Below are 113,404 nucleotides of genomic sequence, written 5' to 3'. Positions count from 1 at the left end.
AGCAACGGCGTGCTGGTGTGCTGCATGCCCGGTTCGCCGGGGGCCTGTCGTACTGCCTGGGACCAGATCCTGGTTGGCCAGTTGGACAGCCGCACCGGCCCGTGCAATTTTGCGCCGCACCTCAAGCCGCAACTCGATCAGATACTCGCTGCTTGTGAGGCACGCTCATGAGTCCCTGCGACAGCGGCGACCTGCTGCCCGTGGAAGAGGCCATCGAGCAGTTGCTGGCCCAGGCACCGCCGCCACCGTCCACCGAAATGCTTGCGTTGGCCGATGCCCTGGGGCGGGTGACCGCCGAAGAGGTGTTCTCGCCCCGTGACCTGCCGGGCTGGGACAACAGCGCCATGGACGGCTACGCCCTGCGCGCGTTTGACGTGCCGGAGCAGGGCGGTTACCTGGAAGTGGTCGGGCGGATCGCCGCCGGGCACAGCACGGATGTGCCGTTGCAGCCCGGGCAAGCCGTGCGCATCTTCACCGGCGCGCCGCTGCCGCCGGGTGCCGACAGCGTGGTGCCGCAGGAGCGCTGCCGGGTGTATGGCCAGCGCATCTGGTGCCCGCCGTTGCGCCTGGGCGAACACGTTCGCAAGCGCGGCGAAGAGCTGCAACGCGGGCAACGGGTACTGAGCGCCGGCAAACGCCTGCGCGCCCAGGAACTCGGCCTGTTGGCGGCGGCGGGCATTCCCCGGGTCAAGGTCTACCGGCCACTGCGCGTGTGCCTGCTCAGCAGTGGCGATGAACTGCGTGAGCCGGGTGAGTCGCTGGCGCCGGGGCAGATCTACAACAGCAATCGCTACCTCGTAGCGGCGTTGCTGCGTGGCTGGGGCGTAGAGGTGCACGACTACGGCGTGATGGCCGACGCCCTGGCGGCCAGCCGCGATGCGTTGGTGCTGGCCTCGTCCGAGTGCGACCTGCTGCTGACCACCGGTGGCGTGTCGGTGGGTGAAGAGGACCATCTCAAACAAGCGATCCAGGCACTCGGCAAGGTCGAGTTCTGGCGCCTGGCGATCCAGCCCGGCAAACCCCTGGCGTTCGGCCAAGTGGCCGGCAAACCCTGGATCGGCCTGCCGGGCAACCCCACCGCCGCGCTGGTCACCATGCTGATCGTGGTGCGCCCGTTCCTGCTGCGCGCCCAAGGCGTGGAGCGGGTGTTGCCGGTGCCTGTCAGCGTGCCGGCGGCCTTCGAGTGGCTCAAACCCAACAAGCGCCGCCAGTACCTGCGTGCGCGCTTGAGCCCCGACAGCGATGGGCAGCTGCGCGCGATCCTGCACCCCCAGCAAAGCTCGGCGATGCTCGCCGCCGCCTGCTGGGCCGATGGGCTGGTGATCGTCGAGCGCGAGCAGCAGGTGCTCAAGGGCGCCGCCGTGCCGTTCCTGCCGTTTGCCGATTTTCAATAAGGAGCCACCATGCAACTGGTCTGCCCGGCAGGCAACCTGCCTGCGCTGAAAGCCGCCGTACGCCAAGGCGCCGACGCGGTGTACGTGGGTTTTCGCGATGACACCAATGCCCGGCATTTCGCCGGGCTGAACATGGACGACAAGCAGTTCGACGCCGCCGTCGCCCATATCCGCCAGCACCAGCGCAAGCTCTACGTGGCGGTCAACACCTACCCGCAGCCGAAGATCTGGTCGCGTTGGCAGCGCGCCGTGGACCGCGCCGCCGACCATGGCGTCGACGCGCTGATCGCTGGTGACCCCGGTGTGCTTGGCTATGCCGCGCACCATCATCCACAGCTGGCGTTGCACCTGTCGGTGCAGGGCTCGGCCACCCATGCGGCGGCGTTGAAATTCTATGTGGAGCGCTACGGTATCCGGCGCGCCGTGCTGCCACGGGTGTTGTCGTTGGCGCAGGTCAAGCAGGTGGCGGCCAGCGGCACGGTGCCCATCGAGGTGTTCGGTTTTGGCAGCCTGTGCATCATGGCCGAAGGGCGTTGCCATCTGTCCTCCTACATCACCGGCGAATCCCCCAACCTGTGCGGCGTGTGTTCGCCGGCCAAGGCGGTGCGCTGGAGCGAGGATGCCGATGGCCTCAGCGCACGCCTGAGCGAAGTGCTGATCGACCGCTACACCCCGGACGAACCCGCCGGCTACCCGACCCTGTGCAAGGGCCGTTTCCTGGTGGGCGGCAAGCGCTTCCATGCGCTGGAAGAACCCACCAGCCTCGACACCCTGGACCTGCTGCCCGAACTCAGTGCGATCGGCGTGGAAGCGGTGAAGATCGAAGGCCGGCAACGCAGCCCGGCCTATGTGGAGCAAGTCACCCGCGTGTGGCGCGCCGCCCTCGACGCGCACCGCAGCAGCCCGGCCCATTTCGTGGTCAAGGACCAATGGCGCCAGGTGCTTGCCGGGCTTTCCGAAGGCAGCCAGACCACCCTGGGGGCTTACCATCGTGCATGGCAATGAGGGCACATCGATGAAACTCAGCCTGGGACCGGTGCTGTTTTATTGGGACAAGCAAGAGTTGGGGCGCTTCTACGCCGACATGGCCGCCTTGCCCCTGGACGTGATTTACCTGGGGGAAACCGTGTGCGCCAAACGCCGCGCGCTGAACCTGGATCAATGGCTGGGCCTGGGCCGTGAGTTGCAGGCGTGCAGCCCGGCGCAGATCGTGCTGTCGAGCCTCACCCTGATCGAAGCCGCGTCCGAACTCTCCAGCCTGCGCCGCCTGTGCGACAACGGCGAGTTGCTGGTGGAGGCCAACGACATGGGCGCCGTGCAGTTGCTGATCGAGCGCAAAGTGCCCTTTGTCGGTGGCCCGGCGCTCAACCTCTACAACGGCCACGCGCTGGTGCAGCTGCTCGACGCGGGCATGCAGCGCTGGGTGCCGCCGGTGGAATGCTCCCACGGCTTGATCGCCGATGTGCTGGAGCAGGTCCGCGAACTGGGACGGCCGTTGCCCGAGGTGGAGATCTTCGCCTACGGCCATCTGCCCCTGGCGTATTCGGCGCGCTGTTTCACCGCCCGTGCGGAAAACCGGCCCAAGGACGACTGCCAGTTTTGCTGCATCAACTACCCGGATGGCATGGCGTTGACCAGCCAGGAGGGGCAGGCGCTGTTTACCTTGAATGGGATTCAGACGATGTCCGCTGAGGTGACCAACTTGCTGGCGGACTATCCCGGCTTGGTCGCCTGTGGCGCCGACCTGTTGCGCCTGAGCCCACGGGCCGAGGGCATGGCCGAGGTGGTGCGTGCCTTCGACGAGGTGCGCCAGGGTGCCACGCCGCCGTTGGTGGTGAGTGGGTGCAACGGTTACTGGCATGGGCAGGCGGGCATGTTGCGGGTCGAGGAGGTGGGGTTGTGTTGAATCGCAAGCAATGGTTGCTCAAGGGCGCTGACCGGGTGTTGCCGCTGATTCGGCGGGTGCCTTTCGCGGTGCAGCGCCTGGCGTTGCAACAGGGGCTCAACCGCTGCCTGGCCGAGCCGCTGCGCGACGACGGTTTTGACCTGCTGCGCGGACGCTGGATGTGCCTGCGCATTCCGGACCTGGGCTTGTGCTGGTACCTGACGTTGACGCGGGATGGGTTGCGGATTGCGCAGAAGGCGCAGGCCCAAGTGACCATCAGCGGCAATTGGCGCGAGTTCTTGTTGCTGGCCAGTCGGCAGGAAGACCCGGATACGTTGTTCTTCCGGCGGCGCCTGGTGATCGAAGGGGATACGGAGCTGGGGTTGGGCTTGAAGAACCTGATCGACAGCCTCGACCCGGATGTCTTACCGCCCTGGTTGTGGCGCAATCTGGAGCGGGCGGGGCGGGGGCTTGCGACCTGACGCTATCTGCGGCGCCGGGGTTTGGGATATGACTCGTTGGGGGGGGGCTCGGTGGGCATATCCATTTCTTCGGTAACGGCCACCTATGGTTCCGCCCTTACGGCGGCTCACTTTTGAAGAGCGCAAAAGTAAGCAAAACGCTCTTGCCCCAACACTCGGCACCTCGCCTAGGCTCGGTGTTCCCTCACTCCGGCTTGAATCCGTGGGCCGCCGTCATGGGCCATCCTTGGCCCAGGACGGCTAACCCGGCGTCCTGCCGGGTTACCCACGGATTCAAGCCTGCGTTCGGCCAGCGTGTTTGACGGGGCGCCCCAGATCAAGATCAAGAGCGCGGCGGCCTTAGAGCCGACCGGATTGAATGGCCGGTACTCGGTCAAAGTGTGGGAGGGGGCTTGCCCCCGATGGCAGTGGGTCAGTCACTGATGAGTTGGCTGACACACCGCCATCGGGGGCAAGCCCCCTCCCACAGTTTGATCTTCATGTATCAGTTGAAGGGTGGTTTGCTCTGGCTCTGGCTCTGGCTCTGGCTCTGGCTCTGGCTCTGGCTCTGGCTCTGGCTCTGGCTCTGGCTCTGGCTGTGGCTGTTGCTCTGGCTTTAGATCTGCTTTTGATTTTGATCTTAGGCGGCCCCCCAAATCACTGTCGAATTACGGGCACACCGAGCCTAGGCGAGGTGCCGAGTGTTGGGGCAAGAGCCCTTTGCTTACTTTGGGCTGGGCCGGCATTCCGGCTTTTCCAAAGTGAGCCGCCGTAAGGGCGGAACCCATATCAGCCATCACCTAAATAATGGATATACACCCGGTCAAAAGCTCACCCCACCTGCCGGAGGTGCTCCATCGCCCAAACCGCCGCCTCCACCCGCGACCTCAACCCCAGCTTATGCAGCAAATTCTTCACATGCACCTTCACCGTCCCCTCGGTAATCCCCAACTTATGCCCGATCACCTTGTTGCTGTAGCCACTGGCAATCGTCTTCAACACCTGCCGCTCCCGATCAGTCAATTCCACCGCCGCATGGGGCTGCGGCGAGCGCAACGCCTGGGCCAAGACCCTGGTCAAGCCTGGGCTGATCACCAACGCGCCATGCAACGCATCACGGATAAACTCGACCACCAATTCCGGTTCCATGTCCTTGAGCAGATACCCATTGGCATCCAGGCGCAGGGCATCGCGAATATCGTCTTCAGCGTCGGACACGGTAAACAGCAACACCTTGCCCGCGTAGTCCATGGCCCGCAGGCGGCGCAGGGTTTCCAGGCCGTTCATGTGCGGCATGTTGTTGTCCAGCAGTACCAGGTCCGGTTGCAGGCAGGCGATCTGGTCGAGGGCTTCCTGACCGTTGCCGGCCTCGCCGACCACGTGCAGGTCGTCTTCCAGTTCGAGGATCTGGCGCATGCCGTGGCGCATCATCGGGTGGTCGTCGACCAACAGGATCCGGTGGCGAAGAGGGACGTTCATGAGGTGCTGCCTTGTAGGGTGTGGCCGAGGAATTCCGGCTGGAAACGTAATTGCACGCGGGTGCCCTGGGGCTCGCGTGGGCTGATCTCAAGCTGGCCGTGCAGGCTGCGGGCGCGTTCGTCCATGATGGTCAGGCCGTGGTGTTCGCGCTGGTCGACGGCGCCGCAGAAACCCCGGCCATCGTCTTCGATGCTCAAGCTCACGGTCTCGCCGACCTGGCGCAGTTGCAGCCAGGCATTCTGTGCATGGGCGTGGCGCAGGCAGTTGGACAGCGCTTCGCGGGTGATCTGCAACATGTGAATCTGCTCGCTGGCCGACAGCTGGAAGGCCAGGGCGTCCACGTGCAAGTGCACCTGGAATTCGCCGCGCCGGGAGAATTCTTCGGCGGTGTCCTGCAGCTCCTGCACCAGCCCGGCATCGTGGATCTGCAGGCGGAAGGTGGTGAGCAATTCGCGCAGTTGCCGGTAGGCGTTGTTGAGGCCATCGCGCAGTTCGCTGGTGACGGTGGCCAGGGTTTCGACTGGCTCGCCACGGCGGATCAGGGTTTGCATGCGGCTCACTTGCAGCTTCATGTAGGACAGCGCCTGGGCCAGGGAATCGTGCAGTTCGCGGGCGATGATGGTGCGCTCGTCCAGCAGCAACAGGCGGTGGTCCTGCTCGCGCTGGCGCTTGAGCGACAGTGAGGTGCCGATCAGGTTGGCCAGGGCCTGGATCAGTTGTTTTTCCCAGTCCTGGGGCGGGTGGCCATCGACGAAGTGCGCCTTGAGTTCGCCCAGTTCCGTGCCCTGGTTGCTGATGCTGAACACCTGCGGCGGTGCGGCCTTGTGCTTCTGGCAGGTGGCACAGTCGCCGATGGCGCACACGTTGCGGCTGTTCTCGCCGTGCAGGGCCAGCATCTGCTGGGCGGGGGCGAGGAAGTGACCTTGCAGGCACAGCGACAGGCGCAGGCCCGGCAGGCGTTTCTGGAAGCGCCGGATCAGTTCATCCAGGCCCTCGGCATTGGCCAGGCGCGTGGCCAGGCTGCGACTGCTCTGGTAGAGCAATTCGAGGGCGGCGTTGGCTTGTTGCAGGTTGAGGGTCTTGAGTTGCACCTGGGTTTCCAGGGTGCGGTGGGAGGCCTCGATGGTCTCGGCCATGGCGTTGAAGCTCAGCGCCAGTTGGCCCAGTTCGTCCTCGGAACGGTGGTTGACCCGGGTCTTGAAGTCGCCGTCGCGAAAACGCCGGGTGGCGTGCACCAGTTCTTCCAGCGGGTTGACCACGCCGTACTGCAACTCGTACAGGCCGAGCAACAGGATGATCAAGGTGCTGAACAACGCCAGGCCCTGAATGCCTTGCTGCCAGCTCTGTTTCTGCTCGCTCTGTTGCTGCAACAGGCTGACGAACTGGTTCAGTTGCTCGACGAACGCCGGTGCGTGGGCCTGGAACAAGTCGGCATCACCGCGAATCACCGCCGGGCCCAGTTCGCTGTCCCAGCGTTGGCGGATCTGCTGGTAACTCTGCAACAGCGCGCTTTGCGGGCCGTCTTCCAGCGCCGCCCTGAGCGAGGGGCTGTCGAGCCGGCGTTGCAGGCTCTGGCTGACCTCGGCGACCTCATCCGCGCGCGCGCCGGCCGCCAGCTTCCAGCTGAGGTGGTAGGTCTCCATGCGCACCGAGCCTGCGGTGTTGATCGCCGCGGCGTCGCCCTGGCTGAACCAGGCGATCAGCCCGGCACTGAGGGAGCTGGCCAGGGCCAGGATCGCGATGAGGATCACCGCCAGGCCGGCACGGGCGGGCAGGGAACTGCGCAGCCAGTCAAGCATGACGGCGCAGACGGAGTGGATGGCAGAGCAGCATGGTCGCACCTGGAGCGGGAAAGGGGGTTGTCAATGGCCTTCCCTGGCGCACTACCTCTAAAGAATTGCCGGCGAACCCTCCCACGGATAAAACCCGGCACAAGAGAACAATCCATTGATAAATAAAGGCTTTCTCTTGTTTTGCTGACTACCTCCTTGGAGGTAGACGGGGCGAGCATAGCCCCATACCCACCCGGCGGACGTTGACCTGGGTCAAGTTCCACCCAAGTGCCGCCCCTAACCTGCGCCCATGGAATCACTTTCTGGAGCGCATACCGTGACTCAACCCCGTATAAGACAAGGCCTGGTGCTGGGCATGAGCACCCTGGCCTTCACCGTCTGCTTTATGGTGTGGATGATGTTCGCCGTGCTCGGCGTGCCCATCAAGGAGCTGCTGCAACTCAACGAAACCCAGTTCGGCCTGCTGGCCGCCACGCCTGTATTGACCGGCTCCCTGGTACGCCTGCCGCTGGGCCTGCTCACCGACCGTTTCGGCGGGCGCATCGTGTTCTTCCTGCTGATGCTTGCCTGCGTGTTGCCGCTGTACCTGATCACCTACGCCACCGCCTACTGGCAGTTCCTGGTGCTGGGCCTGTTTGTCGGCCTGGCCGGCGGCTCGTTTTCGGTGGGCATCGCCTACGTCGCCAAATGGTTCGACAAGCACAACCAGGGCTTCGCCATGGGCGTGTTCGGTGCTGGCAATGCGGGGGCGGCGGTGACCAAGTTTCTCGCGCCGGGCCTGATCGCCCTTGGTACCTGGCACCTGGTGCCCAAGGTGTTCAGCGCGATCCTGTTTATCACCGCGCTGCTGTTCTGGTTCCTCACCAGCGAAAACAAGGCCCACCGCAGCGCCGGCGGCGCCACTTTGCGCCAACAGTTGCTGTGCCTCAAAGACCCGGCCGTGTGGCGCTACTGCCAGTACTACTCGATTGTGTTCGGCGGCTATGTGGCGCTGGCGCTGTGGGTGACCAAGTACTACGTGCAGGAATACGGTTTCAGCCTGCAAAGCGCCGCGCTGCTGGCCGCGTGTTTCTCGCTGCCGGGTGGTGTGCTGCGCGCCGTGGGCGGCTGGATGTCCGACCGCTGGGGCGCGCAGAGCGTGACCTGGTGGGTGTTGTGGGTGAGCTGGGTGTGCCTGTTCCTGCTCAGCTACCCGCAGACCCAGTTGCAGGTGATGACCGTCAACGGCCCGCTGGATTTCCACATCGGCCTCACCCCTGCGCTGTTCACCGTGCTGCTGTTCGTGATGGGCATCGCCTTCGCGTTCGGCAAGGCCTCGGTGTTCAAGTACATCGCCAATGACTACCCGCAAAACATGGGCGCGGTGTCCGGCATCGTCGGCCTGGCCGGCGGCCTGGGTGGCTTTGTGCTGCCGATTATGTTCGGCGCCCTGGTGGACCTCACCGGCGTGCGCTCTTCCTGCTTCATGTTGATGTACGGCGTGGTCTGGGTGTCCCTGGCCTGGATGTACTTCAGCGAAATCCGCGAACAACCTCTGCTCGGCAAGCCCGCGCTCCAAGGAGAATGATCATGTCCATTGCGCAAAAGCCCACCTCGGGCCCGGTGATCCATGACTGGCGCCCCGAAGACCCGGCGTTCTGGGGCGCCAGCGGTAAGAAGACCGCCACCCGCAACCTGTGGATCTCGATCCCCGCGCTGTTGCTGGCCTTTGCCGTGTGGATGGTGTGGAGCACGGTGATCGTGCGCCTCAACGCCATCGGCTTCAGCTTCACCACCGACCAGCTGTTCTGGCTGGCGGCACTGCCGGGCCTCTCTGGCGCGACGTTGCGGGTGTTCTACTCGTTCATGGTGCCGATCTTCGGCGGGCGCCGCTGGACCGCCCTGAGTACCGCGTCGTTGCTGCTGCCGTCGCTGTGGATGGGCTTCGCGGTGCAGGACCCCGACACGCCCTACAGCGTGTTCGTATTGATCGCGTTGCTCTGCGGTTTCGGCGGCGGCAACTTCGCTTCGAGCATGTCCAACATCAGCTTTTTCTACCCCAAGGCGCAACAGGGCACCGCCCTCGGTTTGAACGCCGGCCTGGGTAACCTGGGCGTGTCGGTGATGCAGTTCTGCGTGCCGCTGGTGATCACCTTCGGGGTGTTCGGCCTGATGGGCGGGCAACCGCAAACCCTGGCGGACGGCAGCCAGCTATGGCTGCAGAACGCCGGTTTCATCTGGGTGCCTTTCATCCTCACCGTCACCGTCGCCGCGTGGTTCGGCATGAATGACCTGTCCAGCGCCCGTGCGTCGTTCAGCGACCAGGCGGTGATCTTCAAACGCAAGCACAACTGGCTGATGTGCTGGTTGTACCTCGCGACCTTCGGTTCATTCATCGGTTTTTCGGCGGCGTTCCCGCTGCTGATCAAGACCTCGTTTCCCGAGGTGGTGGCGCTGAAATTCGCCTTCCTCGGCCCGCTGGTGGGCGCGCTGGTACGCCCGCTCGGCGGCTGGCTGGCGGACAAACTGGGCGGTGCGCGGGTGACCCTGTGGAACTTCGTGCTGATGATCGTGATGGTGTTCGGCGTGCTGCACTTTCTGCCGCAGAACGGGCAGGGCGGCAGCTTCTACGGCTTTCTCGGCCTGTTCATGCTGCTGTTCATTACCACCGGCATCGGCAACGGCTCGACCTTCCGCATGATCCCGGTGATCTTTCGCACCCTTCACGAGAAGGCCAGCGCTGGCAAACCTGCTGCGGTGCGTGAACAGGCCCTGAAGGACGCCGGCAAGGAATCGGCTGCGGTGCTGGGGTTCAGCTCGGCCATGGGCGCGTTCGGCGCGTTCTTCATCCCCAAATCCTTCGGCAGTTCCATGGCCGCCACCGGCAGCCCGGCCATGGCCTTCTACATGTTTGTCGGTTTCTACCTGAGCTGCATCGTCGTGACCTGGTGGTGGTACGCCCGCAAGGGCTGCGCCACACCCTGCTAGTCCGACCTGAATTCGCGGGGCAACGCACCCCACGGCACGCCTGATGAGGAAAGCACCATGAGTCACTTACTGGATCAACTGCGGTTCTTCAACCGCAAGCAAGACGAGTTCTCCGAGGGGCACGGCGAGACCCGCAAGGAGTCCCGCGACTGGGAAAACGTCTACCGTTCGCGCTGGCAGTACGACAAGATCGTGCGCTCCACCCACGGGGTGAACTGCACCGGCTCCTGCTCGTGGAAGATCTACGTGAAGAACGGCCTGATCACCTGGGAAACCCAGCAGACCGACTACCCGCGCACCCGCAACGACCTGCCCAACCACGAACCCCGTGGCTGCCCGCGTGGCGCCAGCTACAGCTGGTACATCTACAGCGCCAACCGGCTCAAGTACCCGAAGATCCGCAAGCCGTTGCTCAAGCTGTGGCGTGAAGCGCGCCTGACCATGGCCCCGGTGGAGGCCTGGGCGAGCATTGTCGAGGACAAGGCCAAGGCCGAGTCGTACAAGAGCAAGCGTGGTATGGGCGGTTTCATCCGCTCCAACTGGGCGGAGGTCAACGAGATCATCGCTGCCTCCAACGTCTACACCATCAAGCAATACGGGCCGGACCGCATCGTCGGCTTCTCGCCGATCCCGGCCATGTCGATGGTTAGCTACGCCGCCGGCTCGCGTTACCTGTCGCTGCTGGGTGGGGTGTGCCTGAGTTTCTACGACTGGTACTGCGACCTGCCACCGGCCTCGCCGATGGTGTGGGGCGAGCAGACCGACGTGCCGGAATCGGCCGACTGGTACAACTCCAATTACATCATTGCCTGGGGTTCCAACGTCCCGCAGACCCGTACGCCGGACGCGCATTTCTTCACCGAGGTGCGCTACAAGGGCACCAAGACCGTGGCCATCACCCCCGACTACTCGGAAGTGGCCAAGCTCACCGACTTGTGGCTCAACCCCAAGCAGGGTACCGACGCCGCGTTGGCCCAGGCCTTCAACCATGTGATCTTCAAGGAATTTCACCTCGACCACCCGAGCGCCTATTTCACCGACTACGCCAAGCGCTTCACCGACCTGCCGGTGCTGGTGATGCTCAAGCCCGTGACCGGGTTTGCCCCCGGCGCTGGCTTCCAGCCTGACCGCTTCCTGCGCGCCTCGGACCTCACCGGCAACCTGGGCCAGGACAACAACCCGGAATGGAAAACCATCGCCCTCGACGAGAGCGGCGAACTGGTGTCGCCACAAGGGTCCATCGGCTACCGCTGGGGCGAGAAGGGCAAGTGGAACATCCTCGCCAAAGAGGGCGGTGAAGGCCGTGAAATTGACCTCAAGCTCAGCCTGATCGGCGCAGACGTGGCCGAAGTCGGCTTCCCGTACTTTGCCGGTGAAGCCCACGAACACTTCCAGCACGTGGCCGGTGACGCCGTACAGTTCCGCCGCGTGCCGGTGCACAGCGTGACGTTGGCCGATGGTAGTATTGCCAAGGTCGCCACGGTGTTCGACCTGTCCGCCGCTAACCTGGCCATCGACCGTGGCCTGGGCGGCAGCAACGTGGCCCGGGACTACGACGACGCCAGCGTGCCGGGTACCCCGGCCTGGCAGGAAGCGATCACCGGCGTCAGCCGCGAGAAAGCCATCCAGATCGCCCGTGAGTTCGCCGACAACGCCGACAAGACCAAGGGCCGCTCGATGATCATCGTCGGCGCGGCGATGAACCACTGGTACCACATGGACATGAACTACCGCGGGCTGATCAACATGCTCATGCTCTGCGGTTGCGTCGGCCAGACCGGCGGCGGTTGGGCCCACTATGTCGGCCAGGAAAAACTGCGCCCGCAATGCGGCTGGCTGCCCCTGGCGTTCGGCCTGGACTGGAGCCGCCCGCCACGCCAGATGAACGGCACCAGCTTCTTCTACGGCCACAGCTCGCAGTGGCGCCACGAAAAAATGAACATGCACGACGTGTTGTCGCCGATGGCGGACAAGTCGCAGTTCCCCACCCATGCACTGGACTACAACATCCGCGCCGAACGCGCCGGCTGGTTACCCAGCGCGCCACAACTGAACACCAACCCGCTGCATATCTGCCGGGACGCGGCGGCCGCCGGCATGGAGCCCAAAGACTACGTGGTCAAGGCCTGGCAGGACGGCACCTTGCGCTTTGCCTGCGAGCAACCGGACAGCCCGGTGAACTTCCCGCGCAACATGTTCATCTGGCGTTCCAACCTGCTTGGTTCGTCGGGCAAGGGCCATGAGTACATGCTCAAGTACCTGCTCGGCACCAAGAACGGCGTGATGAACGAAGACATCGGCTTTGGCGGCGAAAGCAAGCCCACCGAAGCCGAATGGGTCGACGACGGCGCCATCGGCAAGCTCGACCTGGTGACCACCCTGGACTTCCGCATGTCGTCCACCTGCGTGTACTCCGACATCGTCTTGCCGACCGCCACCTGGTACGAAAAAGACGACATGAACACCTCGGACATGCACCCGTTCATCCACCCGTTGTCGGCGGCCATCGACCCGGCGTGGGAGTCGCGTTCCGACTGGGAAATCTACAAGGGCATCGCCAAGGCGTTCTCGGCCATGGCGGTCGGGCACCTGGGCGTCGAGCAGGACCTGGTCACCGTACCGTTGCTGCACGACAGCGTCGGCGAACTGGCCCAGCCGTTCGGCGGCACCGACTGGAAAAGCGCCGGTGTGGCGCCTGTACCCGGCAAGAACGCGCCGAACATGGCGGTGGTGGAGCGTGACTACCCGAACATCTACAAGAAATTTACCTCCCTCGGGCCCTTGCTGGAAAAACTCGGCAACGGCGGCAAGGGCATCAACTGGAACACCGATGACGAGGTGGCCTTCCTCGGCGAGCTGAACCATCACGAAGGCGACGCGGGTATCAGCCATGGGCGGCCGAAGATCGACACGGCCATCGATGCGGCCGAGGTGATCCTGTCCCTGGCCCCGGAAACCAACGGCCATGTGGCGGTCAAGGCCTGGGCGGCGCTGTCGGCCTTCACTGGCATCGACCACAGCCACCTGGCGTTGCCCAAGGCCCACGAAGCGATCCGCTTCCGCGATATCCAGGCGCAGCCGCGCAAGATCATCTCCAGCCCCACCTGGTCGGGCCTGGAAGACGACCATGTGAGCTACAACGCCGGCTACACCAACGTCCATGAAAACATCCCATGGCGCACCATCACCGGTCGCCAGCAGTTCTACCAGGACCACCCGTGGATGCAGGCTTTCGGCGAACAGCTGATGAGCTACCGGCCACCGGTCAACACCCGCACCATCGAAGGCGTGAAGGGCAAGCGCAGCAATGGCGAGACCGAGATCGTGCTGAACTGGATCACCCCGCACCAGAAATGGGGCATCCACAGCACCTACAGCGACAACCTGCTGATGCTCACCCTGAGCCGTGGCGGGCCGATCGTGTGGCTCTCGGAGATCGACGCGAAACGCGCCGGCATTGAGGACAACGACTGGATCGAATGCTTCAACGTCAACGGCGCGCTCACCGCCCGTGCGGTGGTGAGCCAGCGGGTCAAGGAGGGCATGGTGATGATGTACCACGCCCAGGAACGCATCGTGAACGTGCCCGGTTCGGAGACCACCAAGACCCGTGGCGGCCACCACAACTCGGTGACCCGCGTGGTGCTCAAGCCGACCCACATGATTGGCGGCTACGCCCAGCAGGCCTACGGCTTCAACTATTACGGCACGGTCGGTTGCAACCGCGACGAGTTCGTCGTGGTGCGCAAGATGGCCAAGGTCGACTGGCTCGATGGTTCCACCGGCGATGACTTGCCGCGCCCATTGCCGACCGATATCGAGGAGAACTGAGATGAAGATTCGCTCACAGATCGGCATGGTGCTGAACCTGGACAAATGCATCGGCTGCCACACCTGCTCGATCACCTGCAAGAACGTGTGGACCAGCCGCGAAGGCATGGAATACGCCTGGTTCAACAACGTCGAATCCAAGCCCGGCATCGGCTACCCCAAGGAGTGGGAAAACCAGGACAAGTGGAAGGGCGGCTGGGTGCGTAACGCCAACGGCAGCATCAACCCGCGTATCGGCGGCAAGTTCCGCGTGCTGGCGAATATCTTCGCCAACCCGGACCTGCCGAGCCTGGACGACTACTACGAGCCGTTCGACTTCGATTACCAGCACCTGCACACCGCGCCGTTGGGCGAGCACCAACCGACCGCGCGGCCGCGCTCGGTGGTATCGGGCAAGCGCATGCAGAAAATCGAGTGGGGCCCCAACTGGGAGGAAATCCTCGGCACCGAGTTCGCCAAGCGCCGCAAGGACAAGAACTTCGACCAGATCCAGGCGGATATCTACGGCGAGTACGAAAACACTTTCATGATGTACCTGCCGCGCCTGTGCGAGCACTGCCTCAACCCGGCATGCGCGGCGTCGTGCCCCAGCGGTGCGATCTACAAGCGTGAAGAAGACGGCATCGTGCTGATCGACCAGGAAAAATGCCGCGGCTGGCGCATGTGCATCAGCGGTTGCCCGTACAAGAAAATCTACTTCAACTGGAAGAGCGGCAAGTCCGAGAAGTGCATCTTCTGCTACCCGCGCATCGAGGCCGGCATGCCCACCGTGTGTGCCGAAACCTGCGTCGGGCGCATCCGCTACCTCGGCGTGTTGCTCTATGACGCCGACCGCATCAGCGAAGTGGCGAGCACGGCCAGCGAGCACGACCTGTACGAGAAACAACTGGAGATCTTCCTCGACCCGAATGACCCGGCGGTGATCCGCCAGGCCTTGGCCGATGGCGTACCACAGTCGGTGATCGACTCGGCGCAGCGTTCCCCCGTGTACAAGATGGCGGTGGACTGGAAACTCGCACTGCCGCTGCACCCGGAATACCGCACCTTGCCGATGGTCTGGTACGTGCCGCCGCTGTCGCCGATCCAGAACGCCGCCGCGGCCGGCACCGTGGGCATGAACGGGGTGATCCCGGACGTGGACAGCCTGCGCATCCCGCTGCGCTACCTGGCCAACATGCTTACCGCCGGCGATGAAAAACCGGTCAAGCGTGCCCTCAAGCGTCTATTGGCGATGCGTGCGTTCAAGCGTTCCCAGCAGGTCGATGGCGTGCAGGACCTGCAAGTGCTCGAAGACGTGGGCCTGAGCGTGCCGCAGGTGGAAGAGATGTACCGCTACCTGGCGATTGCCAACTACGAAGACCGCTTTGTGGTGCCGAGCGCGCACCGTGAAGACGCCATGAGCGACGCGTTCGCCGAACGTTCCGGCTGTGGTTTCAGCTTCGGCAGCGGCTGCAGCGGCAGTTCCGACACCAATATGTTCGGCGCCAAGAAGGCCAATCGCCGCGACGTCCTGAAAACCGTGCAGATCTGGGAGGACTGAGCCATGCGCATTCTTAAAGTGATTTCGTTGCTGCTGGACTATCCCACCGAGACCCTGGTGAACGGCCGCGATGAATTGGAGCAGGCGATCATCGAGTCGCGGGAAATCAGCCCCAAGCAACGCGGTGCGTTGTTCGAGCTGTTGGAGCTGATCTGCGCCAATGACCTGATGGATGGCCAGGAGCATTACGGCGCGTTGTTCGGCCGTGGTCGCTCGCTGTCGCTGCTGTTGTTTGAACACGTGCACGGCGAGTCCCGGGACCGTGGCCAGGCGATGGTCGACATGATGGCCCAGTACGAGGCCGCCGGGTTTGCCATCGGCGTCAAGGAGCTGCCGGACTATATCCCGCTGTACCTGGAGTTCCTCTCCACCCGCGAAGACATCGAGGCCCGCGAGGGCCTGGCGGATGTGGCGCACCTGCTGGCGTTGCTCGCGGCGCGCCTGGAAGAGCGTGAGAGCGCCTATGCCAGTTGCATGCGCGCGCTGTTGCAGATCGCCGGCACCGAGCCGCACCAGGCCGTGGCCGAGGTGCGCGCCCAGGTGGCGGCCGAGCCGCGCGACGACTCCCTCGAAGCCCTCGACAAAGTATGGGAAGAGGAGGCCGTGGACTTTATGCAGGCCGAGCAGCAGGACCGTTGCAGCGCGATGCCGAGCGCTCCCGGCAAGGCACGGGAAGAAAGCGCCGTGCCGCTGCATTGGGTGGATTTTCAGCAAGCAGCGCCGGCCGCCGTGCCGGCCGGGGAGGTGGGTAATGTCTAAGTGGAATTTGCTGGTATTCGGGGTGTACCCCTATGTGGCCCTGGCGATCTGCCTGTTGGGCAGTTGGGCGCGGTTCGACCTGTCGCAGTACACCTGGAAGGCCGGCTCCAGCCAGATGCTGAACAACCGTGGCATGCGCGTGGCGAGCAACTTCTTCCATATCGGCGTGCTGTTTGTGCTGGCCGGGCATTTCGTCGGTCTGCTCACACCGGCGTCGGTCTATCACCACGTAATCAGCACTGAAAACAAGCAACTGCTGGCGATGGTCTCCGGCGGGTTCTTCGGCCTGCTGTGCCTGGTGGGCTTGCTGATGCTGGTCAACCGCCGCTTGAGCGACCCGCGGGTGCGCGCCACATCGAGTACGTCGGACATCCTGATCCTGCTGGTGCTGCTGGCGCAGTTACTGCTCGGTTTGCTGACCATCGTCGCCTCGACCGGGCACATGGACGGCTCGGTGATGGTGATGCTCGCCGACTGGGCGCAGAACGTGGTGTTGCTGCGACCGGTGCAGGCGGCGGAATCGATTGCGCCGGTGTCGCTGATCTACAAGGCCCACGTGGCATTGGGCTTGACCCTGTTCGTGCTGTTCCCGTTTACCCGCCTGGTGCACATGGTCAGCGCGCCGATCTGGTACCTGGGGCGGCGTTACCAAATCGTGCGGCAGAAGTCGTGAGGAGCGCGTGATGACCCAGCCTGAATTGATTGCCAGCAGTGAACAGGAATGGCCCATCGTCAGCGTCAACGGCGTGTCGATCACGCCTGAGGCGATGGCCCTGGAGTTGCAATACCACCCGGCCGAAAGCCGCGAGGCGGCGGTGTACCTGGCGGCCCGCGCCCTGGTGATTCGCGAGTTGCTGCAACAGCGTATTGCCGAATTGGGCCTGGCGGTGGACATCGCCCCCGGCGAGAACGAAGAGGAAGCGGCCACGCGCTTGCTGCTGGAGCGCGAAATCAGCGTGCCGCAGTGCGACGAAGCGACCTGCCGGCATTACTTTGAGAGCAATCGCGGGCGCTTCCACAGCGCGCCGTTGCTGGCGGTGCGGCACATCCTGCTCGAGTGCGCGCCGGACGATGCCGAGGCACGCCAGATGGCCCATGTGCAGGCGGAAATCCTGTTGCTGAGCCTGGCGCAGACCCCCGGTACTTTCGCCGAGCTGGCCCTCAAGTATTCGGCGTGCCCCTCCAAGGCCCAGGGCGGTTCGCTGGGCCAGATCAGCAAGGGCCAGACCGTGCCGGAACTGGAACGCCAACTGTTCACCCTGGCACCGGGCCTGGCTGACAAACCGCTGGAAAGCCGCTATGGCTGGCACGTGATCAGCATCGACCAGCGCATCGAAGGGCAACCTCTGCCCTATGAAGCCGTGGCCGGGGCGATTCGCACCCAGCTGCAACAAGGCGTATGGCAGAAGGCATTGGTGCAGTACCTGCAAACCCTGATCGGCGCGGCGGACATTCGTGGCCTTGCGCTGCAGGGCGCCGACTCGCCGTTGGTGCAGTGACATGAGCCTGGTGGATGGGCTCGGCCGTAGCATCGACTACCTGCGCTTGTCGGTGACCGACCGCTGTGATTTTCGCTGTGTGTACTGCATGGCGAAGACCATGACCTTCCTGCCGCGCCAGCAGGTGTTGAGCCTGGAAGAACTGGAACGCCTGGCCCGGTTGTTCGTGGACCAGGGCGTGCGCAAGATCCGCCTGACCGGCGGTGAGCCGCTGATCCGGCCCGGGATTGTCGGGCTGTGCCGCAACATCGCGGCGTTGCCGGGCTTGCGTGAACTGGTGATGACCAGCAACGGCTCGCAACTGGCGCGATTGGCGCGGCCCTTAGTGGACGCAGGGGTCAAGCGCATGAACATCAGCCTCGACAGCCTGGACCCCGAGCGGTTTCGGGCGATCACCCGCAACGGTGACTTGCGCCAGGTACTGGACGGTATCGAGGCGGCGCGGGATGCGGGGTTCGAGCGGGTCAAGCTCAATTGCGTGGTGATGAAAGGGCGCAATTTCGATGAGGTGCCGGGGTTGGTGCGGTATGCGATCGAGCAGGGGATCGATATCAGTTTTATCGAGGAAATGCCCTTGGGGGATGTGGGGCGTTCGCGGGGGGAGACGTTCTGTGCCAGTGATGAAGTGCGTGGGGTGATTGCCCGTGAGCATGTGTTGCTCGACAGCACCGAGAACAGCGGTGGGCCGGCCAGGTATGTGCGGCTGGCGGGGCATCCGCGGACGCGGATCGGGTTTATTTCGCCTAATTCGCAGAATTTTTGTGGCAGTTGCAATCGGGTGCGAATGACGGTGGAGGGGCGGTTGTTGTTGTGTCTGGGGCAGGAGGATGCGCTGGACCTGTGTGGGTTGCTCAGGCGCTATCCGCTGGAGGATGGGCCGTTGGTTGAGGCGTTGCATCGGGCGTTGCGGGGGAAGCCGTTGGGGCATGATTTTACGGGGGCGGGGGAGGTGCAGGTGGTGCGGTTTATGAGTGTGAGTGGGGGGTGATGGGGGCTGTTTGGTCGTCGTGTACATATCCGTTTCTTCGGTCACGGCGGCTTATGGTTCCGCCCTTACGGCGGGTCACTTTTTGAAGAGCGCAAAAAGTAACCAAAAACGCTTCGCCCCAACACTCGGCACCTCGCCTAGGCTCGGTGTGCCCTCACTCCGGCTTGAATCCGTGGGCCGCCGCAATGGGCCATCCATGGCCCAGTGCGGCTAACCCGGCGTCCTGCCGGGTTACCCACGGATTCAAGCCTGCGTTCGGCCAGCGTGTTTGACGGGGCGCCCCAGATCAAAAGCAGGAGCGCGGCGGCCTTAGAGCCGACCGGATTGTATGGCCGGTACTCGGTCAAAGTGTGGGATGGGGCTTGCCCCCGATGACAGTGGGTCAGTCACTGATGAGTTGGCTGACACACCGCCATCGGGGGCAAGCCCCCTCCCACAGTTTGATCTTCATGTATCAGTTGAAGGGGTGGTTTGCTCTGGCTCTGGCTCTGGCTCTGGCCGACCGGATTGTATGGGCGGTACTCGGTCAAAGTGTGGGAGGGGGCTTGCCCCCGATGGCAGTGGGTCAGTCACTGATGAGTTGGCTGACACACCGCCATCGGGGGCAAGCCCCCTCCCACAGTTTGATCTTCATGTATCAGTTGAAGGGTGGTTTGCTCTGGCTCTGGCTCTGGCCGACCGGATTGTATGGGCGGTACTCGGTCAAAGTGTGGGAGGGGGCTTGCCCCCGATGGCAGTGGGTCAGTCACTGATGAGCTGGCTGACACACCGCCATCGGGGGCAAGCCCCCTCCCACAGTTTGATCTTCATGTATCAGTTGAAGGGGTGGTTTGCTCTGGCTCTGGCTTTAGATCTGCTTTTGATTTTGATCTTAGGCGGCCCCCCAAATCACTGTCGAATTACGGGCACACCGAGCCTGGGCGAGGTGCCGAGTGTTGGGGCAAGAGCCCTTTGGTTACTTTGGGGCTCTTTTCCAAAGTGACCCGCCGTAAGGGCGGAACCAATATCCGCCGTGACCTAAATAACGGATATGCCCCCGATCATAAAAACCTTGATCCCGATCAAGGGACACTCTCCGAGCTATTCGTAATATCACCGCATATTGTGTTTAAAGACTAAAAAATATCTATATGTAGTGTCTGGAGCCCCCCAATGCAAACCGCGCTCACCCCCCTGACCAGCACCCGCCTACACAAACGCGACGGCACGCTCGTCCCCTTCGACGCCGAAAAAATCCGCCAGGCCCTGATCGCCGCCGGCACCGCCACCGGCGAATACCAGCCCCCCGACGTCGACCTGCTGCTGGGCGCCGTCCTGGCCCGCCTGAGAGGCATCGACCAACTGGACGTCGAACAAATCCAGGACAGCGTCGAACGCGTATTGATGGACGCCGGCTACTTCCTGTCGATGCGCGCCTACATCGTCTACCGCGAACAACACGGCCGCCTGCGCCGCGACCGCAAGACCCTGGTGGAAGTCGCCACCTCCATGAACGAATACCTCGACCGCGAAGACTGGCGCGTGCAGGCCAACGCCAACCAGGGCTATTCCCTCGGCGGGCTGGTGCTGAATGTGGCGGGCAAGGTCACCGCCAATTACTGGCTGGATGAGGTCTACAGCGAGCAGATCGGCCGTGCGCATCGCGAGGCCGACCTGCATATCCATGACCTGGACATGCTCGCCGGTTACTGCGCCGGCTGGTCCCTGCGTTCGTTGTTGCATGAAGGCCTCAATGGCGTACCGGGGCGTGTGGAGGCGGGGCCGCCCAAGCACTTGAGCAGCGCGTTGGGGCAGATGGTCAACTTTCTCGGCACCCTGCAGAACGAGTGGGCCGGCGCGCAGGCGTTCAGTTCCTTTGACACCTACCTGGCGCCCTATGTGCGCAAGGATCAGCTGAGCTATCCGCAAGTGCGCCAGGCGGTGCAGGAGTTCATCTACAACCTCAACGTGCCGTCACGCTGGGGCACCCAGACGCCGTTTACCAACCTGACCTTCGACTGGGTCTGCCCAGAAGACCTGCGTGAACAGGTGCCGGTGATCGGCGGTGAGGAAATGCCGTTTGCCTATGGCGACCTGCAAGCCGAAATGGAGCTGATCAACCGTGCCTACATCGAAGTGATGCAGGCCGGTGACGCCAAGGGCCGGGTGTTCACCTTCCCGATTCCGACCTACAACATCACCCATGATTTCCCCTGGGACAGCGACAACGCCGACCGCCTGTTCGAGATGACCGCACGTTACGGCCTGCCGTACTTCCAGAACTTCCTCAACTCGGACATGCAGCCCAACCAGGTGCGCTCGATGTGCTGTCGCCTGCAACTGGACGTGCGCGAGTTGCTCAAGCGTGGCGGCGGCCTGTTTGGCTCGGCGGAGCAGACCGGCAGCCTGGGGGTGGTGACGATCAACTGTGCGCGCCTGGGCTACCTGTTCAAGGGGGATACCTCGGGCTTGCTGCAACGCCTGGACAGCCTGATGGAGATGGCCATGGAGAGCCTGGAGGTCAAGCGCAAGGTGATCCAGCATCACATGGACGCCGGCCTTTACCCCTACACCAAGCGCTACCTGGGCACGCTGCGCAATCACTTCTCCACCATCGGCCTCAATGGCATGCACGAGATGCTGCGCAATTTCAGCGGTGACGAGCAGGGCATGCACACCGAGCAGGGCCGCGCCTTTGCGCTCAAATTGCTCGACCACGTGCGCGCCACCTTGCTGCGCTTCCAGGAGGACACCGGCCATCTCTACAACCTCGAGGCGACGCCGGCCGAAGGCACTACCTACCGCTTCGCCAAGGAAGACCGCAAGCGCTACCCCGACATCCTGCAAGCGGGCAGCGATGTCGCGCCGTACTACACCAACTCGTCGCAACTGCCGGTGGGCTTTACCCAGGACCCGTTCGAAGCCCTGGAGCTGCAAGACGAACTGCAATGCAAATACACCGGCGGCACCGTGTTGCACCTGTACATGGCCGAGCAGATTTCCTCGACCCAGGCCTGCAAGCAGTTGGTGCGCAAGGCGCTGGGGCGTTTCCGCCTGCCGTACCTCACGGTGACGCCGACGTTTTCGATCTGCCCGGTGCATGGCTATCTGGCCGGTGAACATGAGTTCTGCCCCAAGTGCGATGAAGCCCTGGCAGCCGCCCGTTAAACCAAGCTTTTCAACCCCAAGGAGATTCACCATGCAAGCATCCCAGCCACAACGTCAGCGCTGCGAAGTCTGGACCCGGGTGATGGGTTATCACCGGCCGGTGTCGGCGTTCAACCCCGGCAAGCAATCCGAGCACAAGGAGCGCGTGCACTTCACCGAAACGGCTGCGGCGGCCGGGCGGCAATGAGCCGAGCGCTACGGGTCGGGGGCCTGGTGCCCCTGACCACCCTCGACTACCCCGGCATGCTCGCTTGCGTGCTGTTCTGCCAGGGCTGTGCCTGGCGTTGTCGTTACTGCCACAACCCGGACCTGATCCCGCCGCGCGCCAGCACGCAAGTGGATTGGCGCCGGGTGCTGCTGTTCCTGCAACGGCGCCGGGACTTGCTCGATGCCGTGGTGTTCAGCGGCGGCGAGCCGACCTTGCAGGAAGGCTTGCCGGCGGCGATGGATGAAGTGCGGGCGATGGGTTTTCACATCGGCTTGCACAGCGCCGGGATCAAGCCGGCAGGGTTTGCCAATGCGTTGCGTCATGCCGACTGGGTCGGGTTCGACGTGAAGGCCCTGGCCGAAGACTGCCAGTCGATCACCCAGGTCAAGGGCAGTGGCGCCGCCAATTGGCGCAGCCTCGACACCTTGCTCGCCAGTGGCGTGGACTACGAATGCCGCACCACGGTGCATTGGCACCTGATCGACCCACCGCGCCTGTTGCAGCTGGCCCAGCGTTTGCAAGCCACGGGTGTGCAGCGCTTCGCCGTGCAGATGGTGCGGACCGTCAGCATGCTCGACCCGCATTTGCCGAGTGCACCGGCACAGGCCGCGTTGCCCGAGCTGTGGGGCCGTTTGCGCGAGTTGTTTCCCGCGTTTGTCTTGCGAGGGTGACCCACACCCTCAACCGGTTTTTAAAGATGCTGCCCATGGTGGGCAGGTGTTCATCAAGGAATGTTCAGAATGAAGCAGTTAACCACGGCACAACGCATTGTCATCGGTTTCGCGATTGCGCCGCTGGCCCTGGTCGGCTTGGTGTTCTACGCCTTGCACGACCTGGCGACCCTCAAGCAACAGTCCGCACAGATCGTGCAGCAGGACTGGCCGAAAATCGCGCCGATCATGGCGATCGCCACCGGCGTGCGCGATAACGGCCGCAACACCCGCGACCTACTGATCGACGCAGATAATCAGGCCGCTCAAGCTTCGATCGGCAGCACCCGGCAACGCATCACCGAGGCGTTTGCCACCCTCGAACCGTTGCTCGATACCGCCGAAGGCCAGGCCGCCTATGCGACCCTCAAGGCCCATCGTGAAACCTATGTGGCGGCCTTCACCCAGGTGCAGGCGCTGATCAAACAGGGCGCCCGTGAACAGGGACTGGCCCAGCTCAAGCAACAGGTGATGCCGGCCGAGCTTGCGGTGTTCAAGAGCCTGGATGCGCTGATGGCCATGCAGGGCCGCGTGTTCGCCGAGCGTGAGCAGGCGGCGCAGGTGCTGTACGACGACGCCCGGCGCACCATGCTGGGGCTGCTGCTGTTGTGCGTGGCCCTGGTGGTGACCGCCGCCGTCATCGTCACCCGCAGCGTGATCCGCCCGCTGGGCGGGGAGCCCGACGAAGCCGCACGTGTACTCAGCCATATCGCCCAGGGCGACCTGACCATCGAAGTGCCGCTGGGCAACAGCGCCGAAGGCAGCGTGATGCGCAACCTGCACCAGATGCAGCAGAACCTCAACCAGATGGTCCGGCAGATTGCCGCCTCGGTGGACGGCGTGGCCAGTTCCTCCGAAGAGTTGAGCGCGGTCAGCAGCCAGACCAGCAGCAGCTTGCAGTCCCAGGGCCAGGAGATCGAGCAGGCGGCCACTGCCGTGAATGAGATGACCGCCGCCGTGGACGAGGTGGCGCGCAATGCGGTGAGTACCAGCGAGGCTTCACGCCTGTCGGAACAGACCGCCCAGCGCGGCCGCGCCCAGGTGCAGGAGACCGTGGCGTCGATCAACACCCTGGCCACCGGCGTGGTGGAAACCTCGGAGCGCATCCAGCAACTGGCCGGCCGTGTGCAGGACATCAGCAGCGTGCTCGAAGTGATTCGCAGCATCGCCGACCAGACCAACCTGCTGGCCCTCAACGCCGCTATCGAAGCGGCCCGGGCCGGCGATGCCGGGCGTGGGTTTGCGGTGGTGGCCGATGAGGTGCGCGCGCTGGCCCATCGCACCCAGGCCTCGACCCAGGAGATCGAGCAGATGATCGGCAATATCCGCCAGGACACCGAACACGCGGTGGCGGCCATGCACAGCAGCAGTGAGCGGGTGCAGGCGACCCTCGGCGTGGCGCAGCGTTCGGGGGAGGCGCTGGATGAAATTACCCGGTCTATCTCGCAGATCAACGAGCGCAACATGATGATCGCCAGCGCCACCGAAGAGCAGGCGCTGGTGGCGCGGGAGGTGGATCGCAACCTGATTGGCATCCGCACCCTGTCGCAGCAGGTGTTGCAGGGCGCCTTGCATACGGAGACGGCGGGGCATGACCTGGCGGGGATGGCGGGGGCGCTGCATCAGACCGTGGCGCGCTTCAAGGTCTAGCGAGACGTTGGCAAATGTGGGAGGGGGCAAGCCCCCTCCCACAGTCTCAATGCTTCAGTTGGCCCAGCCCCAGAACTGCAGCCACCAGCCATAGCCGATCAACCCGGTACTCATCAGCATGCACAGCCACGCCCGTCCGCGAGGCAGTCCCTCGAGTCGTTGCCACGCCAACCACAGGCACCAGCCGATCGCCGCCATCAAGATCCCCGCTCGCAGCGGTTGCACCCACGCCAATACCAAGCCTTCATAGCGCAACAGCTTCACCGTGGTCGCCGACAACCCCAGGAACAACCCCGCACCACCCAGGGGCGTCAATGTCAGCGCCAGGGGCCGAAACAGTGCGCGATCGCCCGCCGAGCGCGCAGCCAGTTGCAACCACAGCCAGCATCCGCCGCCCACCACCAGCGAGCTGCCGGCCAGATACAGCACGATGCACCCCCCGTCCAGCCAGCTGAAACTGTCATTGCTTTGCGGGTAATGGGTGAGCAACCACCAGGGGGCGTTGTCGTGCAGCGGCCATAGCCAGTCGCGGCTCACCAGCCACTCGGCCAGGTGTTGCTTGAGGGCGATGAACCAGGGGCTTACCGTCCACTGAAACGCGCCCATGGCCAGGCCGATCACGCCGAACAGCAAGAGGCGCGCGTCCCAGGCCGAGCCGTGTTGCAGGGGTGCCTGGAGAATCTCCTGGTTGCATGAGCGGGCGATCAATTGCACCGCGCCGCGTTGCCCGCTGCAGCGGCCGCAGGCGTGGCATTCGCTGGCGCCTTGCAGGCGACGGATGTCCAGCAGCGGCGCGCAGTTGGGCAAGGGCAGGCGTGGCGCGGCGTTGGCCTTCCAGCGTTGTTCATCCACGGCGAAGTGCACCGGCGCCAGGCGGGCGAGCAGGGCGAAGACGCCGCTGACCGGGCACAGGTAGCGGCACCAGACGCGTTTGCCGCGCACGAACAGCAGGCCGACCACGACCGCCGCGAGGGTCGAACCACCGAGGATCAGCAGCGCGGCCTGGGCGTAGTCGTACACGCTGATCAACTGGCCGTAGAGCGTGGTCAAGCAAAAGCCCAGGGTCGGCCAGCCACCCCAGCGCAGCCAGCGCGGAATGCCCAGGCCGCGCCCGTGCTGGCTGGCCCATTCGCTCAAGGCACCTTCCGGGCAGAGCACGCCGCACCACAGGCGCCCGAACAGCACCATCGACAGCAACACGAACGGCCACCAGAGGCCCCAGAAGATGAATTGCGCAAGCAGCGTGAGGTTGTCGAGCAGGCGCGCCTGGCTGTCCGGCAGGGGCAGCAGCGTCGGCAACACCAGCAGCACGGCGTACACCAGCACCACCGCCCATTGCACGCTTCGGATCAGCCGCCCATGGCGGCGCATGCCATCGCCCAGTTGCTGTAGCCAGCTCATGCGGCTTGCCGTGACCGGCGCAGGCCGTTGCCCACCAGCAGCCAATAGCCGAGCAACACCAGCACCGTGATCAGGCTGGGCGCGGCGCGATAGCCGGCGAAGTCGGCAAGCAACGCGCCCAGGCCGTGGCTGTCACTGAGCAGCAGGCTGCTGTCCCAGCGGCTGTCGCCAAAGGCCGAGTAGACCCAGTCGGGCATGTCCATCGCCAGCAGTTGCCCACTGATGCGGTCCACCGCAGCAACCAATAACGCGCCGCCCAGCAGCAACAGCAAGCCTTCGCTGAGGGCGAAAAAACGCGCCCAGGAAATAACGCGTCGGCTGCTGCGCAACAGCACCACCGTCAGCCCGGCCAGCACCAACCCCAGCACGCCACCGATGGCAAACAGACCCAGGGCTTCGTCGTGCAGACGGGCACCGGCGCCATACAAGAACACCACGGTTTCGCTGCCTTCGCGGCTTACCGCCAGCAGGGCCAGCAGCAACACGCCCCAGCCGCCGTGCCGGGTCAGGCGCTGGTCGGCTTCACTGACCAACCGGTGTTTGAGGGTGGGCGCATGGCGATGCATCCAGAACACCATCTGCACCATCAGGCCGCTGGCGACCAGGGTCAGCGCCGCTTGCAGCCATTCACCCGCGGGGCCGGTCATGGTTTCGCCGGCCCACAGCATCAACCCCGCCAACCCGGCTGAACCGAGCAAGCCCAGCAGCACGCCGGCCCAGAGGTAACGGGCCAGGCGCGAGCGACCTGCCTGGCAGCTGATCCAGGCCTGCAGAATGCCGATCACCAGCAGCGCCTCGACGCTTTCGCGCCACACAATAAACATCGCTGTGTTCATCAACGGCTCCTATTCGGCACGTATGCTGCCTTCGGGCAGTTGGGGGTTGAATTCGTCGAAGAATGGATAAGTGCCTGGCTTGAGGGGGTGGATCACCACAAAGGTGGTCACCCCAGGGGACAAGACTTTCTCCACCCGCAACGGCGTGCTTTCGAATTCGGCCGGGCCTTGGCCGAGGTTCTTGAGCACGATCTTGAAACGTTCGCCGGCCTTGACCGCCAACTGAGGCGGGGTGAAGTGGCCGTCTTGCAGAGTCAATTCATAGGTGGGCAACGGTGCCGCCAAGGCCACACCGTTCAGCACACACCCGCCGAGCAGCAGGGCGCGGCGCATCAATAGCCGCCTTTCTTGCCGATGCCGGCGTAGACGAATTCGTAGTGCACTTCGCAGCGTTCGAACCAAGGCGCTACCCCGGTTTCCTTGTCGGTATGACGGCCCAGGGAATGGTGGCCGAAAGGCGGGGTAACGGTGAAGGTGAGGCTGTATTTTCCCGGCCCTTGCAGCTTGACGTTGTCGCCATAGTGCGGGCCGTCATTGGCGACCATGGCGTGGAAGTCACCGTTGATGGGCGGCGTGTCACCTTGTTTTTTCAGCGAGAAGGACAGGTTCAGGTAAGGCACGAAACTGCCTTCCTGAAAGCCTTGGGCGTTGTCTGCCGTGGCGCGTACGTCGGCTTCCAGGTGCACGTCGGAATCGGCGGTGGCGCGCATCATCCCCGCAGGGGCCATCTCGATCGGTTGCAGGTACACCGCGCCGATTTCCAGCCCCGGGCAGTGTTGCGGTTCGCCGATCGGGTACTCCTTGGCAGACGCCGCGCAGGTGGTCATCAACAGGAGGATGGGCAGCAGGGATGAAGTACGCATGAGGGCTTCCTGACAGGAGAGGGGAGAGAGCCCGAGTCTAGGAAGGTCTGGCGTGAATAATAATGATTCTTGTCAAGTTTGCAGGATATTTCATGATTGCCCGGCTTGATCCGGGTCAAGGCTGGGTTGGGATCGTGGCGTTAGGCTTGACCCACAGTTCGCCGGTAGGAAGCTGCTTCATGGCCAAGCCATTTCCGCTGCATCCCAAACACCCTGAACGCATCTGCTGGGGGTGTGACCGCTATTGCGGTGCCTCCGACCTGGCCTGCGGCAACGGTGCCGACCGCACCATGCACCCGGCCGAGATGCTCGGTGATGACTGGTATGAACACGGCGACTGGGGGCTCACACCCGAGCCACCCGTTGCGGATGAGCCATCGCGAAAATTTTAATGAACCCTCGCGGCCCCTGCTTGACCTAAGGCATATAACCTAGGAGGTGAAGCATGGAAATTCAATATATCTGGATCGGTCTGGCAGTGATTCTGCTGCTGCTGGAATTGTGGGCGATCAATATCGTGTTGCGCAGCACGGGGGGCTGGGAGTCGAAAGGATTATGGCTGGTGGTGCTGATTTTTGTACCGCTGTTTGGGCTGATCGCCTGGGCGATGTTCGGGCCGAAACGGGAAATGCCGGAACATCGTAAAAGCTGAGGCATCAGCCCATAAAAAACAGGCGCCTTCGAGGCGCCTGTTTTCGTTCAGCCCTCGGGTGTCAGCCTGCCAAAGCCTTGGCAATCGCCTCATTGAACGCCGGCAGATCGTCCGGTGTACGCGAGGTAATCAGTGTCCAGCCGTTGGCCTTGCACTCCTTGACGTCCGCATCGACCCAGCCGGCGGCACCGGCGTTTTCCAGGTCGATGCGCACGCTCTTGTAGGAGGTCAGGGTCTTGCCCTTGATTACGCCTGCATCAATCAGCGCCCATGGCCCGTGACAGATCGCGGCCACGGTTTTACCGGCCTGCACGAACGCGTTGATCAGCTTCAACGCGGCCGCATCCTGGCGCAACGTGTCCGCATTGACGGTGCCACCGGGAATGACCAGTGCATCGAAATCAGCAGCGCTGAGCTCGGACAGTTTTGCGTCGGATTCCACCGTCTGGTCTTTCTCGGTGTCGCCGACAAAAGTCTGTGTGGTGCCGCCCTTGCTGGAGGCGTGGGTCACCGTCGCGCCATAACCGCGCAGTGCTTCCAACGGCTTGAGCAGTTCATCGCGCTCAATGCCGGTATTGGAGGTGATGACCAGAATCTTTCTGCCGTTTAGGTGTGAACTCATGATCGAGCGTCTCCTGATGGGGAATGGGATCTGGGAGAGTTGATCCGGCTCGCACGGCAAAGGTTTAAATTAATTTGCGCTTATTTCTCGGACGGTTGGCGCGGGCAATTTCCTTGAACTATCCACACCGGCAAGCCTCTGCTGCTTAAGCGCCCGCCATTTTCACGGGCTTTCAATTGACTGGAGATACACCATGACTGCCGATAAAACCCCTGCACCCATCAGCTCTGAAGAAGCCCAGAGCGGCACGGAAAAACCCGTCAAGGGCCAAACCCTGGACCGCCCGAATCCCAAGACCGAAACCATCGATAAAGTGGTGACGCCCACCTCGATAAAGGACATCGAACGGCAGACCGATGCCATCAACGAACAGGCCGCCAAGGCCGAGCGCAAGCTGGGCCACTGAGCATGGCCCGTGCCATCAGCGCGACGGAGTTGGGCATCGACCTCAAGCCCGGCGATGACCACGCTCTGTTCAAGTGGTTTATCGCCAGCTTCCTGATGGGCAAGCGTATCCAGGCGCCGATTGCCGCGCAGGCCTATAAAGTGATTGTCGAGGAGGCAGGCCGTGACACTGCGCGCAAGCTGCAGCACTGCACATCGCGTGAATTGGTGGCCATGCTTGGACGCGCACATTACGTGCGCTATGACGAAACCACCGCGCAACGCTTGCTCGACCTCAGCGCCAGGTTGAACGCCGAATACGCCGGCAAGATCACCCATATGCGCAGTGTCAGCGAAAGCCGTGAGGCCTTCGAAAAACGCCTTGGGGAATTCGACGGTGTAGGCCCCAAGACCATCGAGATTTTCATGCGCGATGCGGCCGAGGTGCTGTTCTGACTGTGCCTACTCGAGCTCTACCCGCAGCACTTCCAACCCTAGCTGTTCATACGCCTCCACACTCGGCACGTGCCATTCGGTGATCAGCGTGTGAATACGACTGCACGGCGCCACCACAAACGGCTCCACGGCGCCGAGCTTGTCGGCCATGGTCACCGCCACCACGTGGGACGCACTGTCGAGCAGGGCTTGCTTGACCGCCACTTCATCAAAATGCAGCGAACTGATGCCGACTTGCGGATGCAGCGCGCACACGCCGGTAAACAGCAGGTCGGCCTTGACGCTCTGGATCAGCCGCACGGTTTCATGGCCGCTGGTGGACAGCGTGGCCGGGTTGAGTTGGCCGCCGGTAAGGATCACTTTAACGTCGGGATGGTCGGCCAGAGCGATGGCGATCATGGGCGATGTGGTGACTACCGTGAGGCGGATCGAGTGCGGCAATGACTGGGCGATCTGCAGGGTGGTGGAGCCGGAATCGAACAGCACGATCTGGCCGTCCTCGACCCGTTCGGCGGCCAGGCGGGCAAGGTGGCGCTTGGCGTCGTTGGTCTCGCCGACACGGGTGAAGAAGTCCTTGCCGGTGTCCTTGGGCCGGGGCAAGGCACCGCCGTGCACGCGTTGCAGCAGGCCGGCGGCGGCGAGTTCGCCGAGGTCGCGGCGAATGGTGTCCTGGGACACGGCGAAGTGCTCCACCAACTCCGAGGCGGTGACTTTGCCGTCGCGCTCCAGCAGCAACAAAATCTTCTGTTTGCGCAAGGAAGGCAGGTCGATGGCTTGATGCGTGTTGTGCATGGTTTTGCGTCTTTTTGCGGGTTTGTGCGAGATTAATTGCCCTGGGCTATAAACGCAATGGCTGGTTGTGCGCGCGATGGGCGGTTACTCTCAGCGTTCAGTCCAGGGAGAGGTGACCTAGATGTCGTTGATCACAACCATCGAAGATTTACGCAAGCTCGCGCAAAAACGTGTGCCCCGCATGTTCTACGACTACGCCGATTCCGGCTCCTGGACTGAGAGCACCTACCGCGCCAATGAAAGCGACTTTGCCCGCATCAAGTTCCGCCAGCGGGTGGCGCGCAATATCGACGAGCGCTCGATCCGCGCCAGCATGATCGGCCAGGATATGGCCATGCCCGTCGCGCTGGCACCGACCGGTTTGGCCGGCATGCAGCATGCCGATGGCGAGATTCTCACCGCTCGCGCCGCCGCAGCCTTTGGCCTGCGCTATACCTTGTCGACCATGAGCATTTGTTCGCTGGAAGACATCGCCGAGCACGTCGGCCAGCCGTTCTGGTTCCAGCTGTACGTGATGCGCGACCGCGCCTTTATCGAGCAATTGATCGAGCGCGCCAAGGCCGCCGGCGTGGATGCATTAGTGCTGACCCTCGACCTGCAGATCCTCGGGCAACGCCACAAGGACTTGATCAACGGCCTGTCAGCGCCGCCCAAACTGACGTTGCCGAATATTCTCAACATGGCCACCAAACCGCGTTGGGTGATGGGCATGCTGGGCACTAAACGGCGCGGCTTCGGCAATATCGTCGGGCATGTAAAAGGCGTGGCCGACATGAGTTCGCTGTCGTCCTGGACCGCCCAGCAATTCGACCCGCGTCTGAGTTGGGATGATGTGGAGTGGATCAAGAAGTGCTGGGGTGGCAAGCTGATCATCAAGGGCATCCTCGATGTGGAGGATGCACGCCTGGCCGCGAATGCCGGCGCCGATGCGTTGGTGGTGAGCAATCACGGAGGACGGCAATTGGATGGCGCCCCGTCGAGCATCAGCCAGTTGCCGGCGATTGTGGAGGCGGTGGGGGAGCGTATCGAGGTGTGGCTCGACGGCGGCATTCGCTCCGGCCAGGACGTGCTCAAGGCAGTGGCGTTGGGTGCCAAAGGTACGATGATCGGCCGGCCGCATTTGTATGGGCTGGGGGCGATGGGCGAGGCGGGTGTGACCAAGGCGCTCGAGATCATTGCCCGTGAGTTGGACGTGACGATGGCGCTGTGTGGGTATAACGATATACGCGATGTGAATCGCGAGATTTTGTTGCCGGGGACATTCCCGGAAAACCTTTTCTGAGCAAAAAAAAACGTAAAAAAATTAAAAGAGTTGTCCACGAAAACCGTGGGTATCTCTGTGGATAACTTTGCGAAGCCCCGGCAGGGTTGGCGATTTAAGCCAAGATCAATATTTGATCAACTTCGGATTCGGCCCAGCATGGGCTGGGTTTGCGCTTGACAGGCAAGCGCGAACCCAGTGCCGAAAAACGTTTTTACGAGTCGCCGTTGCGGCCTGTGGAGTGCGTGACAACCTGCGCCGGCATCTTCGCTTGCATCAGTTTGTCCAGCGCTTGGCCGTAGCTGCGACCGGCCAGGCTCATGCTGTTGTTGTGGCTGGCACCGGGCACCAGTAACAGCCGTTTGGGCTCCCGGGCGGCTTCAAACAACTGCTGGCTGAAACGCGGTGGTACATAGCGGTCGTCAAGGCCATGCACCACCAGCAGCGGCATATGGATGTCGGCGATCTTGTCGATGGAATCGAACTTCTGCGACAGCAACCAACGCACCGGCAGTGAGGTATTCGCCACAGCGGTGGCTACATCCGCCAGCGACGTAAAGGTGGATTCGATGACCAGGCCACGCACTGGCAACGGTGCCTGTTTGCCCAATTCGGCAGCCAGGTCGATGGCCACCGCGCCCCCCAGCGAGTGCCCGTAGATCAGGCGTTTCTGTGGGTCGGGTTGCAGCACCTGGAAACGCTCCCAGGCGATGCGTGCGTCTTCGTACACGGTGGTTTCCGACGGCAGCTCGCCGTGGCTCTGGCCGAAGCCGCGATAGTCGATGGCCAGTACCGAATAACCCAGGGCGTGCAGTTGCTCGATGCGAAACAGCTGCCCGGTGAGGTTCCAGCGCACGCCGTGCAGGTAGAGGATCGCGGGAGCATCTTTCTTGTCCGCCGGGTACCACCAGCCATGGATATTCTGCCCCGATTTGAAGCTGGCCGGCTTGAGCTCGAATTCCTGCACCGCCTTGGGCAAGCCGCTGTACCAACTGGCGGTGCCCGGCTCGATGCGAAACACCAGTTCGCGTTCCTTGTGTTGCAGCACGGCACAGCCCACCGGCAGGCCGACGATCAACAGCGCCATGCACACCAGGGGAAACCAGCGCAGGCTCAGGCGCGAGAGAAAACGTGAGGACATGAAGGTTCCAGGTAAAAGGTCAAGCAGGGGTTTTACCAGATGGCTTGCCCAGGCAGGTATTAATTCGACAGCCGCCCATGGGTGTTTCTTACAAAGTGTTACTGCATTGAACAATACGTGCAGAGATTGTTAGGGTGGGCCGCCGAACAGGAGAGCAAGCACATGGATTTCACAGGCAAGACTGCAATCGTCACCGGCGGCGCACGCGGGTTGGGGCTCTGTTACGCACGGGCCCTGGCCCAGGGCGGTGCACGGGTGGTGATCAGCGATATCGGCGCCGACAGCGCGGGCGCAGGCAGCGATGCAACGGTCGTCCAGGCGGCGGCAAAGGCGTTGCAGGCCGAAGGCTTGCACGTGATCGGTCACGGCGGCGACTTGTCCACGAACGAGGGCTGCCGGCAGTTGGTTGCGTACACCCTCGAGGTCTTTGGCCAACTCGATATCCTGATTCACAATGCCGGCTGGGTGGGTTACCAGAACATCACCGACCTCGACGCCACGTTCCTGCAGCGTGCCATGGACATCAACCTCTACGCCCCGCTGTGGCTGTGCAAGCACGCCTGGCCGCACCTGCTGCGTTCACCCGCGCCGCGCATCATCCTCACCACCTCCGACCGCGCCATGTACGCGCAGTACGAGCAAACCGGCCTGGTGGCCTACAGCGCCGGCAAGATGGCCCAACTGGGGATCATGAATGCGTTGAGCCATGAGGGGCTGGAGGCGGGCGTCAAAGTCAATGCAATCTCGCCGGTGGCGAAGACGCGCATGTGGGGCGTGACTCACGAGCCGGATGAACTCAAGCCGGAGTGGGTGACGCCAGGGGTGGTGTACCTGGCGTCGGCGCAGTGTGAAGACACCGGCTACATCCTGCGCGCGAGCAACGGCCAATTCACCGCCACGCGGTTTACGGAAAACCCCGGGGTTGAATATCCGCGTAATCTGGCGCGGATCAAGGCCAGCAGCGCAGAAGAAGTCGCCGCTGCCTGGGATCGCATCAAACAGACACATTCCCTTTCTTGAGAAAACGACCATGGCTGATAGCCCCGTGCGCATCACCGCTGAAGAGACCCTTTCGAAAAACTGGTACCTGCTGAAAAAATACAGCTTCGACCTGCGCCGCCGCGACGGCAGCTGGCAAGCCCAAACCCGCGAGGTGTACGACCGGGGCAATGGCGCGACCATCCTGCTGTACAACCGCGTGCAGCGTACGGTGTTGCTGATTCGCCAGTTTCGCATGCCGACGTTCGTCAACGATTACCATGGCTACCTCATCGAAGCGGCGGCCGGGTTGCTGGATAACGCCAGCCCCGAAGAACGCATTCGCCTGGAGGCCGAGGAAGAGACTGGCTATCGCGTCGGCCATGTCGAGAAAATCTACGCAGCGTTCATGAGCCCCGGCTCGGTGACCGAGCGGATTCACTTTTTCATGGGTGAATATCAGCCGGGTGATCGGGTTGGGACTGGCGGTGGCTTGGAAGAGGAGGGCGAAGATATCGAAGTGCTGGAGCTGGGCTTTGAAGAGGCTTTGGCAATGGTTCAGAACGGCGAGATTGTGGATGGGAAGACCATCATGTTGTTGCAGCATTTGGAGTTGCGGATGCTTAAAGAGGGTTGGTGAGACCCCTTTGTTTGGGTGATTCCGCTTGTTGAGGTGAGCAGCCTTGCCCTGCGTTGGGCTGCGAAGCAGCCCCAATACAAGTCTCTTTTCGTCCGGCTATGCTAGGCCACCGTTTGCTGAGGTTGGCCTTTTATTAATTTTTGCTTTTGTACCATTTATGTAGTGGTGAACATCTTCAATGCTGATTTCTTTAAAAAGGCTTCTTATATTTTTTATAATGGCTTTATTCTCAGTGGTGGTTTTATACATGAGCTGAGCAGTGGCATGTGTTTCTGACTCGTAAAATCTGCATAATAAGATATTGGCTTGAGAATTCAAGAAGGTACTGATTTTTTCGGGGGTGATTAGCTTTTCAAATATGGTCATCTTAAACCAGAGCTCCTCTACGCTGGTTTCAGATTTTTGCACTATTAAAAGAGCATTGTGCGACCCCTCAAAAACTAGATTTTGTATTTTTCTAGAAGAATTTGAGTGATTTTTAATTGTGGAATAAATATTGGTATTTTCATTTTTTTTAAGAAGGTCGCCGGCGCCAAGTGTCGCAGTTATATTCTTTTTAAATAGATATTCTTCGGCGTTGGAGTTGAAGCTGATAGTGGTTGTAGATGTCCATTCTTTTTTGATGGGCCATTCTTCTGATAGTAGGTCCATTGTGTCGCACCATGAATTCCACACGCTGCTGAAGTTGCGGGCTAATAGTGTTGTCGTTGTGAACCTCGCGTCATCCGTTGGGTGCATACTTTCCCATGGCCTTACACCGGCTTCATTTATATACATGGTTGTCATTGATTATCTCTTGAAGTATGTATGTGAGTCATCGCCGATCTTCAAAGGAACTTTGATTTCATTTACGGTGCTTTTAGTGTTGAAGTGCGGGCCATGATTTCCTTCTATGTGGCCAAGCGAGTGTTCAAGAATTCTGGTGATGTGATTTTTTTTCAAACTGAAAACGTATACACGCCCCATGATATGACGATCCTGATCACGGATGGGCTCCCGGTAAATCGTTATCGGCTGAGTGTTTTGTGGTATGCCTCCAATCTCTTTCGCCCTTCTAAACGCTCCGTTTCTTGATAGCTTGGTATCGTGTCCTTTAGGGGGCTCTACATCGCCTTCATTGATCTTAGCGCCTTTTTCCGGATCTTCGGCGCGATGTTTCGGTTTACATCCATCAGCACCTGGACACCTACTCAATCCCAGCGGATCAACCCACCCCGTAGGGTTAAGCACGTACTGGAACGTGTTAATCCCACCCGCCAGCTTCACCGGATCAGGCGTCAGGTAGCGACCAACATCCGGATTGTAGTAGCGATGGCGGTTGTAGTGCAGCCCGCTTTCCTGATCGAAATACTGGCCCTGGAAACGCAGCGGGTTGTCGACTTTTCCGATGTCGAGGTGGCTGATTTCTCCGTAGGCACGGTAGTGCGCCGACCAGACGATTTCGCCGTCTTGGGCAGTGAGTTCCTGTGGGGTGCCGAGGTGGTCGAGTTGGTAGTGGTAGGCCTTGGTTTCCTTGGGGCCGAAGCCTTCCAGCAAGGCTAGCGGACGGAAGCTGTCGGGTTCGTAGAGATAGCTGCGATGCCGATCCGCATGGTGTTCGGCAATCAGTTTGTCGCCTTGCCAGAAGAACTCGGTGGTGATGCCGTTGACGGTTTTACTGATACGCCGCCCAAACGGGTCATAGCGATAGCTGGCGGTCTGGTCGTTGGGCGTTTTAACGCCAATCAGACGGTGCTGGCAGTCGTAGCGGTATTCGGTGACGAGTGCGTGGCCCTTGCCGCGGCATTCGCGGATGAGGTTGCCGAAGGCGTCGTAGTCATAGTGGTGGTCGCCCTGGATCATCAGGCGGTTGCCGGCGACGATGTCGGGGCCGGGGCGGTTGTGCATGAGCAGGTTGCCGGCGGGGTCGTGGCCGAAGCGTTCTTGCTCGCCTTGGGTGTGGTCGGCGCGGGTGAGGCGGTTGAGTGGGTCGTAGTGGTAGCGGTGTTCGCCCTTGCGGGTATCGAGCAGGCGGGTGAGGTTGCCGGATTTGTCGTAGTCGTAGTGGCGTCTGTACACCGGGCCTTCGGCGTCATTGATGCTCTGGTTGAATAGGCGGCCCTGGTGGTCGTGTTGGTAGTGGCTGAGCAGTTGGCCTTGTTGGCGTTGCTGTTCGCGGCGAGCATTGAACAGGTGTGAGGTAAGTACAACGCCGTTCAGTTCGACGGTGGCGAGGTGGCCGCCTTTGTCGTGAGTGAAGGTGAGGCGGTTGTTGTCCGGCAGGCGCAGGTTTTGCAATCGGCCGCAGGCGTCGTAGGCGTAGCGCAGCGTGCCCCAGCCTTGGTGTTCGGCGGTGAGGCGGTTTTGGCTGTCGTACTCGTAGGCCAGGGACCAGTGGCCGTCTTCGACGCCTAATAGATTGCCCTGGCGGTCGTAGGTGTAATCAACCTTGCCACCGTCGGGCAGGGTTTTTCTGACGAGGCGTCCGGCGTAATCGCGCTGGTAGCGGGTAACCAACTGACTGCCGTCATCGCCGTGTTCGGTCTTTTCCGAAAGGTTGCCATTAAGGTCGTAAACGTAAGCGGTGCGCTGTCCGTCAAACCCGGTTTCCTGCTGGATCAGGCCGTTGCTGTGGTACTGGAGCCGGTAGGTCTCGCCAACTTCGTTTTCGATTTCAGTCAGCAGTAACCGCGCATTGTCGTATCGGTAGTTGACCTGGCTGCCATCGGCATTGATACGGCGGCTGATCAGGTGCAGGCCGTCGGCGTATTCGTAGCGGGTGACGTGCCCGAGTTCATCGCGCTCGGCGGTGATTTTTCCGTAGGGGTTGTAGCTGTATTCCCTGAACCCGTCGCCTGGCAGCACAACACGAATCAACCGACCCACGCTGTCCCACTGATACCGGGTCAGCGCGCCGTGTTCATCTTCCCGCGCAATCTGCCGCCCCAGGTCGTCATAGCGATAGCGCTTGATCCCGCCATTGGGCAATTGCTCCTCAAGCAACTGCCCACCCTCGTTCCATACCAGCCGCTGACAGCTGTGATCCGGATACCAAACCCCAACCAACTGTCCGTATTTGTTGTAGGTGTAATCGGTAACGTGACCGTCAGGATCGATCTTGCGAATGACATCGCCCTGGTCATTGCGCTCATACTTCCAAACCGCTTTACCACGCCGCACAACCCGTACGAACCCGTTGTCATGCTCGTAGGTCGTCGGCTCATCGTCCCCCGGAAACACCGCCACCAAGCGCCCGGCTTCGTCGTACTGATACGCGGTGATCGCCCCCAGCGGATCCTGCTCAACGGTCAGCCGGCCTTGGTCATCGTAGGATTTGAAATGCTCGGCACCGTCTGGATCGACCCGCTGCACCAGCCGCGCCCGCTGGTCATGCACGTAGACTTCCTGGCTACCATCGGCGTTAAACACCGTGACCTGGCCGTTGTCATCCCAGGCATAGCGCGTGTCCATCTGCGAGAAACTCGCCCAATGCCGCACACACCGCGCCGTCTTGCCCGACCGTTCCCACTCCCAGAAGAAACTCGCCCCACCGGCCAAGCCACGTTCAAGGATGACGTGCTGTTCGTCGTAGCGATAAACCTCGTTTTCGCCGACGGCATTGGTCGCTGAAACCAGTCGTCCAAGCTCGTCATAGGCGTAGGAAACAACCGTCTGTTCCGTCACCCACTCAAACGGCTCAAGGCCTTTAGCCCGATGAACCTGATAGTCCACCGCCACAATCCGGCCCGACGCATAACGCAAGAACAGCGAACGCCCGACCCCGTTATCCACCCGCTCAACACGCCCCAGAAAATCCCGGGAAATGCGCAGGCGGTTGTCATACGCATCGCTGATCGCTGTCAGCACACCGTCGCGGAAGTGGTAGAACCGTGACGTCTGGGCCAGCACCAATTCATCGGGCGCAGCACCCAAATAGATCGCCGCTTCGGCCAGACTGTTGGTGATCGCAGGTCGAGAGGCAGTAGGCAAGGGCAGGGTGGTGGAGCGGTTTTCATGATCGGTCCAAACAACCGAATCAGCCTCAACCACCAGCCGATGCGCCAGCGAGTGACTCCAGCCAAACCCCAGCCCGCAATCCATTTCCACCGCACTGGTGCGGTACAAGCGAGTCCACTCAACCGGCAAGACCCCGTCCAGCGTGCCATCGGTCAGCGTCAGCAACTCCTCGCCGGTGACCATCGACACCGGGCAGCCGTTGGTGGCGGTCTTGTCCGAAGATGCCGCCGCATCCCCATTGGGATTGCGAGCAGAAGCCGGCACATCATCCACATGCTCTTGCTGCTTCAGCACCGCGTTCTGCCGCGCCTTCCAGCGCATCTGCATCGTGCCTTGCTTGAGCCCGCCGACCACCCCGCGAACCGCCACCGCCTTGTAGCGATCCACCGCCTGCATGAACTTGGTCAGAATCGCCAACAGGCCCTTAACAAAACCCACCGCCGCCTCAACAATCCGCGCTCCATACTTGACCAACCGCAAGCTCAAATACGCCACACCCGCCGCCGGCAAGGCGATGGTCAATACGGCGCCAATCACCAGGTCAATCAGCAGCGACACCACAAACCCTGCTGCTACCTCGGCCATCTCACCGGGCGGTAATGCGTCCAGCCAGAGCATCGCCGTACGTACCATCAGGTACAGCGCTGCCTCGTCACTGGCGAGCAACATCGCCTGTTCCATGACCTTCGGCGTGTCGGTGGCGATTTGCGCCAACCTGGCGGCCTGCTCACCCAACTGCTCAACGAACGCCAACGGGTCTTCAAGAATTGCCTGCACCAGCTTGATGCTGTCCCACACGTCGCGAATCGCCGCCCAACTGCCCGCCAATAAACCGCTGCCAATTGCACTGGCGGTCGAGCGCTCCCAATGCGGTTTAAAGCCAGACCACTGCTCCCGAAGCCACTGCTCCAAATCCCTGGTCAAACCGGCGTAAGAGGCAAATAGCGCGTCAACCTGTTCCTCGGACACGCCACCCTGCACCCGCACCTGATAGCGTCCGCCCGCCGCACAGTGGTGCGAGCCCTTACCCTGTTCATCCAGCATGACCACCGTGGAACTGCCGTCATCCAGGCCGATGACCTCCACCGGGATATTGCCGATCGGCACGTCATACACCGACTCGAACGTGCTCTCGATCTTCAACTCACCGCCCATCGCGCAGCGGGTCACGCTCGAAAAGTCAGCGTCGGAAACGCTCACCGACCGTTGCGAATCCCCCACCCGCAACACCCGATCCATCCCCAGCAACGACGGCATGTCCGCAGCATGGCTCACTGAATCCAGCGCGCGCGAATACCAGGCGTTCATCTGCTGGCGATAACTCACCAGGCTCTGATGAAAGCCGTCCAGTTCCATTTCGATCAGGGCAATGTGGGAAGCGTTGGTCATCCGTGACGTCTCGGCAAAGGGCAAGGCGTCGGAGCATGCCCCAGCAAAAAGCGGCTGGATGAACGGTTGGAAAATTCAGAAAGAGCCCACTACGCAGGGGAAAAAACCGCGAAAAGTCAGCCCAAAGTGCTACACGGAAAAGCGATAAACCTGATTGCAGAATTGCCCGCCAAATAAAAATCGCTCCCATCCTTGCCCGATTCCCCGACATGGCCGTCATGGTTAATAGAACCTCCCTTACGCAGGATTTCCCATGTCGCGCCTTGCTCGTCCCTTGCACCCACTGGCCCTGTCAGTGGCGATGGCTTTTGCCGCCGTGCCGTTGCTGACCGTCCAGTCCTCCTATGCCGAAGAGAGCAGCAGCGCGTTGCGCCGTTTCTCGATCCCTGCCGGTGACCTGAGCCAGGCGCTCAACAACCTCGCCGAACAGGCGGGCCTGGTGCTGGCCTTCGATGCAGGCCTGACCCGGGGCAAACGCAGCAAGGGGTTGAGCGGGCAATACGACACTGACGTGGCACTGAGCCAATTGCTCGCCGGCAGCGGCCTGCAAGCCTTGAAGATTTCCGCCGACCGCTACCGCCTCGAAGCCATCCCGGATAACGGTGGGGCCATGGAACTGCAGGCCACCACCATCAGTGGCGCGTATCAGGCCGAAAGCCCGACCGGGCCGGTGGCCGGTTATGTGGCCACGCGCAGTTTGTCGGGGACCAAGACTGACACCGCGCTGATCGAAACCCCGCAGTCGATTTCCATCGTCACCAAAGACCAGATGCGTGCGCAAAACGCCGAGAGCCTCAACCAGATCCTGCGTTACAGCGCCGCCGTCATCCCGGAAACCCGTGGCGCCACTGCGTCGCGCCTTGACCAACTGACTATCCGCGGTTTCTCCCCGGCCACTTACCTCGATGGCCTGCGCATGCCGTCGAGCCGTGACGCGCTGCCGCAGAAAGACGCCTTTGACCTGGAACGCGTGGAAGTGCTGCGCGGCCCGGCGTCGGTGCTGTACGGCCAGGGCACGCCGAGCGGGGTGATCAACATGGTCAGCAAGCGCCCGTTGGATACGCCGTTTCATGAAGTCGGCGTGGAATACGGCACCTTCAACAAGAAGCGCACCACCTTCGACTTGAGCGGCCCGCTGGATGATCAGGGCGTGTATTCCTACCGCGTGGCCGGGCTTTTCGACGATGCCGATGGGCAGGTGGAGCACACCGAGACGCGCCGTCAGTCATTGTCCAGCGCCTTTACCTGGCGCCCGGACGATGCCACTTCGCTGACCCTGCTCGGGCATTTCCAGAAGGACCCCAAGGGTGCGTCCTATGGCTCGGTGCCAGCCTGGGGCTCGGTACTGCACAGCCCGACCGGGCACAGCATCGATGTGGATTTCTACGATGGCGAGAAGAATTTCGAGAAAAGCGACCGCGAGTACTACTCCATCGGCTGGGCGTTCGAGCATCACTTCGATGACGTCTGGACGGTGCGCCAGAATGCGCGTTACCTGCGCAGCGAAGGCCAGTACCGCAGCCTCTACAACAACTACCTGATGGCGGATTACCGCACCATCCGCCGCTCGACCATCGCCAGCGATGTCGACCTGGATGCCTACACCCTCGACAACCAGCTGCAGGCCAAATTCGACACCGGCCCGTTGCAGCACACTTTGTTGATGGGGCTCGACTACCAGAACACCAGCACCGACACCAAGTCCGGCTCAGGTGTGTACACCGCAGGCCCGACCCTGGATATTTTCAACCCGGTCTATGGCGCGGCCGTCCCGGTGCCGGCCTACACCACCGACGGCACTTCGCGCAGCGAACAGACCGGGGTGTACCTGCAAGAGCAGATGAAGTGGGATAAGTGGGTGCTGCTGCTGGGCGGTCGCTATGACTGGGCCAGCACCGATAACAGTACCCAGACCATCAGCACGGGGGCCAAGAGCAAGTCGTCCCTGGACAGCAAGGCGTTTACCGGTCGTATCGGCCTGGTCTACCTCTTCGACAATGGCCTGGCGCCGTATGCCAGCTATGCGGAGTCGTTCAACCCGCAATCGGGTACCGGCTACGGCGGTTCGGTGTTCAAGCCGACCGAAGGCAAGCAGTACGAAATCGGCATCAAGTACCAGCCGCCGGGCAGCAACAGCTTTATCACCGCGGCTATCTTCGACCTGCGCCAGACCAACGTGCTCACCACCGACCCGGACCCCACCCACCTGTGCGGCACCGGGCGCTGCCAGAGCCAGGACGGTGAAGTGCAATCCCGTGGCTTCGAGCTGGAAGGCAAGGCCAGCCTCAACGATAACCTCGACATCACAGCGGCCTACGCGTACCTGGACAACCGCATCAGCAAATCCAACAACACTGTGCGCTATGCGCCCATCAGCGATATCGGCGTAGGCCCGGCCATCGCCGCCGAAGGCACCACCACCTACGGCGTGCCGCGCCACACCGCCTCGGCGTGGGCTGACTACACCTTCCACGACGGCCACCTCAAGGGCTTCGGCGCGGGTGCGGGCGCGCGTTATGTCGGGTCTTCCTGGGGCGATACAGCCAACACCCTCAAGGTGCCGGGCTACACCTTGTTCGATGCGGCGGTGCACTACGACATCCCCAACATTACCAGCCTGAAGGACAACCTGCGCCTGGCGCTCAACGCCACCAACCTGGCGAATAAAGAGTATGTCGCGTCCTGCTACTCCTATTCGTGGTGCTGGTATGGCTCGCAGCGCACGGTGCAGGCGAGTGCAACCTATCAGTGGTGATAAGGCAATTTAATGGCCCCCTTGTAACCAAATCCTCGCCAGAATCGCTTTTATTTTCAGGTGGTTAGGCGAGGATGCAAATGCGCACTGTTGGAATCATGCTGATCGCCTGCTCCCTGGCCGGCGGCGCGGCTGCCGTGCAGGCACGGGAGTTGCGCGAAGGTGACAAGTACATGTGCAGTTGGGGCGCCGGCACGGCCGCCAGGGCTCAGGAGTTGAAACTGTCGGGGGTGTCGCTGTATGCGGCGCGACAGAAGATCCAGAGCATGAAGTTCAACAAATCCTGGATGCGCATGATGGCCATGGGCATCACCGAACAGACCTACGACAGCCGTTCGCGGCTCAAGCCCGAGGCCATTCGCCAGGGTTTCTATCAGGATTGCGTGCGCTACAAGGTCGCACGCAAATGATCGAGCAAGCACCGGCCAGTACAAAATCTGCGTAAGCCTGTCCAACTTTTCCTCGGCGGCCCTGGCCATACTGGCGCCAGGTAAACCCGAGGCACAGGCCATGACTGACTACGTATTCACCCCCGCGCCAACCCCAACCCTCGCAGTCCAAGGCAGTGATGCGCGCTTCCCGCTGCGCCGTGTGTTCTGCGTGGGCCGCAACTACAGTGAGCATGCGCGTGAGATGGGTCACGACCCGGACCGCGAGCCGCCCTTTTTCTTTATGAAACCGGCGGACGCCGTGGTACCCGCCGAAGGGGTGATCGCCTACCCACCGCTGACCGCCGACCTGCACCACGAAGTGGAACTGGTGGTGGCCATCGGCAAGGACGGAGTGGATATCGCCCCGGAACAGGCGTTTTCCCACATCTGGGGGTATGGCGTCGGCGTCGACCTGACCCGCCGCGACCTGCAAGCCCAGGCGAAAAAACTCTCGCGGCCGTGGGAGTGGGCCAAGGCGTTTGATGCGTCTGCGCCGAGCACCGCATTGCGCTCGGTGAGCGCGGTAGGGCATCCGTCCAGCGGAAAAATCTGGCTTGACGTCAATGGCGAACAGCGCCAGGTGGGCGACCTGGCCGACCAGATCTGGTCTGTCAGCGAAGTGATCAGCCATGCCTCAAGGTCTGTCGCGCTGAAGGTTGGCGACCTGATCTTCACCGGCACCCCGGCAGGTGTCGGTGCCTTGCAGCCGGGCGATGTGGTCACGGCGGGCATCGAGGGCATCGGCGAGTTGCAGTTCACCCTCGGCCAGGCTTGAGGCTAAAGTGGTGACCCGGCCACCCGAGAGACCGTTATGCCAGGCACCCGCGTCACCACCTACGGCATGGAACAACGCAGCGACCGCCCCGACTTCTACATCCGTGACAAGCGCGGGCGGGCGCCGCTGACCCGCCCGCATCGGCATGAATACTTCCAGATCCAGATCAACCTTGGCGGCGACACCGTGCAGCACATCGGCGGCGCGGTGCGGCCGTTTCCGCGCAAGGCCCTGGCCTTTATCCTGCCCCATCGCCTGCATGTGATTCCCCATCCCGAAGACGGCGAGTTCATGCTGATCAACTTCAGCCAGGGCTTTTTCCTGCCGCAACTGACCTGCGCCCCCCTGGACCTCGAAGACATTCCCATCGGCCAGGCGCCCGAGCTGTCGCCGTTTCGCTTCCAGGAACACCTGGATTTCATCCTCGATGACGCAGCATTTGAGCAGGTGCAAAGCTGGCTCACTCACATGCGCGAACTGGATGCCCACCGCACCTTCGGCACCCGCGAACGTCTCAAGGGTTACCTGTTTCAACTGATCGGCCTGGTCTGCGAACAATATGCCGAGCCGTTGCAGGCGTTCGCCGCCGATAATGCCACCCGGCGCGGGCGCAAGGATGCGTTGGCGCGGGTGCAGCGCTACATCCGCGAGCATCTGCACGAGCCGACCCTCAACCTTACCGACACGGCAGCGGCGGCGTTCCTGTCACCCAACTACCTCACGCACCTGTTACGCAAGGAGACCGGCAAACCCTTCTCGCAACTGGTGCTCGACCGCCGCTTGCTATTGGCGCGCACCTTGTTGCTCAACAGTGCGCAGATGATCGGCCCCATTGCACACCGCTGCGGGTTTACCGATGAAGCGTACTTTTCCCGTTGCTTCCGCAAGGCCCATGGCCTGGCGCCAGGGCAATTTCGTCGGCAGCAGCATGGCGAGTCCTTTTAGGCGGCGGTTTACAAATCCACGACAATCGCTATGTTTCTATTTGCATACAATTGCGTCCTTCATTGGGAGGCCAGTATGCAAACGCTTATCCGCGCAGCGACGCAGGACGATGTCGACACGCTCTTCACCCTTCGCACCTCGGTGGTGCAAAACCATCTGAGTGTCGAGCAGATGGCCGAGTTGGGCATCACCCCAGAGGTGCTGGCCGACAGCATCCGCGAAGCCCCCTGCGTATGGATCGCCGAAGTGGATGGCCGGCCCGTGGCCTTCAGCATGGTCGACCTGGCGACCGGCGAGGTGTTCGCGATGTTCGTATTGCCGTCCCACGAGAACCTGGGGCTGGGGCGTCGACTCATGGCGGTGGCTGAAGCCGCGCTGTTTGCACACCATGACAGGTTGTTTCTGATCACCGATGGGCGCGACGAAATCCGCGCCAACGGGTTTTACCAACGCCTGGGCTGGACCCTGACGGCGCAGGTCGAGGACGGCGACGTGCGTTATGAGAAGAGCAGGGCGCAGTGAGCCATGAGTCCACCCGAGCCGCCGTCCAACAACTTTCGCTACTTCGTGTTCGCAGTGCTTGGCGCGGCGGTGTTGCTGGGGGTCTATTTTGTGCAGCTCAATGCCCAGGTCGACCGCGAGCGGGATGCGACCAATGAGCGCTTGGCGCTGTGTCGACAGGTGGAAAGTGTGGCGCGCTCGGTGTTGCCCAATAGCCTCGATACACAAGATGCCTGCGAACAGTTGAGCGAGCGTATATCGAAAAGTGTGACGTCGCCTTAACTCATTAACCCTTTTTTATCAGTGGAAATAGTGCCAGTAGTTGCACCAAAAAGTGGCATTTATAGGGTTGGCTACCTTAAAAAACGTGTGGTTATTGAATGACTTACAGCGCTTTTAATCCGACGAAAGGATTAAAATAATCTTGTTACAGCTTTTTACAATCGTTACTATAGCCGGGCGTTCACCTCCCACGGTTTATGCATTTTTAAATCCCAAGTTTCCATCAGCTACTTGGGATTTTTTTTGCTTGGAATTTGACCTTCGCGTCAAGCTTCACCGTCGGCGAACTCCGCGCGCATCCGGCCATTACGCTTGGCCTGGTACAGCAACTTGTCGACCTCTTCGACGAACCCCAGCATCGGCGCATCAGGTTTCACGATACGTGTACCCACGCCCAGGCTCAGGGTCAGCAGGCTCGATACCGCCGAATAACCATGCTCGATCTGTTGCTGGCGGATCAGGTGCAGACAGCGTTGCGCCACCTGCCTGGCCGATTGCGCATCGGTTTCCGGCAGCAACCACACGAACTCCTCGCCACCGATACGTGCAATGAAATCCCGTGGCCGATTGGCTGCCTGGGACAAGGTGTGCGCCACCTGGCGCAGGCACTCATCGCCCTTGATATGGCCGTAGTGGTCGTTGTACTGCTTGAAGAAATCGATATCCAGAATGATCAACGACAGCGGCAACTGGCTGCGCTGGGCGCTGGCCCATTCCCGTTCCAGCACGGTGTCGAACATGCGGCGATTGGCGATACCGGTCAGACCATCTTGGTAGGAATATTCCTCGAGTTGTTTCTGCAAGCGCACCAGGTGCTCTTCGGTCTTCTTGCGCTCGCTGATATCGAACATGAAACCGATCAGCGCCTCGACCTCGCCGTCCTTACGCACCACGTGCACCACATCGCGGATCCACACGTAGTCGCCATTCACGCTCAGCGCCCGGTAGTCTGCCTCGTGATCCACACCGGCGCGGGACTGCGATACGCAGAAATTCACCACGTATTCACGGTCGTCCGGGTGCATGCGCTCGACCCAGTCGTCCACACTGACCCAGCTTTGCGGGGTCCAGCCGAGCAACGTCTCGATCTGCGGGCCGATGTAACTGAAGGTCATGCTCTGCCAATCAATGCGCCAGGGGATGGCCTTGGTCGACTCCAGCAAGGTTTTGTACACATCGCTGTCGGGCTGGCTCGGAGGGTCGATGCTCATGGGGCGGCTGCTCTGGATGATGGCGAAAAGCCAAGAGCGTCTTTCGATCGGGGCGCTTAGTCAAGCCTTCGGCGGCGCAGCAGACGAGAGGTCGCCAAACGGGTTTCTGGCGCCAGCGGGCCGGCGTTTCCACACCGAAATGAGGCATGGCTAACACTTTTGCACGAACCGCTCCATGCCCCGCAGAACCTCGTCTACTCTGGTTCCATCACAACGACCGGGTGAGGCCCAGGGGTGGGGACTTGTCATGATTTCAATCATTGAATTCAACCGCATCATGGCTTCGGGTTTCCTGCCGCTGGCGTGCGATTGCACCTTGAACAGCGACGGCTCGTTGCGAATCACTGTCTTCGAACCGGTGTCCGGCCGGGTCGACCTGCTGCTGACCGGGGTATCCCCCGACGGTTTGGACAGCATCCGTTCCATCTCAAACCTGATTGGTGAGTTGCGTACCGAGATCAAGGCCGGGCGTCGCGGGTTTGCTGCGGTGGGTTAGCCGTTGACGGTGTGGGTGGGAGTATCCAGCGCGCCGTAATAGCGCCAGCAGCAATGGCGATGTTCCGGCACGATCACGCAGCCGCTGAGGCTGACGATCAGCAGTGCGGCAACCAGCATGTAAAGTCGGCGGTACATGGTGTTTCCTCTTGGGTTGATCAGCGTTAATCCTTCAACGCAGTCACCGACATAAATCCGTCGCGAAGCTTTCAAACATTTCATCAAGCCCTGCCACCCCCTGCGCAATACTGCTGAAAAACCTGCGACGGATTTTCCTGCCCCCGCCGTTCAACCCATCAGCACCCGCACTTTCGCGTGTTGCATGAAGGAGTTGCCATGAGATACCTGGCCAAATTGCGCTATGCCTTGCTTGCTCCGCTGGCCCTTGCTGCGTTTGTCAGCACCCCCGTGTTTGCCCAGACCGAAATCATTATCCGCCAGCCACCGCCGCCGGAACGTGTGGAAGTGATCCCTGTGGAACGCCCGGGTTACGCCTGGGACCGCGGCCACTGGCGCTGGGAAGGGCGCGGCTACGCTTGGGTGCCCGGTCACTGGCAGCCGGTGATGCGCAATGCGCGCTGGGAACCGGGCCATTGGGAGGCTCACGGCCCTAATTGGTACTGGCGCGAAGGGCATTGGATCCGCTGACCGAGAATTGCCCGATTGAAAGACACTGATCCGGACGTGGAACTGCTGGCGCGCATCGGTAACAACGAGCCTGCGGCTGTCAACGAAATGGTGACGCGCAAACTGCCGCGTCTGCTGGCGCTCGCCGGCCGGATCCTGGGGGATGCCGACGAGGCCAAGGACGTGGCCCAGGAAAGCTTCCTGCGCATCTGGCGCCATGCGGCCAGTTGGCGCAGTGGCGAGGCGCGCTTCGACACCTGGCTGCACCGGGTGGCGCTCAACCTGTGCCACGACCGTCTGCGCCGGCGCAAGGAGCGCCCGTTGGAGGACGAGGAAGCGTTGGCGCTGACAGACAGCGCACTGACGCCGGATGAACAGCTGGAAGCCGCCGACCGCAGCGCCCGGATGGCTGCCGCCCTGGCGGCGCTGCCCGAGCGTCAGCGCGAAGCGATTGTGTTGCAGTACTACCAGGAGCTGTCGAACATCGACGCCGCGGCCCTGATGAACATCAGCGTCGAGGCACTGGAGAGCCTGCTGTCGCGGGCCCGACGCCAGTTGCGCAGCCAACTTGCCGACACACCCGGGCTTGCCCGCCCAGGAAGGGGAAAACCATGACACCCGAACGCTTTGCTTACCTGGCCGACGCCTATGGCGCCGACCTGCACCGCTGGCCCCGCGCCGAACAGCCCGCAGCCCAGGCTTTGCTGGACAGCGGCAATGTGCTTGCGCATGAGGCCCAGCAACAGGCGCGCTGGCTCGACGGTCAACTGGACAGCCATCAACTGGCCTACGTCGATCCTTCGCTGGCGCGGCAGATTCGGCTGTCGGCCCCGCGCGGCCAGTCATTCTGGTCGCGCTATGCCCGCTGGTTGTCGCCGGCCGGCCTGGTAGGCGTGGGTGTCGCGGGCATCGTCACCGGGATGCTCGTGGCCTCCCTGAGCGTGCCGCTGCCGATGTGGTCGTCCGAGGTGTTGCCCAGCGTCTTCGATCAAGGCGATGCGCAAGTCATCTTTACCGTCAATGCCGAGGACACCGAGCAATGAGCCTGAAGTCCCTCAAACCCTGGCTGCTGGCCTCGGTCTTGCTCAACGTGTTCCTGATCGGCGGCGTCGGCGGTGGCCTCTACCACTGGATGGCCAGTGCCAAGCCCGCTGAGGCGGTGGTCAACCAGCACGGCTTGCGCCAGGCGATGATCAAGCTGCCGCCGGAGCGCCGCCGGGAACTGCGCCAACTGCTGCGGCACAACCGGGCCGACAGCCAGCCGCTGATCATGGCCGGGCGTGAAGCGCGCATGGGTGTGATCAAGCAATTGGAAGCGCCGACCCTGGATCGGGATGTGCTGGTGGCGGAACTGGCCAAGGCCCGTGAAGCCGATATGGCGCTGCGTGCGTTGGTGGACACGACGTTGGCGCAGTTCGCCAGCACCCTGCCTCGGGAGGAGCGGCAGAAGTTAGTGGAGGCGTTGTATCTGCGGGGGCAGGCGGCAGGCCGCAAGCCTCAGTCTTGAACGTGGCGCTTGTAGGTCTGCGCCCGGAGCGCTGAACTACAGGCGACGCAGGAAGGATTTGACAATGTGGCGGGTGGCATCGGTGGTGTCCAGCTCGTCCATGGCGCCATAGGGGTGCCACTGGCAATCGACGATTTCATTGCAAGGTTTCGCATCGGCGACGTTCACCACCGACGCTTCGAACACGTGGTGCACGGTGTCGCGGGCCTTGAGTTCCTGCAAATACAGCAAGCCGTCCACGTTCAATCCGGTTTCTTCTTCCAACTCACGTTCGGCCGCGCCGACCGGGCGCTCGTTGCGTTCGACCTTGCCTCCCGGCAATGCCCATTTTGATCTGGCCTTGCGCACGAAGAGGATATTCCCCTCGTGTTCGCAAATGACCGTTGCACGTATTTTCATCGTCTGTGCCCCCGCAGCGGGATGAGTGTCATAAAAGTGTAATGCAATTGTCATGCTAAGTGCTTATGGCACTGACGTGTGGGGATGTGGATACTGCCCGATTGATCAAAACGCACGAGGAGGGCAGATGGGCAGCGTACGCTGGGGCATGATCGGCTGTGGCAGTGTCACTGAATTGAAGAGTGGGCCGGCTTTCTACAAAGCGCCAGGTTCTGCGCTGGTGGCTGTGATGGGGCGCCGCGAAGCGGCGGTGCGTGATTATGCGGCACGCCATGGCATTGCGCGTTTCTACACCGACGCCCAGGCGCTGATCAACGACCCCGAGGTGGACGCGGTGTACATCGCCACGCCGCCGGACAGCCACCTCGAATACAGTCTGATGGTCGCGGCGGCCGGCAAGCATTGCTGCGTCGAGAAGCCCATGTCGCTCAACGCCGAGCAGAGCGCGTTGATGCAGCGCACCTTCGAACGTGCCGGGCTGCATCTGTTTGTGTCCTATTACCGCCGTTCGCTGCCGCGTTTCCAGCAAGTGCGTGACTGGTTGCGAGATGGGCGCATCGGCGAACTGCGCCACCTGACCTGGACCTTGTGCAAGCCACCGGGTGCCGACGACGCCAGCCCCGCCAACTGGCGCACTGACCCGACCATCGCTGGCGGTGGTTACTTCGCCGACCTGGCCAGCCATGGTTTCGACCTGTTCCAGTACCTGGCCGGGGACATCGTTGAGGTCACAGGCTTTACCGCGCGACAAGCCGGGCGCTATGCGGCCGAGGATGCAGTGACGGCGTGCTGGACGTTCAGTTCGGGCGCACTGGGCATGGGCTGCTGGAATTTTGTCGCGGACCGTCGCGAGGACCGGGTGGAACTGATCGGCAGCCGTGGGCGCATCCGATTCTCGGTCTTCGAAGACCAGTCGCTGCACCTTGAGGGTGAATCGTGCGAAGTGCTGGAAGTGCCGTGCCACGCGCATATCCAGTGGCACCACGTGTTGGCGATGAACGCACATATCCGTGGCGAAGCCGAGCACCCATCGCTGGGCATCGAAGCGTTGAAGACCGATCGGATCCTGGACAAGGTGCTACAACGTAACCCCCATCGTCCTGAGTAGGCGCGTTAGGGTTGTTTTTTTCCAAGGAATAGACAAATGAAATACTGGATGGCGATGTGGCTGGTGCTGGCCACCAGTGCGATGGCGGCTCCGCGCAGCCAAGACACACCGGGGGAGTTTGATTTTTATGTGCTGTCGTTGTCGTGGTCGCCGACCTTTTGCCTGACGCACCCGGACAACGAGCAATGTTCCGGCAAGGGCTACGGTTTTGTCTTGCATGGCCTGTGGCCGCAGTACGCGCGTGGTGGCTGGCCGGCCTCTTGTGCGCCACAGTCGCCGTTGAGTCGTGAAGAAATCGAGAAGGGCGCGGCACTGTTCCCGACCCGCTCACTGCTCAAGCATGAATGGTCCAAGCATGGCACCTGCAGTGGCCTGGAACCCTTGGCCTACCTGGAAAAAACCGACCAGGCGCTGGGGGTGGTGACCATTCCGCAACAACTGCAGCCGTTCAATACGCCGCCATCGTTGCAGGCCAGTGAGATCGAGGCGTTGTTCCGTGAAAGCAACCCGCGCATGGGCAATCATGGGCTGGCAGTCATCTGCAAAGGCAAAGTGCTGTCCGAGGTGCGGGTATGCCTGACCAAGGACCTGGCCTTTGCCGGTTGTCCGCGCAGTGTGAAGAGCCAGTGCCGCGATGGCGACGTCCGGATTCCCGCGCAGCGGTGATAAGCCGCTGGCGGGCATCGGGTTGATCAGTTGTTGAGGTAGACCGGGCTGTCGGTGGACAACGAGGCCTTTACGGCCAGGGTCATGTCGGTGATCAGCACTTCCTCGCGGTCTTCGCTCAGGGCCTTGAGGGTGATGGCGACCACGTCCTGGGGCGTGCTCTTCGGCGCCTGCACGTCTGCCACCATATCGGTGTCGATGTAGGCGGGGTGCACGCCGATCACCAGGGTCTTCTGTTCGCGCAGTTCGCCGCGCAGTCCATTGGTCAGGCCCCACTGGGCGGACTTGGAGGCGCTGTAGCCGCCAGTGCCGGGCGGGCTGAGCCAGCTCAATACCGACAGCACATTGATCAGCGCGCCGCCGCCTTGCCTGGCCAGGATCGGCGCAAACGCACGGCTGACGCGCAGGGTGCCGAAGGTGTTCACGTCAAAGTGCTGTTGCAGGTTTTCGACGCTGTCTTCAGCCAGCAGCGAGCCGTATTTCAGGAACCCCGCGTTGTTGATCACCACGTCTACATCGGTGCACTGCTCGGCGGCGCGCTGCACGCTGGCCTGGTCGGTGATGTCCAGGGCAATCGGCGTGCTGCCGGGGAGGTTCACGCTGCCTGGATCGCGTGCGCCGGCGTAGACCTTGGCCGCGCCGGCTTCCAGCAAGGCAATGACGAATGCTTTACCCAGGCCGCGATTGGCGCCGGTGACCAGTACCACTTTTCCACGAATATCCATGATGCGCTCCAGACAAGGAATTAGGTTTAATAATGAAACCATTTTTATCCTGAGCCTGTTGGTCCTATAATGCAACCTTATTTTGCAACTGCCCGGAGGGCCGACGATGAAGCGCAAATGCCTGGAAGGCGATGGCTGCCCGGTGGCCCGTGCCCTGGATGTGGTGGGTGACTGGTGGACGTTGTTGATCATCCGTGACGCCTTTGCCGGAGTAACGCGTTTCGGTGATTTTCAAAAACACCTGGGCGTGGCGAAAAACATCCTCGCCACACGGCTCAAGGACATGGTCGAGCAAGGCCTGTTGCAGACCAGCGAAGTCGGTGCGCGCAGCGAGTACCAGCTCACTGACAAGGGCCGTGCGCTGATGCCGGTGCTGGTGACGCTGGCGCAGTGGGGCCAGGCCTATACCGAGCCGGAGGATGTCGGCGCGCAAGTGCTGGATGCGCGCTTGCTCAAGCCCCTGCGCAAGGTCGAGATCCTCGCCGAGGATGGCCGGGTGCTGGGCATCGGGGATATCGTCACCCAAATGCCCGGGGCTTGAGGCGGTGCCTATTTGCCGTCGAGGAAGCCCAGCAGTGCCGCATTGAACAACGCCGGGTCTTGCAGGAACGCAAAGTGGCTGGTGTTCGGCAGGATCAGCAGGCCGGCGCCGGGGATGGTCGCGGCCATGTACTCGGTGTGTTCGCGCTTGATCGCTTCGTCATGGTCGCCATCGGCAATCAGGATTGGCGTCTTGATGCTTTGCAATTGTGCGTCAGTCCAGTTCGGTTGGCTGGCCCACATATGGCTGATCTGCTCGACAAACGCGTCGTACTCTTTCGGCGTCGGCGACAGCTTGGCGTACTCCTTGCCGGCGCGCTCGATGAAGGCGGCGAAGGTCGGGTTCTTCTCGACGCCGTCCTTCACGCCTGCGGTCTGGGTGTTGGCGGCGAAGGCGAAGACTTTGCCGAGGCGGTCCGGGTGACGCAGGGCCAGGTCGATGCCGATGATGGTGCCGTCGCTCCAGCCGACGATATCGGCGCGGGGGATTTTCAGGTGGTCGAGTACGGCCACCACGTCATCGGCCATCAGGTCATAACCATAGGGTTTTTCATCCCGCGAACTGCGCCCGTGGCCACGGCTGTCGATACTGATCACCGTATGCCTTGCCGCCAAGGCCTTGACTTGGTTACCCCAATAATCGGAGTTGGACAGGCCGCCGTGCAGCAGCACCACCGGCGAGCCATGGCCGGTACGGGTGTAGTAGACCTTGATGCCGTTGACGGCGGCATAGCCGGTCTGGGCACCGGCCACAGGGGCGGGCGTTGGCGGCAGCGTTTCCCAGCGCTCAGCGGCTTGGGCGGCGGAAAAACATAGCATCAGGCAGGCGGCTGCCAGCAGGCGACGTGACATGGCGGTTCCTTTTTTTGATCAGGAGGGATTGAACTCTAGCATCGCCCCCCGCACGGCAAATACGCATTTTTGCCTATCAAAATCGCCTGTGCGAAAGAAAAAAATGCAGTTATATCAATGGAATAAAAGCGTCTAAGCGAGCGAGGGGCATTTTCTTCAATACCTCGACCGAGTGGCCCCCTTACCGTGGCCCCATCGTCATTCGCTCGAATAACAAGGAACTGCAATGAGTCTGATCATTTCCATGGCTGCCTTCGCACTCGCCACGTCTATCACCCCCGGCCCGGTGAATGTGGTCGCACTGAGTTCGGGAGCGCGTTTCGGTTTTGTCGCCAGCCAGAAACACGTCTTGGGCGCCGCCGTGGGCTTCACGTTGCTGTTGGTGTTGATTGGCCTGGGGTTGCATGAGGTACTGATACGTTGGCCGATACTCACCCAGTTGATCCAGTGGGGCGGGGTGGCTTTTTTGCTGTACATGGCCTGGAAGTTGGCGGTAGACGATGGCCGGCTCGACGCCGATGGCAGTGCCACGGCGCCGTCGATGCTGTATGGCGCGATCATGCAGTGGCTCAACCCCAAGGCCTGGCTGGCGTGTGTGGCGGGGATGGGGTTGTTCGTAGCCGATGGCGATGCACGGCAGGTGTGGTTGTTTGCCGGGCTCTACCTGGTGATCTGCTATCTCTCGGTGGCGTGCTGGGCCTATGCCGGCACGTTTTTGCGGCGCTACCTGGGCAACTCCCAGGGCGTGCGCGTATTCAACCGTTCAATGGCCGCGTTGCTGGTGGCCAGTGTGGGTTATTTGCTGATGGCTTGAGCACGTCGCGGTATTGCCCCGGCGTTGCGGCGAAATGCTGTTTGAACGCGCGCTGGAAATGTGCCTGGTCGGCAAACCCCGCCGCCAGCGCCACATCGGCGATCAGCGCACCCTGGCGCAATTGGGCGCGAGCGAACTGGATGCGTTGGTTGACCAGGTAAGCATGCGGTGTCAGCCCGTAATACTGCTTGAAGGCGCGGATCAGGTAAGACGGCGACAGTTCGGCCGCCAGGCAGATGTCTTCCAGCTTCAACCCTTCGGTGCAGTGCGTGCGGATGTACTCGGCGGCCCGTTCCAGTTTGTGGTTGACCTCGCGCAGCGGGGTGCCGGCAGGGTTGAGGCGCTGTTGTACGTCGCTGAAGTAACTCACCAGCGCGCCCTGTTTCTGCAAGTGCTCGGCCTGTTCATCGACGAGGATGCGGTACAAGTCCAGCAAACCACGGTACAGCACGGCGTCCTGGGTATGGGGCGTATTGAACGGCCGGTAACCCTGGTCGGTGCTGAAGCCCAACTGATGCTGCAACTCCGTCAACCAGGGCGTGTCGATGTACAGCATCTGATAGGACCACGGCTCATTATCGATGGGGTTGCAGGCATGCACATCGCCGGGGTTCATCAACACCACCGTGCCGGCGCTGATCTGGAACGTGTCGGTGCCATAGTGGTAGTAGCTGCGCCCGGTGGTGATCGCGCCGATGGAAAAATGCTCATGGGCATGCCGGCTGTAGGTGACCTTGCGCCCATCAGCGATGGTGCGCGCCTCGATGAAGGCCAGCGCGGGGTCACGCCAGAAACACGGAGCAGTGGCAGCAGTCATGGGCGGGCGCTTCCTCGCAGCAGTTGAACGGGTAGGGCAGCAGCGTCAGCTAAAACCCGCCATTGTTCAAGCCCTGGCGTACCAGTGGTGCATAGCGACCCAGGTAGTCGGCCCATGGGTCGTTGCCGTTCACAGCCTCTGCCAGGGTGATCGGCAGCCGGGCTTTTTCACGTAGCGCCTCACCGTCATGCAGCAGATGCCGCTCGACGATGACACGGGTCAATGCGCGGGTGCGTGGTGAGTCGAAGGTACGCGGGACCCGGCGTCCGAAGAGGTCCGGTGCGGGTATTGCGGCGGGCGCCAGGTTGTCGAGTTGACGAATGACCAGGGCGTTGTCGGCAGTGGTCTGCGCCACCTCGGCCGGTCGGGTTCCTTGCGCATAGGCCGGCCAGTCGAAACGCATCCAGGCACTGCTGGCGCCGTTCTCGGCCGCGTGTGTGACCTGTTCATAGTCAAGGTCTGGACGTGGACGAACCAGCAGGTGCCTGGGAAAGATTTCATAGAACTTGCGGTCGCCGTAGTGCGAGACATACATCAGCACGCCGAATCGGCCGACATCGGCAGCCCGCCGCTGGGCAATACCGAAGAACCCCACCAGACCGTACTCCAGGGCTTCACGACTGGGTAAGGTCAGGTGCGACAACCAATACCGGATGGCAGTCCCATAGGCGTCTTTCAGTTGGCCAAGCTTGCGGTCAAAGGTCTCGAGAAACAGCCGGTTGATCGGGGTCAGCAAATGGAATTGCCGAGCCATTTCACGGTATTTGACCGCTGTGTTTGTGGAGTGCCAGCGTGTCGACGTGACATCGAGGGCGCCAGCACTGTGCAAATCGACGAACGAGTACAGTGGGCCGCTGTACACACCTTCGAAACGGCCTTCCTCGGAAAATGGCGAGTTTTCCGGCAGGTACATCAATACTGGTTGATCCAACAGAGGGGTGTTGGGGTAAACCCTGCGCAGATCTTCCAGGGCGGTCTGGCGCACGGTCACCACGGGCTGCGCAAACGTCTCGAGCGCGGCGGCAAGGCTGGCTCGCTGTTGGTTGAGGCTGTCCAGCGCCGTGTTGATCGCCTGCACATCGTAATGCGGTTGAGGGCCCAGTATGCCGTTGACCACGGCCCACTCCAGCACCGGCGGCGCTGCTTCGCTGCTCTCGATAAAGCGTTTCCAGCTGCCTTGTGGCGCCAGCCCGGCCAGGAACATGATCTGGCTGTAGGTCAATTGACGGGAAGACCCTGGCATGACCTTTTCCATGTACATGACGTATTGACGGTACAACACCCAGGTCTGGGCACTGAGGCAAGGCGTTGCGTCGGGTATGCCGCGTACGAGCAAGTGCGGGCTTTTTTCGCTCAGCAACAGGTGCGCGGCCAGTGCTGCGGTGGCTGCGTCGAGCCCGTTCAGGCTGCTATCGATGTTCTGGCGTACAAACGGCACGTGTTCGCCCCAGAAGTAATCGGAGTGCCAGTCGATCAGGTTGATACGGGTGGGGTATGCATCAGGCTCCGGGTCCAGGCTCAGGATCAGGGCGGCGAGTATCAGCGCGGTGCGGCTGCCTCGCTCCGTACGTTCACCTGCATGGCCGCCATGCCAGTGCAGGGCGTTCGACAAAGCCTCTGCCAGTTGCTGGGCCAAGGGCGTCGCGAGCAGGCGGACCATGAGGAAATCCGCCTCCGCCCTGACATCGGCTATGGACTTGCCGGCGACGATGGGCTGGCCGAGGTACTCGAACAGCGGCACGTCCTGGTCAGCCATGAAGCGCTCGATGATGCGCACAATCTGCGCACGCTCGAGCACCGACAGTTTCCAGGCCGAAGGCTGTGAACCGTACAGCGGCTTGAGCGCTCGCCAGTAGTGCCCCTGACGCGCCGGCAGCGGTTGGCTGACCGCCAATTGCTGCAAGGTCAGGCGTGCCTCATCCAAGGTCTCGGGGCGTTCAAGGTGATACAGGCGCAGCGCCTGAGAAAGCGTGACCTTGAAACGACTGCGCAGGTACCCACCGGTTTTAGCCGCGAGCTGTTTGAGGGGAGGGACCAGGGAGGCAAGCTCGATATTGCTCATCACCGGATCGGTCAGGTTTTTCCAGGTGCCATCCAGGCCATTGGCGCCCACGCTGCCGGTGGCGCTGAGCAGCACATGGCTGTCGGGGTCGATACGTTGCTGGGTGCGGATGGTCAGGAAGTCCGGGTGATCGGTCAGCGTGTTGAGCGCCGCGTAGGCTTTTTTAACGGTCGCCTGGAGGGTGTCCGGGTCGACGTTGCTGCCGATATCGAGCGTGTCGGCATCGCTCAGGTTGCCGCCATCGATCACTGTCGATAACCCAGCGCGCAGCGCGTGGCGATCGTTGAGCAGGCCGACGTACTGCCGATAGCGATACAGTTCGCCGAATGAGCGGGCGCTGTTCAATACCACCGGGGGCGCAGGCGCCGGCCAGTTGCGCAGGCGCTCGCTCAGGAAGCTGACCTCTGTCCTGTTCAGCGGGCGTTCGATGGCGTACGCCTGTAAAACCCCGACAATACTGATGCGCCGGTCGGGATAGAGATGACTGCCCAGTTGTTCGCCCAGCGTTCCAAGCCTGTGCCACCGCGCATCGGGCACATCGGGCGCCAGGGTGTTCATCTCCAGCCCGCTGTCGGGGCTCAGCACGCACAACACTTGCCGCTGGTAATCGTAGTAAGTGGGCCGCGGTGCGTCGTCTGTGGTGCCCAGGTCGTGGTGATCGATGATTGCCCGCAACAGATCGGCGGCCTCTTTAAGGTTTCTGGCCAGCCGCGAGTCCGACTGCAGATACAGCGCAGTGCTGTAGACGTCGAAAGCGTTAAAGCTGTTCTCGTCCCTGACCAGTTGTTGCAGGGCGTCAGCCAGTTGCACGTAGTCGCGCGCCTGCTGGCCCAGTTCGGCGTAGCTCATCGACTTGCTGCGCCCGTTGTCATCAAACCCGGGAAAACCTTGCAAGGCCTCGAGTTCTTCGACAATGGTCTGCGCCTGGAGGCGGTTCGCAGGCATTGGCAAGCCATGGAACGCCAGGGTCAGGTTCAAGGGAAAGCTGCGCACGCCGGCAGGAGGTACAGGTGCGATATACGGCATGCCCAGCTCGGTCGGGTCCAGGAGTTGGCTGATGTAGATGATCGGGTTGGCCAGTGTCCACCAGGCGGACGAGTCGGCCAGGCAATAGACCTTGGGTTGCCCGTGAGCCGTCACGCTGAGCCGACTGTTGTGCACCCGCAGCGTAGCGAGATCAAACCCTTGGGCGTTGGCCCAGTCGATGAAATCTTTCTGGTTGATGGCTTTGCAAAAGGCTTCGCACCACTGGCCCAACTGTGAATGCTCGATCATTGGTACGGGGTGCGTGGGAAGCGGCAACGCTTGGTTCGAGGCGGTGGCCAATAGGCGGGTCAGTTGCGCGATCAAGGGTGGGTCGCCCTCGTTGCGCAGGGTCTGGCGCTCGCTCAGGTAGGCGCTGGAGGGGCTGACACTGAGTGGCAGGGGCGTGTCGCTGGGCAGGTTGTCCCAGGTCAGGGCAAGGGCGTGAATGTCATCCATGAGGGCGGTTCCGGCTGATCAAACCCCGGATGATCCGCCCCAGGGATGGGGCATCTGTAGCAGGCGTTTCCTGCAAGGCCGTGGCTTGCGTCAGCCACGGCGGCAAGGTTCAGGCCGGCGCTCAGAAGTCCCAGCGTGTCGCCAATTGCAGGCTGCGCGGCTCGCCATAGAACCCGGTGCCGAAGTTGCCCAGCCCGGTGTAGTACTTTTTGTCGAACAAGTTCTTCACGTTGAGTGTGGTGCTCAAGTGCTCGTTGAAGCGGTAGCGCGCCATCAGGTCGACCAGGTAGTAGCTGTCCTGGGTGATGCGCGCGTTGTGGCCGAAGTTGACGGTGTCAGTCGGATCGGGCTGGAACACGTTGCCGAAGAACTCACTCTGCCAGTTCACCCCACCGCCGACGGTGACGTTCTCTAGGGCACCGGGCAGGCGATAGGTGCTGAACAGGCGCACCACCTGCTGCGGTGTGGTGGTTTGCAGCACCGAGCTGTAGACGTAGTCGTCCTTGGCATCACGGGTGTGCTGGTAGGTGTAGCCGGCGGAGACGTTCCAGCCGTCCAGCACTTCACCCGACAACTCCGCTTCAAAGCCCTTGGTGGTGGCGCCGGCGATGGGGCGGTACACCGAGTCGGTCTCGAAGCCCGAGACGTATTCGGCCACGTTGTCCTGCTGGATACGGAACGCGGCAAAGCTGGCGTTCAGGCGCCCGTCGTAGAACGCAGCCTTGAGCCCGGCCTCGTAGGTTTCGCCCTCGATCGGGTCGAGCAGTTTGCGGTCGGCGTCCTTGCTGGTTTGCGGACGGTAGATCTGGGTGTAGCTGGTGTACACCGACCAGGTGTCGTTGAGGTCATAGACGATGCCGGCGTAGGGCGTGACCACGCCGCTCTGGTGATAAGTGGTGCGGTTATCGGCCTTGGTCGGGTCGTAGAAATCGGTGGTGTCGGTGCCGCTGAAGGTGCTGACGCGGGTGCCGAGGATCACCGACAAATCATCGGTGGGCTTCAGGCGCGTGGCCAGGTAGGCGCCGGTCTGGCGCTGCACGATATCGTTCTGGCCGCTGCGCGGGATGTCCGGCTTGGCGTACTCGCCGTGCCAGTCGAAGATACTGCCGCCCACCGCTGGGTAGATCGAGCCGTACACCGGCACGTCCTGTTTCGAGCGGGTGGCCATGAAGCCCATGATCAGTTCGTGTTCACGGCCGAGCAGGCTGAACGGCCCGCTGAGGTTGACGTCCAGGGTGTTCTGCACCTGATCGCCCTTGTACTTGCCCATGAACATGTACATGTTCTGGCCGCTGACCGGGTCCGGGTTGCCGCCGCTGGCGGATGCGAGCAGGGTGTCGTGCTGGCTGCGCTTGCGGTCGAGGCTGACTTTGAGTGACCAGTCGTTCGCCAGCTTCTGCTGCACCGAGGCGAACAGCGTCTGGTTCTGGAAGTCGCGGCGGCTCCAGTCGGCGGCCGGGTTGAACGAACGCGAAAAGTTCGTGCGCGAGCCGTCGCTGAAATACATCGGGAATCCGGTCCAGCTGGCACCACGTGAGCGGGTGTCCTGCTGGTCGATGCCGAAGGTCAGCAGGGTGTCGGGTGTGAGGTCGGCTTCAAGGATGCCGTAGGCGATGTCCTTGGTGTTCTGGTAGTGGTCCAGGTACGACTGGCGATCCTGGTACACACCGACAAAACGCCCGCGCACATTGCCCGACGCCGTCAAGGGGCCGGAGATGTCGCCTTCGGTGCGGTAGTTGTCCCAGGAGCCGAAGGTCTGGGTCACCGAAGCCTTGAACGCTGCCGTGGGTTTTTTGCGGATCAGGTTGACCGTGGCCGAGGGGTCGCCGGAACCGCTCAGCAGGCCGGCCGAACCCTTGATGATTTCCAGGTGGTCGTACACCGCCATGTCGGTGCTGGTGGTGCCGTAGTCATACACGCCGTCATAGGTGGAATTGACACCGTCGTACTGGAAATTGGTGATCGGCAGGCCACGGCTGGAAAACTCCCAGCGCTCGCTGTCGTAGTTCTGCACGCTCACGCCGGGGGCACGGCGCAGGGTGTCAGCGATGCTGTTGGTGCCCTGGTCGTCCATTTGCTGGCGGGTGATCACCGTGACCGACTGCGGGGTTTCGCGCATCGACAGCGGCAGGCCGGTGGCCGAGGCCATGGAGCCGGTGGTGTACGAATGGGTGTCTTCCGTGGTGGCGCCCAGGTCCTGGCCCGAAATCGTCGTGGCGGCCAGCTCCAGGGCGCCGGTGTTGGTCGGGATCAGTTCCAGTACGTAGCCGTTGTTGCCTTGGGGCAGGGCCTGCAAACCGCTGCCCTGCAACAGGCGCTGCAAGCCGGCCGCCGGGGTGTAGCTGCCATTCAGGCCGGGGCTGGTTTTGCCGGCGGCCAGGCTGTTGTGGCCCGCGATGAAAATACCCGACTGCTCGGCAAAGCTGTTGAGCACGCTGACCAGCGGGCCGGCAGCGATGTGATAGCTGCGTGAAGCTTCCTGGGTCGAGGGCGATTCGGCGGCTTGCAGCGACGGTGCGCCCAGGCAAAACAGCGAGGTGGCCAGCGCCAGTGGGCGCAGCGCGAAGCGGGCAGGTTGCGACATGGATGTTTCCCTTTGGATCAGATCGATCGGCGAATTGAAAGCGTCTGCAGGGTTAACCGAACGAAGGTGGGAAAAGGGAACTGGTGCTGAGCGTTTTTTTACTTTGGGCCGACAGTGACCCACCACGGCATCGGTTTATCCACGCGAATCGGCAGCGCCGCCTGCAACAAACCCAGGGCGTGGTCGCTGTCTTGCAGCGGGAATGACCCCATCACCGGCAAGTGCGCCACGGCTGGGTCGCAGCCCAGGTGGCCGGGGCGATAGCGATTCAGTTCGGCGATCAATTGGCCGAGCGGCAGGTTATCCGCCAGCAGCACGCCCCGGCTCCAGGCTTCACGGGCCGGGGAGGCGGGCAGGGTCGGGTTGAAACCGTTGGCGGTGAACGACACTTGTTGGCCGGTTTCGATGATGCGCACGTGCTGGTCGAGGGCGGTGACTTGCACCCGCCCTCCGAACACGTTGAGCTGGGTGTGGTGTTCGCCGTGCAGCACACTGAAACGTGTCCCCAACGCCTGCAGGCGGCCGTGTCCGGTGTCCACTAGGAAAGGCCGGAGGGCGTCCTTGGCGGTGTCGATCAGCACTTCGCCAAAGCGCAACTGCAATAACCGCTGCACCGCATCAAAGCGCACGTCCACAGCGCTCAAGGCGTTCAACCACACATGGCTGCCATCGGCCAGCAGGGCGTCGCGCGTCTCACCGCTACCGGTGGCATAGTCCGCGCGCCAACCGCCGACCAACCGGGGCAGGACGGTGTTGCGCCAAGCGCCCCAGGCCAATGTCGACCCCCCACACAGTACCAGCAGCGTCTTGAGGGTTTGCCGGCGCGAGCTGCGCAACGCCCGGCTCGCGCCATGGGGTTGCTCCATCAAGGGCGCAAAGCGCTGGCTGACGCGTTCCACGTACTGCCATGCGGCCAAGTGCTCGGGGTTCTGCGCGACCCAGGTTTGCCAGCGTTGCTGTTCCTGCGTACCCGCCGGGTCCTGCAGGCGCACGTACCACTGCGCGGCCTGTTCCAGGCTGGCGTGGCTGAGCTTGCCGGGCGTGTTCATTGCACCAGCATCCCGTCGAGCTCGGCTTCCAAGATCGCGCAGTGCAGCAGGGCCTGGGCCAGGTATTTCTTGACCATGCGTTCGCACACGCCCAATTGCAGGCCGATCTGTTTGTAGGGCAGGCCGTGCAGTTGAGCGAGCAGGAAGGCCTCGCGGACGTTCCTGGGCAGGCGAGCGAGCATGGCGTCCACTTCGTAGAGGGTTTCGACGATGATTGCCCGTTGCTCCGGGGACGGGTGCGTGTCTTCCGGGCGTTGCGCCAGCGACTCCAACCAGGCTTTTTCCAGTTGGCGACGGCGCCAGTGGTCGATGCACAAGCCACGGGCGATGGTCGCCAGGTACGAGCGCTGGCGCACGTGATCGGTCTCGGCCACCGGGCGGTTGAGGATGCGGATAAAGGTGTCGTGGGCCAGGTCGGCGGCATCCCAGCGGTCGTTCAGGCGCCGGCGCAACAGGCCGAGCAGCCAGCTGTGGTGGGTGCCGTAGAGGTGGGTGAAAGAGGTCGACACAATATCCATCCAACGCAAAAGGATTGGCGTAAATAAGAATTGGTCGCGATTAAAGCAAAGGGAGGGGGCGTGCGCAAATGATATTGGATTGCTATTGGGTGCAATCCCCTCCCAGGTTTGAAGGGTGTCAGGCTGGAACCAGGAACGCCGCCTCCAGCAGTTGCCGGGTGTAGGCATGTTGCGGGTCGGCAAAGATCGCCTTGGCATCCCCTTGTTCCACCACCTGCCCATGCTTGACCACCATCAACTGGTGACTCAACGCCTTCACCACCGCCAGGTCATGGCTGATGAACAGGTAGGTCAGGTTGTACTTGGCCTGCAGGCTGCGCAGCAGTTCCACCACCTGGCGTTGCACCGTGCGGTCGAGGGCCGAGGTGGGCTCGTCGAGCAGGATCAAGCGTGGCTTGAGCACCAGCGCGCGGGCGATGGCGATGCGTTGCCGTTGGCCGCCGGAGAACTCATGGGGGTAGCGATGCCGGGACTCCGGGTCCAGGCCCACTTCCTTGAGCGCCGCGATAATCGCCGCCTCCTGTTCGGCCGGCGTGCCCATCTTGTGGATGCGCAAGCCTTCGCCGACGATCTCACTGACGCACATACGCGGGCTCAGGCTGCCGAACGGGTCCTGGAACACCACCTGCATTTCCCGGCGCAACGGGCGCACCTGCTGCTGGCTGAGCGTGTCCAGTTGCTGGCCTTCAAAACGAATGCCGCCCTTGCTGGCGATCAACCGCAGGATCGCCAGGCCCAGGGTGGACTTGCCCGAGCCGCTTTCACCGACGATGCCCAGGGTCTGCCCCTGAGGCAGGCTGAAGTTGATACCGTCCACCGCCTTGACGTAGTCAACCGTATTGCGCAAAAAACCTTTCTTGATCGGGAACCACACTTTCAGGTCATCGACCTCCAGTAACGGTGGGCCAACCTCGTTGGTCGCCGGGCCGCCGCTGGGTTCGGCCGCTAACAACTCCTGGGTGTACGGGTGCTGGGGCGACTGGAACAGCGTCTCGCACTCCGCCTGCTCGACGATGCAGCCCTTTTGCATCACGCATACGCGGTGGGCAATCCGGCGCACCAGGTTAAGGTCATGGCTGATCAGCAACAGCGCCATGCCCAGGCGTGCCTGCAATTCCTTGAGCAATTCCAGGATCTTCAATTGCACCGTCACGTCGAGTGCAGTGGTCGGTTCATCGGCGATCAGCAACTCCGGCTCATTGGCCAAGGCCATGGCAATCATCACCCGCTGGCGCTGGCCGCCGGACAGTTCATGGGGCAGGGCCTTGAGGCGCCTGTGCGGCTCGGGAATACCCACCAGGTCCAGCAGCTCCAGGGTGCGCTGGGTGGCGACCTTGCCTTGCAGCCCCTTGTGCAGGCCCAGTACTTCGTTGATCTGCTTTTCGATGGTGTGCAGCGGGTTCAAGGAGGTCATCGGCTCCTGGAAGATCATCGCAATGCGGTTGCCGCGTATGTGGCGGATGGTTTTTTCTTTCAGGGTCAGCAGGTCCTGCCCGGCATACTCGATGGTGCCAGAGGGGTGACGTGCCAGCGGGTAGGGCAGCAGGCGCAGGATCGAGTGAGCGGTCACCGATTTGCCCGAGCCGCTTTCACCCACCAGTGCGATGGTTTCACCGCGCTTGATATCGAAGCTGACATTGTTCACCACGCGGTGGTGGTGTTCGCCCGTGACGAACTCGACGGAGAGGTCGCGGATTTCGATCAGATTGTCCTGATTCATCTCATTTCCTCGGGTCGAAGGCATCGCGAGCGGACTCGCCGATAAACACCAGCAAACTCAACATGATCGCCAGCACGGCAAAGGCACTCATGCCCAGCCACGGCGCTTGCAGATTGGATTTGCCCTGGGCCACCAGTTCACCCAGCGACGGCGAACCGGCGGGCAAACCGAAGCCGAGGAAGTCCAGAGCGGTCAGCGTACCGATAGCGCCGGTGAGGATGAACGGCATGAAGGTCATGGTCGACACCATCGCATTGGGCAAAATATGGCGGAACATGATCGCGCCGTTCTGCATGCCCAGGGCCCTGGCGGCGCGCACATATTCCAGGTTGCGCCCGCGCAGGAACTCGGCGCGTACCACGTCCACCAGGCTCATCCACGAGAACAGCAGCATGATCCCCAGCAGCCACCAGAAGTTGGGCTGCACGAAGCTGGCGAGGATGATCAACAGGTACAGCACCGGCAACCCGGACCAGATCTCCAGGAAGCGCTGCCCGGCCAGGTCGACCCAGCCGCCGTAGAAACCCTGCAGCGCCCCGGCGATCACGCCGATGATCGAGCTGAGCACGGTGAGGGTCAGGGCGAACAGCACCGACACGCGGAAGCCGTAGATGACCCGCGCCAGCACATCGCGGCCCTGGTCATCGGTGCCCAGCAGGTTGACACTGGAAGGCGGCGCGGGGGCCGGCACCTTGAGGTCGTAGTTGATGCTCTGGTAGCTGAACGGGATCGGCGCCCACAAGGTCCAGGCGTCCTTGGCCTTGAGCAGCTCCTGGATGTACGGGCTCTTGTAGTTGGCCTCCAGCGGGAATTCGCCGCCGAATGTGGTCTCCGGGTAGCGCTTGAGCGCCGGGAAGTACCAGCCACCGTCGTAATGCACGACCAGGGGTTTGTCGTTGGCGATCAGCTCGGCGCCCAGGCTCAGCACGAACAGGATCAGGAACAGCCACAGCGACCACCAGCCACGCTTGTTGGCCTTGAAACGTTCGAACCGACGGCGATTGAGGGGGGACAGGTTCATCTCAATGCTCCCGGCTGGCAAAGTCGATACGCGGATCGACCAGGGTGTAGGTGAGGTCGCCGATCAGTTTCACGATCAGCCCCAGCAGGGTGAAGATGAACAGCGTGCCGAACACCACCGGGTAGTCGCGGTTGATCGCCGCTTCAAAGCTCATCAGGCCCAGGCCGTCGAGGGAGAAGATCACCTCCACCAGCAACGAACCGGTGAAGAAGATCCCGATGAAGGCCGAGGGGAAACCGGCGATCACCAGCAGCATCGCGTTGCGGAACACATGGCCGTAGAGCACACGGTGGTTGGTCAGGCCCTTGGCTTTTGCGGTGACCACATACTGTTTGTTGATCTCGTCAAGGAAGCTGTTCTTGGTCAGCAGGGTCATGGTGGCGAAGTTGCCGATCACCAGGGCCGTGATGGGCAGCGCGAGGTGCCAGAAGTAATCGAGGATCTTGCCGCCCCAGCTCAGCTCATCGAAGTTGTTAGAGGTGAGCCCACGCAACGGGAACCAGTCCAGGTAACTGCCGCCGGCAAACACCACGATCAGCAGGATCGCAAACAGGAACGCCGGGATCGCGTAGCCGACGATGATCGCCGAGCTGGTCCACACGTCGAAATGGCTGCCATGCCGCGTGGCCTTGGCAATCCCCAGGGGGATCGACACCAGGTACATGATCAGCGTGCTCCATAACCCGAGGGAAATGGACACCGGCATCTTTTCCTTGATCAGATCGATGACCTTGGCGTCGCGGAAGAAGCTGTCGCCAAAATCCAATTGGGCGTAGTTCTTGACCATGATCCACAGGCGTTCAGGCGCCGACTTGTCGAAGCCGTACATCTTCTCGATTTCCTTGATCAGCGCCGGGTCCAGGCCCTGGGCGCCACGGTAGCTGCTGGAACCGGCCACCGACACTTCGGCGCCGCCGCCGGCAATGCGGCTGGTGGCGCCTTCAAAACCTTCAAGCTTGGCGATCATCTGCTCCACAGGGCCACCGGGGGCAGCCTGGATGATGACGAAGTTGATCAGCAGGATCCCGAACAGTGTGGGGATGATCAGCAACAGGCGGCGAAAGATATAGGCCAGCATTTAATCGCCTCCACTCGCCGGATCGGCGCTGGTGTTGGTGTCTGGGATGACGGCCGGTTTGACGTCGGGCTTGGCCCACCAGGTGGCGGTGCCGACGTCGTAGCGCGGTGGGACCTTCGGGTGGCCCAGGTGATCCCAGTACGCCACGCGGAAGGTCTTGATGTGCCAGTTGGGGATCACGTAGTAGCCGAACTGCAACACGCGGTCCAGGGCCTTGGCATGCGCCACCAGACTTTTGCGCGAATCGGCGTCGATCAGCTCTTCCACCAACTGGTCGATGGCCGGGTCCTTGAGGCCCATGTAGTTGCGGCTGCCGGGCTTGTCAGCGCTGGACGATTTCCAGAACTCGCGCTGTTCGTTGCCCGGTGAAGTGGACTGCGGGAAGCTGCCCACCAGCATGTCGAAGTCCCGCGAGCGGATACGGTTGATGAACTGCGACACGTCGACCCGGCGGATCACCAGGTTGATGCCCAGGTCGGCCAGGTTGCGCTTGAACGGTAGCAGGATGCGTTCGAACTCGGTCTGGGCCAGCAGGAATTCGATAGTCACCGGTTTGCCGGTGGTGTCGACCATCTTGTCATCGACGATGCGCCAGCCGGCTTCCTGCAGCAGTTGGTAGGCTTCGCGCTGCTGGGCGCGGATCATGCCGCTGCCGTCGGTCCTGGAGGGTTCGAAGGCCTGGGTGAAGACTTCGGGCGGGATCTTGTCGCGCAGGGGCTCGAGAATCGCCAGTTCATCCGGGCCGGGCAGGCCGGTGGCGGCCATTTCCGAGTTTTCGAAATAACTGCGCGTTCTGGTATAGGCACCGTTGAACAGCTGTTTGTTGCTCCACTCGAAATCCAGCAACAGGCTGATGGCCTTGCGCACGCGCACATCCTGGAACATCGGTTTGCGCATGTTGAACACAAAGCCCTGCATCCCGGTGGGGTTGCCGTTGGGGATTTCTTCCTTGATCAGCCGGCCCTGGGCAACGGCGGGAATGTTGTAGGCATTGGCCCAGTTCTTCGCGCTGAATTCCAGCCAGTAGTCGAACTGCCCAGCCTTCAACGCCTCCAGCGACACGGTGCTGTCGCGGTAGTAGTCGGTGATGCGGTTGTCGAAGTTGTAGAAACCCTTAGTGATGGGCAGGTCCTTGGCCCAGTAATCCTTGACCCGCTCGTAGCGGATCATGCGCCCGGCCTTGACCTCGGCGACCTTGTACGGCCCGCTGCCCAGCGGTACTTCCAGATTGCCCTTGGCAAAGTCGCGGGTGGCCCACCAGTGCTTGGGCAATACCGGCAGTTGCCCGAGGATCAGCGGTAATTCACGGTTATTGGTGCGCTTGAACTTGAACAGAACCTTGAGCGGGTCTTCGGCGATCACTTCGTCGACGTCGGCGTAATAGGTGCGGTAGATCGGCGAGCCTTCCTTGATCAGTTCCTGGAAAGTAAACACCACGTCCTCGGCGCGGATCGGGTGGCCATCATGGAAGCGCGCTTCCGGGCGCAGGTAGAAACGTACCCAGCTGTTGTCCGGAGCTTTTTCGATCTTGCCGGCGACCAGGCCGTATTCGGTGATGGGCTCGTCCAGGCTTTGCATGGCCAGGGTGTCGTAGATCAGGCCCAGGTTGTCGGCCGGTACACCTTTGCTGATATAGGGGTTGAGGCTGTCGAAGCCGCCCATGGCCGACTCGCGGAACGTGCCACCCTTGGGCGCGTCCGGGTTGACGTAGTCGAAGTGCTTGAAGTCGGCGGGGTATTTCGGCGGTTCGTTGTACAGCGTCAACGCATGTTGCGGGGCGGCGTGGGCCGCAGTGCACAGCAGCAGGCTGCCGAGCAGGGCAGTACGCAAAGATATCATTGGGCTTTCTCCGAAGCTTTCAGCCACCACGCGCTCAGGCCCAGGCTGTAGGGCGGCGTGGTGACAAAGGCGAACCGGTCGCGGTACGCCAGGCGATGATAGTTGAGGTACCAGTTGGGAATGCTGTAGTGCTGCCACAGCAGCACCCGGTCGAGGGCACGGCCGGCGGCCAGTTGCTCTTCGCGGGTCTTGGCGGCCAGCAGTTGTTCCAGCAGGTGATCGACAATCGGGTTATTGATGCCTGCGTAGTTCTTGCTGCCCTTGATCGCCGCCTGGCTGGAGTGGAAGTACTGCCACTGCTCAAGGCCCGGGCTCAAGGTCTGGTTGAGGGTGATCAGGATCATGTCGAAGTCGAATTGATCCAGGCGCTGCTTGTATTGGGCGCGGTCGACGCTGCGCAGGCGCGCGTCGATGCCGATGCTGATCAGGTTCTCGACATAGGGCTGCAGGATGCGCTCCAGGTTCGGGTTGACCAGCAGGATCTCGAAGCGTAGCGGCTGGCCATCCTTGTTCACCAGGCGCTGCCCGGACAGCTTCCAGCCGGCCTCGCCAAGCAGGGCCAGCGCGCGGCGCATGGTTTCGCGGGGGATGCCGCGCCCGTCGGTCTGGGGCAGGCTGAAGGCTTGCGTGAACAGGTTGGCCGGCAGTTGCTCGCGGTACGGCGAAAGCATCAGCCATTCATGGCCGGTGGGCACGCCGGTGGCGGCGAATTCGCTATTGGGGTAGTAGCTCAAGGTGCGCTTGTACGCACTGCTGAACAGGGTGCGGTTGGTCCACTCGAAGTCGAACATCAGCCCCAGGGCTTCACGCACTTTGGTCTGGCTGAAGGTGGGCCGCCGCGTGTTCATGAACAGGCCCTGGCTCTGGGTCGGGATCTGGTGGGCGATCTGCGCCTTGATCACGTCACCCCGGTTCACCGCCGGGAAGTTGTAGCCATTGGCCCAGTTCTTGGCCTGGTGCTCGATGTAGATATCGAACTCACCGGCCTTGAAGGCTTCGAAGGCCACATCGCTGTCGCGGTAGAACTCCACCTCGACCTTGTCGTAGTTATAGAAGCCCTGGTTCACCGGCAGGTCCTTGCCCCAGTAATCCTTGACCCGTTCGAACACCAGTTGCCGCCCGGGCGTGACCTTGCTGATGCGGTAGGGGCCGCTGCCCAGGGGCGGTTCGAAGGTGGTGGCCTTGAAGTCGCGGTTTTTCCAGTAGTGCTGGGGCAATACCGGCAATTCGCCCAGGCGCAGGATCAGCAAGGGGTTGCCGGCACGCTTGAACACAAAGCGGATGCGGTGTCGGTTGAGCACATCCACCCGCGCCACTTCCTGCAGGTTGGTGCGGTATTGCGGGTGCCCTTCGGTCAGCAAGGTGCGATAGGAAAACGCCACGTCATACGCAGTGATCGGCTTGCCATCGTGGAAGCGCGCTTCCGGGCGCAGGTTGAACACCACCCAGCTGCGGTCCTCGCTGTACTCCACCGATTGGGCGATCAGCCCATAGCTGGAGGTGGGTTCATCGCCGGAGGGCGCGTACAGGCCGGTGCCAACCATCAATGGCTCATTCAGCTCATTGACGCCATATTGCAGGAAGTTCGGCGTGGACACCGGGCTGGAGCCCTTGAAGGTATAGGGGTTGAGGGTGTCGAAAGTGCCAAAGGCCATGACCCGCAAAGTCCCGCCTTTCGGCGCTGCAGGGTTTACCCAATCGAAGTGGGTGAATTTGGCCGGGTACTTGAGGCTGCCGAACTGCGCATAACCGTGGCTCTCGGTAATCGTCGCGTTCGCTGCAAAGCTCAAGGCCAGACTTATTAGTAGAAGGAGGGGACGCTTCAAGTCAGAGATCCGATCCAGGCGGCTTGGGCTTTATGATCGGTACAGTAACAGCTTGTTCCGGTTGGAAAAAGCCAGTCGGCTGATGCAGGGCCAATGTGGGAGGGGGCTTGCCCCCGATAGCGGTATACCTGCCGATGAATCTGTTGGCTGGTACATTGCTATCGGGGGCAAGCCCCCTCCCACATGGATTCCCCAGTTTTCTTGAACCTTAGCGTGGACCTGATACCACCAGCATCTGCCCAGGCTTCAGGGCCTGGCCGGTACGCGGGTTCCAGCGCTTGAGGTGTTGCATCTCGACATTGAAGCGCTTGGCGACGATGTACAACGAGTCGCCTTTCTTGACCTTGTATTGCACCGGCTTCTTGCTGTCGGCCTTGGCCACCAGCTTGCGCGTGTCCTGCATCACCAGGGTCTGGCCGACCTTGAGCGCCTGGCCGTTGAGCTTGTTCCAGCGCTGCAGGTCATGCACGTCGACCTTGTTGGCCTTGGCGATCAGCGTCAGGTTGTCGCCGGTGCGTACCTTGTAGCTGCGGGTACGCCCGGCCACCCGTGCGGTCTCGACTTCGTCGAACACCTGCTTTTTAGGACGCATCGCCAGCAATTCTTCAGGCTTCATCGTCGAAAGCGTGCTGGTCAGCAATTGCGCCTTGGAACTGGGCACCAGCAAATGCTGCGGGCCATCCAGGGTGGTGCGTTGTTTCAGCGCCGGGTTGAGCTGGAACAGTTCGTCTTCGTCGATCTCGGCCAGCGCGGCAACCCTGGACAGGTCCATGCTCTGCTTGACTTCCACCACTTCGAAGTACGGCTGGTTGGCAATCGGGTTCAGGTTGACGCCATAGGCCTCGGGTGCCAGCACCACTTGGGACAGCGCCAGGAACTTGGGCACGTAGTCCTTGGTTTCCTGGGGCAGCGGCAGGTTCCAGTAGTCGGTCGGCAGGCCGAGCTTCTCGTTGCGCTCGATGGCTCGGCTCACTGTGCCTTCGCCGGCGTTATAGGCGGCCAGGGCCAGCAGCCAGTCGCCGTTGAACATGTCATGCAGGCGGGTCAGGTAGTCGAGAGCGGCGGTGGTGGAGGCGGTGATGTCGCGACGGCCATCGTAGGCGCGGGTCTGGCGCAGGTTGAAATAGCGCCCGGTGGAGGGGATGAACTGCCACAGGCCGACCGCATCGCTGCGCGAATAGGCCATCGGGTTGTAGGCACTTTCAATCACTGGCAGCAGCGCCAGCTCCAGGGGCATGTTGCGTTCTTCAAGGCGTTCGACGATGTAGTGAATGTAGAGGCTGCCGCGTTCTCCGGCGTTCTCCAGGAAGGACGGGTTGCTGGCGAACCACAGGCGCTGTTGCTCGATACGCGGGTTGACGCCTAACCCGTCCTGCAGCTGAAAGCCCCGGCGCATGCGTTCCCAAACATCCTGGGGCACATCGGGCGTCGGTTTTTCTGAAAGCCAGATGACGGGTTTCTGTTTGATTTTGGCGGTAAGGTTTGGCTTGGGTTGCACGGTGGATTGTGCGGTGAAATTGCTTGATTGGCAGCCCGCCAGTGTGGCGGACACAGCCACCGCCACAGCTTGAGCCAGGCGGGTCAATGCGTCTGAATGGTTGGATTTACGAATAGATGACGACATTGGCTGGAAGTAAGTTCCGGGCAAAAATGTCGGGCGATTCTAGAAACCCGCTGGGTTCCGGTCAACCATTCAGAAATTACGTATCAGATTGCTTCCCGTTAGAACTTATCTTTCCAGGCCCTCAAGCTAGCAAACACCTCGGCCCCAGAGCGGTTGTCGCGGCCGTTCCGTTCGTCCGCTTTTTGTTTAACGGATGTTTCAGAGGTGCGTAGAAATGGGTTGGTCAGCTTTTCCAGGGCCAGGTTGGAAGGCAGCGTGATCTCGCCCCTGGCGCGCAGTTGGCGTACGTTTTCCACTCGTTCGGCTATATCTGTGTTATCCGGTTCCACAGCCTGGGCGAACTTGAGGTTACTCTGTGTGTATTCGTGGGTGCAGTACACCAAGGTTTCGGCGGGCAGGGCGGCCAGGCGTTCGAGGGAGGTGTGCATCTGTTCCGGCGTGCCTTCGAACAGGCGCCCGCAACCGGCGGCGAACAGGGTGTCGCCACACAACAGCACGCCTGGATGATAAAAGGCGATATGGCCCAGGGTGTGGCCGGGCACGCTATAAATGTCGAAGTCCCAGCCGAGTACCGTGATGCGCTCGTTATCGTGCAACGCCACGTCCCGGGCCGGGATCTTCTCGTTGGCCGGGCCGTAGACCTTGGCGTCGGTCTCACGCTTGAGCTGTTCGACACCGCCGACGTGATCGTGGTGATGGTGGGTGATCAGGATGTCGCTGAGGCTCCAGCCAGGGTTCTGCTCGAGCCAGGCCAGCACCGGCGCGGCATCGCCGGGGTCGACTACGGCGCAGCGTTGGGTGCGAGGGTCCTGTAACAACCAGATGTAGTTATCGGTGAAGGCGGGCAGGGCACTGATCTGTATCATTCTTCGATTCGCCAAGCTGAACACATTGGTGCATCTTAGAACGTCTAGGCGAGTTGGAGAATGCAATGACTGATAAAGCGTTCGCCCAGGCCGATCCTGAGTGGCTGGCCCTGATCGGCGCGGCCCGCGAGTGGCTGTCCGGTCCCATCGGGCAATTTCTGCTGGACGAAGAACGGCGCATGCTCGAAGACGAGCTGGGCCGGTTCTTTGGTGGCTATCTGGTGCACTACGGCCCCTCGGCCGAAACGCCGCCCTGCGCGCCGCAGGTGCAACGTAATGTTCGCTTGGGGGCACCGTTGCCTGGCGTGGAGATTGTGTGCGAGGAACAGGCCTGGCCGTTGAGCGAACATGCTGCCGATGTGGTGGTGTTGCAGCACGGGCTGGATTTCTGCCTGTCGCCCCATGGCTTGCTGCGCGAGGCGGCGAGCAGCGTACGGCCCGGTGGCCATTTGCTGATCGTGGGGATCAACCCCTGGAGCAGTTGGGGCCTGCGCCATGTGTTTGCCCATGATGGCCTGCGCCAGGCGCGCTGCATCTCGCCGCAACGGGTGGGCGACTGGCTGAACCTGCTGGGCTTCGCGCTGGAGAAACGCCGCTTCGGGTGCTATCGTCCGCCGCTCGCGTCGACCAAGTGGCAGGGCCGCCTGGCCGGCTGGGAGCGCCGGGCCGGCGCCTGGCAATTGTCCGGTGGCGGCTTTTATCTGCTGGTGGCGCGCAAGATCGTGGTCGGGCTGCGCCCCGTGCAACAGGTGCGGCGTGAGCCGATGGGCAAGCTGGTGCCATTGCCGATGGCCAAGGTCAACCGCAAGCAAAGCGATGCGTAATCCTCTTTTTGAATTGATACCGAGCAACCGATGACCGATAGCGTAGAACTCTTCACCGATGGCGCCTGCAAGGGCAACCCGGGCCCCGGCGGCTGGGGCGCGTTGCTGGTGTGCAAAGGCGTGGAGAAGGAGTTGTGGGGCGGTGAGGCCAACACTACCAACAACCGCATGGAGCTGATGGGCGCCATTCGTGGCCTGGAAGAACTCAAGCGCCGCTGCAATGTGCTGCTGGTGACCGACTCGCAATACGTGATGAAGGGCATCAACGAGTGGATGGTCAACTGGAAGAAGCGCGGGTGGAAGACCGCTGCCAAGGAACCGGTGAAAAACGCCGATTTGTGGCAACTGCTCGATGAGCAATGCAATCGCCATGACATCACCTGGAAGTGGGTGCGCGGCCATATCGGCCACCCCGGCAACGAACGTGCCGACCAGTTGGCCAACCGTGGCGTGGACGAAGTGCGGGGCTACAAGCAGAGCTGATGCTGACTCACGTGTTAACATTGCGCCCTTTGACTCACACCACACCGTTGAGAGCTGAACCCTGATGGCCATCCGATCTGTTGTACTCGATACCGAAACCACCGGCATGCCGGTGACCGACGGCCACCGGATCATTGAAATCGGCTGTGTCGAATTGATGGGGCGTCGCCTGACGGGTCGTCACTTCCACGTCTACCTGCAACCGGACCGTGACAGTGACGAGGGCGCGATCGGCGTCCACGGTATCACTGACGAATTCCTCAAGGGCAAGCCGCGTTTTGCCGAAGTCGCCGATGAGTTTTTCGAATTCATCAACGGCGCCCAGCTGATTATCCATAACGCAGCGTTTGACGTTGGCTTCATCAATAACGAGTTTGCCCTGATGGGGCAGACCGATCGCGCGGACATTTCCCAGCACTGCTCGATCCTCGATACCTTGATGATGGCCCGTGAGCGCCACCCCGGCCAGCGCAACAGCCTTGATGCCTTGTGCAAGCGCTACGGCGTCGACAACTCCGGTCGTGAACTCCACGGCGCCTTGCTCGACTCCGAGATTCTCGCCGACGTCTACCTGACCATGACCGGTGGGCAGACCAGCCTGTCCCTGGCGGGCAACGCCTCCGATGGCAGCGGCTCGGCGGAAGGCTCCGGCAACCGTCCTTCGGAAATCCGCCGTTTGCCGGCTGATCGCAAGCCCACCACCATCATCCGTGCGAGTGAGCAGGATATGGCTGAACATGCGGCGCGACTGGAGGCGATCGCCAAGTCGGCGGGCGCGCCGGCGTTGTGGACCCAGCTGACCCAGCAATAACCCCTGGCTGGACTCGATTAAAAATGTGGGAGGGGGCAAGCCCCCTCCCACAATTGATTTCAATTGCCTGTAAATCTTCATTCGCGTCATGGTCCCCCAGCTTCTACCCTTGAGTGCATAGCCCTCAGGACGACAAGCACTCATGTACAAAGACCTGAAGTTCCCCGTCCTGATCGTGCACCGCGACATCAAGGCCGACACCGTTGCCGGTGACCGGGTCCGAGGCATCGCCCGGGAGTTGGAACAAGAGGGCTTCAGTATTTTCTCTGCAGTGGACTACGCCGAAGGCAGGCTGGTGGCGTCGACCCATCATGGCCTGGCGTGCATGCTGATCGCCGCCGAAGGCGCTGGCGAAAACACCCACCTGCTGCAGAACATGGTCGAGCTGATCCGCCTGGCGCGGCTGCGGGCGCCCAACCTGCCGATCTTTGCTTTGGGTGAGCAAGTCACCCTGGAAAACGCGCCCGCCGACGCCATGAGCGAACTCAACCAGTTGCGCGGCATCTTGTATCTGTTCGAAGACACCGTGCCGTTTCTCGCCCGGCAAGTCGCCCGTGCGGCCCGCACGTACCTGGATGGCCTGTTGCCGCCGTTCTTCAAGGCGCTGGTGCAGCACACGGCGGATTCGAACTATTCCTGGCACACGCCTGGCCATGGCGGCGGCGTCGCCTATCGCAAGAGCCCAGTGGGGCAGGCGTTTCATCAATTCTTTGGGGAAAATACCCTGCGCTCGGACTTGTCGGTCTCGGTGCCCGAGCTGGGTTCGCTGCTGGATCACACCGGGCCGCTGGCCGAAGCTGAAGCGCGCGCCGCGCGCAACTTTGGCGCCGACCACACCTTCTTCGTGATCAACGGCACCTCCACCGCCAACAAAATCGTCTGGCATTCCATGGTTGGGCGCGATGACCTGGTGCTGGTGGACCGTAATTGTCACAAGTCGGTGCTGCATTCGATCATCATGACCGGCGCCATCCCGCTGTACCTGTGCCCGGAGCGCAACGAACTGGGGATCATCGGCCCGATTCCCCTGAGCGAGTTCAGCCCCGAGTCGATCCGCGCCAAGATCGACGCCAGCCCCTTGACCCGTGGCCACCCGCCGAAAGTGAAGATGGCGGTGGTCACCAATTCCACCTACGACGGCCTGTGCTACAACGCCGAGCTGATCAAACAGCAATTGGGCAACAGCGTCGAGGTGCTGCATTTTGATGAGGCCTGGTACGCCTACGCGGCGTTTCATGAGTTCTTCGCCGGGCGCTACGGCATGGGTACCTCGCGCACGCCGGACAGTCCGTTGGTGTTCACCACTCACTCGACCCATAAACTGCTGGCAGCCTTCAGCCAGGCTTCGATGATCCACGTGCAGGATGGCGGCGCACGTCAACTCGACCGTGACCGTTTCAACGAAGCCTTCATGATGCATATCTCCACGTCGCCGCAATACAGCATCATTGCCTCCCTGGACGTGGCCTCGGCGATGATGGAAGGCCCGGCCGGACGCTCGCTGTTGCAGGAGATGTTCGACGAAGCCCTGAGCTTCCGCCGCGCCCTGGCCAACCTGCGCCAGCATATCGCCGCCGAGGACTGGTGGTTTTCCATCTGGCAGCCACCGTCGGTGGCGGGGATCGACACGGTCGTCACCGCTGATTGGTTATTGCACCCCCAGGATGACTGGCATGGCTTCGGTGATGTAGCCGAAGACTACGTGCTGCTGGACCCGATCAAGGTGACGCTGGTAATGCCTGGTCTCAATGCCGGCGGGGCCTTGAGCGATTGCGGGATCCCGGCGGCGGTGGTGAGCAAATTCCTCTGGGAACGCGGCCTGGTGGTGGAAAAGACCGGGTTGTATTCCTTCCTCGTCTTGTTCTCCATGGGCATTACCAAAGGTAAATGGAGTACCTTGCTCACCGAATTGCTGGAATTCAAGCGCAGCTACGACGCCAATATCAGCCTGGCCAGTTGTTTGCCATCGGTGTTTGCCCAAGGGCCGACGCGCTACCAAAGCATGGGCTTGCGCGACCTGTGTGACCAATTGCACAGCTGTTATCGCAGCAACGCCACGGCCAAGCATTTGAAGCGCATGTACACCGTATTGCCGGAAATCGCGATGAAGCCCGCCGACGCCTACGACCAATTGGTGAGGGGCGAAGTGGAGGCGGTTTCCATCGACGCCTTGCCAGGACGCATCGCAGCCGTGATGCTGGTGCCTTATCCGCCCGGCATTCCATTGATCATGCCGGGCGAGCGCTTTACCGAGTCGACGCGCTCGATCATCGACTACCTGGCGTTTGCCCGGACGTTCGATAGCAGTTTCCCCGGTTTTGTCGCCGATGTTCATGGGTTGCAACACGAAGATGACGGCAGTGGTCGTTGTTACACCGTCGATTGCATCAAGGGTTGAGGATGGTTATGCAGGCTGTAATGAACCCGAAGTATCCGGGGCTCAGTGTACGGGTCGCCGACGAGGGCTTTGATGCCTACGTGTGGGGCAATGACTTCAGCTTTGAGGTCAGCGCCTACGGTGAGCCGCAAATGGGCAAGCGGGTCGACCAGTGGCCCGTGGAGCGTATCTTGCCGTACCGCAAGTGCTACGGCATTGACCCTGAGGAGTTCGCCAGTTTCCGTGACGCGCCCGACAGTGCGATCTTCATGGCTTACCTGGACGACCGCGCGGTGGGGCACATCGTGGTCAGCACCAATTGGAACGGCTTTGCCCATGTCGACGAGTTGGCGGTGGCCCTGCCTGCGCGACGCCATGGGGTGGCCAAGGCGCTGCTGGATGTGGCGCAGTTCTGGAGCCGCAAGAAAAGCCTGCCCGGCATGATGCTCGAAACCCAGAACAACAACCTCGGTGCCTGCCGCTTGTACGAGCGTTGCGGCTATGTGATGGGCGGCATCGACCATCTGCGCTATCGCGGTATCGACCCGCAGACCCGCGAAGTGGCGATATTCTGGTATCGGTTGTTCAAAAGCGAAGCCGACAACGCTTAACCCGCCAGCAAACCCTCGGCCTTCTGCGTCACGATCTCCAGCAACGCATTCAACGCCGGGGAGGTCGGGCCATCCTTGAGCGTCAGCGCATACAGGCTGACCATGATCGGCGGCGACACCGGGCACGCATCCAGCCCGGCCTCGCGTGCGCCGAACGCGGTGAACGGGTCGACCACCGCCAGGCCTTCGCCTGCTTCCACCATGCTGCGCATCATCTGGTAGGTCTGCACCCGCGTCTGCACTACCGGCAGCGGGCGCAAGGCTTGCAGCTTGGCGTCCAGCAGGCGGCTGAGGGGGTCCTGGCCCTCCAGGCCGATCATCGACTGCCCGGCGAGGTCCTGCAGCGCAATGTACTTCTGCTTGGGTTTCAGCCAGCCATGGGGCGCCAGCAGTTGCAGCTTGCCCTGGGCGAGTACGGTGCAGTGGATCTGCGGGTGTTCCGGGTCATGCAGGCTCAAGCCCACATCGGCTTCGTGCAGCAGCAGGCTCCTGACGATCTCGCGGGTGGGCTGGCTCGACAGGTTGCAGGGCGTGTCCTGGAAGCGGCGGCGCAATACCGCAATGCTTTGCGGCAACAGCTGATTGGCCAGGGGCGGTGTGCAGAGCACGCGCAGGGTAGGGGCATGATGGTTTTTCAGGCGGCTGGCCAGGCGTTGCACCGGCTCCAGGGCCTCATACACATGGGCAATTTCCGCCTGCAGTTCCAGGGTTTCCCGGGTGGCCTGCAAGCGCCCGCGTACGCTGGCGAACAGCATGAAGCCCAATTGCTGCTCGGCGTCCTTGAGCGCCGCGTCCACCTCGCCCACGGAAAGTTGCAACCATTCGGCGGCCGTGCCGAGGTGTCCGGTCTGCAAGATGGCCTGAATCACTTCGATATGACGTAAACGCATCGCCGGAGTCTATGTGCAGCGGGCCGGGTATTCAATAGAATGGCTGCGCTGATCATTAACGACCAAAGCCGGCTGCCGGCATTAACAACAAAAACAGGTCTGGTCTCACATGCCTCTACCCTCGATATTCCTCGGGGTAACGGTCAAGCAACTGCTGGTCCTGGTGACCGTAGGTTGCGTGGCTGCTTATCTCTTCAACAGTCAAAACGATACCGCGCCGGAGAACCTGGCACTTGAAGCGTTTATCCGTTCCCAGGAACAGGTCGTCGAACAGGTGGGAGCGGTGCTGGGTATTGAACTGGTCAGGCAGGTGGTGGCGCATCCAGGCTACAACACGGCAGGCTACCAGCGTTCCATGTTCGCGGTGGAGGGTGAGCGGGGGCGATTGGTGGTGACCGTGAAGAAGGTCGAGGGCGAGCAGGGCATTGAAGTCACCGAGCTCCGCCGTCCGTGATCACCCCAGCCCAGTCAACGCCGTCAATGGCCAGGACTGAGCAGGTGGATAAGGCGGGATCTTATGACGCGAGGGTGGTTTGCGATTCGCGCACGAGAATGGTGCCCGACTGGATCAGCTTGAATTCGTCGCCTTCCAGTTTCTCTACACGGTCGCCAATGGCCAGCTTGTAGGTAATGGTAGGTGCCGAGCCAGCCAGGTCGCCTTGCGCCGGGTTGGATTCCTGGAACTCATGCACCGAATACACGCGTCCTTCTGCGTCTCTGGCATGAAACTGTCCGACTAATACTGCTGCCATCTGTTTAGAACCTCTGGAGATAAACACTCGATTTGCGGTTCTGTAGACCGTCATGGAGCGGGGTAGTTTACTTACGGAATAAAAATACTATTCGCCGACGTTTTCAGATGCTTCCTACATAGTGTTGCGCAGTGCAAACAACCGCAGGATTATCAAAACCTTCTGGTGAACCGGTCGCGAAGACTCTATAACTACAAGCTCCTTTTAGTCAGACGTCGGGAAACCCCAATGAGCAAGGTCTACACCGTCGCCGTCGTGGTCGGCAGCTTGAGAAAAGACTCTATCAACCGCAAGGTCGCGCTCGCATTGGCCGAACTGGCCCCTGCCAACCTGAAGTTGAACATTGTGGAAATTGGCGATTTGCCGCTCTACAACGAAGACATTGACGGAGCATCACCGCCGGCAGCCTACAGTACTTTCCGCAAACAGGTGAGCTCATCCGACGCGGTGTTGTTCGTGACCCCGGAATACAACCGCTCCGTCCCGGCCCCGTTGAAGAATGCCATTGACGTGGGTTCCCGGCCCTACGGGCAGAGCGCCTGGAGTGGCAAGCCTGGCGCGATCATCAGCGTATCGCCGGGTGCGATTGGCGGGTTCGGCGCCAACCATCACCTGCGCCAGTCCCTGGTGTTCCTCGATGTGCCGTGCATGCAGCAGCCGGAGGCTTACCTGGGTGGGGCGGGCGCCGTGTTTGATGAGGGGGGCAAGGTCTCCGAGAAAACCAAGCCGTTCCTGCAGGCCTTCATTGACGCCTATGGCAAGTGGGTGGCCAAACAGCACGGTTGATTACAAGGAGGCCCGGCCGCAATGGCCGGGCTTTTTTGCGGGTCAGGCCAGTTGATCTGCCAACAACAGAGCGAGCGCCGTGTTGTTGAGGCGTGATGCCTGATCGACCTCCGGCCCCAGGATGGTCTTTTCCACGTACAACGAATGCACGTCCGTCACCCCGATAAAGCCCAGCCAGGCGTCCATATAGGGCTTCTGGAAATCCATCGCCTGGGCGTCCGGCGCCGAAAAATCCATACCCCGCGCGTACACATTCACCGCTGTCTTGTTGCGCAATAACCCGCGCAGGCCGTGCTCCGGGCTGAACTCGAACAGCACATCTTTCTGCGACACCACATCGATAAAGTGCTTGAGCTTGTAAGGCACCGCGAAATTCCACAGCGGCACCGAGAACACCAGCACGTCAGCCTGATGCAGCTGGGCGGCGAGTGTTTTGAGTGCAGACCAGGCGATGGCTTGTTCCTCAGTCAACGGCGTACCGCTGAGCCCGGCGTACTTGGCGTCCATCACCGGGCCGTCGAATTCGGGCAGCTCCAATGCCCACAGATCCAGCGTATTCACTTGGGTGTCCGGCGCGTTTTGTTGATAGCGGGCAATAAACTGGCGAGCGATTTCCAATGATGCGGAGCGTTGTTTGCGCGGTGAGCATTCGATGTGCAGGAGCGTAGTCATGGCAGGCCTCGGATAAAGATGACCCGAGCATTGCAACATAGCGTTGATTGAAATATAAATCGTGTTTTACTAGCTCATTGATTGCGTATCAAAATATGTTCGATAGCGTATTGCTCAAAACCTTCGTCTGCGTCGTGGATGAGGGCGGCTTCAGTCGCGCCGCCGAGCGTTTGCACCTCACGCAATCGGCGGTCAGCGGGCACTTGCGGCGCCTGGAGGAACAGGTGGGCAAGCCATTGCTCACGCGCACCACGCGTTCTCAACAGCTGACAGCGGACGGCGAACGCCTGATGGCGTATGCGCGGGGCATCCTGGCGTTGAATCGTAATGCCTGGGCCGAGCTGACGCGCTCGGCGTTCCAGGGAAACCTGCGCGTAGGCGTGTCGGAAGAGTTTGCGCAGGCACGCCTGTTGCGCGAGTTGCAGGAAGTCGCCGCGCACTATCCCGGTATGCAAATCACTGTACAGGTCGGCATTCCCGGTTCGCTGCTGGCGTTGATGAAGCAGGGCGAACTGGATGTGGTGGTGGGATCGTTGTGTGAATCCAGCGAGCCCGGCCTGGCGTTGTGGCAGGAACCGCTGGTGTGGGCCTGGTCCGCGCAGCCGATGACGACATTGCCTGCGCCCTTGCCCCTGGCGTTGTTTCCCGAACCATGCCCTTACCGCGAAGCGGCGCTGTCACGCCTGGCCCAGGCCGGCATCGCCCAGCGCACCGCCATGCTCTGTACGAGCTACGCCGCGCTGCATGCCGCTGCATTGGCCGGGTTTGCCATCGCCCCCATCGCCCGTAGCCAACTGGTGCCCGGCTTGACGGTGCTCGGCGCCGAACACGGTTTACCCGCGCTGCCCGATGCCGAATTCCGCCTGTTCAGTGCGCCGGACGCCGACCCTCGCCTGGTCGAGGTGATCACCCAGGTAGTGGTCCGCTACGGCGCTTCCTTGCGCTAGCGCGGCTCAGCGCAGCCAGTTGGTGCGGGCCAGTTCGATGACTTCATCGCCGCGGCCGCTCATCACCGCCTTGAGCATGTACAGGCTGAACCCCTTGGCCTGTTCCAGCTTGATGGTCGGCGGCATCACCAGTTCCTGAGTGGCGGTGACCACATCCACCAGTACCGGGCCGTCATGGGCCAGGGCGCGGCGCAGGGCCGGTTCCAGGTCCTCGGATTGCTCCACGCGGATGCCGAGGATACCCATGGCATTGGACATGGCGGCGAAGTCCGGGTTTTTCAGCTCGGTGCCGGCGTCCAGGTAGCCCGCCGCCTTCATTTCCATGGCGACAAAGCCCAGGGACGAGTTATCGAACACGATGACTTTGACTGGCAAGTTCAGCTGCGCCAGCGAGATGAAGTCGCCCATCAGCATGGCGAAACCACCGTCACCCGACATCGAGATCACCTGGCGGCCCGGGAATGCTGCCTGCGCGCCAATGGCCTGGGGCATGGCGTTGGCCATCGAGCCATGGTTGAACGAACCGATCAGGCGGCGCTTGCCATTCATCTTCAAATAGCGTGCAGCCCACACGGTGGGGGAGCCGACGTCAGCAGTGAAGATCGCGTCGTCATCCGCCAACTCGCTGAGCAAGCGTGCCACGTATTGCGGATGGATCGGTCGATTGGCCTTTGACGGCTGAGCCAGGTCATCCAGCCCTTGGCGGGCTTTTTCATAATGCTTCAAGGACGTGTCGAGAAAGCTGCGATCGGTCTTGCGCGTTAACCGCGGCAGCAGCGCACTGATGGTTTCGCTGACGTCAGCGGCGATGCCCAAGTCCAGCGTGGCACGGCGACCGAGCGCTTGGGGGTTGCGGTCGACCTGGATGATCTTGGCGTCGGTGGGGTAGAACTGGCGGTAAGGGAAATCGGTGCCGAGCATGATCAGCGTGTCGCAGTCGAGCATGGCGTGGTAACCGGAGCTGAAACCGATCAGGCCGGTCATGCCTACGTCGAACGGGTTATCCCACTCCACATGCTCCTTGCCACGCAGGGCGTGCACCACGGGAGCGCCCAGTGCGTCGGCGAGGGCGACCACTTGATCATGGGTGCCGGCGCACCCGCTGCCGCACAGCAGGGTAACCTTGCGGCTGCTTTCCAGGATATCGGTGAGGCGTTGCAGGTCCTGTTCCGCCGGCAGCGTGCGCGGTGCATGCAGGGCAGGCCACGGCTTGAGTTTGTCCTCGACCTCCAGCAGCGATACATCGCCCGGTATTACCACCACGGCCACGCCGCGATTGAGGATCGCCGAGCGCATGGCGCGATGCAGCACCTGAGGCATCTGCTCGGGGTTGGTCACCAGTTCGATAAAGTGGCTGCACTCCTTGAACAGTTCTTGCGGATGGGTTTCCTGGAAGTAGTTCAGGCCAATCTCTGAGGATGGAATTTGTGCGGCAATCGCCAGTACCGGCACATGGTTGCGATGGCAATCGAACAGCCCGTTGATCAAATGCAGGTTGCCCGGCCCGCAACTGCCGGCGCACACCGTCAGCTCGCCAGTAGCCGCCGCTTCGGCACCGGCAGCAAAAGCCGCCACTTCCTCGTGACGCACGTGCATCCATTCGATGCTGTCCATGGTGCGCAGCGCGTCGGTGAGGCCGTTGAGGCTGTCGCCGGTCAGGCCCCAGATGCGCTTGATGCCCGCCTGTTCAAGGGTGGTCGCCAGTTGCTGGGCCAGGTTGATTTTCGCCATGAAGAACTCCAATCGTCAGTGAGGTTAAAGACTGCTGATCAATAGGGGACAGTTCGATCACGGCGAATGCTCCGCCTTTAATGTGAAGATTGCGTCATGGCTGCACGGTATTGCCGGGTGCGTCGGGCCAGAAACCATTGGTCACGCACCAGCGCCATGCAGGGCGCGACGTTGGTCTTGGGCAAATGGCCGCGGCTGAGGCGGCGCATCTGGTAGCGCACCACGGCGAGAATGGCCAGGGAGGCCAGGGGCTTGCGCTTCCAGTCGATGGGTTTGAGTTGCGGGTTGGGGTCGCGGCCTTCGCGCCAGTGCTGGATCAGTTGTGGCTCCAGCGTCAGGGCGGTGGCGATACCGGCCATGGCGATGCCGCTGTCGAGCACTTGTTGCACGATGGGCAGGCGACGGATGCCGCCGGTGACCATTACTGGCATCTGGGCAATGGCCGCGACTTCGCTGGCGAATTCAAGAAAATACGCCTCACGGGCCAGGGTCCGGCCGTCGCGTGCTTCGCCTTGCATGGCCGGTGCTTCATAGCTGCCGCCGGACAATTCCAGCAGGTCGATGGACAGCGGATTGAGCATCTCGACCACGGCGCGTGCATCCGCTTCTTCGAACCCACCACGCTGGAAATCAGCGGAGTTGAGTTTGACCGACACACAAAACGACGGGCTGACACAGGCACGCACCGCACGGATCACGTCCAGTAGCAGGCGTGCACGGTTCTCCAGTGAACCGCCCCAGCGATCCGTACGTTGGTTGCTCAATGGCGACAGGAACTGGCTAAGCAAGTAGCCATGCGCACCGTGGATCTGCACGCCGGTGAAGCCGGCTTTTTCGGCCAGGCGTGCGCTGGTGGCGAAGCGCTGGATCACGTCCTGGATGTCGGCCTCGGTCATGGCCTTGGGCGTGGCAAACATCTTCGAGAAACCGCCCAGGTCGAGCGCCACGGCGGACGGTGCAATGGCCTGCTGGCGCAGGTTGGCGGGTGTCTGGCGTCCTGGGTGGCTGAGTTGCACCCAGAAGTGCACGTTCTTGCGCCGCGCCACGTCTGCCCATTCGCGAAAGCGCTGCAGTTGCTGCTCGTCCTCAAGGGCGACGCCGCCGGGGCCGGTCATGGCGCGGCGGTCGACCATCACGTTGCCGCTGATCAACAGGCCCGGCTCGCCATCGGCCCAGGCCGCGTAGAGCTGCATCAACTCAGGGGACGGCGCTTGCCGGGCATCCGCCATGTTCTCTTCCATCGCCGCCTTGGCGATACGGTTGGAAAGGACTTGGCCATTGGGCAGTTGCAGGGCTTCAAAGGGTGACATGGGTTGACTCCTGAGCGGGGGAGGCCTCAGGCTAAGCTTAAAGGTAACTTTAAGGTCAAGCAGGCATTCGATGAATATTGGCGAACTGGCAAAACAGAGTGGGCTGGCGGCGTCGCGTATCCGGTTCTATGAGTCGCAAGGCCTGATCAGTCAGGTCGGGCGCCAGGCCAACGGCTATCGACGCTATGCACCGGAAGCACTACAGACCCTGCAACTGATCCAGAGCGCGCAGCAGGCCGGGTTCACCTTGCAGGAGCTCAAGGCGCTGATGCCCGCGCCAGGGGAGCACAAGCGTGAGGAGCTGATCGAAGCACTGGAACGCAAGGTGATGCAGATCGAAGAAATGCAGGCACAACTGGCCCACAGCAAGGCGCAACTACTGGGTGTGCTCGAGGCGGTGCGAGCGCAGCCGGAAGGGGTGCCGTGTTCGATGGGGCAGAAGCAAGTGTTGGCGTCGATCAAATCCAACCCATGAAAAAACCCTGGCATTGCCAGGGTTTTTCATTTGCAGCGATTCAGCGCCGGCGGAACAACGGCAGTGGCTCATCCGTTGCCGCCTGGTACGTCACCGAGAAGTCCTGGAGACTTTCCAGTGCTTCGTACGGGTCTTTGTCCGCGCGCAGGGCGAAAGCATCGAAGCCGCAGCGGCGCAGGTAGAACAGCTGGTCGCGCAGCACGTCGCCGATCGCACGCAACTCACCCTTGTAACCGTAGCGGTCACGCAGCAGGCGCGCGTTGGAGTAGTTGCGACCGTCGGTGAAGGCCGGGAAGTTCAGGGCGATGACCTGGAAGTGCTCCACGTCATCACCGATTTCCTCGGCTTCTTCATCGGCGTCCAGCCACACGCCCAGGCCGCCGTCGCGGGCCTTGAGGGCATGGCCGTGTTCGCGCCACAGGGCCAACGGCACGATCAGGTCGTCGCAGTTGGAGATGCCGTCGAAGCTCGCGTCCTTGGGCAGCAGGTGCCAGGTTTCGTCGAGGACTTCGTTGTTCTTAATGATTCGCTGCATAGACGCGCTCCTTGAACAGGTCGATGCCGATGCGCTGGTAGGTGTCGATGAAACGCTCATCTTCGGTGCGCTGTTCGATGTACACGTCGATCAGCTTGCCGATCACCTCGGGCATGGCTTCCTGGGCGAAGGATGGGCCGAGGATCTTGCCCAGGCTCGCATCGCGGCTGGCGCTGCCACCCAGGGACACTTGGTAGAATTCTTCGCCTTTCTTGTCCACGCCCAGGATGCCGATGTGGCCGACGTGGTGGTGACCACAGGCGTTCATGCAACCGGAGATGTTCAGGTCCAGCTCGCCGATGTCGAACAGGTAGTCCAAGTCGTCGAAACGGCGCTGGATCGATTCGGCGATCGGGATCGACTTGGCGTTGGCCAGGGAGCAGAAATCGCCGCCCGGGCAGCAGATGATGTCGGTCAACAGGCCGATGTTCGGCGTGGCGAAACCACCTTCGCGCAGCTCGCCCCACAGGGTGAACAACTGGCTCTGCTCAACGTCCGCGAGAATGATGTTCTGCTCGTGGGAGGTGCGCAGTTGGCCGAAGCTGTAGCGCTCGGCCAGGTCGGCGACGGCGTCCAGCTGCTTGTCGGTGATATCGCCCGGCGCGACGCCGGTAGGTTTCAACGACAGGGTCACCGCCACATAGCCCGGCTTCTTGTGCGCCAGGGTATTGCGCACACGCCAGCGGGCAAAACCTGGATGTTCTTTGTCCAGTGCTGCGAGCTCGGCGTCCTGATTGCTCAGGGCCTTGTACTCAGGGTCGACGAAGTGCTTGGCCACGCGGTGCACTTCGGCTTCGGTCAGGGTCGTCTGGCCACCGCGCAGGTGTTCCATCTCGGCGTCGACTTTCTGGGCGAAGACTTCAGGGGTCAGGGCCTTGACCAGGATCTTGATCCGGGCCTTGTACTTGTTGTCGCGCCGGCCGTAGCGGTTGTAGACCCGCAGGATCGCGTCGAGGTAGCTCAACAGGTCCTGCCACGGCAGGAACTCATTGATAAAGGCGCCGACCACCGGGGTACGGCCCAGGCCGCCACCCACCAGGACACGGAAGCCCAGCTCGCCTGCCGCGTTGTGCACCGGCTCCAGGCCGATATCGTGCACTTCGATGGCCGCACGGTCCGAGGTCGAGCCATTGATGGCGATCTTGAACTTGCGCGGCAGGTAGGCGAATTCGGGGTGGAAGGTGGTCCACTGACGGACGATTTCACACCACGGGCGTGGGTCGATCAGCTCGTCGGCGGCCACCCCGGCGAATTGGTCGGTGGTCACGTTGCGCAGGCAGTTACCACTGGTCTGAATGGCGTGCATCTGCACGGTAGCCAGTTCAGCCAGGATGTCCGGCACGTCTTCCAGCGCCGGCCAGTTGAACTGTACGTTCTGGCGGGTACTGATGTGGGCGTAGCCTTTGTCGAAGTCACGGGCAATCTTGGCCATCATGCGCGTCTGGCGCGATGTCAGCTGGCCGTAGGGCACGGCCACCCGCAGCATCGGCGCAAAGCGCTGAACATAAAGGCCATTTTGCAGGCGCAGAGGGCGGAACTCTTCTTCGCTCAGTTCACCTGCCAGATAGCGTCGGGTCTGATCACGGAACTGCTTGACGCGGTCCTCGATGATGCGCTGATCGTATTCGTCGTATACGTACATATAGGTCCTGTTCTCGGCAAATCTGCGCGCACGGCCGCGCACTCCCAACGGAGCCGGCGCACGATACCAGTTTGCGTTTATGCGCAAAAGTGATGTTTGAGTATATGCAAATAACCAAATTGACTAATGAGAACGGTTATCGCGATACCCACATTTGTCATGCGGGCAATCGTCAACTTTACTGTGAGCGTGTTTAAGCGTTATCTCCTATAAAACCGACAAGAGGCGATGCGATGAGCAATCCGACAAAAGCCCGTAAGCCCGACAGTACCGTGGACGCCTGGGCCATTCTGTTTCTGATCATCCTGGTGGTGGGAACCGCCGTATTCTGGGTGAGCCACCAGTAAAGAGCCTCGATTGACTGCCGTGTTGCCACTATCATGGCGGTCACTATTCCAGGCTCGAAAAACCATGTCGAAGGTGCTGATTGCGTGTGTGTGGTTGCTGGGAACGGCGTATGGGGCCATGGCCCATGCCACGTCGGTGGTGTTTCTCAACCCGGGCATGTCGACGGAAACCTTCTGGGTCAGCTACGCGCAATTCATGCAGGCCGGTGCCAAGGACCTCGGCCTGCATTTGCGTGTGCGCTATTCAGAGCGGGATGCCAACAACACGCTGATGCAGGCGCGTGAGGCATTGCACGGCAGCGAGCGACCGGATTATCTGGTGCTGGTGAACGAGCAATACGTTGCCCCGCAGATCCTGCGCATGGCCCAGGGCAGCGGCGTGAAGCTGCTGATCGTGAACAACGCGTTGACCGCCGACCAGGTGCAGTTGCTGGGCAATGGTATCGACTGGCTCGGCAGCCTGGTAGCCAACGACGAACAGGCCGGCTACCTGATGCTCAGCGACTTGCTGCGCCAGCATGGCCCGGTGGCTCCCGGTGCATTCATCGACCTGCTGGCGTTCTCCGGCGCCAAGACCACCCCGGCTGCGCAGTTGCGTGAACAGGGCCTGCGCCGGGCCTTGGCCGAACATCCCGAGGTGCGCCTGCGTCAGTTGGTCTATGGCGAATGGAGCCGCCAGCGCGCCTACGAACAAGCCACGCTGCTGTTCAAACGCTACCCGCAGGCAGCGCTGGTATGGTCGGCCAACGATGAGATGGCGCTGGGGGCCATGCAGGCATTGCAGGACAGCGGACGTGTGCCGGGCAAGGATGTGTTGTTCGGTGCGGCGAACAGCTCGCCGGATATCCTGCGGGCACGGCTTGACGGTCGCCTGGGTACGCTGGTCGCAGGGCATTTCACCCTGGGTGGTTGGGCGATGGTATTGATCAACGATGATGCCAAAGGCGTGGATATCGACGCCCATGGCGGGCGTGACCGCCTAGAGGCGTTATTCCAACTGATCGATACGACCCAGGCACAACGCCTGCTCGGCCCCATGGCATCGGTGGATTTCCGCGCACTGTCAGCCGTCGGCAAGCCGGCGTCCTACCGATACCCCTTTAGCTTGCAACTGCTGCTGCGCTAGACGCCCGCCAGGTGCAGCACCAGCTTGACGATACCGAACAGCGTCAACGCAAACACAGCCGTGAACAGAATGCCCAGCACCACAAAATGGCTGGGCTTGCCGTGGGTGAAGTCGCGGGCGCGGTTCTTGCCGCTCTGCACGCCAAACGCGGCCGCCACCACGCTGTGCAGCATCTGCCAGAAGGTAGGGGGCTTGTTGTTGACTGGATCGTCCATACATCCCTCGACACAAGGTGTGTGAGGGAGAGCATAGACAATCCAGCGGGGCTTAGTTGTCGTAACCCAGGTTCGGCGCCAACCAGCGCTCGGTCACGCTCAGGTCCTGGCCTTTACGCGCCGTGTAGCTGGTCACCTGGTCCTTGTCGACCTTGCCCACGGCAAAGTACTGCGCCTGCGGGTGGGCGAAGTACCAGCCGCTCACCGCAGCCGCCGGGAACATCGCGTAGTGTTCGGTGAGGAACACGCCGCTGCGACCGGCCTGCATCTCGCGGGCCTCGGGGTCGAGCAGTTGGAACAGTTGGGCCTTTTCGGTGTGATCCGGGCACGCCGGGTAGCCGGGGGCAGGGCGGATGCCGCTGTATTGCTCCTTGATCAGCGCCTCGTTGTCCAGTTGCTCGTCCTTGGCATAACCCCAGTGCTCTTTACGCACCTGCTGGTGCAGCCATTCGGCGCAAGCCTCGGCCAGGCGGTCGGCCAGGGCCTTGACCATGATCGAGTTGTAGTCGTCTCCCGCGTCTTGATACGCCTTGGCGACTTCTTCGGCGCCGATGCCGGCGGTGGTGATGAAGCCACCGATGTAGTCGGTCACGCCGCTGTCCTTGGGCGCCACGAAGTCGGCCAGGGAGAAGTTCGGCTTGCCGTCGGTCTTGATGATCTGCTGGCGCAGGTGGTGCAACCGGGCAATCGGCTGGCCGTCATCGCCGTAGACTTCCAGGTCATCGTCCTGCACCTGGTTGGTCGGCCAGAAGCCGAACACCGCTCGGGCGCTGATGAGTTTTTCGTCGATCAGCTTCTTGAGCATTTCCTGGGCATCGGCGTACAGCGCAGTGGCGGCCTCACCGACCACTTCATCGTCGAGGATGCGCGGGAACTTGCCGGCCAGGTCCCAAGAGATAAAGAACGGTGTCCAGTCGATGTACTCGGCCAGCACCTTGAGGTCGATATTGTCCAGCACCTTGGCGCCGGTAAAGGTCGGCACCACTGGCGTGTAGCTGCTCCAGTCGAACTGCGGCTTCTTGGCGATGGCGGCCGGGTAGCTCAGGCGTTCGGTGCGGGCGCTACGGTTGGAGGTGCGTTCGCGCACTTCCACGTACTCTTCGCGGGTACGCTCGACAAAGCCGGCCTTGAGTTCCTTGGACAACAGCTGCGTGGCCACGCCGACCGCACGCGAAGCGTCGGTCACGTACACCACCGCATCATTGCTGTACTTGGGCTCGATCTTCACTGCCGTGTGCGCCTTGGAGGTGGTCGCACCGCCGATCATCAGCGGCAGGTGGAAGTCCTGGCGCTGCATTTCGCGGGCGACGTGCACCATCTCGTCCAGGGACGGGGTGATCAGGCCGGACAGCCCGATAATGTCGCACTTCTGCTCCTTGGCCACCTGCAGGATCTTCTCCGCCGGCACCATCACGCCGAGGTCGACGATGTCATAGCCGTTGCAGCCCAGCACCACGCCGACGATGTTCTTGCCGATGTCATGCACGTCGCCCTTCACCGTGGCCATCAGGATCTTGCCCTTGGCTTCCGGCTTGTCGCCTTTTTCCAGCTCGATGAACGGGATCAAGTGGGCCACGGCCTGCTTCATCACCCGGGCGGACTTCACCACTTGGGGCAGGAACATTTTGCCGGCGCCGAACAGGTCACCGACGATGTTCATGCCGGACATCAGCGGGCCTTCGATCACTTCGATCGGGCGCGCGAACGACAGCCGGGACTCTTCGGTGTCTTCAACGATATGCGTGGTGATGCCCTTGACCAGGGCGTGCTCCAGGCGCTTGTTCACATCCCAGCCACGCCATTCTTCGGTCTCGGCTTCCTTGACGCTGCCGTCGCCCTTGTACTTGTCGGCGATGGCGAGGAGGGCGTCGGTGCCGTCCGGCGTGCGGTTGAGCACCACGTCTTCCACGGCGTCGCGCAGTTCTACCGGGATCTGGTCGTAGATCTCCAGTTGGCCGGCGTTGACGATGCCCATGGTCAGGCCGTTGCGGATCGCATACAGCAAGAACACCGAGTGGATCGCCTCGCGCACCGGGTTGTTGCCACGGAACGAGAACGACACGTTGGACACGCCGCCGGAGGTCAGCGCGTAGGGCAGTTCGTCACGGATATAGGCGCAGGCGTTGATGAAGTCGACGGCGTAGTTGTTGTGCTCTTCGATACCGGTGGCGACCGCGAAGATGTTCGGGTCGAAAATGATGTCTTCCGGTGGGAAGCCGACTTCATTCACCAGGATGTCGTAGGAACGCTTGCAGATCTCTTTCTTGCGCGCTTCGGTGTCGGCCTGGCCGGCTTCGTCGAAGGCCATCACCACCACGGCGGCGCCGTAGCGCTTGCACAGCTTGGCGTGGTGGATGAACTGCTCGACGCCTTCCTTCATGCTGATGGAGTTGACGATGCCCTTGCCCTGGATGCACTTGAGGCCAGCCTCGATCACGTCCCACTTGGAGGAGTCGATCATGATCGGCACGCGGGAGATGTCCGGCTCGCCGGCAATCAGGTTGAGGAAGGTCACCATGGCCTTCTTCGAATCGAGCATGCCCTCGTCCATGTTGATGTCGATCACCTGGGCGCCGGCTTCCACCTGTTGCAGGGCGACTTCGAGGGCTTCGGTGTAGTTGTCTTCACGGATCAGGCGGGCGAATTTGGCGGAGCCGGTGATGTTGGTGCGTTCGCCGACGTTGACGAACAGCGAACTGCGATCAATCGTGAACGGCTCCAGGCCCGACAGGCGGCACGCCTTGGGGATGTCCGGGATCACGCGTGGCGCGTAACCGGCCACGGCTTTGGCGATGGCCTCGATATGGCCTGGCGTGGTGCCGCAGCAGCCGCCGACAATATTGAGGAAGCCGCTCTGGGCGAACTCTTCGATGACCTTGGCGGTTTCCGAAGGCAGTTCGTCGTACTCGCCGAATTCGTTGGGCAGGCCGGCGTTGGGGTGCGCGGACACGTGGGTGTTGGCCTTGTTCGACAGCTCTTCAAGGTACGGGCGCAGTTCGCTGGCGCCCAGGGCGCAGTTAAGCCCCACGGAAATCGGCTTGGCGTGGGCGACCGAGTTCCAGAACGCTTCGGTGGTCTGGCCCGACAGGGTGCGACCGGAGGCGTCGGTGATGGTGCCGGAGATCATTATCGGCAGCTCGATGTTCAGTTCCTCGAACACGCCCTGTACGGCGAAGATCGCGGCCTTGGCGTTGAGGGTGTCGAAGATGGTCTCGATCAGGATCAGGTCGGCGCCGCCTTCGATCAGGCCCTTGGTGGCCTCGGTGTAGTTTTCCACCAGTTCATCGAAGGTCACGTTGCGGTAGCCGGGGTTGTTCACGTCCGGCGACAACGAGCAGGTCCGGCTGGTCGGGCCGAGCACGCCGGCGACGAAGCGTGGCTTGGCCGGGTTCTCCAGGGTCTTGGCGTCGGCGATCTTGCGCGCCAGGCGTGCACCTTCCACGTTCAGCTCGTAGGCCAGTTCTTCCATGCCGTAGTCGGCCATGGAGATGCGGGTGGCATTGAAGGTGTTGGTTTCGAGGATGTCGGCACCGGCATCCAGGTAGGCTTTTTCAATGCCGCCGATCACGTCCGGGCGGGTGATCACCAGCAGGTCGTTGTTACCCTTGACGTCGCTCGGCCAGTCGGCGAAGCGTTTGCCACGGTAGTCGTGTTCTTCCAGTTTGTAGCTCTGGATCATCGTGCCCATACCGCCGTCGAGGATCAGGATACGTTCCTTGAGGGCTTGATGAAGGGCTTGCAGACGAACGCTACGATCGGACATGGGACTACTCTGGTCAGGCATTACGGAGGGCGTGGATCATAACAAACCTGTGCGGTTTTGCAGCATGCCCGGTTTTTACATGAATATCGCTCATGTTGCAGGGGCGCATGGCCCGGTAGAATCATCGGCAATTTTTCAGCGCACGCATTGAATCGGGACCGGATACATGTCACTTCGCCTCATCACCAGCGCCGTCCTGGCATTGGTTGCCTGTATCGCCCAGGCCGACGGAGTCGCCCCGGCGATTTCCTACACGCGCGACATCCAACCGATCTTCACCGAGAAATGTGTGGCCTGCCACGCCTGCTACGACTCCGCCTGCCAGCTCAACCTGGGCAGTGCCGAGGGCGCGGTGCGCGGTGCAAGCAAAGTGCCGGTCTACGATGGCGAGCGCAGCCAGGCCACGCCGACCACCCGCTTGTTCTATGACGCCTTTGGCAAACAGGCCTGGCAGCAGAAGGGCTTCTATTCAGTGCTGGACGCCCAGGGCAGCCAGGCCGCGCTGATGGCGCGCATGCTGGAGCTGGGCCACAACGCGCCGTTGCAACCCAACGCCAAGCTGCCCGAAGACATTGTGCTGGGCCTGAACCGCGAGAACATGTGCGCCATGCCCGGCGAGTTCAACGCCTACGCCGGTGCCCACCCCAGGGAAGGCATGCCGCTGGCGGTCACCGGCCTGACCGACCAGCAGTACCAGACCCTGCAACGCTGGCTGGCGTCCGGCGCGCCAATTGATGAGCAAGGCCTGGCGCCCAGCGCGAAAGAAGCCCTGAAAGTGCAGCAGTGGGAAAACCTGTTCAACCAGCCCGGCGCCCGTGAAAGCCTGGTGGCGCGCTGGTTGTTCGAGCATTTGTTCCTTGCCCACATCTATTTCGAGAATGGCGAGCCGGGGCATTTCTTCCAGTGGGTGCGTTCGCGCACGCCGAGTGGCCAGCCCATCGACCTGATTGCCACGCGTCGTCCCAATGATGACCCCGGCACCCGCGTGTATTACCGCCTGTGGCCGGTGCAGGGCGTGATCGTGCATAAAACCCACATCACGTACCCGTTCAGTGCCGAGAAGATGGCCCGCATCAAAGAGCTGTTCTACGCCAGCAACTGGCAGGTCAACGCCTTGCCGGGCTATGGTCCGGGCCGCCGTGCCAACCCTTTTGAAACCTTCGAAGCCATCCCGGCCAAGGCGCGTTACCAGTTCATGCTGGATAACGCCGAGTACTTCGTGCGTACCTTTATCCGTGGGCCGGTGTGCCGTGGGCAGATTGCCACGGACGTGATCCGCGACAATTTCTGGACCCTGTTCCAGGACCCGGACCACGATCTGTACATCACCGATGCACGTTATCGCGGCCAGGCCACGCCGCTGCTGGCCATGCCGGGGCAGAACGATGACGTGGGCAGCGTGCTCAGCCTGTGGCTGGCCTACCGCGATAAACGCAACGAATACGAAGCCCTGCGCCGTGACAGCTACGCTGACCTGCCGCCGCCAAGCTGGTCGAGCCTGTGGGCGGGCAATGACAATGCCTTGCTGAGCATTTTCCGTCACTTCGACAGCGCATCGGTCAGCAAAGGCCTGATCGGTGAAGTGCCGCAGACGATGTGGCTGTTCGACTATCCACTGCTGGAGCGCACCTATTACCAACTGGCGGTGAACTTTGATGTGTTCGGCAATGTGTCGCACCAGGCCCAGACCCGGCTGTACTTCGACCTGATTCGCAATGGTGCCGAGCAGAACTTCCTGCGATTGATGCCGGCCGATTCGCGCGATGATTTCCTCGACGATTGGTACCAGAACAGCGGCAAGCTCAAGCTGTGGCTGGATTACGAGGCCATTGATGACGACAAACCCACCGGCCTGCACCTGAACGAAAAGGATCCGAAGCGCGACTTTGCCAACCAGTTGCTCACCCGTTACGGCGATTTGAATGCCAGCCCGGACCCGATCAACCGTTGCAGCGGCGCCTATTGCTCCCGCGATGGGATCGACCCGGCCTTGCAGGATGCGGAGCAGGCACTGAGCCGCCTGACCTCACGCCCAGCTGCCGGGCTCAAGGTGATTGATCAATTGCCTGAAGCGACGATGCTGCGGGTTGAAACCGCCAGTGGCAAGCGTGTGGTCTATAGCCTGCTGCGCAATCGTGCCCACAGTAATGTCGCGTTTTTGCTGGGCGAGGCTTATCGCTATCAGCCGGGGCTGGACACGGTGACCATCTATCCGGGTGTGCTGAGCAGCTACCCGAATTTCATGTTCAACATACCGGCCCAGCAAGTGCCTGAGTTCGTGGCGGAAATGGAGCAGGCCAAGGATGCCAAGGGTTTCGAGAAGATTGTGGATCGGTGGGGGGTGCGGCGCAGTCATCCGCTGTTCTGGCAGTATTTCCATGATTTGTCGCAGTACATTCGTGAGACTACGCCGGTGGAAGAGGGCGTATTGGACATGAACCGCTATGAGAACCTATAACTAATGGCAGTGATCCAGTCATCTCTCTGAGCGGGTGCTGAAGCGGTCGGATATCTATCTTGCGGGATTGCAAAGGAAGCTCCGACTATGTTGATTTCAGTGCAGGCGCTAAGAGCGTTGGCTGCGTGGGTGGTGGTTGGACATCACTTCATTCAGGTGTTTTTCAACTTTGAAGTGGATACGCCTATGGCGTATCTGTTCGCCGACAAAGGCGCCGTTGGTGTAGACGTGTTCTTTGTGATCAGCGGCCTGGTGATTTTCCTGGCGACCGCCGACAAGGCACTGACCCCCTGGCGTTTCATCCTCATGCGTTTGGCAAGGATCACGCCAGCGTACTGGTTCTATACCCTGCTCATGGCTTTGTTGCTGTTGGCTGTGCCGTCGCTGTTTGCAGAAACCCACCTCGAGACGAGTCATCTGCTTCTGTCGCTGCTGTTCATTCCTGCTCAGAACCCAGGGGGGTTTGGCGTCTATCCGCTGGTGGACGTCGGGTGGACCCTGAATTTCGAGATGCTGTTCTATCTACTGTTCGCCTTTGCCTTGCTAGTGCGGCGGTCATATCGGTTATGGGTAGTGGCAGCGCTGCTGTACTTGGCGTGTTACCTCATCACGCCGGCCTTGAATTGGGCCGACGGCTTTTACCGGAATGACATCGTCTTCGAATTCCTGATGGGCATCATGATCGGCATGCTCTACTGCTGCGGGGCGTGCCGGACCCCACCATGGCTGCCGGTGCTGGGTATCGTGGTGGCCTCAGCGGCGATTTATCACGGGGCGGATTTGCCTCGTGCGCTGGAGTGGGGAGTGCCCAGCGCGGTATTGGTCATCAGTTTTGTGGCGTTGGAACCATACTTTCACGGATCACGATTGTTGAAGCTGCTGGGTGACTGCTCTTACTCGGTGTATTTGCTCCACACGATGGTGCTGTGCGTCGGGCGATGGTTCGCTGAGCGCAACGGAATTGATCCCTATGCGATGTTGCCCGTTTGCCTCGTGATGACAGCAGTGTGTGCATTTTTCAGCTACCAATGGCTGGAGAAAAGCACCTATCTCTGGCTTAAGCGTTGGTTTGGCATGGAGGATCCGGCAATCCTTTCCCGACAAAAATACTAGGACTTTGTACCTGCGTAATATTTTGGCGTAAACTGCCGGCAAGCCTGTGAGGAGTTTCCATGACTGCCATAACCATTACCGACGCCGCCCACGATTACCTGGCCGACCTGCTGTCCAAGCAGAACACCCCGGGTATCGGTATACGCGTCTTTATCACCCAGCCCGGCACCCAGTATGCCGAGACTTGCATTGCCTACTGCAAGCCCGGCGAAGAGAAGCCTGAAGACACCGCCCTGGGGCTGAAAAGCTTCACCGCGTACATCGACGCCTTCAGCGAAGCCTTCCTGGATGACGCCGTGGTCGATTACGCCACCGATCGCATGGGCGGCCAATTGACCATCAAGGCGCCGAACGCCAAGGTGCCGAACGTCAACGCCGACAGCCCGGTCAACGAGCGTATCAACTACTACCTGCAGACCGAGATCAACCCGGGTCTGGCCAGCCACGGCGGCCAGGTCAGCCTGATCGACGTGGTTGAAGACGGCATCGCCGTGCTCAAGTTCGGTGGCGGCTGCCAGGGTTGTGGCCAGGCGGACGTGACCTTGCGTGAGGGCATCGAGCGCACCCTGCTCGAGCGTATTCCGGAGCTCAAGGGCGTACGTGACGTGACCGACCATACGCAGAAAGAAAACGCCTACTACTGAGTAAGGCGTTCACTGCGGACAAAAAAACGGCGCCCCGTGAGCGCCGTTTTTTATGCTTTAGATTCAATAGGTTGCGCTATCTATCTAATGTTGAGTGTTCATTGCGAAAGCTGGATTGTCAGATTTCTATTAATAAATTTACTCAATAAAATCAGTGGCTTGTGTCTGTTTTGTGATGTTGAATGTCAAGGTCGATAAAGATGCGCATGCCCCGCCCGATACAACGATGACTCACTGAAACTATCACTCGCCAACACCCGACCCACCACAATCAACGCCGTACGCCGAAACCCCTTGGCCGCTACTTTTTCGGCAATGTCGCTGAGAGTTCCAACAACCCAATCCTGATCCGGCCACGTCGCCCGGTGCACCACGGCAATCGGACAATCCGCCCCGTAGTGCGGCACCAGTTCGGCGACGATCTTGTCCAGGTGGTTGACCCCCAGATGGATCGCCATGGTGGTGCCATGTCGTGCCAGGCTGTCGAAGTCCTCACCGGCCGGCATGCTGGTTTTATCCGCATAGCGGGTCAGAATCACGCTCTGGGCGATGTCGGGCAGGGTCAGCTCGGTTTCCAGCAGGGCCGCGCAGGCGGCCACCGCCGTGACGCCAGGAATGATCTGGAACGGGATGCCCAGCTCGCGCAAATGGCGGATCTGCTCGCCAATCGCGCCATACAGGCTGGGGTCGCCGGAATGCACGCGCGCCACATCCTGGCCCTTGGCATGGGCGGCCTTGATCAGGTCGATGATCTGTTCCAGGTGCAATTCGGCGCTGTTGACCACTGTTTCCGCCTGATGACCTTCCAGTACCGCCGCCGGCACCAGCGAGCCGGCATAGATGATCACCGGGCAACTGCGGATCAGCCGCTGGCCCTTGACGGTGATCAATTCCGGGTCGCCGGGGCCTGCGCCGATGAAGTAAACGGTCATGTGGAATCCTGATGAAAAACGGGTGAGCATGAAATCTGCTCATGATCGGAAGCGGCGATTATCGGGTTTTCAGCCGGCGCACGCCAATGCAAAGGTGGCCTGGGCGGTTTTCTGGCGGGTGATCAGCAGGCGCGCAGGGGCGTTGGCGAGGTGTTCGGCCAGGGCCAGGGCGGCGCTTTCGGCGATGCCGTAACAGCCGGTGTGGGCAAAAGCCACGTCCGATTGATGGCTCAAGCGGTCTGCATAAATCGCCAGTTGTTCAGCGTTGAAGCACTGCAACGGCAGATTCAGCAGCGCGGCCAAGGCCAGCAGCCCGGGTTCTTCCTGTTTGTGATCGATGCTGGCCAGCGCACTGACGCGGTGGCGCTCGATACCGCCCTCGATGAGGGCAGCATCAAACAGGGCCAGCAGGGTGTGAACATCACAACCCCGCTGGCAGCCCATGCCGACTACCAGTTTCACGCCGAGTATTGATCGTCACGGTTGCGGCGGAACAGCCAGGCGCTGATCAGGCCCAAGGCCAGCCAGAACGCCACGTTGGTCAACTGTGATGCGATCTTGAACTGCGCTTCCAGCGCCTCCGGGGCCAGCATCGAATGCACTTCCGGTTGTGGCGCGCCGATCACGTGCGGCACTACGAGGATCGCGGCGCCCAGCGCCTTGAGCAGCCAGTTGCGACCGAACACGATCAGTGCGATACCGGCTGCGGTAGACGCGGCAGTACCGATCCACCAGATCTGCCGTTGTGCCAGGTCAGCGGCGGCGGTGCCCGGAAGTTCGGGCGGCAGGCCCAGGGTCGGCGCCAATACAAAGGTCGCATAACCCGCCAGGCCCCAGAGCAAGCCTTGAGGGGTACGGGTCGGTGCACGCAGGGTGTACAGACCGGCCAGCATCAACGCGAAGCCAACGGCGACCACCAGGTTGCCGCCTGTGGTGGACAGCACGCGCTGCCAGCCGTCTTCCGGCTCCCAGGCTTCGGCGTCGTGGGTGTGAGCAGCCGCACCTTCGGCGTGCTCGTGCAACTCGGTCGCTGCCGGGGCTTTTTCAAAGGTTTCCGCCTGCAGAATCAGCGGGGCGACCCAGAAGCTTTGCAGCAGGGTCAGCAGCAGGGCAGCCAGAAGGCCGGTGAAACCTGCGGTTTGCGCAATACGCTTGATCATGTCGGCAGGTCTCAGTGGCACGGGAACGCGGCGCTGTGGCGGGTATCGTGGGCAGCGTTGTGTACTGCCTCGATGTGCGAGAAACCGGCGAAGTACACCAGGCACGCACCGAGGATCGACGCACCGATGGCGGCGGTCAGGCGTTGGCTCAGGGTAGAGGTGCTGCTGGCGGAGTGCGAAGTGCTGCTGATGATCGACATGGCGCGTCCCTTTCAGGTGTCAGGGTGAAACGAGCGCATGAAAACCCCGCGAGCCAGGCACGCAGGGTTCTGAACAGCGCCCGCCCACCGCGGGTTTGTTATCTGATTTTTTCGGGCCGGTCTCCGGGCTTGCGAGGGGCTCAATGCCTGAAAACGTCGCCTTCCCATGCCGCCTGGCACAGTGGATATGACGTTTCGCTCGCTTACCGTTGCGGGGGCAGCACCGGACTGTCATGTGTGTGCATGAGTCACCGGTTTCCCGTTTCACCCTTTGCAGGGCACCCGAAACAAGATGTGTAGGAGAGCATGGGGGTGGGAGGGGAGTCAATTGGGGATGTGCTTTCTGGGTGCATATCCGTTGCTGCGGTAACGGCGGCTTAGGGTTCCGCCCTTACGGCGGCCCACGGAATCAAGCCTGCGTTCGGCCAGCGTGTTTGACGGGGCGATCCCAGATCAAAAACAAGAGCGCGGCGGCCTTAGAGCCGACCGGATTGTATGGCCGGTACTCGGTCAAAGTGTGGGAGGGGGCTTGCCCCCGATGGCAGTGGGTCAGTCACTGATGAGTTGGCTGACACACCGCCATCGGGGGCAAGCCCCCTCCCACAGTTTGATCTTCATGTATCAGTTGAAGGGTGGTTTGCTCTGGCTCTGGCTCTGGCTCTGGCTCTGGCTTTTGATCTGCTTTTGATTTTGATCTTAGGCGGCCCCCCAAATCACTGTCGGATTACGGGCACACCGAGCCTAGGCGAGGTGCCGAGTGTTGGGGCAAGAGCGTTTTGCTTACTTTTGACTGGGCCGGCATTCCGGCTTTTCAAAAGTAAGCCGCTGTAAGAGCGGAACCAATATCAGCCGTTACCGCAGCAACGGATATGTACACAAGCCAACCCAACCCAACCCCATCATTGACCATCCCCCAAGCACTGCGTAGCCTTGCACCCTCGAGGTTCTTCGGCCCAGGCCGAAGCTAAGAAGGGAACGCGGTCCAAGCCGCGGCTGCCCCCGCAACTGTAAAGGGTCCAGCTGACTGCCACGCCACTGCCGACAAGGCGGGAAGGCGCAGCCAGCGCCGGTCGCAAGACCTGTAAGCCCCAAGCCAGGAGACCTGCCTCGCAACCGATTTTCTACTTCAACCGGGCGGGGTGATCCGGTGACGAAATCCGCTGCTGCGCACCGTCGCAGGGCCATCGTCCCGTATGCCCGCCCCCAAGGGCATCCGATGAAAACACTGGCCAAACTCCCCGTCACCATCGTCACTGGCTTCCTCGGCTCGGGCAAGACCACCTTGCTGCGCCATATGCTCGACAACGCCCAGGGCCGTCGCATCGCGGTGATCGTCAATGAATTCGGCGAGCTGGGCATTGACGGTGAAATCCTCAAGCAGTGCTCCATCGGCTGCACCGAGGAAGAAGCCAACGGTCGTGTCTACGAATTGGCCAATGGCTGCCTGTGCTGCACCGTGCAGGAAGAATTCTTCCCGGTAATGCGCGAATTGGTCGCCCGTCGCGGCGATCTCGACCATATCCTCATTGAAACGTCCGGCCTGGCATTGCCCAAGCCGTTGGTACAAGCCTTCCAGTGGCCGGAAATCCGCAGCGCCTGCACCGTTGACGCTGTGATCACCGTGGTCGACAGCCCGGCTGTGGCCGCCGGTACCTTCGCCGCATTCCCGGACCAGGTGGACGCCCAGCGCAAGCTCGACCCCAACCTGGACCACGAATCGCCACTGCACGAGCTGTTCGCCGACCAACTGGCCAGTGCCGACCTGGTGATCCTTAACAAGACCGACCTGATCAGCGCCGAAGACCTGGCCCGCGTGCGCCTGGAAGTCGCCGAAGAGCTGCCGCCGGCGGTGAAGATCGTCGAAGCCAGCAGCGGTCGCTTGCCCCTGGATGTACTGATCGGCCTGGGCGCCGGTTCCGAAGAGCACATCGACGGCCGCCACAGCCACCACGATCACCACCACGAAGGTGAAGACGACCACGACCACGATGCCTTTGACTCGATCTCCATCGACTTGCCGCAAGCCGATGAAGCACTGCTGCTCGATGCCCTGACGCAACTGGTGGTGCAACACGGCATCCTGCGCGTCAAAGGTTTCGCCGCCATCCCGAACAAACCGATGCGCCTGCTGATCCAGGGTGTGGGCACGCGGTTCGACAAATACTTCGACCGTGCCTGGGGCGCTGAAGAAGCACGCACCACGCGCCTGGTGCTGATCGGCCAGGAACTGGACGCGGCGGGCCTCGAAGCGCAACTGCGCGCCGCCCTCAGCGTCTGACCCATGCACCTGCTCAGGACCCAGCCCGGTGGTTTCGTCTCGGACGATAATATTGCCGACCTTGGCCAAAGCCCCGCTGACCTGGTGATCCTGTGCAGCGGCGATTCCAGCCTGGCGCTGCTGGCCGAAGCGGCCCAGCAGTTGCCCGACGACTACCCAAGCCTGCGCCTGGCCAACCCGATGCAGGTGCAGAACCATGCCTCGGTCGACCTGTACGTTGATGAAGTGCTGCGCCACGCCAAGGTCATCTTGATTTCGCTGCATGGCGGTATCGGTTACTGGCGCTACGGCATCGAGCGCCTGGTGGAACTGGCCGAACGCGGTGTGCAACTGATCCTGGTACCGGGGGATGATCGCCCGGACCCGGAACTCAGCGGGCTGAGCACCGTCGGTGCCGAAGAACGTGATCGGCTGTGGCACTTCCTGCGTCAGGGCGGCCTGGGCAATGCCCTGGATTTCTATCGCTGCCTGGCCAGCGCTTACCTGGGTCGCGACTATGCCTGGGGCGAGCCGCAAACCCTGCCACGCACGGCGATCTATCATCCGCAGCATGCCAACGCCCGCCTGAACGATTGGCAGGCAGACTGGAACGCCGACTGGCCGGTGGCGGCGGTGTTGTTCTACCGCTCCCATTTGCAGGCGGCCAATACCGGTTTTATCGATGTGTTTTGCCAGCGTCTGCAGGCGGCGGGCCTCAACCCGTTGCCCATGGCGGTGGCCAGTTTGAAAGAACCCGGCTGCCTGGCGGTGGTCGAGGACCTGCTGGATGAGGTCGGCGCGGCGGTGATCTTGAACACCACCGGCTTCGCCCAATCCAGCCCCGAAGCGCCGCACCTGCGCCCGTTTCGCCGCAATATCCCGGTGATCCAGGCCATTTGTGCCCAGGATAACCAGCCCGGCTGGGAGGCCAGCGAGCAGGGCCTTGGCCCCCGCGACCTGGCGATGCACATCGCGTTGCCGGAGTTGGACGGGCGCATCATCAGCCGACCGATCAGTTTCAAGGACCTGGCCTGGCGCAGTGAGCGCAGCCAGTCGGATGTGGTGTGCTACCGCGCCGCGCCCGAACGCATGGATTTTGTCGCTGAGCTGGCGCGGCGTTGGGTCGAATTGGCGCGAGTGCCGAATGCAGAGAAACGCATTGCGCTGATCCTCGCCAACTACCCGACCCGCGACGGTCGCATTGGCAACGGCGTGGGCCTGGATACACCGGCGGCGGCGCTGAATATCCTGCGTGCCCTGAAAACCGAAGGCTATCCGCTGCCGGACTTATTGCCCGACAGCGGCACGGCGTTGATCCATGAGTTGCTCGGCGGCGTCACCAATGACCTGGACAGCCTCGACCTACGCCCTTGCCATCAAAGCCTGGGCCTGGACGAGTACGAGACGATGTTCCAGCGCCTGCCCGAAGCCAATCGCCAGGCGGTGCTGGAACGCTGGGGCGCGCCGCAGAACGATCCGATGTGCCGCGACGGTCGCCTGATGATCGCCGGCCTGCGCCTGGGCTTGACGTTTGTCGGCATCCAGCCCGCGCGGGGTTACCAAGTGGACGCCAGCGCCGTGTACCACGACCCGGACCTGGTACCGCCCCACGCTTACCTGGCGTTCTACTTCTGGCTGCGCCACACCTACGGCGCCCACGGCGTGATCCATGTGGGCAAGCACGGCAACCTGGAGTGGCTGCCGGGCAAGGGCGTGGGCCTGTCGGAAAACTGCTGGCCCGATGCGTTGCTGGGGCCGCTGCCGAATATATATCCGTTTATTGTCAATGACCCGGGCGAGGGCGCCCAGGCCAAGCGGCGCACCCAGGCAGTCATCATCGACCACCTGATGCCGCCGCTGACCCGTGCCGAAACCTACGGCCCGCTGCGTAACCTGGAGCTGCTGGCGGACGAATATTACGAAGCGCAGTTGCTCGATCCGCGCCGCGCCCTGGAGCTGCAGAAGGACATTCTCAAGCTGGTGCGCGAAACCCGCATCGACCAGGAGCTTGAGCTGGAGAGCGACGCCGATGCTGCCGTGTGGTTGCCGCGCCTGGACACCTACCTGTGCGACTTGAAGGAATCGCAGATCCGCGACGGCCTGCATATTTTTGGCGAGTCACCCGAGGGTCGCCTGCGTATCGACACCTTGCTGGCGCTGCTGCGCATCCCGCGTGGCGATGGTCGAGGCCCGCAGTCGAGCTTGCTGCGCGTGTTGGCCAAGGCCTTCGAGCTGGGCTTCGACCCGCTGGACTGCGCCCTGGCCGAACCCTGGACCGGACGCCGGCCGCTGGTGCTGCAGAATATCGATGGGCAGTTGTGGCGCACCGCCGGTGATACCCGCGAGCGCCTGGAGCTGTACGCCGCACGTTTGATCGAGCAAGCCCTGGAAGGACCGCTTGAACAGCTGGAGGAACCCGGCTGGGAAGACGTGAAGGCCGTGATCGAAAGCCTGCGTATTGTCGTGGCGCCTCGGCTGGATGCCTGTGGCCCGGCGGAAATGCGCGGATTGCTGGATGCCTTGAGCGGCCGTTTCGTGCCCGCTGGCCCCAGTGGTGCGCCGAGTCGCGGGCGTTTGGATGTGTTGCCCACCGGGCGTAACTTTTTCACCGTGGATGTGCGCAACCTGCCCACCACCACGGCCTGGCGCATCGGTTTCCAGTCGGCCAACCTGATTCTGGAGCGGCACCTGCAAGACCATGGCGACCACCTGCGCCAACTCGGCCTGTCGGTATGGGGCACCGCGACCATGCGCACCGGCGGCGATGACATCGCCCAGGCGATGGCGCTGATGGGCGTGCGTCCGGTGTGGGCGACGGGCAGCCAGCGGGTGGATGACTTTGAAATCCTGCCGATCAGCCTGCTCGACCGCCCGCGGGTTGATGTGACGTTGCGCGTGTCCGGTTTCTTCCGGGATGCCTTTGCCAACCTGATCCGCCTGTTCGATGCGGCGGTGCAGGCGGTGGCTGCGCTGGACGAACCGGACGATCTGAACCCCCTGGCCGCCAAGGTGCGCAGTGAGCGTGAAGCGTTGCTGGCTTCGGGCCTGGACGCAGAGGCCGCGGCAAAACAGGCCGGCTGGCGCATCTTTGGTGCCAAGCCCGGCGCCTACGGTGCGGGCGTGCAGGGCGCGATCGACGGGCGTCTCTGGCAAAGCCGTGAAGACTTGGCCGAGGTTTACCTGAACTGGGGCGGCTACGCCTATGGCGGTTCCGACGAAGGTACTGCCGCCCGCGGGCAATTCGCCCAGCGCCTGAGCCAGGTGCAGGCCGTTTTGCAGAACCAGGACAACCGCGAGCACGACCTGCTCGATTCCAACGATTACTACCAATTCCAGGGTGGCATGCTCGCTGCCGTGGAAACCCTGAGCGGCGACAAGGCCGCCAGCTACCATGGCGACCATAGCCAGCCTGACCTGCCGAAGATCCGCACGTTGAAGGAAGAGCTGAACCGGGTGATCCGTTCCCGTGCAGCCAACCCCAAGTGGATCGAAGGCGTGAAGCGCCATGGCTATAAAGGTGCGTTTGAAATGGCCGCGACGGTGGACAATCTGTTCGCCTTCGACGCCACCACCGCACTGATCGACGATCACCAATACGCACTGTTGGCCGACGCCTACTTGCTCGACCCCGACACCCGGGCCTTTGTGCAACAGCACAACCCCGATGCACTGCGCGACATGACCGAGCGCATGCTGGAAGCCCAGCAGCGTGGCATGTGGCAGGAACCGGGGGCATACCGCGAGGCGTTGGAAAACCTGTTGCTGGATATAGAAGAAGACAGCTGATGACTGATATTCCCCATTTCCCGCTGTCCGCCGTGGTCGGCGCCGATGACCTGAAACTGGCGCTGTGCCTGACCGCTATCGACCCGAAGATTGGCGGTGTGCTGATCGAAGGCCCGCGCGGCATGGCCAAGTCCACCCTGGCGCGGGGTTTGGCCGACCTGCTGGCCAGTGGTCAGTTCGTGACCTTGCCGTTGGGCGCCACTGAAGAGCGCCTGGTCGGCACGCTGGACCTGGACGCCGCATTGGGCGAAGGCCGGGCCCAGTTCTCCCCTGGCGTGTTGGCCAAGGCTGACGGCGGCGTGCTGTACGTCGATGAAGTCAATTTGCTGCCCGACCATCTGGTAGACCTGCTGCTGGACGTGGCCGCCAGCGGCACCAACCTGATCGAGCGCGACGGCATTTCCCATCGCCATTCGGCGCGCTTCGTGCTGATCGGCACCATGAACCCGGAAGAGGGCGAGTTGCGTCCGCAGTTGCTCGACCGCTTCGGTTTCAACGTGGCCTTGAGCGGGCAGACCTTGCCGGCCGAGCGTGGGCAGATCATCCGGCGTCGTCTGGATTTCGACAGCGACCCTGCGGCGTTCTGTGCGCAGTGGGAGGTGTCACAAGCGGCATTGCGCGAGCGCTGCACCCAGGCACGGGCGCGGCTCGACAGCATTGCGCTGGATGACCAGGCGCTGGCGCAGATCACCGAACGCTGCTTTGCGGCGGGGGTTGATGGCCTGCGTGCGGACCTTGTCTGGTTGCGCGGTGCGAGGGCCCATGCCGCGTGGCGGGGAGCCAGCGCCATCGCCGAGGAAGATATTCAAGCGGTTGCCGAATTCGCCCTGCGCCATCGCCGCCAGGAACAGTCCCCACCGGCCAGCCCGCCAAGCGAAGGGCAGTCGCCGAAACCCTCCGACACCTCGTCCGGTCAAGGCCAATGGGGCGATATGCCCGCACCGGCGCTGCCCACGGGCGCACGCCGGGAAGTGCCGACCTGGCCAAAAAAGCCCTAGGCATTCGCCCTCGACCTGACGCGGGGGCGGATGCGCGACCCAAGGCAGGGCGACTAGGCAACGGCAGGCAAGGCAAGGCACGCAGCGCGAAGCAGGGCGCGATCAACTGGCCGGGCACCTTGCTCGGTGGTCGGCCACAAACGCGACAGGACTTGCTGTTTCACCTGCGCAGTCGTGCGGCCCATGAACTGTGGTTGGTGATTGTCGATGCGTCGGCGTCCACCCGACGGCATCGTGCACTCACCGACGCCAAGGGTTTGTTGGCGCAGTTGTTTGATGACGCCTACCGCCAGCGGGCACGGATGGCGTTGTTGACGGCCAGCGGGCAAATGCCGAAGTGGCAGGTGCAAGGGTTGAAAGCGGCCAAGGGCTTGGCGGGTTGGCTGGAACAGTTGGGCGCGGGCGGCGGTACGCCATTGCTGGCGGCGCTTGTCGAGGCCGGCAATTGGCTGGCATTGCGGCGCAAGCGCTACCCGGCTGAACAACAGCGGTTACTGGTGATCACTGACGGGCGACTCAAGGAAGTTACTGGGCTACCGCAGTTGGAGTGCCCGGGCCTGCTGGTCGATATCGAGCGTGGGCCGATCAGGTTGGGTCGCGCGCAGCAACTGGCGGCAGGGTTGCAGTTGGAGTATCGGCATATCGATCAGCTGTAGTGCCTGGGCAACTGCTATCGGGGGCAAGCCCCCTCCCACAGGGGAATGCATTTCAAATGTGGGAGGGGGCTTGCCCCCGATGAGGCCCTGAAATTCACGACAAAACCTCAGCCAGCCCCCGGCACATTCGGCCAAAGATTGGCCACCAGAAACAACCGCTCGGCTTCCTCCCAATCCTCACCCACCTGTACCAGCCGCACCAGCAGTTGCGCCGGAGCCATCGGGTCAAGGTCGGCCAGCCAGCCGTGCATCTGCTCTTCGCTCCACACCTCATTCGCGGGGTAATGCGCCGGCGCCAGCCAGGCATGCCGGGGCAGGGGCTGCCAATGGCCCGGTTGGCTGCGGCTGACAAACGCTTGCCAGTCCCGTTGATGCAACCAACGCCCGCGCAAATGCTGCGGATGGGCGCCACTGGGGGGCATGGCCTGGCCGGGCCAGGGGTAGAGCAGGTAACCGCCCAACCACAAATGCGCATCAAACTGCTGGACATCCAACGCGGCCAGCACTTCACGGCTTTCCTCCCGCGCGGATATCGGCAATTGATGTTGGGCCAGATGCGCCAACTTGCGGTCCAGTCGGTCATGACAACCCGGCCCCAGCCACTGTGCGGTGTCCTGACCATCACCGTCCTGCGGCCCCAGATACAGCTTGATCGCCAGTTCCAGGTGATGCACGCCATCGCGGTCACGCAGCAGCATATCCAGCTCGCCGAGGGTATGCCCGGCACGGCGGATCGGCAGGTTGGCGGCCAGCAATTCCACGCCCGGCGCATGTTGCACGGCGAACTGCCACAGGCGTTCGTAATACAGGCCCAGGCGGCGCGTGCGCGACAGGCTCAACCATTGCTGCAAGGCGCTGCTGTCCTGGTCCAGCTGGCGCAGCCAGCGTTCCAACAGATGCGGCGCCTGCACCCAATCGCTGCCGGCCAGCGGGTGGCGTTGCGGCCACGGCGTCTGCGCGAGCATCGGCGGGGCGAGCATCACCCACGCCAGGTCGCGCACCTCGGGGTGGCGCAGCTGGCGGGGCAGGTTGTGCAGATCGGGGAACACAGTCATGGTCCGAGCATAGCCTTTTAACTGCGCTGAAGGTGGCTGAGAACCGTTGTCATCAAGGCTTCACGGCGACAAAGGATTTTGCCTGAGACGGCCTTTCGCCCATAATCGTTCTTTTTTGCCACACTCCACATCCCGCAGGAGCCCCATGGAGCAATTTCGCAATATCGGCATTATCGGTCGCCTGGGCAGTACCCAGGTGTTGGACACCGTCCGCCGGCTGAAAAAATTCCTGCTGGACCGCCACCTGCATGTGATCCTCGAAGACACCATCGCTGAAATCCTGCCGGGCCATGGCCTGCAGACCTCGTCGCGCAAGATGCTCGGCGAAGTCTGCGACATGGTCATCGTGGTCGGCGGCGACGGCAGCCTGCTCGGCGCCGCCCGTGCGCTGGCGCGGCATAACGTGCCGGTGCTGGGGATCAACCGGGGCAGCCTGGGGTTCCTCACTGATATCCGCCCCGATGAGCTGGAAGTCGAAGTGGCCAAGGTGCTCGACGGCCATTACCTGGTGGAGAACCGCTTCCTGTTGCAAGCCGAAGTACGCCGCCATGGCGAGGCCATCGGCCAGGGCGATGCGCTCAATGACGTGGTGCTGCACCCCGGCAAGTCGACGCGGATGATCGAGTTCGAGCTGTATATCGACGGCCAGTTCGTGTGCAGCCAGAAGGCCGACGGCCTGATCGTCGCCACGCCCACGGGTTCCACCGCCTACGCGCTATCGGCGGGTGGCCCGATCATGCATCCCAAGCTGGATGCCATTGTGATCGTGCCGATGTACCCCCATATGTTGTCGAGCAGGCCGATTGTGGTCGACGGCAACAGTGAGCTGAAAATCGTGGTGTCCAAAGACATGCAGATCTACCCGCAGGTGTCGTGTGACGGGCAGAACCATTTCACCTGCGCCCCCGGTGACACCATCACCGTGAGCAAGAAGGCACAGAAGTTGCGGTTGATCCACCCGCTGGACCACAACTACTACGAAGTGTGCCGCACCAAGCTGGGCTGGGGCAGCCGCTTGGGGGGTGGAGGCGACTGATGCTCGATCCCGCGCGTAGCTACGACCTGATTGGTGACGTGCACGGTTGCGCCCACACCCTTGAGCACTTGCTCGACCTGTTGGGCTACCACAAGCAGGGCGGCACCTGGCGCCATCCCACGCGTATGGCGGTGTTCCTCGGCGATATCATCGACCGTGGCCCGCGCATCCGCGAGGCGCTGCATATCGTCCACGACATGGCCGAGGCCGGCCATGCGCTGTGCATCATGGGCAACCACGAGTTCAACGCCCTGGGCTGGACCACACCGGCACCGCCGGGCAGTGGCAAGCAGTTCGTGCGCGAGCACAACCCACGGCATGCGCGGTTGATCCACGAGACCCTGACCCAGTTCGAACATCACCCGGCCGACTGGCACGACTTCCTCGGCTGGTTCTACGACATGCCGCTGTTTGTCGACGCCGGGCGTTTTCGCGTGGTGCATGCGTGCTGGGACGATGGCTTTATCCAGCCGCTGCGTGCCACCTTCCCGGACGGCTGCATCGACCAGCACTTCCTGCAGGCCGCGGCCGTGCCGGGCAGTTTTGCCTGCAACGCCTTCGACCGCCTGCTGCGCGGCACCGACATGCGTTTGCCGGACGGCCTCACGTTGACCGGTGGCGATGGCCTGACGCGCTCGTTCTTCCGCACCAAGTTCTGGGAAGACGACCCCAAGACCTACGGCGATATCGTGTTCCAGCCTGACGCACTGCCCGAGCCGGTGGCGCGTACACCGTTGTCGTCCACCGAAAAGAATTCCCTGCTGCGCTACGGCGTCGACGAACCGCTGTTGTTCGTCGGGCATTACTGGCGCAGCGGCAAACCGGCGCCGATCCGCCCGAACCTGGCCTGCCTGGACTACAGCGCGGTGCTGTACGGCAAGCTGGTGGCGTACCGTCTGGACCAGGAAACCCGCCTCGACCCGCGCAAGTTCGTGTGGGTCGATGTCGAGCGACCGGAGGTGCTCACATGAGCCCCTGCGCGCTGCACATGCACTCTTGAGGAACCTCCATGGATGATTCGACGTTCGACCAACTGGAGGCTGCGCTGGCTGCGGCTCCCGGTAACGTCGCACTGCTGACCGTGTTGCTGGGCGCCAGCCTTGAGCGTGGCGAACACGCGCGTGGGCTGAAGCTGCTGCCCGCCGACCTTGAGCAATGGCCAGAGGCTTCGGCGCTGAAGCTGGCGGCGGCGCAATTGCTGCTGGCCGACGGCCAGGCGCAGAAGGCGTTGTTGTTGATCGAGGGTGAAGACCCGACGGCGCGCCTGCTCAAGGCCCGTGCCCTGGCTGCACTCGAGCGTCTCAAGGAAGCCCAGGTGGAATACCGCGCAGCGGTGGACGCCAACCCGGCGCTGGAAGACATGGCGCTGTGGCGCCGCCTGAATGTGTCGGTGGTGGACTTCCCTGGCGCCGAAGGCCGCCCGCGCCTGCGTGTGATCTCCAATGACGACACCGACAAGAGCGAAGTCGTGCGCCTGCTGGTGCCGGAAAACGAAACCCTGACCTTCGATGATATCGGCGGCCTGGATGAGTTGAAAAAGACCATCCACAAAAAGATCATCCTGCCGTACCAGAAACCGGGCCTGTTCCAGCGCTTTCGCAAGAAAGTCGGCGGCGGGGTGCTGCTGTATGGACCACCGGGTTGCGGCAAGACCATGCTCGCCCGCGCCACGGCCGGGGAGTGCAAGGCCACCTTCTTTAACGTGGCGATTTCCGATGTGCTGGACATGTACATCGGCGAATCCGAGCGCAAGTTGCACGCGCTGTTCGAGCAGGCACGGGCCCAGGCGCCGGCGGTGATGTTTTTCGATGAAGTCGAGGCGCTGGGCGGCAAACGTGCGAATACCCGCGAGTCGACCTCGTCCAAGCTGGTGAGCCAGTTCCTCTCCGAGATGGACGGTTTTACCAATGACAACCACGGCGTGCTGATCCTCGCCGCGACCAACGTGCCCTGGTCGGTCGACTCGGCGTTCCGCCGCCCCGGCCGCTTTGACCGCGTGCTGTTTGTACCGCCACCGGATCGCCCGGCGCGTGAGGCGATGCTCAAGGCGATGATGAAAGGCCGCCCGATGGCAGACGACATCGACTTCGCCTTCCTGGCCAAGAACACCTCGGGCTTCTCCGGTGCCGACCTCAGCGAGTTGGTGGAAACCGCCGCCGATGAAGCCATTGAAGCGTCCATCGACAGTGGCGCCGAGCAGTCGATTTGCGACCGGCATTTCAAGCAAGCCTTGAAAGAGGTGCGCGCCACCACCCTGGAATGGCTGACCACGGCGCGCAATTACGCGCGGTATGCCAATGAAGGCAACCAGTACGATGAAGTGCTGGCTTTCCTCGACAAGCACGGGAAGGGTCGCTGATGGCGCAGTACGGTGGTTATCGCATCGAAGACGAACCGCGCCCGGGCGCTCTGGCCAAGTGGGCGGTTTCGCCATTCTGGCCGCTGCTCGGCCTGATGCTCGGTGGCGCCTGGCTGGGTTTGCCGTGGTTCGTGTTCAACTCCATTGCCGTCGGCAGCCCGACGCGGGTGCGCGAATGGGTGCTGGCCGGCGTGGCGCTGGTGGGCAGCATCGTCATCGGCTTCGTGTTGCTGCAACTGGTTGGCGCGGGGTATTTGCAGACCCAGGCGCAAATCCAGTACGCCTTGCTGGTGTTGGTGGTGTGGAAACTCACCCTGGGCTACCTGCTGTATATGCAGCAGAACGCAACCATTGAGATTTACCAGTACTACGGCGGCGAGTTGAGCCGTTTTGGTTTTCCCTTGGCGTTGATTGGTGGCTTCGTGCTCAAAGGCATGGTCGTCAAATGGCTGCCGTACACCCTGTGGTACCTGGTGGTGAGCTGATGAATACCGACTATCTGCTGCAACTGGCTTACCAACGCCTACAGGCTGACCACAATGATGGCGCCATCGACGCACTGCGCCAGTTGCTGGCCAGCGACCCGCACTCGGCCGAGGCGCATGCCTTGCTGGCGATCTGCTTGATGAATATGCGTCGCGTGCATGCTGCCAAGCGCGAGGTGCAGTTGGCGCTTGCCGCCGATGCGCAGTTGCCGCTGTCCCACTACGCCGCCGCGCAGGTGGCGATTGCCCTGCGCAAGTTCAAGCTGGCCCAGGAACATGTCACCCAGCTGTTGGACATGGAGCCGCTGAACCCGGCGTACTACCGTTGCCAGGCCGAGTTGTACCAGCTCACCGGTCGCCTAGCGCAAAGCCGTGAACCGCTGGAAAAAGCCTTGCAACTGGGCCCCGATGATCCCGCCAACCTGGTAGCCATGGCGCAGTTCCACCGCGCCAGCAGCCAGTGGGACCAGGCGTATCAGTTCGCGCGCCAGGCGTTGCAGGCTGATCCGTCGAATGCGGCGGCAGTGGTGGTGCTCGGCCACCTGTTGTTGCGCGAAGGCGATATCAACGGCGCCCGTGACCATGCGATCTGGGCCTTGCAGGAGAACGCCACGAACGTTGCGGCGCTGCACCTGCTCACGGCGGTCAAGGCCCGCAGCAATGTGTTCCTCGGCACCTGGTGGCGCTTCAATAGCTGGATGAACGAGCGCAGCGCCACCCGCGCCATTATCCTGCTGCTGTGCATGTTTGTGGTCTACCGTGTTGTGGTTATCACGTTGACTGCCCAGGGCTATCCGCAAGTGGCCGAGCTGATCAATTGGCTGTGGCTGGCGTTTGCCGCCTACACCTTCGCCGCGCCGCAGATCTTCCGGCGCCTTTTGGACAAGGAGCTTGTACAGGTCAAGCTCTCCAAGGAATTCTGACGGGCCAGGACCCGTCACCCACGTACTCGCTGAACCTCAGAGGCTGTTCACATGTCGTCTTTTGCTGAAATGATCGAAAACATCACCCCGGACATCTACGAGAGCCTCAAGCTCGCCGTGGAAATCGGCAAGTGGTCCGATGGCCGCAAGCTCACCGCCGAGCAGCGCGAGCTGTCGTTGCAGGCGGTGATCGCCTGGGAAATC

General features: G+C 62.0%; 104 protein-coding genes and 2 riboswitches (2 of these 106 cut by a window edge). Of the genes, 62 read left to right on the top strand and 42 right to left on the bottom strand.

All coding sequences use genetic code 11. From position 1 onward, the window contains the following. The 5 genes in view from moaB to M2497_RS18055 are tightly spaced (at most 10 nt apart) and all read left to right on the top strand, a layout consistent with a single transcriptional unit that may run on beyond the window. Window positions 1-171, top strand: partial view of a molybdenum cofactor biosynthesis protein B gene (gene moaB / locus M2497_RS18075; protein ID WP_248482109.1) — the final stretch only. It extends 384 nt beyond the left edge of the window; only the last 171 of its 555 coding nucleotides appear in the window; its start codon lies beyond the left edge, outside the window; the stop codon is at window positions 169-171. After that, the gene (gene glp / locus M2497_RS18070; RefSeq protein WP_248482108.1) at window positions 168-1,394 is read left to right on the top strand and encodes a gephyrin-like molybdotransferase Glp; all 1,227 of its coding nucleotides are present in this window, start codon (window positions 168-170) and stop codon (window positions 1,392-1,394) included. Before moaB ends, glp begins: the two co-directional genes overlap by 4 nt. A 9-nt stretch (window positions 1,395-1,403) precedes the next feature. Further along, window positions 1,404-2,399: a peptidase U32 family protein gene (locus tag M2497_RS18065; RefSeq protein WP_248482107.1), complete on the top strand. Its 996-nt coding sequence runs from the start codon at window positions 1,404-1,406 to the stop codon at window positions 2,397-2,399. Window positions 2,400-2,409: 10 nt separating this feature from the next. After that, window positions 2,410-3,300 carry a U32 family peptidase gene (locus tag M2497_RS18060; RefSeq protein WP_248482105.1) on the top strand — a complete coding sequence of 297 codons (891 nt, stop codon included), beginning with the start codon at window positions 2,410-2,412 and terminating at the stop codon, window positions 3,298-3,300. Continuing rightward, window positions 3,294-3,761 carry an SCP2 sterol-binding domain-containing protein gene (locus M2497_RS18055; protein WP_248482103.1) on the top strand — a complete coding sequence of 156 codons (468 nt, stop codon included), beginning with the start codon at window positions 3,294-3,296 and terminating at the stop codon, window positions 3,759-3,761. Before M2497_RS18060 ends, M2497_RS18055 begins: the two co-directional genes overlap by 7 nt. Before the next feature lie 810 nt (window positions 3,762-4,571). Here the strand turns inward: M2497_RS18055 and narL are convergent. Both narL and M2497_RS18045 read right to left on the bottom strand, forming a co-directional pair. Further along, entirely contained in the window at window positions 4,572-5,219 is a 648-nt protein-coding gene (narL, locus tag M2497_RS18050) for a two-component system response regulator NarL (protein ID WP_248482101.1), read from the bottom strand. Beyond that, window positions 5,216-7,018 (bottom strand): HAMP domain-containing protein, encoded by a 1,803-nt coding sequence (locus M2497_RS18045; RefSeq protein WP_248482099.1) that lies wholly within the window; start codon window positions 7,016-7,018, stop codon window positions 5,216-5,218. The genes narL and M2497_RS18045 overlap by 4 nt, the downstream gene beginning before the upstream one ends. A 310-nt stretch (window positions 7,019-7,328) precedes the next feature. On the opposite strand from M2497_RS18045, the gene M2497_RS18040 reads away from it, so the two are divergent. The 12 genes from M2497_RS18040 (at window position 7,329) to M2497_RS17990 (ending at window position 24,311) form a co-directional block, all read left to right on the top strand. Continuing rightward, window positions 7,329-8,579 carry a nitrate/nitrite transporter gene (locus tag M2497_RS18040; protein ID WP_248482097.1) on the top strand — a complete coding sequence of 417 codons (1,251 nt, stop codon included), beginning with the start codon at window positions 7,329-7,331 and terminating at the stop codon, window positions 8,577-8,579. Window positions 8,580-8,581: 2 nt separating this feature from the next. After that, window positions 8,582-9,979, top strand: a complete 1,398-nt coding sequence (locus tag M2497_RS18035; protein WP_248482095.1) for a NarK family nitrate/nitrite MFS transporter — start codon at window positions 8,582-8,584, stop codon at window positions 9,977-9,979. Window positions 9,980-10,036: 57 nt separating this feature from the next. Next, window positions 10,037-13,810: a nitrate reductase subunit alpha gene (locus tag M2497_RS18030; RefSeq protein ID WP_248482093.1), complete on the top strand. Its 3,774-nt coding sequence runs from the start codon at window positions 10,037-10,039 to the stop codon at window positions 13,808-13,810. Window position 13,811: 1 nt separating this feature from the next. Further along, on the top strand, window positions 13,812-15,350 hold the full coding sequence (narH, locus tag M2497_RS18025; protein ID WP_058427563.1) for a nitrate reductase subunit beta: 1,539 nt from the start codon (window positions 13,812-13,814) through the stop codon (window positions 15,348-15,350). A 3-nt stretch (window positions 15,351-15,353) separates the two neighbouring features. Beyond that, a complete protein-coding gene (gene narJ, locus M2497_RS18020; RefSeq protein WP_248482091.1) occupies window positions 15,354-16,109 on the top strand; it encodes a nitrate reductase molybdenum cofactor assembly chaperone in 756 nt (251 codons plus the stop codon). Further along, window positions 16,102-16,782, top strand: a complete 681-nt coding sequence (narI, locus tag M2497_RS18015) for a respiratory nitrate reductase subunit gamma (RefSeq protein ID WP_248482089.1) — start codon at window positions 16,102-16,104, stop codon at window positions 16,780-16,782. The genes narJ and narI overlap by 8 nt, the downstream gene beginning before the upstream one ends. 10 nt (window positions 16,783-16,792) lie before the next feature. Next, window positions 16,793-17,608 carry a peptidylprolyl isomerase gene (locus tag M2497_RS18010; RefSeq protein ID WP_248482087.1) on the top strand — a complete coding sequence of 272 codons (816 nt, stop codon included), beginning with the start codon at window positions 16,793-16,795 and terminating at the stop codon, window positions 17,606-17,608. Window position 17,609: 1 nt separating this feature from the next. Then, entirely contained in the window at window positions 17,610-18,596 is a 987-nt protein-coding gene (gene moaA / locus M2497_RS18005) for a GTP 3',8-cyclase MoaA (RefSeq protein ID WP_248482085.1), read from the top strand. A 1,152-nt stretch (window positions 18,597-19,748) separates the two neighbouring features. Then, window positions 19,749-21,743: a ribonucleoside triphosphate reductase gene (locus tag M2497_RS18000; protein ID WP_282578282.1), complete on the top strand. Its 1,995-nt coding sequence runs from the start codon at window positions 19,749-19,751 to the stop codon at window positions 21,741-21,743. Window positions 21,744-21,774: 31 nt separating this feature from the next. After that, on the top strand, window positions 21,775-21,930 hold the full coding sequence (gene nrdD, locus M2497_RS30700; RefSeq protein WP_058427276.1) for an anaerobic ribonucleoside-triphosphate reductase: 156 nt from the start codon (window positions 21,775-21,777) through the stop codon (window positions 21,928-21,930). Continuing rightward, window positions 21,927-22,622 carry an anaerobic ribonucleoside-triphosphate reductase activating protein gene (locus M2497_RS17995; protein ID WP_248482083.1) on the top strand — a complete coding sequence of 232 codons (696 nt, stop codon included), beginning with the start codon at window positions 21,927-21,929 and terminating at the stop codon, window positions 22,620-22,622. The genes nrdD and M2497_RS17995 overlap by 4 nt, the downstream gene beginning before the upstream one ends. Window positions 22,623-22,691: 69 nt before the next feature. Next, window positions 22,692-24,311: a methyl-accepting chemotaxis protein gene (locus M2497_RS17990; RefSeq protein ID WP_248482081.1), complete on the top strand. Its 1,620-nt coding sequence runs from the start codon at window positions 22,692-22,694 to the stop codon at window positions 24,309-24,311. 54 nt (window positions 24,312-24,365) lie between these two features. On the opposite strand, the gene M2497_RS17985 is transcribed toward M2497_RS17990, so the two are convergent. Genes M2497_RS17985 through M2497_RS17970 form a run of 4 tightly spaced genes read right to left on the bottom strand, consistent with a single transcriptional unit; the run spans window position 24,366 to window position 27,411 of the window. Beyond that, on the bottom strand, window positions 24,366-25,712 hold the full coding sequence (locus M2497_RS17985) for a 4Fe-4S binding protein (RefSeq protein ID WP_248482079.1): 1,347 nt from the start codon (window positions 25,710-25,712) through the stop codon (window positions 24,366-24,368). Beyond that, complete coding sequence (locus M2497_RS17980; RefSeq protein ID WP_248482077.1) at window positions 25,709-26,548, bottom strand: FTR1 family protein; 840 nt, start codon at window positions 26,546-26,548, stop codon at window positions 25,709-25,711. The genes M2497_RS17985 and M2497_RS17980 overlap by 4 nt, the downstream gene beginning before the upstream one ends. 9 nt (window positions 26,549-26,557) lie before the next feature. After that, on the bottom strand, window positions 26,558-26,881 hold the full coding sequence (locus M2497_RS17975) for a cupredoxin domain-containing protein (RefSeq protein WP_248482075.1): 324 nt from the start codon (window positions 26,879-26,881) through the stop codon (window positions 26,558-26,560). Further along, window positions 26,881-27,411 carry an iron transporter gene (locus M2497_RS17970; protein ID WP_248482073.1) on the bottom strand — a complete coding sequence of 177 codons (531 nt, stop codon included), beginning with the start codon at window positions 27,409-27,411 and terminating at the stop codon, window positions 26,881-26,883. Before M2497_RS17970 ends, M2497_RS17975 begins: the two co-directional genes overlap by 1 nt. 179 nt (window positions 27,412-27,590) lie before the next feature. Here M2497_RS17970 and M2497_RS17965 point away from each other — a divergent pair, with 179 nt between their 5' ends. Together M2497_RS17965 and M2497_RS17960 are read left to right on the top strand one after the other, a co-directional pair. After that, window positions 27,591-27,803 (top strand): DUF3079 domain-containing protein, encoded by a 213-nt coding sequence (locus M2497_RS17965; RefSeq protein ID WP_248482071.1) that lies wholly within the window; start codon window positions 27,591-27,593, stop codon window positions 27,801-27,803. Window positions 27,804-27,856: 53 nt separating this feature from the next. After that, window positions 27,857-28,063, top strand: a complete 207-nt coding sequence (locus M2497_RS17960) for a PLDc N-terminal domain-containing protein (protein WP_058427284.1) — start codon at window positions 27,857-27,859, stop codon at window positions 28,061-28,063. 61 nt (window positions 28,064-28,124) lie between these two features. Here M2497_RS17960 and M2497_RS17955 read toward each other — a convergent pair whose 3' ends face one another. Next, entirely contained in the window at window positions 28,125-28,685 is a 561-nt protein-coding gene (locus M2497_RS17955; protein WP_248482069.1) for a type 1 glutamine amidotransferase domain-containing protein, read from the bottom strand. 193 nt (window positions 28,686-28,878) lie between these two features. On the opposite strand from M2497_RS17955, the gene M2497_RS17950 reads away from it, so the two are divergent. Then, window positions 28,879-29,091, top strand: a complete 213-nt coding sequence (locus M2497_RS17950; protein WP_058427286.1) for a hypothetical protein — start codon at window positions 28,879-28,881, stop codon at window positions 29,089-29,091. Between the two features lie 2 nt (window positions 29,092-29,093). After that, on the top strand, window positions 29,094-29,525 hold the full coding sequence (locus tag M2497_RS17945; RefSeq protein WP_248482067.1) for a DNA methylase: 432 nt from the start codon (window positions 29,094-29,096) through the stop codon (window positions 29,523-29,525). A gap of 6 nt (window positions 29,526-29,531) precedes the next feature. Here M2497_RS17945 and M2497_RS17940 read toward each other — a convergent pair whose 3' ends face one another. Then, window positions 29,532-30,317 (bottom strand): DeoR/GlpR family DNA-binding transcription regulator, encoded by a 786-nt coding sequence (locus tag M2497_RS17940; protein WP_248482065.1) that lies wholly within the window; start codon window positions 30,315-30,317, stop codon window positions 29,532-29,534. Window positions 30,318-30,438: 121 nt separating this feature from the next. Here M2497_RS17940 and M2497_RS17935 point away from each other — a divergent pair, with 121 nt between their 5' ends. After that, window positions 30,439-31,599 carry an alpha-hydroxy acid oxidase gene (locus M2497_RS17935; protein ID WP_248482063.1) on the top strand — a complete coding sequence of 387 codons (1,161 nt, stop codon included), beginning with the start codon at window positions 30,439-30,441 and terminating at the stop codon, window positions 31,597-31,599. Window positions 31,600-31,792: 193 nt separating this feature from the next. Here the strand turns inward: M2497_RS17935 and M2497_RS17930 are convergent, their stop codons facing one another. Further along, complete coding sequence (locus tag M2497_RS17930) at window positions 31,793-32,719, bottom strand: alpha/beta hydrolase (protein ID WP_248482061.1); 927 nt, start codon at window positions 32,717-32,719, stop codon at window positions 31,793-31,795. 162 nt (window positions 32,720-32,881) lie between these two features. Between M2497_RS17930 and M2497_RS17925 the strand changes: the two genes are divergently transcribed. Together M2497_RS17925 and M2497_RS17920 are read left to right on the top strand one after the other, a co-directional pair. Beyond that, complete coding sequence (locus M2497_RS17925) at window positions 32,882-33,739, top strand: SDR family oxidoreductase (protein ID WP_248482059.1); 858 nt, start codon at window positions 32,882-32,884, stop codon at window positions 33,737-33,739. 10 nt (window positions 33,740-33,749) lie between these two features. Continuing rightward, window positions 33,750-34,337 carry an NUDIX domain-containing protein gene (locus M2497_RS17920; RefSeq protein ID WP_248482057.1) on the top strand — a complete coding sequence of 196 codons (588 nt, stop codon included), beginning with the start codon at window positions 33,750-33,752 and terminating at the stop codon, window positions 34,335-34,337. 96 nt (window positions 34,338-34,433) lie between these two features. Here the strand turns inward: M2497_RS17920 and M2497_RS17915 are convergent, their stop codons facing one another. Both M2497_RS17915 and M2497_RS17910 read right to left on the bottom strand, forming a co-directional pair. Next, a complete protein-coding gene (locus M2497_RS17915) occupies window positions 34,434-35,123 on the bottom strand; it encodes a hypothetical protein (RefSeq protein ID WP_248482055.1) in 690 nt (229 codons plus the stop codon). A 3-nt stretch (window positions 35,124-35,126) separates the two neighbouring features. Beyond that, a complete protein-coding gene (locus M2497_RS17910; RefSeq protein ID WP_248482053.1) occupies window positions 35,127-39,722 on the bottom strand; it encodes an RHS repeat-associated core domain-containing protein in 4,596 nt (1,531 codons plus the stop codon). Window positions 39,723-39,975: 253 nt separating this feature from the next. Here M2497_RS17910 and M2497_RS17905 point away from each other — a divergent pair, with 253 nt between their 5' ends. The 6 genes from M2497_RS17905 to M2497_RS17880 all read left to right on the top strand — a co-directional run bounded on the left by M2497_RS17905 (window position 39,976) and on the right by M2497_RS17880 (window position 45,411). Next, window positions 39,976-42,477 carry a TonB-dependent siderophore receptor gene (locus M2497_RS17905; protein ID WP_248482052.1) on the top strand — a complete coding sequence of 834 codons (2,502 nt, stop codon included), beginning with the start codon at window positions 39,976-39,978 and terminating at the stop codon, window positions 42,475-42,477. An 80-nt stretch (window positions 42,478-42,557) separates the two neighbouring features. Then, window positions 42,558-42,887 (top strand): hypothetical protein, encoded by a 330-nt coding sequence (locus M2497_RS17900; protein ID WP_043206222.1) that lies wholly within the window; start codon window positions 42,558-42,560, stop codon window positions 42,885-42,887. Between the two features lie 100 nt (window positions 42,888-42,987). Then, the gene (locus tag M2497_RS17895; RefSeq protein ID WP_248482050.1) at window positions 42,988-43,683 is read left to right on the top strand and encodes a fumarylacetoacetate hydrolase family protein; all 696 of its coding nucleotides are present in this window, start codon (window positions 42,988-42,990) and stop codon (window positions 43,681-43,683) included. A 36-nt stretch (window positions 43,684-43,719) separates the two neighbouring features. Further along, complete coding sequence (locus tag M2497_RS17890) at window positions 43,720-44,628, top strand: AraC family transcriptional regulator (RefSeq protein WP_248482048.1); 909 nt, start codon at window positions 43,720-43,722, stop codon at window positions 44,626-44,628. A gap of 75 nt (window positions 44,629-44,703) precedes the next feature. Further along, window positions 44,704-45,150 carry a GNAT family N-acetyltransferase gene (locus M2497_RS17885; protein WP_248482047.1) on the top strand — a complete coding sequence of 149 codons (447 nt, stop codon included), beginning with the start codon at window positions 44,704-44,706 and terminating at the stop codon, window positions 45,148-45,150. A gap of 3 nt (window positions 45,151-45,153) precedes the next feature. Then, the gene (locus M2497_RS17880) at window positions 45,154-45,411 is read left to right on the top strand and encodes a hypothetical protein (RefSeq protein ID WP_248482045.1); all 258 of its coding nucleotides are present in this window, start codon (window positions 45,154-45,156) and stop codon (window positions 45,409-45,411) included. Between the two features lie 266 nt (window positions 45,412-45,677). Here the strand turns inward: M2497_RS17880 and M2497_RS17875 are convergent, their stop codons facing one another. Next, entirely contained in the window at window positions 45,678-46,622 is a 945-nt protein-coding gene (locus M2497_RS17875; protein ID WP_248482043.1) for a diguanylate cyclase, read from the bottom strand. A 247-nt stretch (window positions 46,623-46,869) separates the two neighbouring features. Here M2497_RS17875 and M2497_RS17870 point away from each other — a divergent pair, with 247 nt between their 5' ends. Next, window positions 46,870-47,118: a DUF1652 domain-containing protein gene (locus M2497_RS17870; protein ID WP_058427593.1), complete on the top strand. Its 249-nt coding sequence runs from the start codon at window positions 46,870-46,872 to the stop codon at window positions 47,116-47,118. Here the strand turns inward: M2497_RS17870 and M2497_RS17865 are convergent. Further along, window positions 47,115-47,255, bottom strand: coding sequence for a hypothetical protein (locus M2497_RS17865; protein WP_166794343.1), 141 nt, complete (start codon window positions 47,253-47,255; stop codon window positions 47,115-47,117). The genes M2497_RS17870 and M2497_RS17865 overlap by 4 nt on opposite strands. A gap of 198 nt (window positions 47,256-47,453) precedes the next feature. Between M2497_RS17865 and M2497_RS17860 the strand changes: the two genes are divergently transcribed. Genes M2497_RS17860 through M2497_RS17845 form a run of 4 tightly spaced genes read left to right on the top strand, consistent with a single transcriptional unit; the run spans window position 47,454 to window position 49,251 of the window. Next, on the top strand, window positions 47,454-47,765 hold the full coding sequence (locus M2497_RS17860; protein ID WP_248482042.1) for a YXWGXW repeat-containing protein: 312 nt from the start codon (window positions 47,454-47,456) through the stop codon (window positions 47,763-47,765). Window positions 47,766-47,780: 15 nt separating this feature from the next. Next, window positions 47,781-48,359: an RNA polymerase sigma factor gene (locus M2497_RS17855; protein ID WP_248482041.1), complete on the top strand. Its 579-nt coding sequence runs from the start codon at window positions 47,781-47,783 to the stop codon at window positions 48,357-48,359. Further along, a complete protein-coding gene (locus M2497_RS17850; protein ID WP_248482039.1) occupies window positions 48,356-48,787 on the top strand; it encodes a hypothetical protein in 432 nt (143 codons plus the stop codon). Before M2497_RS17855 ends, M2497_RS17850 begins: the two co-directional genes overlap by 4 nt. Beyond that, the gene (locus M2497_RS17845) at window positions 48,784-49,251 is read left to right on the top strand and encodes a periplasmic heavy metal sensor (protein ID WP_071490699.1); all 468 of its coding nucleotides are present in this window, start codon (window positions 48,784-48,786) and stop codon (window positions 49,249-49,251) included. The genes M2497_RS17850 and M2497_RS17845 overlap by 4 nt, the downstream gene beginning before the upstream one ends. 36 nt (window positions 49,252-49,287) lie before the next feature. Here M2497_RS17845 and M2497_RS17840 read toward each other — a convergent pair whose 3' ends face one another. Next, a complete protein-coding gene (locus M2497_RS17840) occupies window positions 49,288-49,650 on the bottom strand; it encodes an NUDIX domain-containing protein (protein ID WP_071490698.1) in 363 nt (120 codons plus the stop codon). 127 nt (window positions 49,651-49,777) lie between these two features. Between M2497_RS17840 and M2497_RS17835 the strand changes: the two genes are divergently transcribed. Both M2497_RS17835 and M2497_RS17830 read left to right on the top strand, forming a co-directional pair. Continuing rightward, the gene (locus M2497_RS17835; RefSeq protein ID WP_248482036.1) at window positions 49,778-50,758 is read left to right on the top strand and encodes a Gfo/Idh/MocA family oxidoreductase; all 981 of its coding nucleotides are present in this window, start codon (window positions 49,778-49,780) and stop codon (window positions 50,756-50,758) included. A gap of 36 nt (window positions 50,759-50,794) precedes the next feature. Continuing rightward, complete coding sequence (locus tag M2497_RS17830) at window positions 50,795-51,424, top strand: ribonuclease T2 (RefSeq protein WP_248482034.1); 630 nt, start codon at window positions 50,795-50,797, stop codon at window positions 51,422-51,424. 26 nt (window positions 51,425-51,450) lie between these two features. Here the strand turns inward: M2497_RS17830 and M2497_RS17825 are convergent, their stop codons facing one another. Further along, complete coding sequence (locus M2497_RS17825; protein WP_248482031.1) at window positions 51,451-52,149, bottom strand: SDR family oxidoreductase; 699 nt, start codon at window positions 52,147-52,149, stop codon at window positions 51,451-51,453. 106 nt (window positions 52,150-52,255) lie between these two features. Here M2497_RS17825 and M2497_RS17820 point away from each other — a divergent pair, with 106 nt between their 5' ends. Further along, entirely contained in the window at window positions 52,256-52,690 is a 435-nt protein-coding gene (locus tag M2497_RS17820) for a helix-turn-helix domain-containing protein (protein WP_058426307.1), read from the top strand. A gap of 8 nt (window positions 52,691-52,698) precedes the next feature. On the opposite strand, the gene M2497_RS17815 is transcribed toward M2497_RS17820, so the two are convergent. Next, on the bottom strand, window positions 52,699-53,541 hold the full coding sequence (locus M2497_RS17815) for an alpha/beta hydrolase (RefSeq protein WP_248482029.1): 843 nt from the start codon (window positions 53,539-53,541) through the stop codon (window positions 52,699-52,701). Window positions 53,542-53,767: 226 nt separating this feature from the next. Between M2497_RS17815 and M2497_RS17810 the strand changes: the two genes are divergently transcribed. Then, a complete protein-coding gene (locus M2497_RS17810) occupies window positions 53,768-54,355 on the top strand; it encodes a LysE family translocator (RefSeq protein WP_248482026.1) in 588 nt (195 codons plus the stop codon). Here the strand turns inward: M2497_RS17810 and M2497_RS17805 are convergent. From M2497_RS17805 to gloB, 12 genes are all read right to left on the bottom strand, one after another. After that, complete coding sequence (locus M2497_RS17805; protein WP_248482025.1) at window positions 54,297-55,172, bottom strand: AraC family transcriptional regulator; 876 nt, start codon at window positions 55,170-55,172, stop codon at window positions 54,297-54,299. The two genes, M2497_RS17810 and M2497_RS17805, sit on opposite strands and share 59 nt — an antisense overlap. Window positions 55,173-55,221: 49 nt before the next feature. Further along, window positions 55,222-58,716: a hypothetical protein gene (locus M2497_RS17800; protein ID WP_248482024.1), complete on the bottom strand. Its 3,495-nt coding sequence runs from the start codon at window positions 58,714-58,716 to the stop codon at window positions 55,222-55,224. A 121-nt stretch (window positions 58,717-58,837) separates the two neighbouring features. Next, the gene (locus M2497_RS17795) at window positions 58,838-61,300 is read right to left on the bottom strand and encodes a TonB-dependent receptor (RefSeq protein ID WP_248482023.1); all 2,463 of its coding nucleotides are present in this window, start codon (window positions 61,298-61,300) and stop codon (window positions 58,838-58,840) included. Window positions 61,301-61,398: 98 nt separating this feature from the next. After that, window positions 61,399-62,349: a FecR domain-containing protein gene (locus tag M2497_RS17790; protein ID WP_248482021.1), complete on the bottom strand. Its 951-nt coding sequence runs from the start codon at window positions 62,347-62,349 to the stop codon at window positions 61,399-61,401. After that, on the bottom strand, window positions 62,346-62,867 hold the full coding sequence (locus M2497_RS17785) for a sigma-70 family RNA polymerase sigma factor (RefSeq protein WP_248482020.1): 522 nt from the start codon (window positions 62,865-62,867) through the stop codon (window positions 62,346-62,348). The genes M2497_RS17790 and M2497_RS17785 overlap by 4 nt, the downstream gene beginning before the upstream one ends. A 118-nt stretch (window positions 62,868-62,985) precedes the next feature. Then, window positions 62,986-64,587 (bottom strand): ABC transporter ATP-binding protein, encoded by a 1,602-nt coding sequence (locus M2497_RS17780; RefSeq protein ID WP_248482019.1) that lies wholly within the window; start codon window positions 64,585-64,587, stop codon window positions 62,986-62,988. A 1-nt stretch (window position 64,588) separates the two neighbouring features. Continuing rightward, window positions 64,589-65,608 (bottom strand): ABC transporter permease, encoded by a 1,020-nt coding sequence (locus M2497_RS17775; protein ID WP_177052979.1) that lies wholly within the window; start codon window positions 65,606-65,608, stop codon window positions 64,589-64,591. Between the two features lies 1 nt (window position 65,609). Next, entirely contained in the window at window positions 65,610-66,686 is a 1,077-nt protein-coding gene (locus tag M2497_RS17770) for a microcin C ABC transporter permease YejB (protein WP_033902277.1), read from the bottom strand. Next, window positions 66,687-68,525 carry an extracellular solute-binding protein gene (locus M2497_RS17765; protein ID WP_248482017.1) on the bottom strand — a complete coding sequence of 613 codons (1,839 nt, stop codon included), beginning with the start codon at window positions 68,523-68,525 and terminating at the stop codon, window positions 66,687-66,689. After that, the gene (locus M2497_RS17760; protein ID WP_248482015.1) at window positions 68,522-70,351 is read right to left on the bottom strand and encodes an extracellular solute-binding protein; all 1,830 of its coding nucleotides are present in this window, start codon (window positions 70,349-70,351) and stop codon (window positions 68,522-68,524) included. The genes M2497_RS17765 and M2497_RS17760 overlap by 4 nt, the downstream gene beginning before the upstream one ends. A 208-nt stretch (window positions 70,352-70,559) precedes the next feature. After that, window positions 70,560-71,975: a lytic transglycosylase domain-containing protein gene (locus M2497_RS17755; protein WP_248482013.1), complete on the bottom strand. Its 1,416-nt coding sequence runs from the start codon at window positions 71,973-71,975 to the stop codon at window positions 70,560-70,562. A gap of 98 nt (window positions 71,976-72,073) precedes the next feature. Then, window positions 72,074-72,841: a hydroxyacylglutathione hydrolase gene (gene gloB, locus M2497_RS17750; RefSeq protein WP_248482011.1), complete on the bottom strand. Its 768-nt coding sequence runs from the start codon at window positions 72,839-72,841 to the stop codon at window positions 72,074-72,076. Window positions 72,842-72,906: 65 nt separating this feature from the next. On the opposite strand from gloB, the gene M2497_RS17745 reads away from it, so the two are divergent. The 5 genes from M2497_RS17745 (at window position 72,907) to M2497_RS17725 (ending at window position 77,947) form a co-directional block, all read left to right on the top strand. After that, window positions 72,907-73,665, top strand: a complete 759-nt coding sequence (locus tag M2497_RS17745) for a methyltransferase domain-containing protein (protein ID WP_248482009.1) — start codon at window positions 72,907-72,909, stop codon at window positions 73,663-73,665. 30 nt (window positions 73,666-73,695) lie between these two features. Continuing rightward, on the top strand, window positions 73,696-74,148 hold the full coding sequence (rnhA, locus tag M2497_RS17740; RefSeq protein ID WP_003173571.1) for a ribonuclease HI: 453 nt from the start codon (window positions 73,696-73,698) through the stop codon (window positions 74,146-74,148). A gap of 70 nt (window positions 74,149-74,218) precedes the next feature. Continuing rightward, on the top strand, window positions 74,219-74,959 hold the full coding sequence (gene dnaQ, locus M2497_RS17735) for a DNA polymerase III subunit epsilon (RefSeq protein ID WP_248488224.1): 741 nt from the start codon (window positions 74,219-74,221) through the stop codon (window positions 74,957-74,959). Between the two features lie 142 nt (window positions 74,960-75,101). Next, complete coding sequence (locus tag M2497_RS17730; protein ID WP_248482007.1) at window positions 75,102-77,357, top strand: Orn/Lys/Arg decarboxylase N-terminal domain-containing protein; 2,256 nt, start codon at window positions 75,102-75,104, stop codon at window positions 77,355-77,357. An 8-nt stretch (window positions 77,358-77,365) separates the two neighbouring features. Continuing rightward, a complete protein-coding gene (locus tag M2497_RS17725; RefSeq protein ID WP_248482005.1) occupies window positions 77,366-77,947 on the top strand; it encodes a GNAT family N-acetyltransferase in 582 nt (193 codons plus the stop codon). On the opposite strand, the gene M2497_RS17720 is transcribed toward M2497_RS17725, so the two are convergent. Continuing rightward, a complete protein-coding gene (locus tag M2497_RS17720; protein WP_248482002.1) occupies window positions 77,944-78,837 on the bottom strand; it encodes a LysR substrate-binding domain-containing protein in 894 nt (297 codons plus the stop codon). The two genes, M2497_RS17725 and M2497_RS17720, sit on opposite strands and share 4 nt — an antisense overlap. A gap of 109 nt (window positions 78,838-78,946) precedes the next feature. On the opposite strand from M2497_RS17720, the gene M2497_RS17715 reads away from it, so the two are divergent. After that, window positions 78,947-79,291 carry a hypothetical protein gene (locus tag M2497_RS17715; RefSeq protein WP_248482000.1) on the top strand — a complete coding sequence of 115 codons (345 nt, stop codon included), beginning with the start codon at window positions 78,947-78,949 and terminating at the stop codon, window positions 79,289-79,291. A 61-nt stretch (window positions 79,292-79,352) separates the two neighbouring features. Here the strand turns inward: M2497_RS17715 and M2497_RS17710 are convergent, their stop codons facing one another. Further along, complete coding sequence (locus M2497_RS17710; protein WP_058426290.1) at window positions 79,353-79,589, bottom strand: hypothetical protein; 237 nt, start codon at window positions 79,587-79,589, stop codon at window positions 79,353-79,355. 228 nt (window positions 79,590-79,817) lie between these two features. Between M2497_RS17710 and M2497_RS17705 the strand changes: the two genes are divergently transcribed. After that, a complete protein-coding gene (locus tag M2497_RS17705) occupies window positions 79,818-80,375 on the top strand; it encodes an NAD(P)H-dependent oxidoreductase (RefSeq protein ID WP_248481998.1) in 558 nt (185 codons plus the stop codon). A gap of 42 nt (window positions 80,376-80,417) precedes the next feature. Here the strand turns inward: M2497_RS17705 and M2497_RS17700 are convergent, their stop codons facing one another. After that, entirely contained in the window at window positions 80,418-81,047 is a 630-nt protein-coding gene (locus M2497_RS17700; RefSeq protein WP_248481996.1) for an NAD(P)H-dependent oxidoreductase, read from the bottom strand. A gap of 95 nt (window positions 81,048-81,142) precedes the next feature. Here M2497_RS17700 and M2497_RS17695 point away from each other — a divergent pair, with 95 nt between their 5' ends. Then, window positions 81,143-81,994: a LysR family transcriptional regulator gene (locus tag M2497_RS17695; protein WP_248481994.1), complete on the top strand. Its 852-nt coding sequence runs from the start codon at window positions 81,143-81,145 to the stop codon at window positions 81,992-81,994. A 6-nt stretch (window positions 81,995-82,000) separates the two neighbouring features. Here the strand turns inward: M2497_RS17695 and poxB are convergent, their stop codons facing one another. Both poxB and M2497_RS17685 read right to left on the bottom strand, forming a co-directional pair. Continuing rightward, a complete protein-coding gene (gene poxB / locus M2497_RS17690) occupies window positions 82,001-83,725 on the bottom strand; it encodes a ubiquinone-dependent pyruvate dehydrogenase (protein ID WP_248481992.1) in 1,725 nt (574 codons plus the stop codon). Between the two features lie 77 nt (window positions 83,726-83,802). Further along, the gene (locus tag M2497_RS17685; RefSeq protein ID WP_248481990.1) at window positions 83,803-85,035 is read right to left on the bottom strand and encodes an NADH:flavin oxidoreductase/NADH oxidase family protein; all 1,233 of its coding nucleotides are present in this window, start codon (window positions 85,033-85,035) and stop codon (window positions 83,803-83,805) included. A 70-nt stretch (window positions 85,036-85,105) separates the two neighbouring features. On the opposite strand from M2497_RS17685, the gene M2497_RS17680 reads away from it, so the two are divergent. After that, the gene (locus M2497_RS17680; RefSeq protein WP_248481988.1) at window positions 85,106-85,510 is read left to right on the top strand and encodes a MerR family transcriptional regulator; all 405 of its coding nucleotides are present in this window, start codon (window positions 85,106-85,108) and stop codon (window positions 85,508-85,510) included. 40 nt (window positions 85,511-85,550) lie between these two features. Here M2497_RS17680 and M2497_RS17675 read toward each other — a convergent pair whose 3' ends face one another. Together M2497_RS17675 and M2497_RS17670 are read right to left on the bottom strand one after the other, a co-directional pair. Next, complete coding sequence (locus M2497_RS17675) at window positions 85,551-86,045, bottom strand: DUF934 domain-containing protein (RefSeq protein WP_058426285.1); 495 nt, start codon at window positions 86,043-86,045, stop codon at window positions 85,551-85,553. Then, window positions 86,029-87,687, bottom strand: coding sequence for a nitrite/sulfite reductase (locus tag M2497_RS17670; protein WP_248481986.1), 1,659 nt, complete (start codon window positions 87,685-87,687; stop codon window positions 86,029-86,031). The genes M2497_RS17675 and M2497_RS17670 overlap by 17 nt, the downstream gene beginning before the upstream one ends. Window positions 87,688-88,098: 411 nt before the next feature. On the opposite strand from M2497_RS17670, the gene M2497_RS17665 reads away from it, so the two are divergent. Continuing rightward, on the top strand, window positions 88,099-89,160 hold the full coding sequence (locus M2497_RS17665; protein WP_248481984.1) for an ABC transporter substrate-binding protein: 1,062 nt from the start codon (window positions 88,099-88,101) through the stop codon (window positions 89,158-89,160). On the opposite strand, the gene M2497_RS17660 is transcribed toward M2497_RS17665, so the two are convergent. Both M2497_RS17660 and metH read right to left on the bottom strand, forming a co-directional pair. Continuing rightward, window positions 89,157-89,375 (bottom strand): DUF2970 domain-containing protein, encoded by a 219-nt coding sequence (locus M2497_RS17660; RefSeq protein ID WP_058426282.1) that lies wholly within the window; start codon window positions 89,373-89,375, stop codon window positions 89,157-89,159. The two genes, M2497_RS17665 and M2497_RS17660, sit on opposite strands and share 4 nt — an antisense overlap. A gap of 52 nt (window positions 89,376-89,427) precedes the next feature. Then, entirely contained in the window at window positions 89,428-93,138 is a 3,711-nt protein-coding gene (gene metH / locus M2497_RS17655) for a methionine synthase (RefSeq protein ID WP_248481981.1), read from the bottom strand. 166 nt (window positions 93,139-93,304) lie between these two features. On the opposite strand from metH, the gene M2497_RS17650 reads away from it, so the two are divergent. The 3 genes from M2497_RS17650 to nfuA all read left to right on the top strand — a co-directional run bounded on the left by M2497_RS17650 (window position 93,305) and on the right by nfuA (window position 97,353). After that, complete coding sequence (locus M2497_RS17650; protein WP_248481979.1) at window positions 93,305-95,596, top strand: fatty acid cis/trans isomerase; 2,292 nt, start codon at window positions 93,305-93,307, stop codon at window positions 95,594-95,596. A gap of 87 nt (window positions 95,597-95,683) precedes the next feature. After that, window positions 95,684-96,709: an acyltransferase gene (locus M2497_RS17645; protein WP_248481977.1), complete on the top strand. Its 1,026-nt coding sequence runs from the start codon at window positions 95,684-95,686 to the stop codon at window positions 96,707-96,709. Window positions 96,710-96,768: 59 nt separating this feature from the next. Then, window positions 96,769-97,353 carry a Fe-S biogenesis protein NfuA gene (nfuA, locus tag M2497_RS17640; protein ID WP_003173594.1) on the top strand — a complete coding sequence of 195 codons (585 nt, stop codon included), beginning with the start codon at window positions 96,769-96,771 and terminating at the stop codon, window positions 97,351-97,353. Window positions 97,354-97,538: 185 nt separating this feature from the next. Here the strand turns inward: nfuA and cobM are convergent, their stop codons facing one another. The 4 genes from cobM to M2497_RS17620 form a co-directional block, all read right to left on the bottom strand. Beyond that, window positions 97,539-98,285: a precorrin-4 C(11)-methyltransferase gene (cobM, locus tag M2497_RS17635; RefSeq protein ID WP_248481976.1), complete on the bottom strand. Its 747-nt coding sequence runs from the start codon at window positions 98,283-98,285 to the stop codon at window positions 97,539-97,541. Between the two features lie 69 nt (window positions 98,286-98,354). Continuing rightward, complete coding sequence (locus tag M2497_RS17630) at window positions 98,355-98,747, bottom strand: cobalamin biosynthesis protein (protein ID WP_248481975.1); 393 nt, start codon at window positions 98,745-98,747, stop codon at window positions 98,355-98,357. Then, window positions 98,744-99,445 (bottom strand): CbtA family protein, encoded by a 702-nt coding sequence (locus M2497_RS17625; RefSeq protein ID WP_248481974.1) that lies wholly within the window; start codon window positions 99,443-99,445, stop codon window positions 98,744-98,746. Before M2497_RS17625 ends, M2497_RS17630 begins: the two co-directional genes overlap by 4 nt. 11 nt (window positions 99,446-99,456) lie before the next feature. Then, the gene (locus M2497_RS17620) at window positions 99,457-99,645 is read right to left on the bottom strand and encodes a CbtB-domain containing protein (protein WP_012723860.1); all 189 of its coding nucleotides are present in this window, start codon (window positions 99,643-99,645) and stop codon (window positions 99,457-99,459) included. A gap of 96 nt (window positions 99,646-99,741) precedes the next feature. Continuing rightward, window positions 99,742-99,946: riboswitch (cobalamin riboswitch) on the bottom strand. A 623-nt stretch (window positions 99,947-100,569) separates the two neighbouring features. After that, a riboswitch (cobalamin riboswitch) is annotated at window positions 100,570-100,770 on the top strand. Window positions 100,771-100,861: 91 nt separating this feature from the next. On the opposite strand from M2497_RS17620, the gene cobW reads away from it, so the two are divergent. From cobW to M2497_RS17600, 4 genes are read left to right on the top strand one after another with little or no spacing between them, the layout of a single operon-like run. Continuing rightward, window positions 100,862-101,923, top strand: coding sequence for a cobalamin biosynthesis protein CobW (gene cobW / locus M2497_RS17615; protein ID WP_282578245.1), 1,062 nt, complete (start codon window positions 100,862-100,864; stop codon window positions 101,921-101,923). Window positions 101,924-101,926: 3 nt separating this feature from the next. Further along, window positions 101,927-105,688 carry a cobaltochelatase subunit CobN gene (cobN, locus tag M2497_RS17610; protein ID WP_248481972.1) on the top strand — a complete coding sequence of 1,254 codons (3,762 nt, stop codon included), beginning with the start codon at window positions 101,927-101,929 and terminating at the stop codon, window positions 105,686-105,688. Next, window positions 105,688-106,686, top strand: a complete 999-nt coding sequence (locus tag M2497_RS17605; protein ID WP_248481971.1) for an AAA family ATPase — start codon at window positions 105,688-105,690, stop codon at window positions 106,684-106,686. The genes cobN and M2497_RS17605 overlap by 1 nt, the downstream gene beginning before the upstream one ends. Then, complete coding sequence (locus tag M2497_RS17600) at window positions 106,611-107,342, top strand: VWA domain-containing protein (protein WP_248481969.1); 732 nt, start codon at window positions 106,611-106,613, stop codon at window positions 107,340-107,342. Before M2497_RS17605 ends, M2497_RS17600 begins: the two co-directional genes overlap by 76 nt. A gap of 107 nt (window positions 107,343-107,449) precedes the next feature. Here M2497_RS17600 and M2497_RS17595 read toward each other — a convergent pair whose 3' ends face one another. Beyond that, on the bottom strand, window positions 107,450-108,397 hold the full coding sequence (locus tag M2497_RS17595) for a DUF1853 family protein (protein ID WP_248481967.1): 948 nt from the start codon (window positions 108,395-108,397) through the stop codon (window positions 107,450-107,452). A 145-nt stretch (window positions 108,398-108,542) separates the two neighbouring features. Here M2497_RS17595 and M2497_RS17590 point away from each other — a divergent pair, with 145 nt between their 5' ends. The 6 genes in view from M2497_RS17590 to M2497_RS17565 are tightly spaced (at most 51 nt apart) and all read left to right on the top strand, a layout consistent with a single transcriptional unit that may run on beyond the window. Then, on the top strand, window positions 108,543-109,433 hold the full coding sequence (locus M2497_RS17590) for an NAD(+) kinase (RefSeq protein WP_038845279.1): 891 nt from the start codon (window positions 108,543-108,545) through the stop codon (window positions 109,431-109,433). Next, window positions 109,430-110,404, top strand: coding sequence for a metallophosphoesterase (locus M2497_RS17585; RefSeq protein ID WP_248488223.1), 975 nt, complete (start codon window positions 109,430-109,432; stop codon window positions 110,402-110,404). Before M2497_RS17590 ends, M2497_RS17585 begins: the two co-directional genes overlap by 4 nt. 38 nt (window positions 110,405-110,442) lie before the next feature. Beyond that, window positions 110,443-111,792 carry an ATP-binding protein gene (locus M2497_RS17580; RefSeq protein ID WP_071496040.1) on the top strand — a complete coding sequence of 450 codons (1,350 nt, stop codon included), beginning with the start codon at window positions 110,443-110,445 and terminating at the stop codon, window positions 111,790-111,792. Further along, complete coding sequence (locus M2497_RS17575; RefSeq protein ID WP_071496039.1) at window positions 111,792-112,277, top strand: hypothetical protein; 486 nt, start codon at window positions 111,792-111,794, stop codon at window positions 112,275-112,277. Before M2497_RS17580 ends, M2497_RS17575 begins: the two co-directional genes overlap by 1 nt. Then, the gene (locus tag M2497_RS17570; protein ID WP_248481964.1) at window positions 112,277-113,200 is read left to right on the top strand and encodes a tetratricopeptide repeat protein; all 924 of its coding nucleotides are present in this window, start codon (window positions 112,277-112,279) and stop codon (window positions 113,198-113,200) included. The genes M2497_RS17575 and M2497_RS17570 overlap by 1 nt, the downstream gene beginning before the upstream one ends. Before the next feature lie 51 nt (window positions 113,201-113,251). Continuing rightward, window positions 113,252-113,404, top strand: the 5' portion of a protein-coding gene (locus tag M2497_RS17565) for a DUF1315 family protein (RefSeq protein WP_017528545.1). 108 nt of this gene lie beyond the right edge of the window; 153 of the gene's 261 nt are visible here — the first part of the coding sequence; it begins with the start codon at window positions 113,252-113,254; its stop codon lies beyond the right edge, outside the window.

It is taken from the genome of Pseudomonas sp. CYM-20-01, assembly GCF_023169845.1.
Classification (GTDB): Bacteria; Pseudomonadota; Gammaproteobacteria; order Pseudomonadales; family Pseudomonadaceae; genus Aquipseudomonas; species Aquipseudomonas azotoformans.
The sequence above is the reverse complement of the archived record's forward strand: the minus strand, read 5'-3'. Positions and strand labels throughout refer to the sequence as shown.

Coding starts and splice junctions, on each gene's coding strand:
- M2497_RS17775 (WP_177052979.1), bottom strand. CDS start 65,608: ATGAACCTGTCCCCCCTCAATCGCCGTCGGTTCGAACGTTTCAAGGCC.
- M2497_RS17925 (WP_248482059.1), top strand. CDS start 32,882: ATGGATTTCACAGGCAAGACTGCAATCGTCACCGGCGGCGCACGCGGG.
- metH (WP_248481981.1), bottom strand. CDS start 93,138: ATGTCCGATCGTAGCGTTCGTCTGCAAGCCCTTCATCAAGCCCTCAAG.
- M2497_RS17720 (WP_248482002.1), bottom strand. CDS start 78,837: ATGCGTTTACGTCATATCGAAGTGATTCAGGCCATCTTGCAGACCGGA.
- nfuA (WP_003173594.1), top strand. CDS start 96,769: ATGACTGCCATAACCATTACCGACGCCGCCCACGATTACCTGGCCGAC.
- M2497_RS17670 (WP_248481986.1), bottom strand. CDS start 87,687: ATGTACGTATACGACGAATACGATCAGCGCATCATCGAGGACCGCGTC.
- M2497_RS17875 (WP_248482043.1), bottom strand. CDS start 46,622: ATGAGCATCGACCCTCCGAGCCAGCCCGACAGCGATGTGTACAAAACC.
- M2497_RS17780 (WP_248482019.1), bottom strand. CDS start 64,587: ATGAATCAGGACAATCTGATCGAAATCCGCGACCTCTCCGTCGAGTTC.
- moaA (WP_248482085.1), top strand. CDS start 17,610: ATGAGCCTGGTGGATGGGCTCGGCCGTAGCATCGACTACCTGCGCTTG.
- M2497_RS17755 (WP_248482013.1), bottom strand. CDS start 71,975: ATGTCGTCATCTATTCGTAAATCCAACCATTCAGACGCATTGACCCGC.
- M2497_RS17715 (WP_248482000.1), top strand. CDS start 78,947: ATGCCTCTACCCTCGATATTCCTCGGGGTAACGGTCAAGCAACTGCTG.
- M2497_RS17960 (WP_058427284.1), top strand. CDS start 27,857: ATGGAAATTCAATATATCTGGATCGGTCTGGCAGTGATTCTGCTGCTG.
- M2497_RS17705 (WP_248481998.1), top strand. CDS start 79,818: ATGAGCAAGGTCTACACCGTCGCCGTCGTGGTCGGCAGCTTGAGAAAA.
- M2497_RS17990 (WP_248482081.1), top strand. CDS start 22,692: ATGAAGCAGTTAACCACGGCACAACGCATTGTCATCGGTTTCGCGATT.
- M2497_RS17725 (WP_248482005.1), top strand. CDS start 77,366: ATGCAGGCTGTAATGAACCCGAAGTATCCGGGGCTCAGTGTACGGGTC.
- M2497_RS17835 (WP_248482036.1), top strand. CDS start 49,778: ATGGGCAGCGTACGCTGGGGCATGATCGGCTGTGGCAGTGTCACTGAA.
- M2497_RS18030 (WP_248482093.1), top strand. CDS start 10,037: ATGAGTCACTTACTGGATCAACTGCGGTTCTTCAACCGCAAGCAAGAC.
- M2497_RS17930 (WP_248482061.1), bottom strand. CDS start 32,719: ATGTCCTCACGTTTTCTCTCGCGCCTGAGCCTGCGCTGGTTTCCCCTG.
- M2497_RS18000 (WP_282578282.1), top strand. CDS start 19,749: ATGCAAACCGCGCTCACCCCCCTGACCAGCACCCGCCTACACAAACGC.
- M2497_RS17765 (WP_248482017.1), bottom strand. CDS start 68,525: ATGATATCTTTGCGTACTGCCCTGCTCGGCAGCCTGCTGCTGTGCACT.
- M2497_RS17950 (WP_058427286.1), top strand. CDS start 28,879: ATGACTGCCGATAAAACCCCTGCACCCATCAGCTCTGAAGAAGCCCAG.
- narJ (WP_248482091.1), top strand. CDS start 15,354: ATGCGCATTCTTAAAGTGATTTCGTTGCTGCTGGACTATCCCACCGAG.
- M2497_RS17700 (WP_248481996.1), bottom strand. CDS start 81,047: ATGACTACGCTCCTGCACATCGAATGCTCACCGCGCAAACAACGCTCC.
- M2497_RS17970 (WP_248482073.1), bottom strand. CDS start 27,411: ATGCGTACTTCATCCCTGCTGCCCATCCTCCTGTTGATGACCACCTGC.
- narH (WP_058427563.1), top strand. CDS start 13,812: ATGAAGATTCGCTCACAGATCGGCATGGTGCTGAACCTGGACAAATGC.
- M2497_RS17965 (WP_248482071.1), top strand. CDS start 27,591: ATGGCCAAGCCATTTCCGCTGCATCCCAAACACCCTGAACGCATCTGC.
- M2497_RS17810 (WP_248482026.1), top strand. CDS start 53,768: ATGAGTCTGATCATTTCCATGGCTGCCTTCGCACTCGCCACGTCTATC.
- M2497_RS17795 (WP_248482023.1), bottom strand. CDS start 61,300: ATGTCGCAACCTGCCCGCTTCGCGCTGCGCCCACTGGCGCTGGCCACC.
- M2497_RS17940 (WP_248482065.1), bottom strand. CDS start 30,317: ATGCACAACACGCATCAAGCCATCGACCTGCCTTCCTTGCGCAAACAG.
- M2497_RS17625 (WP_248481974.1), bottom strand. CDS start 99,445: ATGATCAAGCGTATTGCGCAAACCGCAGGTTTCACCGGCCTTCTGGCT.
- M2497_RS17995 (WP_248482083.1), top strand. CDS start 21,927: ATGAGCCGAGCGCTACGGGTCGGGGGCCTGGTGCCCCTGACCACCCTC.
- cobN (WP_248481972.1), top strand. CDS start 101,927: ATGCACCTGCTCAGGACCCAGCCCGGTGGTTTCGTCTCGGACGATAAT.
- M2497_RS17870 (WP_058427593.1), top strand. CDS start 46,870: ATGATTTCAATCATTGAATTCAACCGCATCATGGCTTCGGGTTTCCTG.
- narI (WP_248482089.1), top strand. CDS start 16,102: ATGTCTAAGTGGAATTTGCTGGTATTCGGGGTGTACCCCTATGTGGCC.
- M2497_RS17580 (WP_071496040.1), top strand. CDS start 110,443: ATGGATGATTCGACGTTCGACCAACTGGAGGCTGCGCTGGCTGCGGCT.
- M2497_RS17665 (WP_248481984.1), top strand. CDS start 88,099: ATGTCGAAGGTGCTGATTGCGTGTGTGTGGTTGCTGGGAACGGCGTAT.
- M2497_RS17840 (WP_071490698.1), bottom strand. CDS start 49,650: ATGAAAATACGTGCAACGGTCATTTGCGAACACGAGGGGAATATCCTC.
- M2497_RS18045 (WP_248482099.1), bottom strand. CDS start 7,018: ATGCTTGACTGGCTGCGCAGTTCCCTGCCCGCCCGTGCCGGCCTGGCG.
- M2497_RS17865 (WP_166794343.1), bottom strand. CDS start 47,255: ATGTACCGCCGACTTTACATGCTGGTTGCCGCACTGCTGATCGTCAGC.
- M2497_RS18060 (WP_248482105.1), top strand. CDS start 2,410: ATGAAACTCAGCCTGGGACCGGTGCTGTTTTATTGGGACAAGCAAGAG.
- M2497_RS17790 (WP_248482021.1), bottom strand. CDS start 62,349: ATGAACACGCCCGGCAAGCTCAGCCACGCCAGCCTGGAACAGGCCGCG.
- M2497_RS17980 (WP_248482077.1), bottom strand. CDS start 26,548: ATGAACACAGCGATGTTTATTGTGTGGCGCGAAAGCGTCGAGGCGCTG.
- M2497_RS17695 (WP_248481994.1), top strand. CDS start 81,143: ATGTTCGATAGCGTATTGCTCAAAACCTTCGTCTGCGTCGTGGATGAG.
- M2497_RS17885 (WP_248482047.1), top strand. CDS start 44,704: ATGCAAACGCTTATCCGCGCAGCGACGCAGGACGATGTCGACACGCTC.
- M2497_RS17800 (WP_248482024.1), bottom strand. CDS start 58,716: ATGGATGACATTCACGCCCTTGCCCTGACCTGGGACAACCTGCCCAGC.
- M2497_RS17895 (WP_248482050.1), top strand. CDS start 42,988: ATGACTGACTACGTATTCACCCCCGCGCCAACCCCAACCCTCGCAGTC.
- cobM (WP_248481976.1), bottom strand. CDS start 98,285: ATGACCGTTTACTTCATCGGCGCAGGCCCCGGCGACCCGGAATTGATC.
- M2497_RS17860 (WP_248482042.1), top strand. CDS start 47,454: ATGAGATACCTGGCCAAATTGCGCTATGCCTTGCTTGCTCCGCTGGCC.
- M2497_RS17620 (WP_012723860.1), bottom strand. CDS start 99,645: ATGTCGATCATCAGCAGCACTTCGCACTCCGCCAGCAGCACCTCTACC.
- M2497_RS17595 (WP_248481967.1), bottom strand. CDS start 108,397: ATGACTGTGTTCCCCGATCTGCACAACCTGCCCCGCCAGCTGCGCCAC.
- M2497_RS17825 (WP_248482031.1), bottom strand. CDS start 52,149: ATGGATATTCGTGGAAAAGTGGTACTGGTCACCGGCGCCAATCGCGGC.
- M2497_RS17945 (WP_248482067.1), top strand. CDS start 29,094: ATGGCCCGTGCCATCAGCGCGACGGAGTTGGGCATCGACCTCAAGCCC.
- M2497_RS18035 (WP_248482095.1), top strand. CDS start 8,582: ATGTCCATTGCGCAAAAGCCCACCTCGGGCCCGGTGATCCATGACTGG.
- M2497_RS17600 (WP_248481969.1), top strand. CDS start 106,611: ATGGGGCGATATGCCCGCACCGGCGCTGCCCACGGGCGCACGCCGGGA.
- M2497_RS18010 (WP_248482087.1), top strand. CDS start 16,793: ATGACCCAGCCTGAATTGATTGCCAGCAGTGAACAGGAATGGCCCATC.
- M2497_RS17730 (WP_248482007.1), top strand. CDS start 75,102: ATGTACAAAGACCTGAAGTTCCCCGTCCTGATCGTGCACCGCGACATC.
- gloB (WP_248482011.1), bottom strand. CDS start 72,841: ATGATACAGATCAGTGCCCTGCCCGCCTTCACCGATAACTACATCTGG.
- M2497_RS17935 (WP_248482063.1), top strand. CDS start 30,439: ATGTCGTTGATCACAACCATCGAAGATTTACGCAAGCTCGCGCAAAAA.
- M2497_RS17845 (WP_071490699.1), top strand. CDS start 48,784: ATGAGCCTGAAGTCCCTCAAACCCTGGCTGCTGGCCTCGGTCTTGCTC.
- poxB (WP_248481992.1), bottom strand. CDS start 83,725: ATGGCGAAAATCAACCTGGCCCAGCAACTGGCGACCACCCTTGAACAG.
- M2497_RS17770 (WP_033902277.1), bottom strand. CDS start 66,686: ATGCTGGCCTATATCTTTCGCCGCCTGTTGCTGATCATCCCCACACTG.
- M2497_RS17815 (WP_248482029.1), bottom strand. CDS start 53,541: ATGTCACGTCGCCTGCTGGCAGCCGCCTGCCTGATGCTATGTTTTTCC.
- cobW (WP_282578245.1), top strand. CDS start 100,862: ATGAAAACACTGGCCAAACTCCCCGTCACCATCGTCACTGGCTTCCTC.
- rnhA (WP_003173571.1), top strand. CDS start 73,696: ATGACCGATAGCGTAGAACTCTTCACCGATGGCGCCTGCAAGGGCAAC.
- M2497_RS17685 (WP_248481990.1), bottom strand. CDS start 85,035: ATGTCACCCTTTGAAGCCCTGCAACTGCCCAATGGCCAAGTCCTTTCC.
- M2497_RS17745 (WP_248482009.1), top strand. CDS start 72,907: ATGACTGATAAAGCGTTCGCCCAGGCCGATCCTGAGTGGCTGGCCCTG.
- M2497_RS17710 (WP_058426290.1), bottom strand. CDS start 79,589: ATGGCAGCAGTATTAGTCGGACAGTTTCATGCCAGAGACGCAGAAGGA.
- M2497_RS17915 (WP_248482055.1), bottom strand. CDS start 35,123: ATGACAACCATGTATATAAATGAAGCCGGTGTAAGGCCATGGGAAAGT.
- M2497_RS17605 (WP_248481971.1), top strand. CDS start 105,688: ATGACTGATATTCCCCATTTCCCGCTGTCCGCCGTGGTCGGCGCCGAT.
- M2497_RS17880 (WP_248482045.1), top strand. CDS start 45,154: ATGAGTCCACCCGAGCCGCCGTCCAACAACTTTCGCTACTTCGTGTTC.
- M2497_RS17975 (WP_248482075.1), bottom strand. CDS start 26,881: ATGCGCCGCGCCCTGCTGCTCGGCGGGTGTGTGCTGAACGGTGTGGCC.
- M2497_RS18065 (WP_248482107.1), top strand. CDS start 1,404: ATGCAACTGGTCTGCCCGGCAGGCAACCTGCCTGCGCTGAAAGCCGCC.
- M2497_RS17645 (WP_248481977.1), top strand. CDS start 95,684: ATGTTGATTTCAGTGCAGGCGCTAAGAGCGTTGGCTGCGTGGGTGGTG.
- M2497_RS17890 (WP_248482048.1), top strand. CDS start 43,720: ATGCCAGGCACCCGCGTCACCACCTACGGCATGGAACAACGCAGCGAC.
- glp (WP_248482108.1), top strand. CDS start 168: ATGAGTCCCTGCGACAGCGGCGACCTGCTGCCCGTGGAAGAGGCCATC.
- M2497_RS17900 (WP_043206222.1), top strand. CDS start 42,558: ATGCGCACTGTTGGAATCATGCTGATCGCCTGCTCCCTGGCCGGCGGC.
- M2497_RS17820 (WP_058426307.1), top strand. CDS start 52,256: ATGAAGCGCAAATGCCTGGAAGGCGATGGCTGCCCGGTGGCCCGTGCC.
- M2497_RS17680 (WP_248481988.1), top strand. CDS start 85,106: ATGAATATTGGCGAACTGGCAAAACAGAGTGGGCTGGCGGCGTCGCGT.
- M2497_RS17905 (WP_248482052.1), top strand. CDS start 39,976: ATGTCGCGCCTTGCTCGTCCCTTGCACCCACTGGCCCTGTCAGTGGCG.
- M2497_RS17830 (WP_248482034.1), top strand. CDS start 50,795: ATGAAATACTGGATGGCGATGTGGCTGGTGCTGGCCACCAGTGCGATG.
- M2497_RS17785 (WP_248482020.1), bottom strand. CDS start 62,867: ATGGATATTGTGTCGACCTCTTTCACCCACCTCTACGGCACCCACCAC.
- M2497_RS17570 (WP_248481964.1), top strand. CDS start 112,277: ATGAATACCGACTATCTGCTGCAACTGGCTTACCAACGCCTACAGGCT.
- M2497_RS17955 (WP_248482069.1), bottom strand. CDS start 28,685: ATGAGTTCACACCTAAACGGCAGAAAGATTCTGGTCATCACCTCCAAT.
- M2497_RS17985 (WP_248482079.1), bottom strand. CDS start 25,712: ATGAGCTGGCTACAGCAACTGGGCGATGGCATGCGCCGCCATGGGCGG.
- M2497_RS17910 (WP_248482053.1), bottom strand. CDS start 39,722: ATGACCAACGCTTCCCACATTGCCCTGATCGAAATGGAACTGGACGGC.
- M2497_RS17920 (WP_248482057.1), top strand. CDS start 33,750: ATGGCTGATAGCCCCGTGCGCATCACCGCTGAAGAGACCCTTTCGAAA.
- M2497_RS17590 (WP_038845279.1), top strand. CDS start 108,543: ATGGAGCAATTTCGCAATATCGGCATTATCGGTCGCCTGGGCAGTACC.
- narL (WP_248482101.1), bottom strand. CDS start 5,219: ATGAACGTCCCTCTTCGCCACCGGATCCTGTTGGTCGACGACCACCCG.
- M2497_RS17660 (WP_058426282.1), bottom strand. CDS start 89,375: ATGGACGATCCAGTCAACAACAAGCCCCCTACCTTCTGGCAGATGCTG.
- M2497_RS17650 (WP_248481979.1), top strand. CDS start 93,305: ATGTCACTTCGCCTCATCACCAGCGCCGTCCTGGCATTGGTTGCCTGT.
- M2497_RS17805 (WP_248482025.1), bottom strand. CDS start 55,172: ATGACTGCTGCCACTGCTCCGTGTTTCTGGCGTGACCCCGCGCTGGCC.
- nrdD (WP_058427276.1), top strand. CDS start 21,775: ATGCAAGCATCCCAGCCACAACGTCAGCGCTGCGAAGTCTGGACCCGG.
- M2497_RS17675 (WP_058426285.1), bottom strand. CDS start 86,045: ATGCAGCGAATCATTAAGAACAACGAAGTCCTCGACGAAACCTGGCAC.
- M2497_RS17850 (WP_248482039.1), top strand. CDS start 48,356: ATGACACCCGAACGCTTTGCTTACCTGGCCGACGCCTATGGCGCCGAC.
- M2497_RS17575 (WP_071496039.1), top strand. CDS start 111,792: ATGGCGCAGTACGGTGGTTATCGCATCGAAGACGAACCGCGCCCGGGC.